Source organism: Enterobacter sp. BWH64 (assembly GCF_001037645.1).
GTDB lineage: Bacteria > Pseudomonadota > Gammaproteobacteria > Enterobacterales > Enterobacteriaceae > Enterobacter > Enterobacter hormaechei_C.
The window spans coordinates 3,877,306-3,992,648 of record NZ_KQ089922.1; the positions used below are offsets into that span (position 1 = coordinate 3,877,306).

At 56.0% G+C, this 115,343-nt stretch carries 96 protein-coding genes, 1 tRNA gene and 3 rRNA genes (2 of these 100 only partly in view); 30 read left to right on the top strand and 70 right to left on the bottom strand.

All coding sequences use genetic code 11. From position 1 onward, the window contains the following. Positions 1 to 2,199: the 5' portion of an EAL domain-containing protein gene (locus SK50_RS18435; RefSeq protein ID WP_017383511.1), read on the bottom strand. It extends 42 nt beyond the left edge of the window; 2,199 of the gene's 2,241 nt are visible here — the first part of the coding sequence; it begins with the start codon at positions 2,197 to 2,199; the stop codon falls past the left edge of the window. A 367-nt stretch (positions 2,200 to 2,566) separates the two neighbouring features. Here SK50_RS18435 and SK50_RS23405 point away from each other — a divergent pair, with 367 nt between their 5' ends. The 3 genes from SK50_RS23405 to SK50_RS18450 all read left to right on the top strand — a co-directional run bounded on the left by SK50_RS23405 (position 2,567) and on the right by SK50_RS18450 (position 4,118). Beyond that, on the top strand, positions 2,567 to 2,737 hold the full coding sequence (locus tag SK50_RS23405; protein WP_017383512.1) for a YfgG family protein: 171 nt from the start codon (positions 2,567 to 2,569) through the stop codon (positions 2,735 to 2,737). Between the two features lie 156 nt (positions 2,738 to 2,893). Continuing rightward, the gene (locus tag SK50_RS18445) at positions 2,894 to 3,361 is read left to right on the top strand and encodes a DUF6130 family protein (protein WP_045344311.1); all 468 of its coding nucleotides are present in this window, start codon (positions 2,894 to 2,896) and stop codon (positions 3,359 to 3,361) included. 10 nt (positions 3,362 to 3,371) lie between these two features. Further along, on the top strand, positions 3,372 to 4,118 hold the full coding sequence (locus SK50_RS18450) for an alpha/beta fold hydrolase (protein ID WP_048229805.1): 747 nt from the start codon (positions 3,372 to 3,374) through the stop codon (positions 4,116 to 4,118). A gap of 129 nt (positions 4,119 to 4,247) precedes the next feature. Here the strand turns inward: SK50_RS18450 and SK50_RS18455 are convergent, their stop codons facing one another. Continuing rightward, the gene (locus SK50_RS18455) at positions 4,248 to 5,084 is read right to left on the bottom strand and encodes a MipA/OmpV family protein (RefSeq protein ID WP_045142501.1); all 837 of its coding nucleotides are present in this window, start codon (positions 5,082 to 5,084) and stop codon (positions 4,248 to 4,250) included. Positions 5,085 to 5,287: 203 nt separating this feature from the next. Between SK50_RS18455 and SK50_RS18460 the strand changes: the two genes are divergently transcribed. The 3 genes from SK50_RS18460 to SK50_RS18470 all read left to right on the top strand — a co-directional run bounded on the left by SK50_RS18460 (position 5,288) and on the right by SK50_RS18470 (position 8,000). Continuing rightward, a complete protein-coding gene (locus SK50_RS18460; RefSeq protein WP_017383516.1) occupies positions 5,288 to 5,965 on the top strand; it encodes a response regulator in 678 nt (225 codons plus the stop codon). Further along, positions 5,965 to 7,353, top strand: coding sequence for a sensor histidine kinase (locus tag SK50_RS18465; protein WP_048229806.1), 1,389 nt, complete (start codon positions 5,965 to 5,967; stop codon positions 7,351 to 7,353). The genes SK50_RS18460 and SK50_RS18465 overlap by 1 nt, the downstream gene beginning before the upstream one ends. Before the next feature lie 167 nt (positions 7,354 to 7,520). Next, the gene (locus SK50_RS18470; protein WP_003860591.1) at positions 7,521 to 8,000 is read left to right on the top strand and encodes an RrF2 family transcriptional regulator; all 480 of its coding nucleotides are present in this window, start codon (positions 7,521 to 7,523) and stop codon (positions 7,998 to 8,000) included. Positions 8,001 to 8,066: 66 nt separating this feature from the next. On the opposite strand, the gene oqxB is transcribed toward SK50_RS18470, so the two are convergent. After that, a complete protein-coding gene (gene oqxB, locus SK50_RS18475) occupies positions 8,067 to 11,219 on the bottom strand; it encodes a multidrug efflux RND transporter permease subunit OqxB (RefSeq protein WP_045344305.1) in 3,153 nt (1,050 codons plus the stop codon). Between the two features lie 23 nt (positions 11,220 to 11,242). Next, on the bottom strand, positions 11,243 to 12,418 hold the full coding sequence (locus SK50_RS18480) for an efflux RND transporter periplasmic adaptor subunit (protein WP_023295135.1): 1,176 nt from the start codon (positions 12,416 to 12,418) through the stop codon (positions 11,243 to 11,245). A gap of 337 nt (positions 12,419 to 12,755) precedes the next feature. On the opposite strand from SK50_RS18480, the gene SK50_RS18485 reads away from it, so the two are divergent. Further along, positions 12,756 to 13,109 (top strand): helix-turn-helix domain-containing protein, encoded by a 354-nt coding sequence (locus tag SK50_RS18485; protein ID WP_015572178.1) that lies wholly within the window; start codon positions 12,756 to 12,758, stop codon positions 13,107 to 13,109. A gap of 101 nt (positions 13,110 to 13,210) precedes the next feature. Here SK50_RS18485 and guaA read toward each other — a convergent pair whose 3' ends face one another. Next, the gene (gene guaA / locus SK50_RS18490) at positions 13,211 to 14,788 is read right to left on the bottom strand and encodes a glutamine-hydrolyzing GMP synthase (protein WP_006811514.1); all 1,578 of its coding nucleotides are present in this window, start codon (positions 14,786 to 14,788) and stop codon (positions 13,211 to 13,213) included. A 67-nt stretch (positions 14,789 to 14,855) separates the two neighbouring features. Then, on the bottom strand, positions 14,856 to 16,322 hold the full coding sequence (gene guaB, locus SK50_RS18495) for an IMP dehydrogenase (protein WP_003860601.1): 1,467 nt from the start codon (positions 16,320 to 16,322) through the stop codon (positions 14,856 to 14,858). Positions 16,323 to 16,481: 159 nt separating this feature from the next. Here guaB and xseA point away from each other — a divergent pair, with 159 nt between their 5' ends. The 3 genes from xseA to SK50_RS18510 are packed head-to-tail and all read left to right on the top strand — an operon-like array spanning position 16,482 to position 19,284. After that, positions 16,482 to 17,855 (top strand): exodeoxyribonuclease VII large subunit, encoded by a 1,374-nt coding sequence (xseA, locus tag SK50_RS18500; RefSeq protein ID WP_017383521.1) that lies wholly within the window; start codon positions 16,482 to 16,484, stop codon positions 17,853 to 17,855. Positions 17,856 to 17,913: 58 nt separating this feature from the next. Continuing rightward, positions 17,914 to 18,933 (top strand): M4 family metallopeptidase, encoded by a 1,020-nt coding sequence (locus SK50_RS18505; RefSeq protein WP_017692931.1) that lies wholly within the window; start codon positions 17,914 to 17,916, stop codon positions 18,931 to 18,933. Next, positions 18,934 to 19,284, top strand: a complete 351-nt coding sequence (locus SK50_RS18510) for a protealysin inhibitor emfourin (protein WP_006811517.1) — start codon at positions 18,934 to 18,936, stop codon at positions 19,282 to 19,284. It begins immediately after the preceding gene. Here the strand turns inward: SK50_RS18510 and SK50_RS18515 are convergent. The 17 genes from SK50_RS18515 to SK50_RS18595 all read right to left on the bottom strand — a co-directional run bounded on the left by SK50_RS18515 (position 19,281) and on the right by SK50_RS18595 (position 43,592). After that, entirely contained in the window at positions 19,281 to 19,502 is a 222-nt protein-coding gene (locus tag SK50_RS18515) for a zinc ribbon domain-containing protein (RefSeq protein WP_017692930.1), read from the bottom strand. The two genes, SK50_RS18510 and SK50_RS18515, sit on opposite strands and share 4 nt — an antisense overlap. Before the next feature lie 50 nt (positions 19,503 to 19,552). Beyond that, on the bottom strand, positions 19,553 to 20,587 hold the full coding sequence (locus SK50_RS18520; protein ID WP_032102799.1) for a Gfo/Idh/MocA family oxidoreductase: 1,035 nt from the start codon (positions 20,585 to 20,587) through the stop codon (positions 19,553 to 19,555). A gap of 61 nt (positions 20,588 to 20,648) precedes the next feature. After that, positions 20,649 to 22,190 (bottom strand): peptide MFS transporter, encoded by a 1,542-nt coding sequence (locus SK50_RS18525; protein ID WP_015572174.1) that lies wholly within the window; start codon positions 22,188 to 22,190, stop codon positions 20,649 to 20,651. 299 nt (positions 22,191 to 22,489) lie between these two features. Continuing rightward, complete coding sequence (der, locus tag SK50_RS18530; protein ID WP_022648998.1) at positions 22,490 to 23,962, bottom strand: ribosome biogenesis GTPase Der; 1,473 nt, start codon at positions 23,960 to 23,962, stop codon at positions 22,490 to 22,492. Between the two features lie 112 nt (positions 23,963 to 24,074). Beyond that, on the bottom strand, positions 24,075 to 25,253 hold the full coding sequence (bamB, locus tag SK50_RS18535) for an outer membrane protein assembly factor BamB (RefSeq protein WP_017383525.1): 1,179 nt from the start codon (positions 25,251 to 25,253) through the stop codon (positions 24,075 to 24,077). Positions 25,254 to 25,263: 10 nt separating this feature from the next. Continuing rightward, on the bottom strand, positions 25,264 to 25,884 hold the full coding sequence (locus SK50_RS18540; protein ID WP_045344303.1) for a YfgM family protein: 621 nt from the start codon (positions 25,882 to 25,884) through the stop codon (positions 25,264 to 25,266). 13 nt (positions 25,885 to 25,897) lie between these two features. Further along, a complete protein-coding gene (gene hisS / locus SK50_RS18545; RefSeq protein ID WP_048229808.1) occupies positions 25,898 to 27,172 on the bottom strand; it encodes a histidine--tRNA ligase in 1,275 nt (424 codons plus the stop codon). An 81-nt stretch (positions 27,173 to 27,253) separates the two neighbouring features. Beyond that, positions 27,254 to 28,372, bottom strand: a complete 1,119-nt coding sequence (ispG, locus tag SK50_RS18550) for a flavodoxin-dependent (E)-4-hydroxy-3-methylbut-2-enyl-diphosphate synthase (protein ID WP_017383528.1) — start codon at positions 28,370 to 28,372, stop codon at positions 27,254 to 27,256. Positions 28,373 to 28,398: 26 nt separating this feature from the next. After that, the gene (gene rodZ, locus SK50_RS18555; protein WP_032649072.1) at positions 28,399 to 29,409 is read right to left on the bottom strand and encodes a cytoskeleton protein RodZ; all 1,011 of its coding nucleotides are present in this window, start codon (positions 29,407 to 29,409) and stop codon (positions 28,399 to 28,401) included. A gap of 291 nt (positions 29,410 to 29,700) precedes the next feature. Continuing rightward, entirely contained in the window at positions 29,701 to 30,867 is a 1,167-nt protein-coding gene (locus SK50_RS18560; protein WP_003860623.1) for a dual-specificity RNA methyltransferase RlmN, read from the bottom strand. A gap of 147 nt (positions 30,868 to 31,014) precedes the next feature. Beyond that, positions 31,015 to 31,446, bottom strand: coding sequence for a nucleoside-diphosphate kinase (gene ndk / locus SK50_RS18565; RefSeq protein WP_003860625.1), 432 nt, complete (start codon positions 31,444 to 31,446; stop codon positions 31,015 to 31,017). 124 nt (positions 31,447 to 31,570) lie between these two features. After that, a complete protein-coding gene (locus SK50_RS18570; RefSeq protein ID WP_017692925.1) occupies positions 31,571 to 32,446 on the bottom strand; it encodes a 4Fe-4S binding protein in 876 nt (291 codons plus the stop codon). Continuing rightward, positions 32,446 to 33,225, bottom strand: coding sequence for a dimethyl sulfoxide reductase anchor subunit family protein (locus SK50_RS18575; RefSeq protein ID WP_017692924.1), 780 nt, complete (start codon positions 33,223 to 33,225; stop codon positions 32,446 to 32,448). The genes SK50_RS18570 and SK50_RS18575 overlap by 1 nt, the downstream gene beginning before the upstream one ends. Continuing rightward, complete coding sequence (locus tag SK50_RS18580; protein WP_015572168.1) at positions 33,218 to 33,847, bottom strand: DMSO/selenate family reductase complex B subunit; 630 nt, start codon at positions 33,845 to 33,847, stop codon at positions 33,218 to 33,220. Before SK50_RS18580 ends, SK50_RS18575 begins: the two co-directional genes overlap by 8 nt. After that, positions 33,844 to 36,222 (bottom strand): DMSO/selenate family reductase complex A subunit, encoded by a 2,379-nt coding sequence (locus SK50_RS18585; protein ID WP_017692923.1) that lies wholly within the window; start codon positions 36,220 to 36,222, stop codon positions 33,844 to 33,846. Before SK50_RS18585 ends, SK50_RS18580 begins: the two co-directional genes overlap by 4 nt. An 88-nt stretch (positions 36,223 to 36,310) precedes the next feature. Then, the gene (gene pbpC, locus SK50_RS18590) at positions 36,311 to 38,638 is read right to left on the bottom strand and encodes a peptidoglycan glycosyltransferase PbpC (RefSeq protein ID WP_017692922.1); all 2,328 of its coding nucleotides are present in this window, start codon (positions 38,636 to 38,638) and stop codon (positions 36,311 to 36,313) included. 1 nt (position 38,639) lies between these two features. Then, positions 38,640 to 43,592 (bottom strand): alpha-2-macroglobulin family protein, encoded by a 4,953-nt coding sequence (locus SK50_RS18595; RefSeq protein WP_048229809.1) that lies wholly within the window; start codon positions 43,590 to 43,592, stop codon positions 38,640 to 38,642. A 286-nt stretch (positions 43,593 to 43,878) separates the two neighbouring features. Between SK50_RS18595 and SK50_RS18600 the strand changes: the two genes are divergently transcribed. The 4 genes from SK50_RS18600 to SK50_RS18615 all read left to right on the top strand — a co-directional run bounded on the left by SK50_RS18600 (position 43,879) and on the right by SK50_RS18615 (position 48,508). Next, on the top strand, positions 43,879 to 45,423 hold the full coding sequence (locus SK50_RS18600; RefSeq protein WP_017692920.1) for a PTS transporter subunit EIIC: 1,545 nt from the start codon (positions 43,879 to 43,881) through the stop codon (positions 45,421 to 45,423). A gap of 12 nt (positions 45,424 to 45,435) precedes the next feature. Then, positions 45,436 to 46,803, top strand: coding sequence for a 6-phospho-alpha-glucosidase (locus SK50_RS18605; RefSeq protein WP_017692919.1), 1,368 nt, complete (start codon positions 45,436 to 45,438; stop codon positions 46,801 to 46,803). An 89-nt stretch (positions 46,804 to 46,892) separates the two neighbouring features. Then, positions 46,893 to 47,738 (top strand): 3-mercaptopyruvate sulfurtransferase, encoded by an 846-nt coding sequence (gene sseA, locus SK50_RS18610; RefSeq protein ID WP_017383536.1) that lies wholly within the window; start codon positions 46,893 to 46,895, stop codon positions 47,736 to 47,738. Continuing rightward, on the top strand, positions 47,738 to 48,508 hold the full coding sequence (locus SK50_RS18615) for a MurR/RpiR family transcriptional regulator (RefSeq protein WP_017692918.1): 771 nt from the start codon (positions 47,738 to 47,740) through the stop codon (positions 48,506 to 48,508). The genes sseA and SK50_RS18615 overlap by 1 nt, the downstream gene beginning before the upstream one ends. A gap of 17 nt (positions 48,509 to 48,525) precedes the next feature. Here SK50_RS18615 and sseB read toward each other — a convergent pair whose 3' ends face one another. The 11 genes from sseB to trmJ form a co-directional block, all read right to left on the bottom strand. Next, complete coding sequence (gene sseB, locus SK50_RS18620; protein ID WP_017692917.1) at positions 48,526 to 49,302, bottom strand: enhanced serine sensitivity protein SseB; 777 nt, start codon at positions 49,300 to 49,302, stop codon at positions 48,526 to 48,528. 141 nt (positions 49,303 to 49,443) lie between these two features. Continuing rightward, positions 49,444 to 50,730, bottom strand: a complete 1,287-nt coding sequence (pepB, locus tag SK50_RS18625; protein WP_017692916.1) for an aminopeptidase PepB — start codon at positions 50,728 to 50,730, stop codon at positions 49,444 to 49,446. A 61-nt stretch (positions 50,731 to 50,791) separates the two neighbouring features. Beyond that, positions 50,792 to 50,992, bottom strand: coding sequence for a Fe-S cluster assembly protein IscX (gene iscX, locus SK50_RS18630; protein WP_003860650.1), 201 nt, complete (start codon positions 50,990 to 50,992; stop codon positions 50,792 to 50,794). Between the two features lies 1 nt (position 50,993). Then, the gene (fdx, locus tag SK50_RS18635; protein WP_003860652.1) at positions 50,994 to 51,329 is read right to left on the bottom strand and encodes an ISC system 2Fe-2S type ferredoxin; all 336 of its coding nucleotides are present in this window, start codon (positions 51,327 to 51,329) and stop codon (positions 50,994 to 50,996) included. Between the two features lies 1 nt (position 51,330). Next, positions 51,331 to 53,181 (bottom strand): Fe-S protein assembly chaperone HscA, encoded by a 1,851-nt coding sequence (gene hscA / locus SK50_RS18640; RefSeq protein ID WP_048229811.1) that lies wholly within the window; start codon positions 53,179 to 53,181, stop codon positions 51,331 to 51,333. A 14-nt stretch (positions 53,182 to 53,195) separates the two neighbouring features. Continuing rightward, on the bottom strand, positions 53,196 to 53,711 hold the full coding sequence (gene hscB / locus SK50_RS18645; protein ID WP_003860657.1) for a co-chaperone HscB: 516 nt from the start codon (positions 53,709 to 53,711) through the stop codon (positions 53,196 to 53,198). 76 nt (positions 53,712 to 53,787) lie between these two features. After that, complete coding sequence (iscA, locus tag SK50_RS18650; protein ID WP_003860659.1) at positions 53,788 to 54,111, bottom strand: iron-sulfur cluster assembly protein IscA; 324 nt, start codon at positions 54,109 to 54,111, stop codon at positions 53,788 to 53,790. 13 nt (positions 54,112 to 54,124) lie between these two features. Beyond that, positions 54,125 to 54,511, bottom strand: coding sequence for a Fe-S cluster assembly scaffold IscU (gene iscU, locus SK50_RS18655; protein ID WP_003860661.1), 387 nt, complete (start codon positions 54,509 to 54,511; stop codon positions 54,125 to 54,127). Between the two features lie 24 nt (positions 54,512 to 54,535). Continuing rightward, positions 54,536 to 55,750 (bottom strand): cysteine desulfurase, encoded by a 1,215-nt coding sequence (iscS, locus tag SK50_RS18660; RefSeq protein WP_003860663.1) that lies wholly within the window; start codon positions 55,748 to 55,750, stop codon positions 54,536 to 54,538. Positions 55,751 to 55,869: 119 nt separating this feature from the next. Next, positions 55,870 to 56,361, bottom strand: a complete 492-nt coding sequence (gene iscR / locus SK50_RS18665) for a Fe-S cluster assembly transcriptional regulator IscR (protein ID WP_015572158.1) — start codon at positions 56,359 to 56,361, stop codon at positions 55,870 to 55,872. Between the two features lie 236 nt (positions 56,362 to 56,597). Continuing rightward, positions 56,598 to 57,323 carry a tRNA (cytosine(32)/uridine(32)-2'-O)-methyltransferase TrmJ gene (gene trmJ, locus SK50_RS18670; RefSeq protein WP_015572157.1) on the bottom strand — a complete coding sequence of 242 codons (726 nt, stop codon included), beginning with the start codon at positions 57,321 to 57,323 and terminating at the stop codon, positions 56,598 to 56,600. 132 nt (positions 57,324 to 57,455) lie between these two features. Between trmJ and suhB the strand changes: the two genes are divergently transcribed. Beyond that, positions 57,456 to 58,259: an inositol-1-monophosphatase gene (gene suhB / locus SK50_RS18675; protein WP_003860668.1), complete on the top strand. Its 804-nt coding sequence runs from the start codon at positions 57,456 to 57,458 to the stop codon at positions 58,257 to 58,259. Positions 58,260 to 58,320: 61 nt separating this feature from the next. Here the strand turns inward: suhB and SK50_RS18680 are convergent, their stop codons facing one another. Both SK50_RS18680 and SK50_RS18685 read right to left on the bottom strand, forming a co-directional pair. After that, entirely contained in the window at positions 58,321 to 59,301 is a 981-nt protein-coding gene (locus tag SK50_RS18680; RefSeq protein ID WP_045344298.1) for a nickel/cobalt transporter, read from the bottom strand. Next, on the bottom strand, positions 59,292 to 59,930 hold the full coding sequence (locus tag SK50_RS18685) for a DUF1007 family protein (RefSeq protein ID WP_045344297.1): 639 nt from the start codon (positions 59,928 to 59,930) through the stop codon (positions 59,292 to 59,294). The genes SK50_RS18680 and SK50_RS18685 overlap by 10 nt, the downstream gene beginning before the upstream one ends. Positions 59,931 to 60,055: 125 nt before the next feature. Between SK50_RS18685 and csiE the strand changes: the two genes are divergently transcribed. Beyond that, complete coding sequence (csiE, locus tag SK50_RS18690) at positions 60,056 to 61,333, top strand: stationary phase inducible protein CsiE (RefSeq protein WP_015572154.1); 1,278 nt, start codon at positions 60,056 to 60,058, stop codon at positions 61,331 to 61,333. Here the strand turns inward: csiE and SK50_RS18695 are convergent, their stop codons facing one another. Continuing rightward, a complete protein-coding gene (locus SK50_RS18695) occupies positions 61,334 to 62,473 on the bottom strand; it encodes a 3-phenylpropionate MFS transporter (protein WP_045344296.1) in 1,140 nt (379 codons plus the stop codon). Between the two features lie 172 nt (positions 62,474 to 62,645). Between SK50_RS18695 and SK50_RS18700 the strand changes: the two genes are divergently transcribed. Beyond that, positions 62,646 to 63,068, top strand: a complete 423-nt coding sequence (locus SK50_RS18700) for a DoxX family protein (protein WP_015572152.1) — start codon at positions 62,646 to 62,648, stop codon at positions 63,066 to 63,068. A gap of 53 nt (positions 63,069 to 63,121) precedes the next feature. On the opposite strand, the gene glyA is transcribed toward SK50_RS18700, so the two are convergent. Continuing rightward, positions 63,122 to 64,375, bottom strand: a complete 1,254-nt coding sequence (gene glyA / locus SK50_RS18705; RefSeq protein WP_003860678.1) for a serine hydroxymethyltransferase — start codon at positions 64,373 to 64,375, stop codon at positions 63,122 to 63,124. Between the two features lie 304 nt (positions 64,376 to 64,679). Between glyA and hmpA the strand changes: the two genes are divergently transcribed. Continuing rightward, complete coding sequence (gene hmpA, locus SK50_RS18715; protein ID WP_017383546.1) at positions 64,680 to 65,870, top strand: NO-inducible flavohemoprotein; 1,191 nt, start codon at positions 64,680 to 64,682, stop codon at positions 65,868 to 65,870. Positions 65,871 to 65,950: 80 nt separating this feature from the next. Here hmpA and glnB read toward each other — a convergent pair whose 3' ends face one another. The 5 genes from glnB to purL all read right to left on the bottom strand — a co-directional run bounded on the left by glnB (position 65,951) and on the right by purL (position 74,306). Beyond that, positions 65,951 to 66,289 (bottom strand): nitrogen regulatory protein P-II, encoded by a 339-nt coding sequence (glnB, locus tag SK50_RS18720; RefSeq protein ID WP_003860685.1) that lies wholly within the window; start codon positions 66,287 to 66,289, stop codon positions 65,951 to 65,953. An 80-nt stretch (positions 66,290 to 66,369) separates the two neighbouring features. Then, positions 66,370 to 67,707: a two-component system response regulator GlrR gene (gene glrR / locus SK50_RS18725; protein WP_015572150.1), complete on the bottom strand. Its 1,338-nt coding sequence runs from the start codon at positions 67,705 to 67,707 to the stop codon at positions 66,370 to 66,372. Next, entirely contained in the window at positions 67,704 to 68,456 is a 753-nt protein-coding gene (gene qseG, locus SK50_RS18730) for a two-component system QseEF-associated lipoprotein QseG (protein ID WP_015572149.1), read from the bottom strand. Before qseG ends, glrR begins: the two co-directional genes overlap by 4 nt. Then, on the bottom strand, positions 68,453 to 69,886 hold the full coding sequence (gene qseE, locus SK50_RS18735) for a two component system sensor histidine kinase QseE/GlrK (RefSeq protein WP_181010116.1): 1,434 nt from the start codon (positions 69,884 to 69,886) through the stop codon (positions 68,453 to 68,455). The genes qseG and qseE overlap by 4 nt, the downstream gene beginning before the upstream one ends. A 532-nt stretch (positions 69,887 to 70,418) precedes the next feature. Then, positions 70,419 to 74,306 (bottom strand): phosphoribosylformylglycinamidine synthase, encoded by a 3,888-nt coding sequence (purL, locus tag SK50_RS18740; protein ID WP_023295163.1) that lies wholly within the window; start codon positions 74,304 to 74,306, stop codon positions 70,419 to 70,421. Between the two features lie 267 nt (positions 74,307 to 74,573). Here purL and mltF point away from each other — a divergent pair, with 267 nt between their 5' ends. Beyond that, complete coding sequence (mltF, locus tag SK50_RS18745; RefSeq protein ID WP_017383549.1) at positions 74,574 to 76,124, top strand: membrane-bound lytic murein transglycosylase MltF; 1,551 nt, start codon at positions 74,574 to 74,576, stop codon at positions 76,122 to 76,124. Here the strand turns inward: mltF and tadA are convergent. Genes tadA through murQ form a run of 4 tightly spaced genes read right to left on the bottom strand, consistent with a single transcriptional unit; the run spans position 76,012 to position 79,485 of the window. Then, positions 76,012 to 76,551, bottom strand: a complete 540-nt coding sequence (tadA, locus tag SK50_RS18750; RefSeq protein WP_023295164.1) for a tRNA adenosine(34) deaminase TadA — start codon at positions 76,549 to 76,551, stop codon at positions 76,012 to 76,014. The two genes, mltF and tadA, sit on opposite strands and share 113 nt — an antisense overlap. 24 nt (positions 76,552 to 76,575) lie before the next feature. Next, the gene (gene yfhb, locus SK50_RS18755; RefSeq protein WP_045344295.1) at positions 76,576 to 77,211 is read right to left on the bottom strand and encodes a phosphatidylglycerophosphatase C; all 636 of its coding nucleotides are present in this window, start codon (positions 77,209 to 77,211) and stop codon (positions 76,576 to 76,578) included. 3 nt (positions 77,212 to 77,214) lie between these two features. Next, positions 77,215 to 78,579 carry a PTS transporter subunit EIIC gene (locus tag SK50_RS18760; protein ID WP_023295166.1) on the bottom strand — a complete coding sequence of 455 codons (1,365 nt, stop codon included), beginning with the start codon at positions 78,577 to 78,579 and terminating at the stop codon, positions 77,215 to 77,217. A gap of 9 nt (positions 78,580 to 78,588) precedes the next feature. Beyond that, positions 78,589 to 79,485 carry an N-acetylmuramic acid 6-phosphate etherase gene (murQ, locus tag SK50_RS18765; RefSeq protein WP_045344293.1) on the bottom strand — a complete coding sequence of 299 codons (897 nt, stop codon included), beginning with the start codon at positions 79,483 to 79,485 and terminating at the stop codon, positions 78,589 to 78,591. A gap of 118 nt (positions 79,486 to 79,603) precedes the next feature. On the opposite strand from murQ, the gene SK50_RS18770 reads away from it, so the two are divergent. Together SK50_RS18770 and SK50_RS18775 are read left to right on the top strand one after the other, a co-directional pair. Further along, positions 79,604 to 80,452, top strand: a complete 849-nt coding sequence (locus SK50_RS18770; protein WP_003860702.1) for a MurR/RpiR family transcriptional regulator — start codon at positions 79,604 to 79,606, stop codon at positions 80,450 to 80,452. Between the two features lie 56 nt (positions 80,453 to 80,508). Next, entirely contained in the window at positions 80,509 to 80,769 is a 261-nt protein-coding gene (locus SK50_RS18775; RefSeq protein WP_003860704.1) for a YfhL family 4Fe-4S dicluster ferredoxin, read from the top strand. Here the strand turns inward: SK50_RS18775 and acpS are convergent. From acpS to rpoE, 11 genes are all read right to left on the bottom strand, one after another. Then, the gene (acpS, locus tag SK50_RS18780) at positions 80,766 to 81,146 is read right to left on the bottom strand and encodes a holo-ACP synthase (protein ID WP_023304228.1); all 381 of its coding nucleotides are present in this window, start codon (positions 81,144 to 81,146) and stop codon (positions 80,766 to 80,768) included. The two genes, SK50_RS18775 and acpS, sit on opposite strands and share 4 nt — an antisense overlap. Then, a complete protein-coding gene (gene pdxJ, locus SK50_RS18785) occupies positions 81,146 to 81,877 on the bottom strand; it encodes a pyridoxine 5'-phosphate synthase (protein WP_015572143.1) in 732 nt (243 codons plus the stop codon). Before pdxJ ends, acpS begins: the two co-directional genes overlap by 1 nt. A gap of 75 nt (positions 81,878 to 81,952) precedes the next feature. After that, positions 81,953 to 82,660 carry a DNA repair protein RecO gene (gene recO / locus SK50_RS18790; protein ID WP_015572142.1) on the bottom strand — a complete coding sequence of 236 codons (708 nt, stop codon included), beginning with the start codon at positions 82,658 to 82,660 and terminating at the stop codon, positions 81,953 to 81,955. A gap of 17 nt (positions 82,661 to 82,677) precedes the next feature. After that, positions 82,678 to 83,583, bottom strand: a complete 906-nt coding sequence (gene era, locus SK50_RS18795; RefSeq protein ID WP_045344292.1) for a GTPase Era — start codon at positions 83,581 to 83,583, stop codon at positions 82,678 to 82,680. Further along, positions 83,580 to 84,260, bottom strand: a complete 681-nt coding sequence (gene rnc / locus SK50_RS18800; protein ID WP_003860711.1) for a ribonuclease III — start codon at positions 84,258 to 84,260, stop codon at positions 83,580 to 83,582. The genes era and rnc overlap by 4 nt, the downstream gene beginning before the upstream one ends. Before the next feature lie 223 nt (positions 84,261 to 84,483). After that, a complete protein-coding gene (gene lepB, locus SK50_RS18805) occupies positions 84,484 to 85,458 on the bottom strand; it encodes a signal peptidase I (RefSeq protein ID WP_006811565.1) in 975 nt (324 codons plus the stop codon). Between the two features lie 15 nt (positions 85,459 to 85,473). Then, a complete protein-coding gene (lepA, locus tag SK50_RS18810; protein WP_048229814.1) occupies positions 85,474 to 87,279 on the bottom strand; it encodes a translation elongation factor 4 in 1,806 nt (601 codons plus the stop codon). Positions 87,280 to 87,464: 185 nt separating this feature from the next. Next, positions 87,465 to 87,941 carry a SoxR-reducing system protein RseC gene (rseC, locus tag SK50_RS18815; protein WP_048229816.1) on the bottom strand — a complete coding sequence of 159 codons (477 nt, stop codon included), beginning with the start codon at positions 87,939 to 87,941 and terminating at the stop codon, positions 87,465 to 87,467. Further along, on the bottom strand, positions 87,938 to 88,891 hold the full coding sequence (gene rseB / locus SK50_RS18820) for a sigma-E factor regulatory protein RseB (RefSeq protein WP_003860717.1): 954 nt from the start codon (positions 88,889 to 88,891) through the stop codon (positions 87,938 to 87,940). The genes rseC and rseB overlap by 4 nt, the downstream gene beginning before the upstream one ends. Then, a complete protein-coding gene (gene rseA, locus SK50_RS18825) occupies positions 88,891 to 89,541 on the bottom strand; it encodes an anti-sigma-E factor RseA (protein ID WP_015572138.1) in 651 nt (216 codons plus the stop codon). The genes rseB and rseA overlap by 1 nt, the downstream gene beginning before the upstream one ends. A gap of 31 nt (positions 89,542 to 89,572) precedes the next feature. After that, entirely contained in the window at positions 89,573 to 90,148 is a 576-nt protein-coding gene (gene rpoE, locus SK50_RS18830) for an RNA polymerase sigma factor RpoE (RefSeq protein ID WP_006176728.1), read from the bottom strand. Between the two features lie 425 nt (positions 90,149 to 90,573). Between rpoE and nadB the strand changes: the two genes are divergently transcribed. Further along, positions 90,574 to 92,193, top strand: a complete 1,620-nt coding sequence (gene nadB / locus SK50_RS18835) for an L-aspartate oxidase (RefSeq protein WP_045344819.1) — start codon at positions 90,574 to 90,576, stop codon at positions 92,191 to 92,193. On the opposite strand, the gene SK50_RS18840 is transcribed toward nadB, so the two are convergent. Beyond that, positions 92,178 to 92,915 carry a tRNA(1)(Val) (adenine(37)-N(6))-methyltransferase TrmN gene (locus SK50_RS18840; protein WP_032654617.1) on the bottom strand — a complete coding sequence of 246 codons (738 nt, stop codon included), beginning with the start codon at positions 92,913 to 92,915 and terminating at the stop codon, positions 92,178 to 92,180. The two genes, nadB and SK50_RS18840, sit on opposite strands and share 16 nt — an antisense overlap. 132 nt (positions 92,916 to 93,047) lie before the next feature. Here SK50_RS18840 and srmB point away from each other — a divergent pair, with 132 nt between their 5' ends. Next, complete coding sequence (gene srmB, locus SK50_RS18845) at positions 93,048 to 94,376, top strand: ATP-dependent RNA helicase SrmB (RefSeq protein WP_017383554.1); 1,329 nt, start codon at positions 93,048 to 93,050, stop codon at positions 94,374 to 94,376. 52 nt (positions 94,377 to 94,428) lie between these two features. Here srmB and grcA read toward each other — a convergent pair whose 3' ends face one another. Continuing rightward, positions 94,429 to 94,812: an autonomous glycyl radical cofactor GrcA gene (gene grcA, locus SK50_RS18850; protein WP_003860727.1), complete on the bottom strand. Its 384-nt coding sequence runs from the start codon at positions 94,810 to 94,812 to the stop codon at positions 94,429 to 94,431. 315 nt (positions 94,813 to 95,127) lie between these two features. Here grcA and ung point away from each other — a divergent pair, with 315 nt between their 5' ends. Beyond that, the gene (gene ung, locus SK50_RS18855) at positions 95,128 to 95,817 is read left to right on the top strand and encodes a uracil-DNA glycosylase (RefSeq protein WP_003860729.1); all 690 of its coding nucleotides are present in this window, start codon (positions 95,128 to 95,130) and stop codon (positions 95,815 to 95,817) included. Positions 95,818 to 95,856: 39 nt separating this feature from the next. Here the strand turns inward: ung and SK50_RS18860 are convergent, their stop codons facing one another. Beyond that, positions 95,857 to 96,942 carry a tRNA/rRNA methyltransferase gene (locus SK50_RS18860; protein WP_045344820.1) on the bottom strand — a complete coding sequence of 362 codons (1,086 nt, stop codon included), beginning with the start codon at positions 96,940 to 96,942 and terminating at the stop codon, positions 95,857 to 95,859. A 204-nt stretch (positions 96,943 to 97,146) separates the two neighbouring features. Between SK50_RS18860 and trxC the strand changes: the two genes are divergently transcribed. The 5 genes from trxC (at position 97,147) to SK50_RS18885 (ending at position 102,868) form a co-directional block, all read left to right on the top strand. After that, on the top strand, positions 97,147 to 97,566 hold the full coding sequence (gene trxC, locus SK50_RS18865) for a thioredoxin TrxC (protein ID WP_015572133.1): 420 nt from the start codon (positions 97,147 to 97,149) through the stop codon (positions 97,564 to 97,566). 70 nt (positions 97,567 to 97,636) lie between these two features. Continuing rightward, a complete protein-coding gene (gene tapT / locus SK50_RS18870; RefSeq protein WP_015572132.1) occupies positions 97,637 to 98,335 on the top strand; it encodes a tRNA-uridine aminocarboxypropyltransferase in 699 nt (232 codons plus the stop codon). A gap of 35 nt (positions 98,336 to 98,370) precedes the next feature. Continuing rightward, the gene (pat, locus tag SK50_RS18875) at positions 98,371 to 101,034 is read left to right on the top strand and encodes a bifunctional acetate--CoA ligase family protein/GNAT family N-acetyltransferase (RefSeq protein ID WP_032654625.1); all 2,664 of its coding nucleotides are present in this window, start codon (positions 98,371 to 98,373) and stop codon (positions 101,032 to 101,034) included. A gap of 109 nt (positions 101,035 to 101,143) precedes the next feature. After that, positions 101,144 to 102,499 (top strand): CDP-diacylglycerol--serine O-phosphatidyltransferase, encoded by a 1,356-nt coding sequence (gene pssA / locus SK50_RS18880; RefSeq protein ID WP_026094276.1) that lies wholly within the window; start codon positions 101,144 to 101,146, stop codon positions 102,497 to 102,499. Positions 102,500 to 102,544: 45 nt separating this feature from the next. Further along, on the top strand, positions 102,545 to 102,868 hold the full coding sequence (locus SK50_RS18885; protein ID WP_003860739.1) for a YfiM family lipoprotein: 324 nt from the start codon (positions 102,545 to 102,547) through the stop codon (positions 102,866 to 102,868). On the opposite strand, the gene SK50_RS18890 is transcribed toward SK50_RS18885, so the two are convergent. The 9 genes from SK50_RS18890 to rluD all read right to left on the bottom strand — a co-directional run bounded on the left by SK50_RS18890 (position 102,865) and on the right by rluD (position 114,842). Further along, the gene (locus SK50_RS18890) at positions 102,865 to 104,172 is read right to left on the bottom strand and encodes an MFS family transporter (protein ID WP_017383558.1); all 1,308 of its coding nucleotides are present in this window, start codon (positions 104,170 to 104,172) and stop codon (positions 102,865 to 102,867) included. The two genes, SK50_RS18885 and SK50_RS18890, sit on opposite strands and share 4 nt — an antisense overlap. A gap of 151 nt (positions 104,173 to 104,323) precedes the next feature. Next, positions 104,324 to 104,776, bottom strand: coding sequence for a DUF4385 domain-containing protein (locus SK50_RS18895; protein ID WP_017692863.1), 453 nt, complete (start codon positions 104,774 to 104,776; stop codon positions 104,324 to 104,326). Positions 104,777 to 104,904: 128 nt separating this feature from the next. Next, positions 104,905 to 105,020: ribosomal RNA gene (rrf, locus tag SK50_RS18900) — 5S ribosomal RNA — on the bottom strand. Positions 105,021 to 105,212: 192 nt separating this feature from the next. Then, positions 105,213 to 108,117: ribosomal RNA gene (locus SK50_RS18905) — 23S ribosomal RNA — on the bottom strand. Between the two features lie 182 nt (positions 108,118 to 108,299). Then, positions 108,300 to 108,375 (bottom strand) — tRNA-Glu (locus tag SK50_RS18910). Positions 108,376 to 108,459: 84 nt separating this feature from the next. Continuing rightward, positions 108,460 to 110,001: ribosomal RNA gene (locus SK50_RS18915) — 16S ribosomal RNA — on the bottom strand. Together the 16S, 23S and 5S rRNA genes with 1 tRNA gene alongside form the textbook arrangement of a ribosomal RNA operon. 429 nt (positions 110,002 to 110,430) lie before the next feature. Then, positions 110,431 to 113,004 (bottom strand): ATP-dependent chaperone ClpB, encoded by a 2,574-nt coding sequence (clpB, locus tag SK50_RS18920; protein WP_017692862.1) that lies wholly within the window; start codon positions 113,002 to 113,004, stop codon positions 110,431 to 110,433. Positions 113,005 to 113,133: 129 nt separating this feature from the next. Beyond that, positions 113,134 to 113,865 carry a purine nucleoside phosphorylase YfiH gene (gene yfiH, locus SK50_RS18925; protein ID WP_039270053.1) on the bottom strand — a complete coding sequence of 244 codons (732 nt, stop codon included), beginning with the start codon at positions 113,863 to 113,865 and terminating at the stop codon, positions 113,134 to 113,136. Then, positions 113,862 to 114,842: a 23S rRNA pseudouridine(1911/1915/1917) synthase RluD gene (gene rluD, locus SK50_RS18930; RefSeq protein ID WP_017383977.1), complete on the bottom strand. Its 981-nt coding sequence runs from the start codon at positions 114,840 to 114,842 to the stop codon at positions 113,862 to 113,864. The genes yfiH and rluD overlap by 4 nt, the downstream gene beginning before the upstream one ends. 131 nt (positions 114,843 to 114,973) lie before the next feature. On the opposite strand from rluD, the gene bamD reads away from it, so the two are divergent. Further along, positions 114,974 to 115,343 carry the 5' portion of an outer membrane protein assembly factor BamD gene (gene bamD / locus SK50_RS18935; RefSeq protein ID WP_048229819.1) on the top strand. It continues 368 nt past the right edge of the window, so 370 of the gene's 738 nt are visible here — the first part of the coding sequence; it begins with the start codon at positions 114,974 to 114,976; its stop codon lies beyond the right edge, outside the window.

Genomic DNA, 115,343 nt, shown 5'->3' on the forward strand with positions numbered 1-115,343 from the left:
AAGCTCAGTCGGCAACCCAATCAAATAGCCCTGCACATAATCGATACCTAGCGCGTGCACCGCGCTACGTATCTCTTCCGTTTCCACATATTCCGCCACCACCAGCATTTTCTTCATCCGGGCCAGATGGCAAATGGAAGCCACAATCTGGTAATCCAGGCTGTTGCTGACAATATTGCGAATAAAACCGCCATCGATTTTGAGAATGTCTGCGTCCACGCTTTTTAACCGCGCATAGCTGGCGTAGCCCGTGCCAAAATCATCAATGGCGATCCGGATGCCCATTTTTTGTAATTTCCTGAGGGTCGACGCCGCCAGATCCGCATGACCAAAGGCGCTGCTTTCGGTCACTTCAAAGATCAGCTGCCACGCTTCAACGGCGTATTTGGCTAACAGGCGGCTCACTTCAAGCGGGAACTGCGCCCTGTAGGCGGTAGAAGGTGCGAGGTTGATCGCAAAGCGCTGGCCCGGCAAACGCTGGCGGTGCTGTGCCAGAAAACTCAACGTACGCTCCAGTACCCATAAATCAACACGCGACGATAAACCAAACTCCTGTGCAATGGGCAGGAACTGCTCGGGAAAGATCAGTGCCCCGTTATCATCACGCATTCGCAGCAGCACCTCGTGATAACAATCACCGCGCAGCCCGCGAACAGGCTGAACCAGCAGGGTAAAAGCGTCCTGCTCCAGCGCGGCCTGCAAACGACTCATCATCGCGACCTTATCTTTCAGGCTACGCTGCAAATGAACAGCCCCGCGCTGCTGAAGATTTTCCGGGTGGTTGGTAGAAAGGGAGAGATCGGCCACGATGCCCAGTTCCCCCAGCACCAGATAGAGATGATTGACGGGTGAGCGTACATAGCAATAGCTCACGCCGACCTGAGGCTGTACCGGCATACCATCCCAGATAAAAACAAATTGCTTGATATGCTCGTCCAGCGTTTCAATGCGCTGTTGATGCGACTCCGCCTCCAGACGCACCGCCATGTCATACCCGGTGAGGTGATAGACTCGCTCATTGGGCTGAAGGGTGCCGTTTATCCATTGCGCCAGCTGCTGTTTATACTGGATCCGCAGCATCACGCCGTAATTGCGTCCCAGCACCTCCAGCTCGGGCACGCGCAGTAAACAGAGCGCTGACCACGGATGACTGGCCAGCTCGCGCGACAGCGCCCGCAGGTTGGGCATATGCACCACCGGATCGAGAAAAGCCTGACTGCGGGAGCGAATATTGATGGCCCGCTGGCGTGTCGCCAGCATCGACATGTACGTCACAACGAAGGAAAAGACCAGATAGCTGGATGAGGTGATCGCCAGCTGAATGCCATAACCCTCTTGCACCGGAATGTAGTGATAAAAAAAGTGAATCGACACCAGCAGGACCGGCGTCCAGATGAGTGACATCAGCTTGTAGCCAAAGCGCATCGCCCCCCAGAGCATCACGGGCATCAGTAGGGACAAGGTGTAGTTGGTACTGAAAATGGAACTGTTTGCATTCATGGGCAGCAGCAGCATGACCAGCAACCCGCCCAGGGCTATAAACCACACCACAAACTCAAAGGCCGTCACCTTTTTGTCTATTTGCGCGCGGAGCTGGGACATCAGTCCCTTGATATAGCGCGGATGACGTATCAGGCGGATCAGCAGGTAGCTTAGCGGCACGCCCGTCAGCCCGCTCACCAGCAGCCCCTGATAGTTAATAAGGGTCCGAATATTGAGGGGATTCAGTCCTGCGAGGCTCTGGCGGCTCTCATAGACGCCGAGATAGACCGCAAACTGAAACAGCAGCAGAAATAGCGTTGCCGGGCAAAACACCTGCCAGAAAATACGCTGCCCCATCAGGCGTATGTCACCGTAAGCGGTCATATTGCGCCGGGGCGCAAACACGCGATAACCGCCCCAGCTGAGCACCAGAGGAACGATAAAATGCAGAATGCCGGCCATGGCTTCAAATAACCCAACGGAGGGGTAATAACGTAAAAACAGCGACACCACCACCCCGGGGAGGGCTTCCAGGCCAAAGAATAACATCAGCGTCAGCAAAAAGGAGAGCGGGAGATAATAGAGCGCAACGATACCGTCGCCCAACTGCGTTAAGGTATTAGCCACACTAAGCACCGGGAGTAACACGACGGGTAAAATAAGAGGAAGTGCCCACCAGCGGTCTTTATTTTGCTTCAGGATGTGGTGAATATTCATAGATGCTCGTTTACAACCCTTGCGCTCCAGAGGGTAAATGAAGACAGGCATCCAACCTGACGTACACGTTGCCTGGAAATTCCTGGCAAGCACAGTGGAGGAGGGATTTTAAATAGCAACGACGGGATGCGGTTGACCTAAATCAAATTAATTTATCTGAATAAACCTTTTTCACGTTTTTTTTGAATATTTTTCCTGTAATTATCAATGCGATAAATAAAAGCGTTGTTTTTAATAACATAAATTAATGTAAGCATTGACGCTATTTTACATTTCGCCGAATTGACCCTGACTTGCGGCTGTGCCTTAATAGCCGTATCGCCCAAAAGGGTATACTCAGGAAAAGAAAGTGAGTCAGGCTACGCGTATGCGAAAACGACATCGATTTAACACCCGGATGACCCGCATCATACTGCTTATCAGTTTCCTGTTTTTCTTTGGCCGCTTTGTTTATTCCTCCATTGGCGCCTGGTATCACCATCAGGACAAAATTCAGTCGCAGCAATCAGGTCTTGTGGTGGATTCGCCCGAGCGCTAAAGCGTGTTCGCTCCCGGAAGACAAACTGTATCACACTGTATCCCGAGCGCTACGCTGACAAACCGGTACAAAACGCCCGCAAAAGCAAACATCCCCGATACATAAAAATGGTCTTCTGTATCCCTCGCCATAATAAACTGATGAGGAGAGAAACAGATGATTCGTCGATATTTCCTGCTTCCTGTATTTGCGCTGACGTCCTTTGCTGGCGCAATGGCCGCACCGTTGGATGGTCTGAGCGCCGCTGATGTCAACGGTCCAGCCGCCGTCGCCCCGCCTGAACAACCCCAGCCGCCAGCAAAACTGATTGTCGATCCGCCGCTGGCGGGACCGCTAAGTAAAGGTGCGGTCTTTATTCAGTACCGTGTCGAAAACCTGCGCATTGAACCTGTATTTGGACCCGACGCGCTGAAAGTCACTCCGCGTATCGGCCATATTCACGTTGTGGTGGATGACGCGCCCTGGCACTGGGCTGATACCAGCGGCGAGCCGGTGATCCTGGTCGGGCTGCCCGCAGGAAAGCACAAGGTGACGATCGTCGTTGCCGACCCGGCGCATAAACCCATCGACCATAAAACCGTTGAATTCACCGTGCCGCCACATGCCGCGATCCATCACTTTTAAGGAGCCTGTTATGAAAGCATTGTCTGTATTAACAGCGATGGTGCTGGCGGTTTCCACCAGCGCGTTGGCAGAGACGAAAGCCAGCGTGGTGCTGGTGCACGGGGCGTTTGCCGACGGCAGCAGCTGGAATAAGGTGATTACCCGGCTGCAAAAACACCATACCGAGGTCATTGCGGTACAACTTCCGCTCACGTCTCTGAAAGATGATGTCGCCGCCACGCAGCGTGCTATCGCCCGGGCTCATGGGGATGTGGTGCTGGTCGGTCACTCCTGGGGCGGGACGGTAATCAGCGAGGCGGGAAACAATGCCCGCGTGAAGTCACTGGTTTACGTTGCCGCTTTTGCGCCGGATTCCGGCCAGTCGACGGCAGCTCTGGCAAATAGCTTCCCTGCTCCGCCAGGGAGCGCCAGCCTCGCTAAAACCACAGAGGGGTATTTATATCTGCCGACAAAAGCGGTCAGCGAGAATTTTGCCCCTGACGTAAAGGACGTTGAGCGCAGCGTGATTGCCGCGACGCAGAGCCCCATTAAGGCCGATGCGTTTGGGGAGAAAATCGCGCATGCCGCCTGGCATGACAAACCGAGCTGGTATGTGGTCAGCAAAAATGACCGGATGATCAATCCTGAGCTAGAGCGCGCAATGGCGAAGAAAATCAACGCCAACACCACGGAGGTAGCGGCAAGCCATGTATCGATGGTCAGCCAGCCGGACGTCATTACCCGTACGATTGAACAGGCGTTATCGGGTCAACAGTGATAAAAAAGCCCGCATGATGAACGGTCCGACTTCGGGCCACGCCATCCTGCGGGCTTTATGCACTTCCGGCTCCTGCAACGGGGTTATGTGCGGTTTTGTCACAAACGCACCTTCCCCCTCGCTGAACCATCAGAAGCTGTACGTCACCTTCAAACTTCCCACAGGAGACGTTTTTCGCTGAACAATGGGGCTATCGCCAGCCTCTCCCGTCAGCTGCGTAACGCCAGCTGCGGCAAGCAGGCTCCAGCGGGAGGTAAGCTTATGGGTCCAGTCCAGGTTCAGCGAATACGCATATATTCCCGATCCGGCATCGTGTCGGGCAAAACCCGATGCGGCCGACTGGGCGGCATTCACCCCGTAGTAGGTTTGCACATACTTACTGGATCCCCAGCTACCGGTCAGCGCCAGCGTTAACGCATTTTTCGGAGATGTATAGAGCGGGCTGGCAATGCCGAAATGCACAGCTTCACCATTGTCTCTCTCAGAAACCGGGACCTCTGCCTGCAACTGCACGGTCAGCCAGTCAGTCACCCTGTATCCCAGCCCTGGCACAACGATAGCTGAGCCTTTAATGTCACCCATTCCTCGCAGGTCGTCGCTGCCGGAGGCGATCGAATCGCTGCTTACGTCGCGATCCTTACGTCCTGCGCGATAGCTCAGCGCTGCGTTGTAGTCCAGGTTACCAAAGCTGTTGCCGTAGCCGATCCCCCGCGTGGTGCTGACAAAAAAACCATTGGCCATCGCGTAATCAACCACCTGAGCCGCAGAGACCCGGCTCTTGTCCGAACCGGAATAGCGTGGCGCAACATCCACGCCGCCTCCCAGGGTTAACACGTTGCCCTGAGGCTGATCTGCCGCCAGGGTCGGGGTAGCCAGTAACGCCAGGACGGCCCCCGGCAAGATGCTTTTCATGCTGCGACCGATGCGTGAACGGGGGAAACTATTACGCAGTGTGATGTTTCTCATTAAAGAAGCCCTTTGGATTCAGATGATTGCGATACAAGCGGTGTTAAACGCCAGAGCGCTCATTCTGAATACTTACCCTAAGGTTCTTATGAGCCATAAATGAAGAAATGCTGAAGCACGTGAAGGTTCTGTAAACCCTGTAGAATTCCTGTTACCGTTTTTTCTTCAGTTGTTCTTCATGCACTGTTGATATAGTTACCAATGTGAAAATTCTACTAATTGAAGACGACCTGGATCTCGGCAATGGCGTGCGTATCGCCCTTGCAGATCAAGGATTTGATGTCATATGGGTACGCCGCAAAGAGGATGCGCTGCATCAGCTTGGGATCTGCGTGCCGGAACTTATTTTGCTCGACCTGGGGCTGCCCGATGGCGATGGCATGAGCCTGATGACGCGCCTGCGTCAACAGCTTAAGGGCGTTCCCGTCATCATCCTGACGGCGCGAGGCACGCTACAGGACCGCCTGTGCGGGCTGGATGCAGGTGCAGACGATTATCTGGTCAAACCTTTTGTTCTCGCCGAACTGCTGGCGCGCGTGAGAGCCCTTGCGCGGCGCAGTTACGGTTTTGAAAATGAGGCAATAGAAATTCGCGGTTTGTCGCTTCATATTCCGACGCGTCGCGTAACGGTGAGCGCACGCCACGTTGAGCTGACGGCAAGCGAATATGCGCTGCTTGAAACGTTAATGCTGCGCGCCGATCGCGTGCTTACGCGACGGTATCTGGAAGAAAGGATATTTGGCACGAAAGAAAACCTCAGCAACGCGCTTGACGTGCATATGGGTAACCTGCGGCGAAAAATTGGCGATGGCTTTGTGCGAACGGTAAGAGGCGTTGGGTATGTCATCGATACCGTACCCGTTCAGAAGGCGGCAGGTTGATGCGTAATTTTTGGCACCACCTCCGGCTTCCCACGCTGGTCAGGCGAATGCTGGTCGCCCAGATGCTGCTGCTTACGTTGCTCTGGTGTCTCTTTTTAACCTTCATTTTGCTGGAAGACCTGCGTAGCCCTCCCATACTGACGGGCAGTGAGACTTACGAAACCCTGTTTTCCCTGGTAGAGAGCATGGACGATCGCCCGCAGGCGCGTGATGCCGTGCTGGCAGCATTCAGTAAGGCGCTGCGAGAGGGGTATGGGGGCGGCGAAGATCCGGAGCTGTCCATCAACCTCATTGTTCGCAAGAATAACGAGATTATTTTTTCTTCGGATGGTGCGCCAACGGGGGTAAAAAATAGCCGTCTGGGGGTCATGCAGCATGTCCAGAGTGAGGACCATACATGGACGAGCCGTACCCTCAAATCCGCGCACTCCGACGTGGAAGTCACCCTTTTTACCCCTGCCGGTAGCTGGAATTTCTTTATCTATCTGAACTCGCGCGGCTACTACGTCATGCCGCTGATGATATGCATCCCTTTTCTTCTGTTCCCCGCGTGGCTGTCCATCCGCATCGCGATGCGCCCCTGGAACAAGGTGGTGAATGAAATTTCATTGCGCACGCCGGACGATCTCTCGCCTTTAAAAGCCGTCCCCAGACACAGGGAGCTTCGCCAGACGGTCGACGCGATTAATGACTTTCTGGCCAGGGTGCGGGAAAGCGCCGAAAGGGAAAGAATGTTTATTGCCGATGCCGCACACGAACTGCGTACGCCTCTGGCCGCGATGCGGATCAACGTCGAGGCGTTGCAGTCCTGGGTCATCAGCGAAAGCCAGCAGGAGCTGCTTGCGGGCATTGTTCGCAGCAATAGCCGTGCTGCGCGTCTCGTCAATCAGCTTCTGCTGATGATGCACAGCGAAGCGCACATCAGCACGGTGATGTCGCCTGTGCCACTGACGACGCTTATTCAGGAGCGAATGGCTGCCCTGGAACCGCTGGCGTCCGGGCGCAGAATTGAGTTTGAATTCATCGCCGATGATGAAATCCATATCACAGACATTCGGGAACGTCTGGTATCGCTGATCGACAATTTAATTGAGAATGCCGTGAAGTACAGCCCTGAGGGTGGACGCATTGAGGTACAACTGCAATCGCGTGACAAGTCCGCTCAGCTGCGCGTCTCAGACGCGGGTCCCGGCATTCCGGTTGAATTGCGGGAGCGCGTGTTCGACAGATTTTTCCGCGATCCTAATCAGACCCAAAGCGGGAGTGGACTGGGGCTTGCTATCGTTAAAGCCGTTACGCAGCAACACAACGGCAGGGTCAATCTGAGTACGTCAGCCGAAGGCGGTCTTATGGTGACCGTTGATTTCCCGAATCCGGCGTTCGCATGAACGTAAACGCGGCGCTACACGTCCTGACATGTGTCAGCGCAGCGTTACTTTACGTATGCCGCAGATTGCTTCAATAAAATTACCGTATTTGTTATATTGTTACTTACTGATTATTCACCTCTGCGGTGCCAAAAAGAACAAGATTCACCGCAACCCAGGACAGAAAAATGTTAGATTACCGCTTCCCGACAGCTTTGCAGATGGTTCTCAGCGTAGCGATGGCGGAGCAATCGGGTGAACGTTCGACGAGTGCAATCCTGGCTTACGGCCTGGAAGCGAATCCGAGCTTTATCCGCAAATTAATGGTTCCTCTCGCCCGCGACGGCATTATCGTCTCCACGCTTGGCCGCAACGGCTCTATTCACCTTGGCCGCCCGGCGGAAGAGATTACCCTGCGTGATATCTACCTCTCCGTCACTGAAGATAAAAAGCTGTGGGCGTCCCGTCCTGACGTCCCGGCCCGCTGCGTGGTCAGCGCCAACGCCTGCTGGTACTTCAAATCAATCGCTGATGAAGCGGAGCAGGCTTCGTTAGCGGTTTTAGCGCGCCATACCGTCGCCAGCGCGCTGGAAGAGGTGAAAAAAGCCGATACCAGCGGGTGCGATCCGGTGCCGGAACTCTGCACACAGCATAAAAAAGCGCCCTAATCCTGACAGACTGCGAAAAAAAAGCCGCCTTCATTGTGAAGGCGGCTTTTTGCTATCTGCTACGTCCTACGCAGGCAACACCTCTCTTTCCGCTTTACCGCGCGTCACGAACTTACGCAGCGTCACGTAAAAGACCGGCGTCAGGAACAGACCAAACAGCGTCACACCCAGCATCCCGGCGAACACGGTGATCCCGGTGACGCCGCGCACTTCTGCCCCTGCCCCGTGACCAAGGATCAGTGGAATGGTCCCGGCAATAAAGGCGATAGAGGTCATTACAATCGGGCGTAGACGCAGGCGGCACGCTTCCAGCGCGGCCTCCATAATGCCTTTGCCCTGAATTTCCAGCTCGCGGGCAAACTCCACGATAAGAATCGCGTTTTTACAGGCCAGCCCCATCAGTACCACCAGCCCTACCTGCACGAAGACGTTGTTATCGCCCCCGGTCAGCCAGACGCCGAACAGCGCGGAGAGCATCGTCATCGGCACGATGAGGATCACCGCCAGGGGCAGCGTCCAGCTTTCATACAGCGCCGCCAGCACCAGGAACGCCAGCAGCACCGCGACCGGGAAGACGATCAGCGCCGTGTTGCCCTGGGTGGCCTGCTGGAAGCTCAGGTCCGTCCATTCAATATTCATCCCGTTCGGCAGGATCTGCTTAGACATACCGTCCAGCTGCGTCATCGCCTGCGCGGAAGAGAGCACGCGCGGGTCGGCATCGCCAATCAGATCCGCCGCCGGGTAGCCGTTGTAGCGGATCACCGGGTCCGGACCGTAGGTGGTCGTGATTTTCACCATACTGCCAATCGGCACCATTTCACCCTGGCTATTACGGGTGCGTAAATTCGCGATATCTTCCACGCTGTCGCGGAACTGCCCGTCGGCCTGTGCCATTACGCGCCAGGTGCGACCGAACTGGTTGAAGTCATTCACATAAGACGAGCCCAGATAGGTTTGCAGCGTCCCGAAGAGATCGGTGAGCGACACGCCCTGCGCTTTCGCCTTATCACGGTCAACCTGTACATCCAGCTGCGGAACGTTTGCCTGGTAGGTTGAGATAGGGAAATGCATCCCCGGCGTCTGCATAATCGCCCCGGACATGGTGTTCACCGCGTTTTGCAGCGCGCCATAGCCCAGACCAGCACGATCCTGAATGTACAGCGAATAGCCCGATCCCTGGCCCAGACCTAAAATCGGCGGCGGCAGAATCGAGAAGCCAAAGCCCTGCTGGATTTGCGCGATTTTCACGTTGATCTCCGCGTTTATTTCCGCCGCAGTATGTTTACGCTGGTCGAAAGGCTTCAGGCCAAAGAAGACCGTCCCGGTGTTCGGCGTATTGGTGAACTGGAGCGCATTCAGGCCAGGAAACGCGACCGCATAATCCACGCCTTCGGTATTCATCCCGATTTCGCTCATTTTGCGGATCACCGCATCGGTGCGCGCCAGCGACGAGCCTTCCGGCATTTTCACGCCGCCGATCAGGTACAGCTTATCCTGCGTCGGAATAAACCCGCCGGGAACGGCTTTAAACATCACGCCCGCAGCGCAAAGCAGCAGCAAATAAACCACGAACACTGCCCCGCGTCGGCCGAGCGTTTTGCCCACCAGCCCCTGATAGCCAGTCGAGCTGCGGTGGAAAAAGCGGTTAAACGGACGGAAAATCCAGCCGAACAGACGATCGATAAGCCGGGTCGGGAAATCTTTCGGGGCGCCATGCGGCTTCAACAGCAGCGCGGCCAGCGCTGGCGAGAGCGTCAGCGAGTTGATCGCGGAAATCACCGTGGAAATGGCTATCGTTACCGCAAACTGCTTGTAGAACTGACCGGTCACGCCGGAGAGGAACGCCATCGGAACGAATACCGCACACAGCACCAGCGCAATGGCAATAATCGGTCCGGACACTTCACGCATCGCCTGATGCGCTGCCGCAAGTGGGGCGAGCCCCTCTTCGATATTTCGTTCGACGTTTTCCACCACCACGATGGCATCGTCCACCACGATACCAATCGCCAGCACCAGCCCGAACAGGCTCAGGGTATTCAGCGAAAAGCCCAGCAGGTAGAGAATACTGAACGTGCCCACTACCGATACCGGCACCGCAATCAGCGGGATTATCGACGCGCGCCAGGTTTGCAGGAACAGGATCACCACCAGCACGACCAGCACCACCGCTTCCAGCAGCGTTTGCACCACAGCGCGGATCGAGTCGCGTACAAACACCGTCGGGTCGTAAGGCGCCGCCCATTTCATATCGTCCGGGAATCGTGTGGACAGTTCGTCCATTTTGGCGCGTACCGCGTTAGACAGATCGATGGCGTTTGCCCCCGGCGACTGGAAGATACCAATCCCGACCGCGTCTTTATTGTTCAACTGGGAGCGCAGCGCGTAGCTGCCGGACCCCATCTCGACACGCGCCACGTCGCGCAGTCGGACGACCGTACCATCCTGCGTGGTTTTCAGGACAATGTTGCCGAACTCGTCTTCGGTATGCAGGCGGCCCTGGGCGTTAATGGAGATCAGGAAATCGCTCTCTTTCGGCAGCGGCTCGGCGCCAAGCTGCCCGGCGGACACCTGCACGTTCTGCTCCTGCATCGCCGTGACCACGTCCGAAGCGGTCAGCCCGCGGGCCGCGACCTTGTTCGGGTCCAGCCAGACGCGCATCGCGTATTCACCCGAGCCGAAAATCTGAATCTGCCCCACACCGGGCAGACGCGCCAGCTCGTCCTTCACCTTCAGCGTGGCGTAGTTACGCATATACAGTGAATCGTACTTACCGCCAGGCGAAAACAGATGCACCACCAGCGTCAGCGTTGGCGACTGTTTCTGAGTCGTGATGCCCAGACGCCGCACGTCTTCCGGCAGACGCGCTTCGGCCTGCGCGACGCGGTTTTGCACCTGAACCTGCGCCTGATCCGGGTCGGTGCCCGGACGGAAGGTGACGGTAGTCACCAGCACGCCGTCGGAGCCCGCGACGGATTTCATGTACATCATGTTCTCAACGCCGTTGATCGCCTCTTCCAGCGGCGTTGCCACGGTCTCGGCAATCACTTTCGGGTTGGCGCCCGGGTACTCGGCGCGCACCTGCACGCTTGGCGGCACGACGTCAGGGTATTCGCTCACCGGCAGCAGCGGGATGGCGATTAATCCTGTGATAAAAATCAGAATCGACAGTACGGCGGCAAAAATCGGCCTGTCGATGAAAAAACGGGAAAAGTCCATGGATTGGATTCTCAGGTAAGGGATCAGTTGAGGGCGGCGCTGGCGGTCATGGCAACGGTTTTCGCGTTAACCGGCATACCCGGCATAAACACTTTTTGTAAACCATCGACGATGACTTTATCCCCGGGATTCAGCCCCTGCTGTACGATACGTAAACCGTCGGCCAGACGCCCGGGCGTAATGTCGCGGCGCTGCGCTTTCCCGTCTTTATCCACGATATAGACATATTTACGATCCTGATCGGTCAGCACCGCCTTATCGTCAACAAGCGTGGCTTTAAATTCCGCACTGCCCGGCAGACGCACGCGGGCAAAGAGTCCAGGCGTGAACTGACGCTGTGAGTTATCCAGCAGCGCGCGCATGCGGATCGTTCCGGTACCCGGCGTGAGCTGGTTATCCAGGAAATCCACTTTGCCCTGATGGGGATAGCCCTCCTCGCCCGTCAGGCCAATCTCCACCGGCAGCGCCGCATGATCGCCGGACACCCGCTGCCCGCTGCGGGCCAGGTTCTGATAGTGAAGGTAGGTTGACTCGTCCACGTCGAAGTAGACATAAACCGTTTTCTGCGAGACCAGGGTGGTGAGCACGCTGGCGCTGTCGCCCGCCGTCACCAGGTTACCGCTGGTGATCAGCGCCCGGCTGGCGCGACCGTCGATAGGCGCGGTCACTTTGGTGAAGTCGAGGTTAAGTTGCGCAGCGTCTACCGCCGCCTGCGCGGCGCGAATATCGGCCTGCGCCTGGGTAGCGGCGGAACGGCGCTGCTCCCACTCTTCGCGGGACACCACGTTGGTATTGACTAATTTATCGGTACGGTTAGCCTCGCTTCGCGCCAGACTGGCCTGCGTTTTGGCTCTCGCCAGGTTCGCCTGCGCCTGTTCCAGCGCGGCGCGATAGGTTCGGTCATCAATCGTGAACAGCACCTCGCCCTTTTTCACCTCCTGGCCGTCGGTGTAATTCACTTTCTCAATGTAGCCGGAGACGCGCGGACGCAGCTGAACGCTTTCCACCGCTTCAATGCGACCGTTAAAGCTGTCCCACTGGCTAATGGATTTCACCACCACGTCAGCAGCGCTGACAACGGGCGCTTGCGGCGCGGCATTTTGCGCGACGCTGTCATCGCACCCGACGAGAAGCGCGGAGAGTAAAACCACCCCCATCGCGCTCAGATGAAAGTTACCCCAGGTTTTTTGCAGGCTCATTATTTTTATTCCGGTTATTGTAGCCGCCGGGCAAGACGCAGCGGGAGGCGCCGCGCCACTTCCTTTGTCCGGTAGCTGGCTGAAGGCCATTTGTGTCGTTCATCGCCACAAAACTGTAACAGTTTCGAATACACTATCGCGGCGATTGTAGGAAGGCGCTTAATTAAGTGCAAGAATAATTGTTGCACTTTATGTGCTATTTGCGGCGAAGATAAATCACGCGTTTTGAGAAGGGATTTAAATGCAACAATAAAACTTGCAATTAATGTAAAAACGGGTCACCTTTAAGTGCAACAAACAAAGATGCTTTTTAATGCGTGGCGTAGGGGGAAGCAAAATGAACACGGGTGCATTCATTCACGATTTACTCGACTGGATCGACAACAACCTCGATAGCCGTCTGGACATTGAAACCGTCTCCAGGCGAGCCGGCTATTCGAAATGGCACCTCCAGCGGCTTTTCAAAGAACATACCGGCTCCCCTCTCGCCGAATATATTCGCGCGCAAAAGCTGCAAAAATCGGTTGAGCGCCTGGCCCACAGCGATGAACCGATTCTGAACGTGGCGATCGCGCTGGGCTTTGACTCTCAGCAGTCCTTCAACCGCAGCTTTAAGCGTCAGTATGGTCAGGCACCCGGCGCATGGCGACGCAGTATCGGCTGCCGTGAATCGCGGCAGATGAGCCAGTAGTTCACCGCCGGGCCGGATATCGGCCAAAAAGAAAAACCCTCTGTAAACAGAGGGTTTTATCAGTCTTACCTGCTTATAACTTCGCAGGAAAGGTTATGGGCTTACTCCCACTCGATCGTCGCCGGTGGCTTGCCGCTGATGTCATACACCACGCGGGAAATGCCGTTCACTTCGTTGATGATGCGGTTAGACACGCGGCCTAAGAAGTCATACGGCAGGTGCGCCCAGTGCGCGGTCATGAAGTCGATGGTTTCCACCGCACGCAGGGAAACAACCCAGTCGTACTTACGGCCATCGCCCATCACGCCGACCGAGCGAACCGGCAGGAATACGGTGAACGCCTGGCTCACTTTGTTGTACAGGTCAGCTTTGTGCAGTTCTTCGATGAAGATAGCGTCCGCGCGACGCAGCAGGTCGCAGTACTCTTTCTTCACTTCGCCCAGCACGCGCACGCCCAGACCCGGACCCGGGAACGGGTGACGGTAGAGCATGTCGTACGGCAGACCCAGTTCCAGACCGATCTTACGCACTTCGTCTTTGAACAGCTCGCGCAGCGGTTCAACCAGGCCCATCTTCATCTCTTTCGGCAGGCCGCCCACGTTGTGGTGAGATTTGATGACGTGCGCTTTACCGGTGGCGGAGGCCGCAGACTCGATCACGTCAGGGTAGATGGTGCCCTGCGCCAGCCATTTCACATCTTCCAGCTTCAGTGCTTCTTCGTCGAACACTTCCACGAACACGCGACCGATGATTTTACGTTTCGCTTCCGGATCGTTCTCGCCTTTCAGCGCGTCCAGGAAGCGCTGCTCGCCTTCCACGTGAACGATGTTCAGACCGAAGTGGTCACCGAACATGTCCATTACCTGCTGGGCTTCGTTCAGACGCAGCAGACCATTGTCCACGAAGACGCAGGTCAGGTTTTTGCCGATGGCGCGGTGCAGCAGCATCGCGGTCACGGAGGAGTCCACGCCGCCGGAGAGGCCGAGGATCACTTTGTCATCACCAACCTGCTGGCGGATACGCTCCACGGCATCGTCGATGATTTTTGCCGGGGTCCACAGGGCTTCACACTGGCAGATGTCACGCACGAAGCGCTCCAGCATGCGCATACCCTGACGGGTGTGGGTCACTTCCGGGTGGAACTGCACGCCGTAGAAACGTTTTTCTTCGTTCGCCATGATGGCGAACGGGCAGCTTTCAGTGCTGGCAACGGTCACGAAGTCAGACGGGATAGCGGTGACTTTGTCGCCGTGGCTCATCCACACGTCCAGCAGCGGTTTGCCGTCTGCGGTCAGGGAGTCTTCGATACCGCGCACCAGCGCGCTGTCGGTGACGACTTCAACCTGTGCGTAGCCGAACTCACGCTCGTTAGAGCCTTCTACGTGGCCGCCCAGCTGCATCGCCATGGTCTGCATGCCGTAGCAAACGCCGAACACCGGTACGCCCGCTTCGAACACGTACTGCGGCGCACGCGGGCTGTTCTCTTCGGTGGTGCTTTCCGGGCCGCCGGACAGGATGATGCCGCTTGGATTGAACTCGCGAATCTGTGCTTCCGTGACATCCCACGCCCACAGCTCACAGTAAACGCCCAGCTCACGCACGCGGCGCGCCACCAGCTGAGTGTACTGAGAACCAAAGTCCAGGATGAGAATGCGATGTTTATGAATGTTTTCCGTCATTGACGCTAATTCCGAGGCAAGTGAAACAAAACAAAGCGCCCGGCATTGAGCCGGGCGCGGAAATTTATCAGGAGCCCAGACGGTAGTTCGGGGACTCTTTGGTGATCGTCACGTCGTGAACGTGGCTCTCCTGGATACCCGCACCGCTGATGCGTACGAATTCCGCTTTGGTACGCAGCAGGTCAATGGTACCACAGCCGGTCAGACCCATACAGGAGCGCAGGCCGCCCATCTGCTGGTGAATGATCTCTTTCAGGCGGCCTTTATACGCCACGCGGCCTTCAATACCTTCCGGCACCAGTTTGTCAGCAGCGTTATCGGTCTGGAAGTAACGGTCAGAGGAACCTTTAGACATCGCGCCCAGGGAGCCCATACCGCGGTAGGATTTATAAGAACGCCCCTGGTAGAGTTCGATTTCACCCGGGGATTCTTCGGTACCGGCCAGCATGGAGCCCACCATCACGGCTGCGGCACCTGCGGCGATCGCTTTGGCGATGTCGCCAGAGAAACGAATACCGCCGTCCGCGATTACCGGAATACCGGTACCTTCCAGCGCTTCAACCGCGTCAGAAACCGCGGTGATCTGCGGCACGCCTACGCCGGTGACGATACGGGTGGTACAGATAGAGCCAGGACCGATACCCACTTTCACCGCGCTGCAACCCGCTTCCGCCAGCGCGCGAGCGCCTGCGCCGGTTGCTACGTTACCGCCGATGATCTGGAGATCCGGGTATTTAGCACGGGTTTCACGAATACGTTGCAGAACGCCTTCGGAGTGGCCGTGGGAGGAGTCAATCAGCAGCACGTCAACGCCCGCAGCAACCAGCGCGTCAACGCGCTCTTCGTTACCCGCACCTGCGCCAACCGCAGCGCCGACGCGCAGACGGCCATGCTCGTCTTTACAGGCGTTCGGTTTACGTTCTGCTTTCTGGAAATCTTTAACGGTGATCATGCCGCGCAGGTGGAAGTTCGCGTCCACAACCAGCGCTTTCTCAACGCGTTTTTCGTGCATTTTCGCCAGCACCACGTCGCGGGTTTCGCCTTCACGCACGGTCACCAGACGCTCTTTTGGCGTCATGTAGACGCTGACAGGCTGGTTCAGGTCAGTCACGAAACGCACGTCACGACCGGTAATGATACCCACCAGTTCGTTGTCTTCAGTGACTACCGGATAGCCTGCAAAGCCGTTACGCTCGGTCAGGGCTTTCACTTCGTGCAGCGTGGTGGTTGGCAGAACGGTCTGAGGATCGGACACGATACCGGATTCATGCTTCTTCACGCGGCGAACTTCTTCCGCCTGACGCTCGATAGACATGTTTTTGTGGATAAAGCCAATGCCGCCTTCCTGTGCCAGGGCGATAGCCAGACGCGCTTCAGTCACGGTGTCCATTGCTGCGGAGAGCATAGGAATGTTCAGACGAATGGTTTTCGTCAACTGCGTGCTGAGGTCGGCAGTATTCGGCAGAACGGTGGAGTGAGCGGGAACGAGGAGGACGTCGTCAAACGTCAGTGCTTCTTTAGCGATACGTAGCATGGGCAATATCTCTGACCTGGGTGGTTAAATATTGCCGTGGCATTATACAGAGCGTAACCGATTGCATCCACACTTTTTTGAAAAAAATGCTTGCGCTCACCTCTCAGCAGGTTACTATCGACTGAATAACTTGCTGATTTAGAATTTGATCCCGCTCACATGTTATCCTCTCAATCCCCCTCAATTTATACTGTCAGCCGCCTTAATCAGACGGTACGTTTGCTGCTTGAGCAGGAAATGGGACAGGTCTGGATCAGCGGTGAAATCTCTAACTTCACGCAGCCTGCTTCCGGTCACTGGTACTTTACGCTGAAAGACGACACCGCTCAGGTGCGCTGCGCGATGTTCCGCAACAGCAACCGTCGCGTGACGTTCCGTCCTCAGCATGGCCAGCAGGTTCTGGTTCGCGCCAACATTACCCTGTATGAGCCGCGCGGCGATTATCAGATTATCGTCGAGAGCATGCAGCCCGCGGGCGAAGGCTTGCTGCAACAGAAGTACGAGCAGCTCAAAGCCATGCTTTCGGCTGAGGGATTGTTCGACCAGCAGTTTAAAAAGCCCCTGCCCTCACCCGCTCACTGCGTTGGGGTCATTACCTCGAAAACCGGTGCGGCCCTGCACGATATTTTGCACGTTCTGAAGCGCCGTGATCCTTCCCTGCCCGTCATTATTTACCCAACTGCCGTTCAGGGTGACGATGCGCCGGGGCAGATCGTGCGCGCGATTGAACTGGCAAATGCCCGTCAGGAGTGTGATGTATTAATCGTTGGGCGCGGCGGCGGCTCGCTGGAAGACCTTTGGAGCTTTAACGACGAGCGCGTGGCGCGGGCAATCTTTGCCAGCCTTATCCCGGTGGTAAGTGCCGTCGGTCACGAAACGGATGTAACGATTGCGGATTTTGTCGCGGATTTACGCGCGCCCACGCCGTCCGCGGCGGCAGAGGTAGTCAGCCGTAACCAGCTGGAGCTGCTGCGTCAGATCCAGAACGGGCAGCAGCGCCTGGAGATGGCGATGGACTACTTCCTCGCCAACCGTACCCGCCGCTTTACCCAGCTTCACCATCGTCTGCAACAGCAGCATCCGCAATTGCGTCTGGCGCGTCAGCAAACCGTGCTGGAACGTCTGCGTCAGCGGATGAACTTCGCGCTGGATAACCAGCTTAAGCGGGCGGTAGCTCGCCAGCAGCGCGTCACGCAGCGTCTGAACCAGCAAAACCCGCAGCCGAAGATTTATCGCGCACAAACGCGTATCCAGCAGCTTGAGTTCCGCCTCGCGGAAAATATCCGCTCACGCCTGAGCACCACGCGCGAGCGTTTCGGCAATGCGGTCACCCATCTGGAAGCCGTCAGCCCGCTCTCCACGCTGGCTCGCGGCTATAGTGTGACCACCGCGACGGACGGCAAAGTGCTGAAACAAACGAAACAGGTTAAAGCCGGGGATGTGCTCACCACCCGGCTTTCTGACGGCTGGGTCGAGAGTGAGGTGAAAGAGATCAAACCGGTGAAAAAAACGCGCCAGCGTAAAAGCGGATAAATCTTCGCCGGTTACAAACTATACTGCTGCTATTGCCTTTTTTAATAAGGAGAGCAGCATGCCCCATCTTCATAGCGTCATCCCTCCGTATATTCTTCGTCGAATTATCGAAAGCGGTTCTGAGCCGCAGCAGCGCTGCGCCCGTCAGACCTTAACCCACGTCCAGACGCTGATGGCCCATATGCCGGGTAAACCCGCCGCGCCGCATGTGAATAAAGCCGGTCAGCTTGAGCGTGACATCTACGATGCGAAACAGACCCAGGAGCTGCCGGGTAGCCAGGTGCGCTATGAAGGCCAGCCCTCCAACGGCGATGTGGCGGTGGATGAAGCGTACGATTATCTGGGTATCACCCATGATTTCTTCTGGAAAGAATATCAGCGCGATTCGCTCGATAACAAAGGGCTGATCCTCACCGGCACCGTGCATTATGGTCGGGAATATCAGAACGCCTTCTGGAACGGCCAGCAGATGGTCTTTGGCGACGGTGACGGAGAAATCTTCAACCGCTTCACCATTGCCATCGACGTGGTGGCGCATGAGCTGAGCCACGGCGTGACCGAGACCGAAGCCGGACTGATCTATTTTGAACAGTCGGGCGCGCTGAACGAGTCGCTGTCAGACGTGTTTGGCTCGCTGGTGAAGCAATACCATCTTAAGCAAACCGCCGATAAAGCAGACTGGCTGATTGGCGAGGGTCTGCTGGCGGAGGGTATCAACGGGAAAGGGCTACGTTCCATGTCTGAACCCGGTACCGCCTACGACGATCCGCTGCTCGGCAAAGACCCGCAGCCCGCGCACATGAAAGACTTCATCAAAACGCGCGAGGATAACGGCGGCGTGCATCTTAACTCCGGCATCCCCAACCGCGCGTTTTACCTGGCCGCAACGGCGATCGGTGGCTACGCCTGGGAAAAAGCGGGTTATGCCTGGTACGACACGGTTTGCGATCGCAACCTGGCGCAGGATGCGGATTTTGATGCCTTTGCAAAACTGACGATCGCGCACGGCGAGAAACGCTCCGGTAGCGACGTTGGGGCGGCCATTAAACAAGCCTGGGAACAGGTGGGAGTACTGTAAATGCAGGTTCCGGAACTGACGGATGACGCCGTGGTTGAGCTGGCCCGGGAAGGCGGCGTCGCCTTTATCCCTAAGCTGAGCGGCCAGCGCACCATTGCGCTCTCCTCGCTTAATGAGGCCCAGCGCCAGCGCCTGGTGAGCATTCTTGAGCAGGCTTTCCCGCGCGGCCAGCCGCCCGGGCAAGCCTCTTCCCCCGGCAGCGGTGACCAGCGCTATTTCCGCATCCAGATTATCTGGACCGGCCAAAATCAGGCGCACTACGCCGATATCATCGTGCTGGTACCCGAGCAGGAAGCACCCGAGTCGCTGGTGGAACTGTGGCAGAAAGGTGAAGGCTGCGTGTGCGATTAACCTTCAGCCCGAACAAACTCCACGCGTTTTTTAGAGATAAGACCGTGGCCGTTCTGGCAAAAATAGTCCACCGCACCGCAGGCTTTTAGTACCTGGAGTGGCTGATGACACTCCGGGCAGCGGGCTTCGAGCGCGATATCTTTATTACAATTTTCGCAGTGCGCTACCCCGTTCAGGGGCTCCAGCGGTGTCTGGCAATCCGGGCAGGTAATCGTCATGGTGACTCCTTCAAAGCGTTCAGGTCTGCGATAATTTTACCACGTCGCGTTCAGTGCGGGCCACGCAACTGTTGCTGTAAGGTCAGCAGCAGCGTCACCTCCTCGACCCTGCGGCGCGTCGTGCGGCTCACCTGGTGCGGATCCCGTTCAAAGAGACTTTTTGCTCCCAGAATATGCTCCGCAAGGCAATGCTCGTAGATCGTACCGGGAATATGCCAGCGCTGAATTTCTTTACCCTTAATCAGCTCCAGCACATCTTCTGCGCCGCGTCGGTCGTGGCTGACGATGCGCCCGTCGCGCAAATGGAAGCGTAATCCCTTTTGCCCGCCCGCTGGCCCCGCGTATTTGTTAAGCCAGATGTCCACCGGCACGCCGCTGATGCTTCCCTGCAAATGCGCCTCGCCTTCCGCCGTGGTCAGATCGCCCGTTGCGATTTCGCGGCCCAGGCGGTCTTTTGCTGTCACCACCTGCAACGTCATATCGTCACTGCCGCCCAGGTAAAGCACCGTTTCACGCAGCATCGCCAGCACGTGCGTGCCGATATCCAGAATCACACCATCTGGATGGCGAAGCGTTCGCGCGTCTGGCTCGCCGGTGGCGAAGTTGAGCGCAATGGGCTCTCCTTCGGCGTTATACCCGCTTGGCTCCTGCAAAAAGCCTTCGATTTTGACGATGTCAGAAACATGAGCGACCAGTGATTGCTTTACGCTATCGAGACGCGCCATCCAGTGATCGAGCGCCAGCACGCGGTCGGCGGCTCCCGGTTGAGCCAGCAGCGCTTTCAGTTTTTCAATTTGGGGCAGCGTGGCGACAATCGGTTTTTCTACCACAATACGCGACGCGGGTGAGGCCAGCGCCTGCTCAAGTACCTCGAGGTGGTACAGGGAGGAAGTGGTGATAAACAGTGTATCCAGCGGGTGGGAAAGAAGTTCACCGAGCGACGCGCAACGTGTGACCCCTTCAGGCTGCTTCTCGGGATGAATATCAAAACCTAAACAGCGCGGAGTATCAGGAAAAAGATTTCGTATTGCCGGTAAGTAAGCCGTTTCAACCACAGCACCAAGCCCAACAAACCCTAACAGCATGTTCTTACCTCGTTAAGTCAATTGCCGGGGCATAACGCCACCCCGGCAAGGTCGAGGTTTATCAGGCGTTAGCGGCCGGTTTAGTCTGCGCATTTTCCAGCATGCGGCGCACCGGAACAATGAGGACGATCAGCACCGCAGCACAAATCAGCAGCGCAATGGAGCAACGGGCAAAGAGGTCTGGCAGCATATCCAGCTGGTCGGCCTTCACGTGACCACCAATCAGCCCCGCAGCCAGGTTACCCAGCGCACTGGCGCAGAACCACAGGCCCATCATCTGGCCGCGCATTCTCTCCGGCGCCAGCAGGGTCATGGTCGCCAGACCAATCGGACTCAGGCACAGTTCCCCGAGCGTCAGCATCAGGATACTGCCCACCAGCCAGAACGGAGAAACCCCTGCCCCACCGTTGCTCAGCACGTTCTGCGCCGCCAGCATCATCAGGCCAAAGCCCGCCGCCGCGCACAGAATGCCGATCACGAACTTGGTGATGCTGCTCGGACGAATGTTTTTGCTCGCCAGCTTCGGCCATGCCCAGCTAAATACCGGGGCCAGCAGAATGATGAACAGGGCATTGATCGACTGGAACCACACCGCCGGGATCTCAAAATCACCGATCATGCGGTTAGTGTAGTCGTTGGCGAACAGGTTGAAGGAGGTTGGCTTCTGCTCGAACGCGGACCAGAAGAACGCGGCGGAGACCAGCAGAATAAAGCACACCAGCAGCCTTGCGCGCTCTTTGCGATTCAGCCCGGCGAAGATGAACAGATAGATGAAGTAGAGCGCGACGGAGGCGGCAATCACATACACCAACACGCTGGCGACCGCGACCGGATTAATCACAATCACGCCCTGGGCAATCAACGTTACGATGATTGCAACACCCACAGCCAGCGCCAGCAGCCAGGCACCCACGCCGTTACGTTTCACTACCGGACTGTTCCAGGTGGAGTCCAGACCGACTTCACTGTCGTAGCGCTTCATGGCCGGAACGGCAAACACGCGGAAGATAATCAGGGCGACCAGCATCCCGATACCACCGATACCAAAGCCCCAGTGCCAGCCGTGGGTTTTAATCAGCCAGCCGGAAATCAGAGGGGCAATGAACGAGCCCATGTTGATGCCCATATAGAACAGCGAGAAACCGCCGTCACGACGCGCATCGCCTTTTTTATACAGGGTGCCGACCATGACCGAGATACAGGTCTTGAACAGGCCGGAGCCGAGCACGATAAACATCAGGCCGATGAAGAACAGGTTGTCGCCCATGATGGCCGACAGGGCGATCGACAGGTGCCCGAGCGCAATCAAAATCGAACCGTACCAGACGGCCCGCTGCTGGCCGAGCCAGTTATCCGCCAGCCAGCCGCCCGGCAGCGCAGCGAGGTACATGGTGCCGGCAAAGATGCCGACAATCGCCGAGGCGTTTTCACGCGCCAGGCCCATCCCGCCGTCATAGACGGTGGCGGCCATAAACAGAATCAGTAGCGGGCGAATACCGTAAAACGAAAAACGCTCCCACATCTCGGTGAAGAACAGCGAACCGAGCGGATAAGGATGGCCGAAGAAGGTTCGGCTCTCTTTTTGATTAACAGAGGATTGCATAATTCTCCCGAAAAGGTATGTGTCGTGCTTGTAAACACCAGCATGTACGCCGAACGGTTACGTATCCGATCGATTTTTTACATGCGGCGAAATGTTGGTTAACCATTTGATAACCAGGCGCTAGTTTTGTCTAGTACCGAACCCTGGACTTTAAGACGAAAATTCGATGATTGTCTACTTTCTTAGATATAAACATGGTTAAAAGCGAATAGTGATTGACATCACACAGGGAAGGCAGACCTTTTGAATGGGCGAAAAAAACCCGCGACAGGCGCGGGTTTTAGTGAGTTCGGTAAGAATTATTTGCTTTTCTTAATGTGCTTAATCAAACGCTTACGCTTACGCATCTGGTTCGGCGTCAGGGTGTTGCGTTTATTCGCAAACGGGTTCTCCCCTTCCTTGAACTGAATGCGGATAGGCGTACCCATCACGTCCAGCGACTTGCGGAAGTAGTTCATCAGGTAGCGTTTGTAGGAGTCCGGCAGATCCTTCACCTGGTTACCGTGGATCACCACGATAGGCGGGTTATACCCCCCGGCGTGAGCATATTTCAGCTTCACGCGACGACCGCGCACCAGCGGCGGTTGGTGGTCTTCAGCAGCCATGTTCATGATACGGGTCAGCATCGCCGTGCTCTGACGGCGGGTAGAGCTGTCATAGGCTTCACGAACGGATTCGAACAGGTTGCCAACACCACTCCCGTGCAGGGCAGAGATGAAGTGAACGCGGGCAAAGTCGATAAAGCCCAGACGGAAGTCCAGCGTCTCTTTCACCTGCTCGCGCACTTCATTGCTCAAACCGTCCCACTTGTTGACGACGATAACCAGCGAGCGCCCACTATTGAGGATAAAGCCGAGCAGAGAGAGATCCTGATCGGAGATACCTTCACGTGCGTCGATGACCAGCAGCACCACATTGGCGTCTTCAATCGCCTGAAGGGTTTTGATCACCGAGAATTTTTCTACCACATCGGTGATTTTCCCACGCTTACGCACCCCTGCGGTGTCGATAAGTACGTACTCACGTTCATCGCGCTGCATTGGAATGTAAATGCTGTCACGCGTTGTGCCTGGCATGTCGTAAACCACCACGCGCTCTTCACCGAGAATACGGTTAGTAAGCGTAGACTTACCTACGTTTGGGCGACCCACGATAGCCAGCTTGATAGGCAGATCCTGCGGGTTGAAGTCGTCTTCCGGCTCTTCCTCGCCTTCCTCTCCGGCTTCAAACTGCGCCCAGTATTCAGCGTCCTCGTCCACCTCTTCCGGCGGGTTCACTTCATCTACCCACGGCAGCAGAACGGTTTCCAGCAGGCTGGTGACGCCACGACCATGCGAGGCCGCGATAGGATAAATATCGCCCAGGCCTAAAGACCAGAAATCCGCAACAGCCTGATCGGCATCGATGCCGTCAGTTTTGTTCGCCACCAGGAAGGTAGGCTTTTCGCGTGAACGCAGATGTTTAGCAATAGCAGAATCCGCGGGCATCAGGCCAGCGCGAGCATCCACCATAAACAGAACCACATCCGCTTCTTCGATAGCCAGCAGAGATTGCTCTGCCATGCGGGTTTCTACGCCGTCTTCCGTACCGTCAATACCCCCGGTATCGATACAGATGAACTCGCGTCCTTCCACCTCTGCACGACCGTACTTACGGTCACGCGTCAGCCCCGGGAAATCCGCAACCAGCGCATCACGGGTGCGTGTTAAACGGTTAAAAAGAGTGGATTTTCCAACGTTAGGGCGCCCGACAAGCGCGACCACAGGTACCATGTTTGAAGCCTCATAAAATTCAAAATAACGTCGCTTTCGCAGCGTTTTTAAAAATGTCAAAACGGCTCCTGAGTGAACAGGAGCCGTTTAGTATACTACAACCGCCGTGTAATTAACGCGTGATCGCGTACAGCGTGCCGTCTTTTGCCTGAATCAGCAGTTTGCCGTCAGCCACAACGGGCTCCGTTAGGAAGCCTGAGCTATCCACTTTCTGCTGTGCCACGAAGCGACCATTCTCTGGATCGATCCAGTGCATATAGCCTTCGCTGTCGCCCACCACCAGGCTGCCGTTATACAGTGCCGGTGCTGTCAGCAGACGGTGCAGCAGATCGCTCTGCGTCCACAGCGTCACGCCACCTTCGGTGCTCAGCGCCAGCAGACGGTCGTTCTGATCCACCATATAAATACGGTTGCCGTCGACGATGAAATCGTTCACGGAACCCAGCTCACGTTTCCACATGATCTGGCCGCTACGCAGGTCCAGCGCCGTCAGGTTGCCGTTGTACGCCAGCGCGTAAACCACACCGTCAACGATGACTGGCGTGGTGTCCACGTCACTCAGACGGTCAATTTCAGTTGAACCGGTCGCCTGGGAAATACGCTGCTGCCAGATCATCTGGCCCTGCTGCATCAGTACCGCGCTGACACGGCCGTTGTCACCGCCCACAATGGCGGCGCCAAAGGCGGTCGCCGGAGCAGATTCACCACGCAGAGACAGCGCTGGCATATCCAGGTTAACCGTCCATTTTACCAGACCATCGGCTTCGTTCAGCGCCTGCAACTGGCCGTTGCTGGTATGGATCAGCACCAGGCCGTCGCTGACAACCGGACGCGACAAGGATTCACCGGCAACGGTGGTCTGCCATGCAACCGAACCGTCGCTGGCATTCAGCGCGTAAACCTGCGCTTTTTCGCTGCCCACATACACGTGACCGCCAGCAACGGTCAAGCCGCCAGAAAGCAGTGCAGGTTTACGGGAGAACCAGCCGTCTTTTTCCGCCAGGTTAATGGACCACACTTCTTTTCCGTCATCAGCGTTCAGCGCTTTAACGGTGCCTTTGCGATCGGCCGCATAGACAACGCCGTCAGCAAATGCCGGGTGCAGGTTGGAATAAAAATCGCCAATACCATCTCCCACAGAGGTGTCCCAGGCGGTGGATGGGGTGAACTGGTTTTCAACCGTCGGCAGCGGGGACATTTTAACAACGTCTTCTTCGCCACTGAACAGTGAACAACCACTCAATAACGTAACAGAAAGCAGTCCTGGCAGAAGTAATTTACGCAATTGCATTGGGTCCCTCTCAGACGGACAAATTATTTATTTTCATCTGCATCATTTCGCTCAGCGCAGGTGAAGCTTTACTATCCACGCCAGCTTGCCACGCTTTACGCGCGCCCGCTTTATCACCTTTACTCAGCAGTGCTTCACCGCGAAGATCGGCAACAATAGCGGCAAAGCCTTCGCCTTTGATGGTATCAAGCGTTTTCAGCGCGTCGTCGGCTTTTTTCTGCTGAACCTGGATACGCGCCAGACGCAGATTGATCACCGCTTTCAGATTTTCGTCACTGGCAGCAGCAAGCCCCTGAGACAGTTGCGCAGCGGCTTTGTCCAGTTCGTTTTTATCAACATACTGCTGAGCCACTTCCAGCGCAGCCAGCGCGCCGTAGGTGTTATTATTGTCAGCGGCAAATTTCTCCGCAGCCGTCAACGTTTGCGGCTGATCGGCACGGATTGCGCTAACGGTATTTTCGTAGTTCAGGGACGAACCGCGAGCAGAGTCAGCCTGATGATTGTTCCAGTAACGCCAGCCTACCAGCGCACCAACACCTAAAATAACCCCTACAACCAGTGCTTTGCCGTTTTCAGCAAAGAAGCGCTTAACCGCATCAACCTGGTCGTGTTCGTTCTCGTAAATTTCCACGCAGTCCTTCTCCTTAGCCCAATAGAGTGCACAAGTGCGCCGCAACGCCATCCTGCGTTACCGTAGTTTGCTCACCAGAGCGCAGGTCTTTGACTACCACTTCGCCGTTGGCCACTTCGGACTCACCCAGCACCAGTGCGATACTTGCGCCCCACTTATCGGCACGAGCAAACTGTTTTTTAAAGTTGCCGCCGCCGTGGTTGGTCATCAGCTTAACGTCCGGCAGCGCATCGCGCACGCGTTCGGCAAGCTGCATCGCCGCAGACTGCGTATCCGCACCTGAGGCCACCAGGTATATATCGACAACAGGATCGGCTTTAAATTCCGGATTAACTGCCTGAACCAGCAAAACAAGTCGCTCAAGGCCCATCGCGAAGCCTACAGCCGGTGCTGCGCGACCACCCAGTTGCTCGACCAGTCCGTCATAACGACCGCCGGCACAGACGGTGCCCTGCGAACCGAGGCTGGTGGTGACCCACTCAAATACGGTGCGGTTGTAGTAGTCCAGACCGCGCACCAGACGCTGGTTAACGGTATAAGCAATGCCCGCCGCTTCAAGCAGCTTGCACAGGCCGGCAAAGTGTTCGCGGGAATCCTCATCCAGGTAGTCACCCAGCGCTGGCGCATCGTTCAGCAGCGCCTGTACGTCAGGATTTTTGGAATCGAGTACGCGCAGCGGGTTGCTGTACATACGACGCTTACAGTCTTCGTCGAGCTTCTCTTTGTGCTGTTCCAGGAACGCCACCAGCGCATCGCGATAGTTCGCACGCGCTTCCAGAGAACCGATAGAGTTCAGCTCCAGGGAAACGTGCTCAGAAATACCGAGCGCACGCCACCAGCGGGCAGTAAGCATAATCAGTTCGGCATCGATATCGGGTCCTTGCAGACCAAACACTTCCACGCCAAGCTGGTTGAACTGACGGTAGCGGCCTTTTTGCGGACGTTCGTGGCGGAACATCGGGCCGATATACCACAGGCGCTGCTCCTGATTGTACAGGAGACCATGTTCGATGCCGGCGCGTACGCAACCCGCCGTCCCCTCAGGACGCAGAGTCAGGCTGTCGCCGTTGCGGTCCTCAAAGGTGTACATCTCTTTTTCAACCACGTCGGTTACTTCGCCGATCGCGCGTTTGAATAACGGGGTCTGCTCTACAATCGGCAAACGAATTTCGCTGTAACCGTAGCTGCCGAGCACCTGCTTCAGTGTGCCTTCAATGCGCTGCCAGATGGCGGTTTCGCCAGGCAGATAATCGTTCATGCCGCGGATGGCTTGAATGTTTTTTGCCACGTTTATTCTCTTTCTATATACAAAAAAGAACCCAAAGAATGGGTTCAATCATACATGGGAAGCAGCCTGCTTCCCATCACGTTATTTTTCAACCTGCTGAACGCTGATGCGCTTCGCTTCGTCCATCATCGTCGCTTTCGCGCGAATCCGGGCTTCGAGCTGGTCGATCATATCACTATTATCCAGACGATCTTTACGAACGCCATCTTCATAGAGACCACTTTTCTTGTTACCGCCGGTCACGCCCAGCGTGGACACCAGCGCTTCACCCGGACCGTTCACCACGCAGCCGATGATGGAAACGTCCATCGGGGTGATGATGTCTTCCAGGCGCTGCTCCAGAGCATTCACGGTGCCGATCACGTCAAACTCCTGACGTGAACAGGTTGGGCAGGCAATGAAGTTGATCCCACGCGCGCGGATACGCAGTGATTTCAGGATGTCGAAACCGACTTTGATCTCTTCCACCGGATCGGCGGCCAGGGAGACGCGTAACGTGTCGCCGATGCCTTCAGAGAGCAGCAGGCCGAGACCAATCGCCGATTTTACCGAACCGCTTCGCAGACCGCCCGCCTCGGTGATCCCAAGGTGGAGCGGCTGATCGATCTGTTTTGCCAGCAGACGATACGATTCAACGGCCAGGAAGACGTCAGACGCTTTCACGCTCACTTTAAACTGATCGAAGTTAAGGCGATCCAGATGATCGACGTGACGCATTGCGGATTCGAGCAGCGCCTGCGGCGTCGGCTCACCGTACTTTTCCTGGAGATCTTTTTCCAGAGAGCCAGCGTTCACGCCGATACGGATTGGAATGTTTTTGTCGCGGGCGCAGTCAACCACCATGCGAATGCGCTCTTCGTTGCCGATGTTGCCTGGGTTAATACGCAGGCAATCGACACCATATTCAGCGACTTTCAGCGCGATACGGTAATCGAAGTGAATATCGGCAACCAGCGGAACGCTCACCTGCTGCTTGATCAGTTTGAACGCCTCGGCGGCATCCATGGTCGGTACAGAGACGCGAACAATGTCCGCGCCTACGCGTTCTAATGCTTTGATTTGATTGACCGTCGCTTCTACATCCGTAGTACGCGTATTGGTCATCGACTGGACGGCGATAGGCGCCCCATCGCCGACTGGCACGTTCCCAACGTAAATCCGTTTCGATTTTCTACGTTGAATAGGAGCCTGGTTATGCATGTAAAATCTCCCGCATTGCCCGTCTGTTACTGTGCTGCTGATTGTTCGGCATTAACGGTAAGACGCGCAACCTGGTTAGTTCTGATAAAGCGGCTCAGATCGACAGGTTTTCCTTGATACTGGATCTGTACCGCTGCCGGTGCGCCGATTTTAAGCTTGTAAGGTGCCTGGCCCGTTAGATTTAACGTGCCATCTTTACGTTGCAGGCCGCTGAACAGCTTTTTACCTGTCGCATCAGTCACTTCCAGCCAGCAATCCGCCGTGAAATTCATCACCAGCGCATTCGGGTCAACGGCAGGTGCCGCCGTACCCGCCGGGTCAGTTGGCAGTGACGCCGCGGTGTTATCTGCCGGTGCCGTTGCCGCAGGGGCGGTATCAACATTGGCCTGTGAAGGTGATACGACCGCGTTCTGATCCTGGGCCTGGGTGGCTGGTGCGGTATTCGCCGTCGCTTCTGGCGTCGTCGCTGGCTCGGTTGCAGGCGTGCTGCTTGCTGCCGCCTGAGGTTCGCTGGAGGTCGCAGCTCCTTCGGTGCTCAGCGGCACGCTTTGCGCGCCGTTATTACCAGACTGATTGAGCTCAGCGGAGGACTGATCGGCCATCGTCGTGATCTCTTCCTGCTGCGCTTTGTGGTTTTGCCACCACCATGCGCCCGTCAGGCCGACAACCACGAACAGGACCAGCCAGGTAAAGCTCATCAGCCAGCCATCGCGTTTTTTACGACGTTTACCCAGAGAGAAGCTCTGCATCGGCGCAACTTTTGCCGCACGCACAGGCGCCTGCTTCTCCATCATCGGCAGTAATTCGTCTTCAGGGATATGAACCAGTTTGGCGTAAGAACGGATATAACCGCGCAGAAACGTTGAAGCCAGATCGGCGGGTGCCTTATCTTCTTCAATATCGCGAACGGTGGAAACCTTCAGGCACAGGCGTTCTGCAACGGCTTGCTGGCTAAGTCCGAGTTGTTCACGGGCGTTGCGAAGACGAACGCCAGTGGAGAGTGCTGCATTTTGATCGTGAGTGGCTTCAGTATTCATTCGCTACAACTACTGGTACGTGAAAATAAGGGTTCAGGTGCCGGTGAGTCACAATGCCACCCGCACCGCGAAACTTTAGGTCAGTTAACCTGGAACAAACAGTATAAGACTGTCGGGCCGCAGATGACAGCGCTGGCAGGCCTTCACGCTAAACTGTTGTTACGTCGTTACATACTGCCCGAAAGTCGTATGAAACGCACCGTAATTATTAATCAGTCGTGATGATTGTGACTGAATATTCAGTAAATTAATGCTTCACGGCGCAAAAAATGCGCCGTGTCTGCATAATAATCAAACGGTTTTAACCGCGATTGACTCACCCTGCATACGCTTACGCAGCGTACGTTTGGTACGGTCAATAACGTCACCCGCCAGCTGACCACAGGCTGCGTCGATATCGTCGCCACGCGTTTTACGTACGATGGTGGTGAAACCATACTCCATCAGCACTTTTGAGAAGCGATCGATACGGCTGTTCGAGCTACGGCCATAAGGCGCGCCCGGGAACGGGTTCCATGGGATCAGGTTGATCTTACATGGTGTATCTTTCAGCAGTTCAGCCAGCTCATGTGCATGCTCGGTACCGTCGTTAACATGATCCAGCATCACGTATTCAATGGTCACGCGGCCCTGGTTCGCGTTGGATTTCTCCAGGTAACGGCGCACGCCAGCCAGGAAGGTTTCGATATTGTACTTTTTGTTGATCGGCACAATTTCGTCACGGATGGCGTCGTTTGGCGCGTGAAGGGAGATGGCCAGCGCAACGTCAATCATGTCGCCCAGTTTGTCCAGCGCAGGCACAACGCCGGAAGTAGAGAGCGTAACGCGGCGCTTGGACAGACCAAAACCGAAATCGTCGAGCATGATTTCCATCGCCGGAACGACGTTGGTCAGGTTGAGCAGCGGTTCACCCATCCCCATCATCACCACGTTGGTGATTGGACGTGTACCGGTGACTTTCGCCGCGCCCACGATTTTCGCGGCACGCCAGACCTGGCCGATGATTTCCGACACGCGCAGGTTACGGTTAAAGCCCTGCTGCGCCGTAGAGCAGAATTTGCACTCCAGCGCACAGCCCACCTGAGAAGAGACGCACAGCGTGGCGCGATCGTCTTCCGGGATATACACGGTTTCAACGCGCTGATCGCCAACGGCAATGGCCCACTTGATGGTGCCATCTGAAGAGCGCTGCTCTTCCACCACTTCCGGTGCGCGGATTTCCGCCACTTCTTTAAGCTTATTGCGCAGCACTTTGTTGATGTCCGTCATGTCATCAAAGTTGTCGCTGCAATAGTGGTACATCCATTTCATGACCTGATCGGCACGAAATGGCTTCTCGCCCATCTCTTTAAAGAACTCGCGCATCTGCTGACGGTTCAGGTCCAGCAGGTTAATTTTTCCATTTTTATTGGGAACCGCAGGAATGGCGACTTCGGAGGTATTCACTAATTCAGACATAATTTTTTCCGGCCTCGTTGTTACACGTTGTGGCCCTTGGTGGGTTGAAAAGAAACGCCCCGGTAAGCAGTCTGCTCGTCCGGGGCGTTGCATTGTACAAAGTCTGGCGCAGGGATGCCACGTTTGCACGCGGCATTTACGAAATTATTAGCGAGTGCGCGGGCACACTTCGCCTTCAGCGAAGAAGAACGCGATTTCGCGCGCAGCAGATTCAACAGAGTCGGAACCGTGGGTGCCGTTCTCGGTGAAGCTGTCTGCATAGTCGGCGCGCAGAGTACCTGCCAGCGCGTTGTCCGGGTTGGTTGCACCCAGCAGATCGCGGTGACGCTGTACCGCGTTTTCGCCTTCCAGTACGGATACCACGATTGGGCCAGAGGTCATGAACTCGACCAGACCATCAAAGAATGGGCGACCTTCGTGCTCAGCGTAAAAACCGCGAGCCTGCTCAACGGTCAGGTGCAGCATTTTGGTGCCAACGATCTTAAACCCTGCTGATTCAAAGCGAGCGAAGATGCTGCCAATAACGTTTTTTGCCACCGCGTTTGGTTTGATGATGGAAAAAGTACGTTCAATAGCCATTGATAACCTCTGTAAAATGTTCTGTTGTTTTTGCATACCTGAGTATGGTGTGGCGCGGATTATAAAGAGCAATAGCGCCATTGCCTATGGTTATGCATAACATTTTTTTAAAATGAGACGAAGATTAGCAACAGCTCGTATTTCTCATACCGTGTTGATGATGAAAACAGAGCGGACACTGCTTTTCATCAGACGTAAATGACCAGAAATGACGGTGGCACGTCAGGCAAACGGCTTCATATGCCGGTATGGTCACGCTTTTCGCTGTTCCTTCTGTTTGCGTCACGTTTATCGCCGCATGCTGGCATACCGCTTCGCAGCCGCCGCACCCCGTACAGCGTCCGGTTTCCACGACCAGTTCAGCGTTCTCAAACCGAATCGCGTTTTCCGTACAACTCCGCCAGCACGCGCCGCACAGTACGCAGGATTCGGTATCGAGAGTTATCTCTGCCTCGCTAAACGCAGAAAACGCCCTGCGCAGTTCACGCTGACCGGGCACGACGCTACAGGCCTGGACATCCTCTCGGGGAACGTGCATCAGCACACGCCGGGCGGTATTAACCTCGTTGACGGGTATATATTTAAACGCCCACGCCGCTTCACCGCGTCGGCGAAGCGCCAGATTCAGCCGGGCAATCGCCAGCAACCAGTCAGGATTCTGCTCCGCGTCGATACTGATAAAACGAACGTGGTACTGCGCGTGCCACAGCAGAAGCTCATTCACCCCTGGCGCACGGTCAGTAAACGGCCCAACAAGCGTATCGCCACACAGAAAGCGTTTTCGCGGCGTGATGCCGGTGATGGCCTCAGCGGGGCAGACGAACAGGCAGTCACCGCATTCAATACAGCGGCTGTCATCAACCGAGACGCTTGAGTCGGTAAAAGTAAAAGCCTGCACAGGACAGACGTCCGCGCAGGCGAGGCAGGAAGCGTGGCGAAAACGGCGACGGACGCACGCATGCGTCACGTCCATCGCCGGGGCAAAGGTCAATCCGCCCATCAGCCAATACTGAAGAAAACGAAGCGCAGCATCAGCTCACCGACAATCAGCAATGCGCTTCCCAGCAGCATGGGAGATCGCGCCGCTTTCAGACCGCCCGCAGCAAAGCACAGCATACCCGCAACGGATACGCACCAGCTCAGCAGATGAACGGTTCGCAGTTGCTCCAGCATCTGTAGCGGTGCGTGAGGGAACGTCACCACGGTGTTGTCCATAGCCGTAATATCTGCCAGCCAGACGGGCTGCATCACCAGACGCACAAGCACCACCAGCGTAATAATGACAACCGCCGCACGCACGGTTGTCTGAGTACGCGTCCAAACGGCCATGCAGGCTGAGCCGATAATCCCCACCGAACCGATAAACAGCACCAGCGTGTTTACGTGCTGCCATGTCACCACGGATGCGTGCATGTAGATCTGCGCCATGCAGAACACGTCGACTAAACCAACCAGACCTGCCACAACCAACAGTGGCTTCCAGCCTGGCTTTTTGACAAACATCAGCAGCGTTGCGAAGCCAAGCGCCGCAAGATAAAGACTGGCAAAGATAATCTCACGACTCAGCCAGGAGCTGGATACGTGGCGCAGCGCGTTAAGAGCATTAAGCGGATAGCCCATGTGCAGCGCGGAGGCGAGCAGCCCCAGACTCGCCAGCACAAACGCTCCGGCTGCCGGCAGCAGCGCGCTGCGTTGCGTGCTTCCGAACGCCAGCCACAGCGTAACGCCCACCGATCCTTGCAGGAACAGCGTAAAAATCAGCAGCGGTAACTCATGCATGACGTTTCCCCTCTTTCTCTGCGCCCTGATGCGCTTTGATCACCAGGTTTGGTTTGGTGATGGAGGAATCAGGCAAGCCTTTCACATCACAGACCGCACCATACTTCGCCCGCAGTTCATCAATCGGCCCGAATTTAATCGCTTCGAGTGGACAGGTTGCCACACAGACGGGCTGCTCTCCCTTCGCCTGGAGATCCACGCAGAAATCACATTTGGACATCTGCCCGGTCTGCTCGTTGAGCTGTGGCGCGCCGTAAGGGCAAGACCATGCGCAGTAGCCGCAGCCGACGCACTTATCAGTATCAACGCGCACAATGCCGTCCCCCGGACGCTTATGCATCGCTGTGGTCGGACAATTTTTGGTGCAGACAGGGTCTGCGCAGTGGTTACAGGAAATAGAGAGCGTGTAGGCAAAAACGTTGTTGCTGACGCCGCCCTGCCCGGTCGGGATAAAACTCCCGCCGTTGACTTCATAAACGCGACGGAAACGACGTCCGACCTCAAGGTTGTTTTTATCTTTGCACGCCACCTGGCATGCCTTGCAGCCCGAGCAGCGAGAAGAGTCGATATAAAAACCCAGCTGTTTGTCGCTCACCGGTGCGTAATGTTTAAACTGACTCATGCTTTAGCTACCTCCACCAGCATGGTTTGATGGGAATTCCCTTTCGCAAGCGCGGTAATACGGGCGGAACTGAGCACGTTCGCGCAGCCGCCTTTATCGATACCCTGCGCGTCCGGCTGCCACCAGGCGCCTGCCTGCATGGCCACCACGCCTGGAATGATGCGCGGCGTGACCTCCGCCGGGATCTCGCAAATGCCGCGCGCGTTATGAATACGCACGGTATCCCCCTGCGCAATGCCGCGCTTTTGCGCATCCTGCGGGTTGATCCACAGCTTTTGCTGCTGCGCCTCAATTAACCACGGGTTGGCGTACTGGGTGGAGTTAGCGCGGTTTTTCCCTTTCCAGGTGATCAGCTGGAGCGGGAAGGTTTTGACCAGCTCGTCTTCCGGCCCTTCATGGGCAGGCACGTAGTGCGACAGCGCCGGAATTTCCGGGTGATGCATGTCGTACAGACGCTTCGAGAAGATCTCAATTTTTCCGGACGGCGTCGGGAACGGATGATTCTGCGGATCGCAAATGTTGTCTTCAAAGGCAACGTACGGCGCGCTTTTGAAAAGATGCTGACGCGTCTTCTGTAGCGTCGCGAAGTCCGGCAGGTTTTCATCCGGCATGGACAGCCGCGTCTGCTCCCAGATGTGCTCACTCCACGCTTTTTCGTCACGGCCCTCGCTGAACGCTGGCTCGACGCCAAGCTTAGCAGCGACCTCCCGTAGCCAGTCGTAGTCTGAACGGCGTTCAAATTCAGGTTCAATCAGCTTTTCTGACAGGATCAGATAGCTTGCCGTGCCCCAGGTTTCGCCGATATTCCAGCGTTCCATGAAGCTGGTTTCCGGCAAAAGCAGGTCGGCGTATCTGGCGCTCGGCGTCATAAACAGATCGCTTGCGACGATAAACTCGATTTTCGACTCGTCTTCCAGGACACGGGTTGCCTGATGAAGATCCGGGTTCTGGTTAGCCAGATAATTGCCCGCCAGCGAGAACAGGATGCGGATATTGCTGTCCAGCTTCTCAGCATCCTTCAGGCCATCTTCCGCGGTTACCTTAGAAGCATCATCCGCGGCCTGCACCCAGTTCATGACCGAAATTTTGGCGTTGACCGGGTTGTCCGGCATCTCTGGCCCGGCCGCAAATTTGCGGTTTGCGCAGCCGCCATAGCCTGCTGCCCAGCCGCCTTTCACCCCGACGTTACCCGTTAGCGTGGCCAGTATCGTCGAGCCGCGCGCGGTGCGCTCGCCGCAGTTGTGACGCTGCGGTCCCCAGCCCTGGATCAGCGCGGCGGGTTTGGTGGTTGCGTAGTCGCGCGCCAGCTGACGAATAGTTTGTGCAGGCACGTGGGTGATTTTCTCTGCCCACTCGGGCGTTTTCGCCACGCCATCCTTTGCACCGCTCAGGTAAGCCATCAAAGATTCATTGGCCGGAACGCCCTCTGGCATGGCGTCTTCGTCAAAGCCCAGGGTGTAGCGCTGAATAAAGTCGCGATCGTGCAGATTCTCCGTGACGATCACATACATCATCGCGTCCATCAGGGCGTTGTCGGTGGCAGGAAGCAATGGGATCCACTGATCGGCAAGGGAGGAAACCGTATCGGAATAGCGTGGGTCGACAACAATGAAGCGCGTGCCGTTTTGCTTCATCTTCTGGTAGAAGTGGTTGCTGTGCCCGAAGATGGTTTCCGTCGGGTTATGCCCCCAGAGAATGACCAGTTTGGTGTCCAGCAGCGTGTCCAGAGAGCTGCCGCTGGCGGCGGTGCCATAGGTATACGGCGTTGCCGCCGCCGTGTTACCCATACTGACCGAGTGATAGCTTTCGAGATAGCCGCCGGTTAAGTTGAGCAGACGACGAACCATTTTATCGCCAGAAAAGGTCCCGCCGGACACCGCGGTGCCCACATGAACATAGCGTGACGCAGCACCGTATTTTTGCGTAATAGTTTTTAATTGATTCGCAATGAGGGTGGTGGCTTCATCCCAGGTAATACGCTCGAATTTTCCTTCGCCACGTTTACCTACGCGTTTCATTGGATATTTCAGTCGATCGGGGTGATAAACAAATTTCCGATAAGCCCGACCACGAACGCAGGCGCGCATTACTGGCATCTGCGGATCCAGCGCGTTATCCGGACGCGTTGAAATTCGGGTCACAACGCCATCACTGACGTGAGCACGAATATCACATTTGCCGCCGCAGTCAAACGTACTACAGGTTTGCACCACTTTTTCTTCAGGCGTAGCGTCTGAAACCGCCGCGCCCTGTGCCTGTACTTTGCCGGTTTTGACGACAAACGGCAGGGCGGCGAGCGCCGACCCTGCCTGAATAAACTGACGCCGGGATATGGAGGGAATAAGCCTTTCTCCCTGATGTTTATTTTTTTTCATTGCTCGTTCCTTCAAATAAAAACGCATTCTCGTTTTTTTTCAGGAACGAATATTGATAATTATCAAGCTAACTCTTGAGGGGTAATACTTAGCGATCTAATTCAAAATTCACTGTCGCCGTTTGTCCTGTTTCATCTAATACAATTAATTGATATTTACCCGGCAAATATAATTGCAGTGAATAATTCTTCTGATGCCCGTCCAGCGGTTCGCCATTCAAAAACCACCATCGTTGTCCCTCCCCGCCGCTGGTTGAAACGTTAAGGGTCATATTTTTCTCACCCGGAAGACGTTTAATTACCGCCCCTTCTCTGACGCCTGACAACATCATCGGCGCCGCATTATGGTTATCCAGCGGAGGGCAAATAGCTGAACGGGCGGGAAGACGAGCAGCCCGTTTTTCAGCAGCAGGCAGCCAGGGCTCCAGCGGTAGCGGCCAGACATCCAGCACTTTCTCTGTCGCATCAGGACAATCCGCCGCAACGCGTTTGCCTTCTTTATCCAGCCAGACCGGGAAACGGATCCCGCGAATACCTTCCTGTTCCGGCAGCAACAGCGTAGGCGGTTCACTGCCTTCCAGCAGCCAGGTTGACAGCCGACGCCGACAGTTTTCGCTCCCTTCAGGCAGGGACTGGCCCCCCGGCCAGCAAATCACGCCCCGTCCTACGCTTGCAGGACGCGGATCGCGCGGCAGGCGCGCTTCATCCACCATCGAGCGGGACTGAAGCATGTTATTGACCTGATTCAGGAGCGGTACCGCGCTGGCGAAACCAAACTGCCCGGCAACGGGCGTGCCGTCCGGGCGTCCGGTCCAGATTCCAATGACATACCGGGCATTCAGGCCGATGGCCCAGGCATCCCGGTAGCCATAGCTGGTGCCCGTTTTCCACGCCAGCGGCGCAACCTGGGGCAGCGCACTGTCCGGCAGGGGCTGTGCTTCATTAGCGAGAATGCGTCGAATGATCCACGCCGCCCCCTGCGACAGCAGCGGACGTTCGATCAGCGGATCGCCCGGCTGTAAACGCAGCCGGCCCGCCTTACCCTGACGCGCAAAGGCGCTATAGGCGGCAGCGATATCAGCCAGGCGTGCGCCTGCGCCCCCCAGGATCAGAGAGAGGTTGGGCTGTGCCCCCGCAGGCAGAATGAGCGGTAATCCCGCGTTGCTCAGCATTCCGGCAAAACGTTTTGGGCCGTACGCTTCCAGAACCTGCACCGCAGGCAGGTTGAGGGAACGCACCAGGGCTTCGCTCATACTGACCGGCCCATGGAAGCCGCTGTCAAAGTTGCCGGGACGATAATCCCCCGTTTTTCTTGGCACATCCTGCAATAACGAAGCGGGATGGATCAGACCATCGTCCAGCGCCATGCCATAGATGAATGGCTTGAGGACCGATCCCGGCGATCGGATCGCATTGACCATATCCACGTGGCTGAAACGGCTGTCATCATTGATATCTACCGAGCCTACCCAGCCACGCACTTTCATGGATGTATGATCCACGACGATCATCGCCAGCGAACTGCGGGCAGGCAGGCGTGATTTCCAGTTCATTGCCAGCTCTTCAAGCTGTCGTTGCAAAGCTGCATCCAGCGTGGTGACTATTTTTGTGTCACGACTTTTACTCAGCATCATGCGGGAAAAGAGCGGCGCCAGCTGCGGCATCTGCCGGGGAGCCAGCCAGACCGGCTCTTCACGGGACTCTTTCACCTGCTTCTCAGACCAGACACCCTGAGTCAGCATACGGTCGAGCACTTTGTTCCGCGCCGCTTCGGCACGTTTCGGCCAGCGATCCGGGCGCAGACGACTGGGTGCCTGCGGCAGCACTGCCAGCAGCGCCGCGTCGGAATAGCTCAGCTGAGACGGCGGTTTGCCAAGGTAAGTCCAGCTTGCCGCGCCCACGCCCTGCAACGTGCCGCCAAACGGGGCACGGTTGAGATACAGCGTCAGGATTTCACGCTTGGAGAGATGCCACTCCAGCTGCATCGCCCGCCACAGCTGACGGATTTTGCCGCCAAAGGTACGCGGATGCGGATCCAGCAGGCGCGCCACCTGCATGGTAAGCGTGCTCCCGCCGGAAACCACTCTCCCGGAGGTGAGATCCTGCCAGGCGGCACGCAGTACAGAAAGCGGATTGACGCCCGGGTGATCCCAGAACCAGCGATCTTCATACTGGATCAGCGCCTCAAGATAGCGTGGGGAAACCTCTTCAATGGTAACCGGATAGCGCCAGATGCCTTCGCTGTCGGCAAAACGCCACAGCGGAACACCCTGCTCATCCACCACCACTCGCGCTGGGTTGACCTCTTTCAGGGGCAACGGCCACACGCGGTCAGCGACGACAATCAGCCCCCCTGAAACGAGAAGCGCTCCCGCCAGCCACAGCCAGCGGGAGCGAATCAGGCGTGCTATCCGCATCTTACGGAACAACGATCAGCGGGCCACTGGCCGCCCCCGTTGCCCGCCACTGCGGAACGTACATGGACTCGACCATCGGAACAGGCACCTGGTAGGTTCCCGGCGTAACGGCACGGGCCAGGTAAACCAGCGTGACCGGCTGACCTTCATTGACCGGCACCGCGGCCACAAAGCGATCGTCGCGGAATTCCATGTGCTGAATATCAGACTGTTGCATCTGATTCAGCAGGTTTTGCACTTCACTGCCGCTGTCCTGCAAGCTGGCGCTGCTGCTCGCCAGATTCTGGTTTTCCAGCTCCAGACCTGCCGGGAGCAGATCCACCACCAGCGCATCCGGCACGTTCTGGCTGGCCTTCACCTCCAGCCACACCAGAACCAGCTCACCGCTCTTCAGAGAAGAGAGCGACTTGCTGCTGCCGTCTGTCGCCAGGATATGACGTTCAATCTGCAAGACATTAGAGGATGGCTGAGGCGCGTACTCCGGATAGCCAGTCGTGTCCAGTCGTACCCACAGCGGCGTAGTGCCGGTATTCGTCACCTGCAAGGCATCAAGCTGGTCGCCGTTCAGGTTTTCTACCTGCGCTTTATCACTGCTCTGGGTCTGTTCAGAGAGGCTGGTCGTTGCCGTCCACGCGCCTGACAAGGTTTGCAGTGAACGTCCGGCCATGAACAGCGCATTGCTCTCCTGGGTAGACAGCCAGCGCTGGCTGAACGCGTCTTCAGATAACGCGTTCAGCAGCCTGTTTTGCGCATCCGGCAGCAGCTTGTACTCTTCCAGCAGGGAGAGCATCAGGGCATTATCACGCAGCTGGCTGCCGTAATCCGCCATCCAGTTTCGGCTGTCGTTACGGGGAGTTTTGAGAGCCAGATCCAGCGCCTGCTGGCTGCGCGGTGCATCCCCCATCAGTTTGAGTGCCATGCCCAGCTGCATCAACGGAAGCCCGGAAGCAGCCTGAGCGTGGCGCTCCCAGATTTCACGCAGCGCACCGAGCGGCGCTTTTTGCTGACGAGCCAGCACCAGCGAAGCGTACGCCTGAACAGCAAATTTGCTGGCCTGGGTGTCGTCGCTGTAGCGGATGGACATCATCCCCGGATCCTGTAAATAGCGCAGCAGTCGGCTGTTGGCGTTATTCACTGCCTCGGCAGGCACGCTGTAACCCTGCTCCCCTGCCCGCACCAGGAAGTCCGTGACATAGGCGGTCAGCCAGTACTCTTCCGGGCCGTTTTTATCCCACAAGGCAAAACCGCCATCGTCACGCTGCATTTGCAGCAGACGGGAGATCCCGATATCAATGGCCGCACGGCGTTTATCGTCGGTATCGCCTTTAATACCCAGTGCCTTAAGTTGTGCCGCGTTGGTGAAAAGCGACGGGAACAGGCCGCTGGTGGTCTGCTCAAGACATCCGTATGGATAGGCCTGAAGTTCACGAATGTAGCGCGCCAGATTTAAAGGTGGTTTACCGCTGAGCAACAGCTGCCCCTGTAGCGTGGCAGGCGAGAAACCGTTGATATGCTGTGCTGGTGCACTCCAGGATTCGCCAGGGTTCAGCATCGTGCCCGTATTCACCGTTTGCGCCGGGAATGCGGGACGCACGCCAATTTTCCAGCTCTTCTGCTGCGGCGCAAACGTCTCACCAGGGAGCTGAAGCCCCGACACCTGAGCAGTCACTTCACCATCACCATAGCCTTCCAGGGCGCGCACCGGAATAAACAGGGTGCTACGTGCGCCAGGCGGCAGCTTAACCGGCTCTGGCTGAGCACCTTCGAGCGACAACTTACCGGTTGCGGTTAACGCAATGTTCAGCGTTTGCGGCTGGTCCGTCAGGTTAGTCAGGTCCAGCGTCAGGCGAGAGGTATCGCCACTTGCGAGGAATCGCGGCGTATTAAGCTCGGTGATAATCGGAGCCGCCACAATGATTTTGCTTTCGCTGCTGCCGAAATCGTCTTCCGTCCAGCCCTGCGCCATCAGACGCAGTTCGCCGTTGAAATCGCCAATCGGCAGCGTGATGGTGCCTTCGCCGTTGGCATCAAGCGTAACCGGCTGCGCCTGCTGGGCAATTATGGTGACATGGTTCACCGGTGGCTTACCGCCGCGTTTCAGTTCATCGCCGTCTCCGCCAAAGCGCAGTGCGGCCAGACGTCCCTGACCTTCAATCACCTGGCCGTAAACATCATAGATGTCCGCGCCATAGCGCTTCTGACCGAAGAAAGCTTCCCACGGATCCGGCGTGACGTAGTCGGTAATGTTCAGCACGCCGCTATCGACAGCCGAGACCAGTACGTTCACCTTCTGTGGCACAGTCCCCTCTTTTACGCTGGCTTTCACTTTCACAGAAAGCGTCTGGTTCGGACGCATTTTTTGCGGGTTATCCAGTGCGATGTTCAGGCGACGATTTTCGTCCCCCATTGGCAGATGCAGCAGGCCAACCGCCCGTTTTGGCGTGGCGGATTTGGATTTATCGCCAGGACGAACCACCAGCGTGCTGAGGTAGAGATCGTGACGTTTCCAGTCCTTATCCACCGGAATGGCGAGATCCAGACCGTTTGCTGGCACGTCGATCTCTTTCCACCACAGCGGTCCTTCGCTGGATTCGATCATTGCATAGCCCTTGCCTGCGGCCGGCGCTGCAATATGCAGGTTGATGGTATCGCCTGGCTGATAGGATGGCTTGTCCAGTTTCAGCGTCACACGATCCGGGCGAGCAGCGCCCGTGCCATCGCTGTTATCCTGCCAGCTGTACCCCGCCCAGAAGCGCACGCTGCTGACCATGTCATCAGGGGCTTTCACTTCCAGACGGTATGAGCCCCACTCCACCGGGAAGGTGACTTTACCGGTTTCATCGGCCTTGAGGTTTAGCTCCTGCTCGCCCTCAACCAGATCTTTTTGATCAAACTGGGACTGCCAGCCCTCACTCTCGGACCAGTTCCAGAAGTAGTCGCGACGCTCACGGATCAGACGCACCTGCAAACCAGATACCGCTTTTTTCGTCCCGCTGGCATCGGCATAGACGATGTCAAAGCTGGCGTTGCCGTTTTCATCGACAATCGGCTGATTGACGGTGGTATCGGTACGGTAGTCGTAAACGGCCTTGCTGGCGAACTGTGGGCGGATCCCCGGAAGTTCAGCCGCAGGCCAGATAGCCTGCTCGGCGCGTCGCGTTACCGGACGCCCACCTGATTCCAGCAGGCTGGCCTGCAAAATCAGTTGCAGCGGCGAGTGCGCCTCTTTCCACTGGCTTTCGGTGGTAACCTGCCCACGCCCCTGTTCGTCCAGCGTAAGCTGCACTTCATCCAGGCTGCGGCTCAGGTTCTCCTCGGCAATATCACCGAACTGGAAGCCAGGCAGCGTAGGCACCGCGTCACGTAGCGGACGCAGGAAAAGCTGGCCTTGCAGAGAATTACCGTTAGCCGGCGCGCCATACAGGTAATAGCCAGCAACGTTAAAGTCGACATTATCCTGCGGGGAAACTGGCGTTTTTTGCCCGGTCAGATTCAGCGCCATACGCTCAGGCATAAAATCTTCGACGTGGAAATCCCACATGCGCTGCTGGTTATCGCCCGTATTCGCGCGAATATGCCACATGCCGGTCTGGGCGCCGCTATCGAGCGGATAGTTGAAGCGATAAAGGCCGTTCTCAGGTTGCACAACGACCGTACGCGCCACCTGTCCGTCCGGGCGCAGCACGTCAAGTTTTACCGGCTGATCGGGAAGCGGTTTGCCATCGCTGTCGCGAAGCAGGCCGTTCAGGATCACCGTTTCACCCGGACGATAGAGATCGCGCGGGCCAAACATAAAGAACTGTTTGCTGTAACCCGGGTTACCGGCGATATCAAACTCCGCCAGATCCAGCGCCGGAAGTTTGAGGTCGAGAAGCGTCGTCTGGCCATCTTTACTGGCCAGGATCAGCGCGGCTTCTTTATCGGTTTGCAGTTTCGCATGACCATCGGCGTCGCTGTTCGCCTCGGCCAGGGTCTGCCCTTTATCGTTCAGAAGGGTAATGGCCACACCTGACTGCGCCGCACCGTTTTCAAGACTCTGGGTGAAGATGTCCAGGCGGTTATGATAACGGTGAGCGGACAGCCCAATATCACTTAAGGTAAAGAGCGTCGCGGCGTTACTGTAGTTATAGTGACCAGCCTGATTCATCACGGCGATATAGACGCCAGACTGCTGGAGCGGCTTAATATCTTTGAGCGGCAGGAGCAGTTTTTCACGCGTATTGCGCGCCGGGTTGAGGTCGAAACGGCCGGTGTAGACCAGTTCCGCCATCTTCAGCAGGTTGTCAGATTCCCAGTTGGTCAGCGAGTTACGGTACTCCCACTGGCTGACAAACGAGGCCAGCGACTCCGGCTTCACGCGATAGAAGTTCACATCCACATTGTTGACGTTGAGCGCCATCACCGGCAACCCTTCCACCACCTTACCCGGCAGCAGCGATCCGCGGCTGGCGAATCCGACCGTCGGTTCAACATCCCGGGTGGTGATCGCTTTTTCATAGTCGATGCCGAATGTCGCTTTGTTCAGCGCCAGCAAATTACGTTCGACGGTGACGACCAGATTACGATTCGGCTCCAGATGGCGCAGGCGCAGCTCTTTCAGATTGGGGGCCAGTTCCCAGGCGCCGTCCACTTTGCCGCTTTTTTTATCCACCACATGCACCGTTTTCGCAAAATCCTGGCTGGGATCCAGCGGTACAGAGAAGGTCAGAACCAGCGTCGCAGCGCCGTCGAGTTGCACTTCAGAGGCATCCAGCAGCGTCAACGCCTTGCCCTGACTCTGCGCGGCCAGCTTAGCCAGCTTTTCAGGATCCGGTTTTGCCGGGGTTTTCTGTTCTGATGCAGTAGACGCTGCGGGGGCAGCGGCCTGAGGTTTGTCGTCGCTGTTATCACAGCCGACAAGCGTAAAGGTGGTGAGCAGCGCGAGAGAGATCGCAGCTAAGCGAAACGGTTTCATCCTGTGTCCCTGGCCTGAGGGGCCTGTTGGTCATCGTCCGGATAAGTATTATCCGCAAGTTTCGTTAATACAAAAAGTCCAATTTTATAATCTGGAAAGCACCTCGCAGAATGGCATCACGCAGCCAAACCGTGATGGAACGGCGATCACAGCGCATAACGTAACATGTTACCTTTCGCGTCATTTGTTTTTAAAACAAGAAGATAGCTGGATAAGCTCGCATCAGGCCTGCTAGTTTTATGACCATGACGCACCCCGAGTGCGCGGTTCAATAAGAGAGAAAGCCATGAAACGAGCCGTGAACGCCCTACAAAATTTCGGAAAATCATTGTACGGACCTGTACTTATCTTACCCATCGTCGGCCTGTTTATCGCCTTCGGGAATGTACTGGGTAACGGCAATCTGGCCGAGTACCTGCCGTTTCTCGGCCACCCGCTGATCCAGAGTGTCGGCCAGCTGATCGCCAAATCTGCCGTGTCGGTGCTGGTCAACCTGGCGCTGGTGTTTGCCGTCGGGATCCCCATTGGACTGGCAACACGAGACAAAGGCTACGCGGCGTTGATTGGGCTGGTGACCTTTATCGTATTCATTAACGCGATGAACGTGACGTTACAGCTTCAGGGAGAACTGGCCCCTGCGGAACAGATGAAAGCCGCCGGACAAAGCATGGTGCTGGGCGTCCAGGTGCTGGAGATGGGCGTTTTCGCCGGGATCCTGACCGGGGCGCTCTCCGGTTATCTGTACAACAAATATTCCGGTGTCCAGTTTAACGGCGCGATGGCGATTTACTCCGGTCACTGCTTTGTCGCGATTGTGATGCTGCCTGTCTCTATGCTGCTCGGCGTGGTCATGAGCGAACTCTGGCCGTACGCACAGCATGGAATAAGCGCTCTGGCGCTGGCGATCAAAGGGTCCGGTCCGTTTGGCGTGGCGATCTACGGTTTCCTTGAACGCATTCTGGTGCCGACGGGCCTGCATCATCTGGTCTATACGCCGTTCCTGTATACCGAACTGGGCGGTACGCAGGAGGTGTGTGGCGCAACCTATCAGGGCGCGCGCAATATCTACTTCGCCGAGATGGCCTGCCCGGACGTGAAGCAGCTCAGCAGTACCGTGGTGTGGGATGCGCGCGGCATCAGCAAGATGTTCGGCCTTCCTGCCGCCGCGCTGGCGATGTACATGACCGCGAAGCCAGAGCGTAAAGCGATTGCGAAAGCGATTCTGATCCCGGCGGCGCTGACCTCGCTGCTGGTCGGCGTAACCGAGCCGATTGAATTCTCCTTCCTGTTCGTCGCCCCGCTGCTGTTCGTGGTGCATGCGGTGCTGACCGGCATCGGCATGATGCTGTTCTCGCTGTTTGGCGTTCACGCCATCGGCGCCAACGGGATTATCGATTTCATCCTCTACAACCTGCCGCTCGGCACGGAGAAGTCCAACTGGCCCATGTACATCGTGGTCGGGCTGATCATGTTCGCCCTTTATTTCGTGGTATTCCGCTTCCTGATCCTGCGCTTCAACATGAAAACGCCGGGGCGTGAAGATGAGGACCAGGAGACACGCCTTTACAGCAAGCAGGAGTACCAGGCGAAGGGCAATAACGACGAGCTGGGCGAATCCATCGTGGTGGGTCTGGGCGGTCGGGAAAATATAGAGGTAGTGGATAACTGCTACACCCGCTTACGCGTCACGGTGAAGGACGTCGCTATCATCGATGAACCGCGCCTGAAAGCGACCGGCGCGAAAGGGATAATCAAACAAGGTAACAACGTTCAGGTGGTCTACGGGCTGCATGTCAAAAAAATGCGAGAAGCCGTTGAGACGTTTCTCTGAAAGGAGCTAAAGATGTTTACACCCCCATTTATTCTGTCGATTGCCGGCGGCGGTAGCACCTACACGCCAGGTATTGTGAAAAGCCTGATGGTACGTCTGCATGATTTCCCTCTGGCAGAGATCCGCCTGTATGACATTGACGAGGCGCGCCAGAACACCATTGCGCCCGTGGTGGAGAAGGTTATTCGCGACCACAGCCAGAGCATCAAATTCACCGTCACCAGCGACCCAGAAGTGGCCTTCAGCGGCGCGCATTTTGTTTTTGCCCAGATGCGCGTCGGACAGTACAAAATGCGCGAGCAGGATGAAAAGATCCCGCTGCGCCACGGGGTGGTCGGCCAGGAAACCTGCGGACCCGGCGGGCTGGCATATGGCCTGCGTACTATCCTGCCGATGGTAGAGCTGATCGATCGGGTGGAACGCTACGCGCACGAAAAGGCGTGGATCGTGAACTACTCCAACCCGGCGGCGATTGTCGCTGAGGGCGTGCGTCGCCTGCGCCCCAACGCACGCGTGCTGAACATCTGCGATATGCCGGTTGCCGCGATGCGCAATATGGGCGCCATTCTGGGCGTGGATCGCCATAAACTGGAGGTGGACTATTTTGGCCTCAACCATTTCGGCTGGTTTACCCGCGTGCGGGTGGACGGCGAGGACAAGCTGCCGGAGCTGCGTAAACATATCGCGAAGTTTGGCCTGCTGACGGAAGATGCCGCGAAAACCGACCCGCAGCACTCGGATCCGTCGTGGGTGAAAACCTGGCGCAACATCAAGCCGATTATGGATAACTTCCCGGAGTACCTGCCGAACCCGTATCTACAGTACTACCTGATGCCAAACCAGATTGTGGAGCATCAGAACCCTGACTATACCCGCGCCAACGAAGTGATGAACGGGCGTGAGAAAAAGCTGTTTGCCGCCGCCGAAGAGTACCAGCGCACCGGAATTTTACCGGACGCCTTCCACGTAGGTGTTCACGGCGAATTTATCGTCGATGTCGCCTGCTCACTGGCGTTCAACCTGCGCCAACGCCATCTGGTGATGGTGGAAAACCGCGGGGCGATTACCAACCTGCCGTACGATGCGGTGGTGGAAGTGCCTGCCTATATCACCTCCGAAGGGCCGGAGCCTGTCCGCGTGGGTCAAGTGCCGCTGTTCCACCAGACGCTCCTGCAACAGCAGCTGGCCTCTGAACAGCTGCTGGTTGAGGCAACCATCGAAGGCAGCTACGAGAAAGCGTTGCAGGCGTTTACTCTGAACCGCACCGTGCCGACCATGGAGCACGCGAAAGCGATTCTGGATGAGATGATCGAAGCCAACCGCGACTACTGGCCTGCGCTGCAAAAGGCCTGGCAGGACGGTGAAGCGGTGAAAAAATAGGGGCTTGCTCGCGAGTTGAACGTGGTTAGCTTGTCGGTGTCAGAAAAAACACCGACAATCCTTTTTTACGGAAAAGAATGGAGGCAACCATGTCCACCTCATATTTTGTCGCTGCCGACTGGCTGATTGAGCACGGCGACGACCCGGAAGTTCAGATTATCGACGCGCGCATGGCCCCTCCGGGCCAGGAGCATCGTGACGTTCCCGCTGAATACCGTGCAGGGCACCTGCCTGGCGCGGTATTTTTTGATATCGAAGCCCTCTCCGATCACACCTCTCCCCTGCCGCACATGCTGCCTCGCCCGGAAGCGTTTTCCGTGGCGATGCGCGAGCTGGGCATCAGCAAAGATAAACATCTTGTTGTTTACGATGAAGGTAATCTGTTTTCCGCGCCGCGAGCGTGGTGGATGCTGAAAAACTTCGGCGTGGAAAAGGTATCGATTCTGGCGGGCGGACTTGCAGGCTGGAAGCGCGACGAACTACCGCTTCAGCAGGGTGACGTCACGCTGCCGGAAGGGGAATTTGATGCCACGTTTGACGCTAACGTGGTCAAGCGCCTGACCGACGTGCTGGTCGTGAGCCACGAAAACACGGCGCAAATCGTCGATGCGCGTCCCGCTCCACGTTTCAACGCAGAAGCGGACGAGCCGCGTCCGGGACTGAAACGCGGACATATCCCGGGGGCGCTGAACGTACCGTGGGGCGATCTGGTGTTTGAAGGCGAGCTGAAAACCACCGATGAATTGCGTGCCATTTTTGAACGTCAGGGCGTGGATTTGCATCGTCCGGTTATTGCCAGCTGCGGCTCCGGCGTGACGGCCTGCGTGGTGATCCTGGCGCTGGCAACCCTTGGCGCGAATGACGTGACTCTGTACGACGGCGCCTGGAGTGAATGGGGTGCACGGGACGATCTGCCGGTTGAACCGGCGAAATAATGGATAACCGCCTGGCAACGCTGTTAACGCGCGGATCGTCGCTGACCCGCGCGGAGTATCGCGTCCTCGCCCACCTCACTGAGCATCCATTGCTGGTGGGCAACATCACGGTGCGCGAGCTGGCGCAGGCGACATTTGTCTCTACCGCGACGATTATGCGGCTGTGTCAGAAGCTGGGGTTTAGCGGCTTTAGCGAGTTTATCTGGCACTGCAAGCAGTTGCTTTCTGACACGCCGCATATCACCGTACAGCCTGAGCAACATGCGGAAATGCCCGGGCTTTTTACCCGGTTCGTTGCCAACTATCAGCAGACCTTCCAGTGGGTCACTCAGGACAAACGCCAGCAGTTTGCCAGCCTGCTGCGCCAGAAAGAGAGCTTCTTTCTCTACGGCGCCGGGTTTTCGTACCTTTTTGCCGAGTACCTGACCAAGAAGTTGCAGGTGCTGGGAAAAACGGCGTTCATCTCCGGGCCGGGAGACAGCCGGAATATTTTTCTCAGCAACGCCGCGCGCTATCAGGTGTTTATTGCCGTTTCACGCAGCGGCGAAACGGAGCAGGTACTGGATAAAGCGCGGATCGCCAAAAACGTCGGCATGACGATCGTCGCGTTTACCCGCGCGTCGGCCAATACGCTGGCGGGTATGGCGGACGTGCATTTTGCCCTCTATGACGAAGCGGTACATTTCGCCGCCGAAGCCGCAGGGGTAACGTCGTTTGAGTCGAATCTGGTGCTGCTGATGGATTTACTGCTGCTGGAAGCAACGGGGTGAAGGTCACCCCGCCGTAATCAGATAATGCGGTTGGTCTTGAGATCGCGCAGGAAGCCGCCCCAGCGACGCTCGTAGAACGGGGTGATGTGCTCGGTAATAAAGTGGCTGATCCCCTTCTCACCTTTCTTCACCTGACAGATATCAATCGGCTCATCGCCCGGCAGGGTGTCGGTTGCCACGCTTCCCGCTGCCTGGATGATCTCGTCGATATCGCCGTCGGCCTCAATCCCTATCAGCAGAACAGGCTTTTCGTCAGCGCTCTCTTTGATGGAGCAGAGAAACGCGCGTTTTACCGGCTTGATGATTTTAAACAGCGTGGTCAGGGAGTCAATCATCTGCGCGGGCGGCTCGGCCACTTCAGACAGCAGCAGCGTTTCGCCCCCTTCCAGCACCTCCTGAGTGCTGAGCGGGTTGCCCTCGTCACCAATCAGGTGGCTGATTTCGCGCGGAGTAAACTCTTTCCCGGTCGGCAGTTTGGCGTTGAGGAACAGCGTCTGCCCCAGGGTCATTTCGAACAACGTGCGCACCGGCATCACCACGAACGCCTGTTCGTCTTCTACCGCTTCCTGCAAGGCCTCGAGCGAAGTAAAGAACGGGATCACCGAGGTGCCGTCGTCTTTCTCCCAGTGCAGCAGATCCAGCGCGCTGTCTTCGACAACCTGCTCCCCTTCCGCCGCGGTGCCCGGCACCCAGACGGTGGATTCCAGCAGCGTGCGGAAAAAGGCCGGACGGTGGGCGGGTTCGGTCGCCGCCTGCTCCAGCAGGGTTTCTAATTCGTTTTTGGTTTCTGACATAGTTTGGCTACTTCAAAAAACGCCGGGTGGCGCTTCGCTTACCCGGCCTACAAAACCGTAGGCCCGTGCAAGCGCAGCGCCGCCGGGCAATATGATGACTCCGAAGGCGCGCGTAAGCGTAGCGCTACCCGGCAAAAAAGATCACTCAGCCGTCAGCAGGTTCGCCACGGTACGCACGCCCAGACCGGTCGCACCCGCAGACCACTGCTCAACCGCCGCTTTACGGTAGGTTGCGGAGCAGTCAATGTGCAGCCAGCCTTCATGGTAGTTCTCAACGAAGTGAGACAGGAAGCCTGCTGCGGTGCTTGCCCCCGCCGGGTACGCTGCGTTCGCGGTGTTGTTCAGCTCGGCGAAGTTGGACGGCAGCTGGCTGCGGTGGAACTCGGCCAGCGGCAGACGCCAGAACGGTTCGTTTTCCGCCGCCGCGCTGGCCAGCAGGCGATCGGCCAGCTTGTCGTCGAAGCTGAACAGGGCGTGATAGTCGTTACCCAGCGCCGTTTTCGCCGCGCCGGTCAGGGTTGCCATGTCGATAATCAGCTCCGGCTTCTGCGCAGAGGCGTCGATCAGGCCATCGGCCAGCACCAGACGGCCTTCGGCGTCGGTGTTCATCACCTCAACGTTTTTACCGTTGCGGTAGCGAATGATGTCGCCCAGCTTGAAGGCGTTGCCGCTCACCATGTTGTCCGCGCAGCACAGGTAGAGCTTCACGCGCTTGTTCAGGCCACGGGTGATGGCGAACGCCAGCGCGCCGGTGATGGTGGCCGCACCGCCCATGTCGGACTTCATGGAGTCCATGAACGCGCTCTGCTTCAGGCTGTAGCCGCCGGTGTCGAAAGTGATGCCTTTTCCGACCAGACAGGCAAAGACCGGCGCTTCTTTATCGCCGGTTGGGTTGTAATCCAGCGCCAGCAGGACCGGAGGACGCTCGGAGCCACGGCCCACGGTGTGGATGCCCATGTAGTTCTGCTCGCGCAGGTCTTCACCTTTGGTGATGCGGTAAGACATCTTGTCGCCCGCCACGCCGCACAGCAGGTCGACGGCGCGCTGCGCCAGCTGCTCAGGGCCTAACTCTTCCGCCGGGGCGTTGATGGTGTCGCGCACCCAGTCGATAATTTGCAGGCGGCTTTCCAGCTCTTTCTGACTGGCTTCGTCGAGGTTCGTCCACTCGATTTTGCGGGTGCCTTTCGGGCCTTTGTAGCCTGCCCAGAACGCCCAGCTGCGGTCGGTGTCCCAGCCTTCGCCTTCCAGCGACACATGCTTAATGCCAAGGCCGTCAATTTTACGCGCGGCGCGCTGGATCAGGCCCAAATCATCATTGCCCGTCAGGTGCAGGGTAATACCGTCGTTGTTGATGCTGTAGGTGGCTTTTTCGCCCCAGCGTGAGTCGGCTGGCTGCGTGGAGAGCGTAATCTTCATCGCTTCGGTCATTTTATTTATCCTTATTAGCAACTAGCAAACGGGCCGCCTGAAGGCAGCCCGTTTATGTTATCTATTCTGCTTCATCTAACCAGACTAACAGAATCGCCTCCAGAATTTTTTCATTGGATGCGTTTGGATCGTCGTCAAAATCTTCCAGATCGCAAATCCACTGATGCATATCGGTGAATCGTACGGTCTTCGGATCGAGATCCGGGTTCGCGTCGTAGAGCGCCTCGCCGATTTCACGGCTGTCTGTCCACTTCAGTCCCATATCAATGCTCGCGTGCGTGGTTGATGGTGTAACGTGGGAACTCTACGACCAGATCTTCATCGGTCACCGCGGCCTGGCAGCTTAAGCGGCTGTCGGGCTCCAGACCCCATGCTTTGTCCAGCATGTCGTCTTCGTCTTCGGTGCTCTCTGCAAGCGAGTCGAAACCTTCACGCACGATGCAGTGGCACGTTGTGCAGGCACAGGATTTTTCACAGGCGTGTTCCACTTCGATACCTGCACGCAGGGCTACATCGAGAATGGTTTCACCGGTCTTCGCTTCCAGAACAGCGCCATCCGGACAGAGGTCCGCATGAGGCAAAATTACAATCTTTGGCATATTAAACCTCGTCCACGGACTGGCCTTTCAGCGCGACGCGGACAGATTTGTCCATGCGGCGAGCAGCGAAGTCCTGGGTTTGTTTATCAACGTTTTTAATGGCTTCTTCTATTGCGTCAGCGTCATTGCCTTCGGCCACTGCGCTTAAGCGTGCGGCAGCCTCGTCAATGACCTGGCGCTCAGCGGCGCTTAACAGCGCGGCATCGGCAGCGAGCGCCCCGTTCAGGCTTTCCAGCACGCGGGCGGCTTCCACTTTTTGTTCGGCCAGCATACGCGCCTTCACATCCTGCTCGGCGTAGCTCATTGAGTCCTGAATCATGGAGGCGATTTCGCCATCGGTCAGGCCGTAGGACGGCTTCACCTGGATGGACGATTCCACGCCGGTGGATTTTTCCATCGCCGTGACGCTCAGCAGGCCGTCCGCATCCACCTGGAAGGTGACGCGAATATGCGCCCCGCCCGCCGGCAGCGCCGGAATTCCGCGCAGCGCAAAGCGCGCCAGAGAGCGGCAGTCCTGCACCAGCTCGCGCTCGCCCTGCATCACGTGGATGGACATCGCGGTCTGGCCGTCTTTGAAGGTAGTAAACTCCTGCGCGCGCGCCACCGGAATGGTGGTATTACGCGGAATGACTTTCTCCACCAGGCCGCCCATGGTTTCTAAACCCAGCGACAGCGGAATGACGTCCAGCAGCAGCATTTCGCTGTCCGGCTTGTTGCCGACCAGGATATCGGCCTGGATAGCGGCGCCCACGGCAACCACTTTGTCCGGGTCGATGGAGGTCAGCGGCGTGCGGCCAAAGAATTCGCCCACGCGCTCGCGCACCAGCGGCACGCGGGTTGAGCCGCCAACCATGACCACTTCCAGCACCTCGCTGGCCCCCACGCCCGCATCTTTCAATGCGCGACGGCAGGCCAGCAGGGTACGCTTAACCAGAGGCGCAATCAGTTCGCTGAACTGATTGCGGGTGATCTCACCCTGCCAGCCCGCAACGTTAACCGTGACCGACTGCGCGTCGCTCAGGGCGATTTTGGCGTCGATGGCCGCATCCAGCAGTTCACGCTGTACGCGCGCATCGCTGCGATCGCTTATGCCCGCCTGCTCGCGGATGTAGTCTGCCAGCAGATGGTCGAAGTCATCGCCGCCGAGCGCGGAATCCCCGCCGGTCGCCAGCACTTCGAACACGCCGCGGCTCAGGCGCAGGATTGAGATATCAAACGTCCCGCCGCCGAGATCGTAAACCGCAATCACCCCTTCCTGACCGGAATCGAGGCCGTAGGCAATGGCCGCCGCCGTCGGTTCGTTCAGCAGACGCAGCACATGCAGGCCCGCCAGACGCGCAGCGTCTTTGGTGCCCTGACGCTGTGCATCGTCGAAGTAGGCCGGAACGGTGATTACCACGCCGTCCAGATCGCCGCCGAGTGTCGCCGTGGCGCGCGCCGCCAGCGCTTTGAGGATGTCAGCGGAAACGCGAATCGGGTTCAGCAGACCGGCAGACGTCGCGATCATCGGCAGGCCGTTTTCGCTGGCCTGTAGCTGATACGGCAGATGCGGGTAACGGGTCTGGATATCAGCCAGCGAGCGGCCCATCATGCGCTTAACCGAGCTGATGGTATTGGCCGGATCGCGCGCGGCGTTAGCGCGGGCATCAAACCCGACCGCGTGACCCTGCTGCTGGTAGTGGACCACGGAAGGCAGCAGATGGCGGCCCTGCTCGTCAGCCAGCGTTTCCGCCTGGCCGCTGCGCACGGTCGCCACGAGGGAATTGGTGGTGCCCAGGTCAATACCGACCGCCAGACGACGCTGGTGCGGTGCGGCGCTTAAGCCTGGCTCACTAATTTGTAATAAGGCCATAATTGCTTCCGAAATTAAAAATCGAGCAGCTTTTCTTCGAGTTGTTCAGCACTGCTTCGCAGTTTATCGAGAAAACGGAGTTTGCGCACAGTGTCTGCCGCCACGTCCCAGGTCTCATTGTTCAGTTGCTCCACCATCTGCTGATGGCGGGTATCGAACATGCCCTTTACGCGCGTGATAAAGCTTTCCAGGCGCGCTTCGTCTTTAGCCTGTTCAATTTCATCCAGCTCTTCGCGCAGCTCCAGCTGTTCCATCAGAAAGGCGGTGTCGCGCACGGTATGCTGTTCGCTCGCCAGATCGAAACCGTGGAGCGAGAGCAGATATTCTGCACGCGCCAGCGGATGACGCAGCGTTTGCCAGGCCTGGTTGATGGTTGCGGAGTGTGATACCGCAGCCAGCTGCTCTGCCTGCGTCCCGCTGGCGAATTTATCCGGATGGTACTGACGCTGGAGATCCTGAAAACGGACCGTCAGCGCCTGGAGATCGATCGGGTATTGAGCGGGTAGTCCGAAGAGAGTGAAGTAATCCATAACAATCTCAGGGGTAGCCTGTTAGAACAAACCCCACGCGTAGCAAAGCCACGGTGGGGTTTCGGATGACGCGCGGTTAAACGTGGAAGCTTTCGCCGCAACCACACTCGTCTTTGACGTTCGGATTCGTGAATTTGAACCCTTCGTTCAGGCCTTCTTTTACGAAGTCCAGCTGAGTGCCGTTGAGGAATTGCAGGCTTTTGCCATCGACCACCACCTTCACGCCCTTGTCTTCAAACACGGTGTCATCAGACGCCGGTTCGTCAACAAACTCCAGTACGTAAGCCATACCAGAACAGCCGGAGGTACGTACGCCCAGTCGCAGGCCAAAGCCTTTACCACGGTTCGCCAGAAAAGAGCTTACTCGCGCGGCAGCGCTGTCGCTAAGGGTAATCGACATACTCAAACCTCAATTATTTTGCTTCACGTTTGCTTTTGTAATCCGCAATGGCGGCTTTGATCGCGTCTTCTGCCAGAATTGAGCAGTGAATTTTCACCGGCGGCAGTTCGAGTTCTTCAGCAATATCCGTGTTCTTGATTGCCTGTGCTTCGTCCAGAGACTTGCCCTTCACCCATTCGGTGACCAGGGAGCTGGAAGCGATAGCAGAACCGCAGCCGTAGGTCTTGAAGCGCGCGTCTTCAATGATACCTTCATTGTTGACTTTAATCTGCAACTTCATCACATCGCCACACGCTGGCGCGCCAACCATACCGCTACCGACAGATTCATCGCTGTTGTCAAAAGAGCCAACGTTGCGCGGGTTTTCGTAATGATCGATAACTTTTTCGCTGTATGCCATGATTAAATTCTCCTTATATACCGATTAGTGATGTGACCATTCAATGCTGTTCAGATCCACGCCCTGCTTGAACATTTCCCACAGTGGAGAAAGGTCGCGCAGACGGCCAATGGAGTTACGAACCAGTTTGATGGTGTAGTCAATCTCTTCTTCGGTAGTAAAACGACCTAAAGAGAAACGGATAGAGCTGTGTGCCAGCTCGTCAGTCATACCCAGCGCGCGCAGCACGTAGGATGGCTCCAGGCTTGCAGACGTACAGGCAGAACCGGAAGAAACCGCCAGGTCTTTCAGCGCCATGATCAGCGACTCGCCTTCAACATAGTTGAAGCTGACGTTGAGGATGTTTGGCGCGCCCTGCTCGAGATCGCCGTTCAGATACACTTCTTCCATATCTTTCACGCCGTCCCACAGACGGTTACGCAGCGTACGCAGGCGTGCCATCTCGGTTTCCATCTCTTCTTTCGCGATGCGATACGCTTCGCCCATGCCCACGATCTGGTGAACAGGCAGCGTACCGGAACGCATGCCGCGCTCGTGACCACCGCCGTGCATCTGTGCTTCGATGCGGATACGTGGCTTACGACGAACGTACAGCGCGCCGATACCTTTCGGACCATAGATTTTGTGACCGGAGAAGGACATCAGGTCCACTTTCAGCTGGCTCAGGTCGATAGGCAGTTTGCCCACGCTCTGGGTCGCATCCACGTGGTAGATGATGCCGCGCGCACGGCACATTTCGCCGATGGTTGCGATGTCCTGCACAACGCCGATTTCGTTGTTAACGTGCATGATGGAAACCAGAATGGTGTCATCACGCATGGCCGCTTCGAGCTCTTTCAGGTCGATGATCCCGTTGCTCTGCGGCGCCAGGTAAGTCACTTCGAACCCTTCACGCTCCAGCTGACGGCAGGTGTCCAGCACGGCTTTGTGTTCGGTTTTGCTGGTGATAATGTGCTTGCCTTTTTTCTGATAAAAGTTGGCAGCACCTTTGATCGCCAGGTTGTCGGATTCGGTCGCGCCGGAGGTGAAAACAATTTCACGCGGATCGGCACCAACCAGGTCAGCAATCTGATTACGGGCGATATCAACCGCCTCTTCAGCATGCCAGCCAAAACGGTGAGAACGGGAAGCTGGGTTACCAAAGTTTCCGTCCAGGGTCAGACACTGCATCATTTTCTCGGCAACACGCGGGTCCACCGGCGTGGTTGCGGAGTAATCGAGATAAATCGGTAATTTCATTGCTCTATAAACTCCGTACATCGCTTCAATGCAAGGAATCAGGCAACCGGCTGGATGTACGACCGAGTACACGGGGCGAGCTAACGCCCCGGCCTGATTCTGAAATACTTATCTTTTTATTACGCGCGCAGTTTAACGTCGATTGCGTCCTGCGAACGGGTGCTGCGCTGTGATTCATGGCTTTGCTGACGACCCGACACGTCCAGAACTTCCTGATTATTCACCAGTTCACCCAGGGTGATGTTGTTCAGGAAGCCGGTCAGACGGTCGCTCAGATCGCGCCACAGCGCGTGGGTCAGGCACTTATCGCCGCCCTGGCAGCCGCCTTTACCCTGGCAACGGGTCGCGTCGACGGATTCGTCAACGGCGCTAATCACTTCGCCAACCGCAATACTGCCTGCGTCTTTACCCAGCAGATAACCGCCGCCCGGGCCACGAACGCTGGACACCAGTCCATTTTTACGCAGTCTGGAGAACAGCTGTTCCAGGTAAGAGAGGGAAATCCCTTGTCGTTCAGAAATATCAGCCAACGGAACCGGGCCCGCTTCGGAGTTGAGCGCAACGTCCAGCATCGCGGTCACGGCATAACGCCCTTTAGATGTCAGTCTCATGTCTTACTTAACCTCAAACTCGCCCCTGCCCGGGGTTTTTTATTGTAAAATGGGGGTATTGCATAGCAGGGCCAAGTCTGACATTCCTGACTAAATTGGTCAACTATTTACTTGACTGTTTTAGTCAGGTATTTAACCTTCTGTGCCGTATTTTTTGCCCGGCGGCGCTGCGCTTGCACGGGCCTACGGGCTTTGTAGGCCGGGTAAGCGCAGCGCCACCCGGCGAACAGACGGATCTACTCTTTATTCTTCTGCTCAATCGACGCCAGAATCCCGCGCAGGATGTTCAGCTCCTGGCTTTCCGGACGCGCGCGGGTGAACATACGGCGCAGCTTGTTCATCACCTGGCCCGGGTGGCCTTCACGGATAAAGCCGGTTGAGAGCAGCGTCTGTTCCAGATGACCGTAGAAGCGCTCGAGGTCGTCCACCAGCGGGTAGGCCGTCTCTTCTTTAGGTTCGACCGGTTTCTCCTGCGTCGCCAGCCATGCCATGCGCACTTCATAGGCAATCACCTGCACCGCCATCGCCAGATTCAGCGAGCTGTATTCCGGGTTGGCGGCAATCGCCACGTGATAGTGGCACTTCTGTAATTCCTCGTTGGTCAGGCCAACACGTTCACGGCCAAACACCAGCGCAACCGGCGCCTGTTCCGCTTCTGAGATGCTTTTCAGGCCGCATTCGCGCGGGTCCAGCATCGGCCAGGGCAGCGTACGGGAGCGCGCGCTGGTCCCCACCACCAGGCTGCAACCGGCCAGAGCTTCATCCAGGGTGTCCACGATCTGCGCATTCCCGATCACGTCGCTGGCGCCGGCCGCCAGAGCAATAGCCTGAGAGTCTGGTTTCACCAGCGGATTCACCAGCCACAGGTTCGTTAAGCCCATGGTTTTCATAGCGCGGGCCACAGAGCCCATGTTGCCGGTGTGCGATGTTTCGACCAGCACGATTCGAATGTTTTGCAGCATAATTTTTAAATGTCTGGATTCAGTGTCTGAAGAATATTCGGGCATATTATCATAAACGAGAGACATAATCCGATCCCGCTGCTATACTCTGCGCCGATTTTCCTGTTCTTTAACATCCAGTGAGAGAGACCGATGCATCCGATGCTGACCATCGCCGTGCGCGCAGCGCGCAAGGCGGGTAATGTAATTGCCAAACACTACGAAACCCCAGACTCCGTAGAAACCAGCCAGAAAGGCAGCAATGATTTCGTGACGAACGTCGATAAAGCCGCAGAAGCGATTATTATCGAAACGATTCGCAAATCTTACCCGCAGCACACCATCATCACCGAAGAAAGCGGTGAACATGAAGGTACCGATCAGGATGTTCAATGGGTTATCGATCCACTGGATGGCACCACCAACTTCGTCAAACGCCTGCCACACTTCTCTGTGTCTATCGCAGTACGCATCAAAGGCCGTACTGAAGTCGCCGTTGTTTACGATCCAATGCGTAACGAACTGTTCACCGCGACCCGCGGTCAGGGCGCGCAGCTGAACGGCTACCGTCTGCGTTGCAGCAATGCACGCGATCTGGACGGCACGATTCTGGCGACCGGCTTCCCGTTCAAGGCGAAGCAGCACGCAACCACTTATATGAATATCCTGGGCAAGCTGTTCACCGAATGCGCGGACTTCCGTCGCACCGGCTCTGCTGCACTGGATCTGGCCTACGTCGCAACCGGCCGCGTTGACGGTTACTTTGAGCTGTCACTGAAGCCGTGGGACTTCGCGGCGGGCGAGCTGATCGCTCGTGAAGCAGGCGCGATTGTTTGCGACTTCACCGGCGGCCATAACTATATGTCTACCGGCAACATCGTTGCAGGTAACCCGCGCGTTGTTAAAGCCATGCTGGCAAACATGCGTGATGAACTGAGCGATGCGCTGAAGCGTTAATTCAGTCTGTTAAGCCCGGTGGCGCCACGCTTACCGGGCCTACAACACGCCTCAGATACGGCTAGAAAGGCCGCACCCCCCTACCCACCGGCACCGCACTCATCCACATTGTCACCGCAGCCACCAGCAGAATCACCCCGCCCGCCAGCGCAAGCGTTGTCCAGCCAACCTGTCGCCACAATACCGGCGTTTTATTGCCGCTGAGTTTTACCGCCAGCTGACGAAAGCTGTGCACCAGCAGGGCTAACGAAGAGATCGTCAGAGACGTTCCCGCCGCCATCGCCAGCGCCGAGAGCATGCCCCAGCCAAATACGCCTGTCACTTTGCTGAACAACAGCACCATGATTGCGCCCGAGCATGGACGCATCCCCATGGAGAGAACAATCATCAGGCGCGCACGCCAGTCCTCACTGTTCTGTAATTGTTCCTGCGTCGGCAGATGCTGATGCCCGCACCCGCAGTTTTCATGGTGAACGTGATGCGGTGTAAAGGATTTGAATTTTGGTTTTCGCAGCAACGCGCGCAATTTTTTCAGCGCCCGCCAGCAGAGGATCAGCCCCAGCACGCCTACCAGCGCGTAACTCCCCTTCTCCAGCCAGAAGCTGCTCATATGCAGCTGGCGGGCCGGCAGCTGTAGCAGCGAAAGGACGACCACGACCAGCGCAATCGCCACACCGCCCTGAAGTAAAGAAGAAGCCAGCGTCAGGCCGATACTCGATTTCAGCTTCGACGGATGCGTGGCAAGCCAGGTCGTGATGACGATTTTGCCGTGCCCCGGTCCCAGGGCATGCAGCACGCCATAGATAAAGCTGAACGCCAGAAGAGCGCCGCCCGCTTTGGTCGGATTTTCCGCCACGGCTTTCAGCAGACCGCTCATCTGCTGATTAACTTCCCGCTGCCAGAGGATGCTTTTCATCATCACCTGCGGCCATGCCTGCCACAGCCAGAGCGCGCCGCCAACCGCAAACAACAAAAAGAGCGCCAGAGGCCAGAGGTGCAGCCAGCGACGCGGCTTACTGACGGGAGAGGAGATCACTGACATTGTAACGTCACCTCCTGCGCAAACTGTTTACCTAACTCCATGTCTTCGGGGGGCGCATCCTCTTTATCAAGAGAAACGGCAAAGTTCAGCATCTCTTCGCTGGGTTTCGGGGTGTGCACGGCAATTTTGCAGCTTTTTTGCAGCGCGTCCGGCAGCCGTACGTCGCTGTCATTGTCATAGCGCATATCGACATAGTAGGTTGGGTCAAACGTGGAAAACCTGTACTTCTGCCCGGCCAGCGGTTGAGGGTGCGCCAGCGGAAGGATAAAGGTCAGCACCGCCTGATGACCGTCGCGGGTCATGCCGTACTCCGTGGGACGGTTAAGAAATTTCACCTTTTGTCCGTTGTGCCAGAACTCGGTGAAGTAGTGCTGACCCAGCACGTTGGCCATCACTTCCGCCGCCAGCTTTTTCCAGATCTCATCGCCAGGCTTTGCGTTTCCGGCATCGTACAGCAGGTCGGCGGAGGTGATTTCATCCATCGTCCAGCGCATCTTCAGGCCACTGAGCTGCGTGCCGTCCGTCACCAGTTCGGTTTTCAGGCTGATAAAACTGTGAGGATGTGCGCCGGCGGCGAAAGTGAAAACCGCCAAAAATAACGCTACCGCGCTTTGTTTAACTATTTGCATCTGTTCCTCACGTCAAAAATTCTGTGATGTTCGCCAGCAATCCTGAGTGAAAGGCCTGCCGGTGCGCTTTTCAGCGCCCATCCTTTAGCTATTCTTATCAAACATTCACACTGGATACCCGACAGATGATGACGACGCTTGAAATTCCATCTGTGCTTTCCAGTTCGCAGCGCCGCTGCCAGGTGCTTTTGATGCTTTACCTGCCCGATGCTGCCATCACCGCACAGAGCATAATCGCTGCCAACGGCGTGGACGACGTCATGGCACGGCAAGATATAGCCGAGACGCGCGATGAAATCCAGCGCTATCATCGGCTTGATATCGTCACGCACCATGATGGCTGCTACCGAATTGAGGGTTCCGCCCTGAATCAACGTTTGTGCCTGCTGCACTGGCTGCGCAGGGCGCTTCGGCTCTGTCCACATTTTGTCGCCCAACAGTTTACCCCTGCCTTAAAAACCGCGCTTAAACAGCACGGCATTGCCCGCCCGCTTTATGACGATGCGAACCTTCGGGCGCTTATCAACTTTTGTGCGCGCAAGCTTCAGCGCCAGTTTGAGTCCCGCGACGTACAGTTTTTACAGCTTTATCTGCAATATTGTCTGATTCAGCATCATCTGGGCAATACGCCAGAGTTTTCGCCCGTTCAGCGCAGCTGGACGCAGTCCCGAGGGGAATACTTTACGGCGCAGGAAATTGTCCGCCACTGGAAACGGCGCGTCCCGCAGGGAACGCATAGCGATGAACAGCTGTTCCTGGCGCTGCTGTTTATGATGCTTCGCACACCCGACCCGGTGATGGATAAACACCAGCAGGATCAGCGCCTGCGTCGCGCCATCGTGCGTATGATTGCCCGTTTCCGGGCGCAAACCGGGATGAACTTCAGCGATGAGCAAGGGCTGACCGATCAGCTTTATATTCATCTGGCTCAGGCGCTGGACCGCTCCTTATTTGACATCGGCATCGACAACAGTCTGCCGGAAGAGATCCACCGTTTATACCCCCGGCTGCTGCGCACCACTAAAGAGGCGCTGTTTGAGCTGGAAGCCGAATTTGGTCTGCGATTCTCCGGTGAAGAGATGGCTCTGGTGGCGGTGATTTTTGGTGCCTGGCTGATGCAGGAGACCGACCTGCATGAAAAACAGGTGGTCCTGTTAACGGGGGAAGATAAAGCCTGCGAAGCGTTAATTGAGCAGCAGCTTCGCGAGCTGACGCTGCTGCCGCTCAATATTCGTTATCTTAGCCTGGAGGCGTTTAAGAAGGAGGGCGCCCCCCGCGAGGCGGCGCTGGTCATTACGCCTTATCCAACCGCCCTGCCGCTGTTCTCGCCGCCGCTCATTCATGCCGTTGAGGCCCTGAACACGCAGCAGCAGGAACATATTCGCGTTATGCTCGAATCATAGTTACGAGCGAGCAGCCACCTTTGGGCGGATGACGATGGCAGGTAAAGCGACCAGCGCCATCACCCAGAACACACTGTGCCCCAGGTGCTGATAGAGGAAACCGGCAAATACGGTCATCACCGCAATACTGCCGCCCATCGCCACCGCTGAATAGACCGCCTGAAGACGAATAACGTCCCCACCCTCTCGCGCCGCGATGTAGCGCATCGCCGCCAGATGGCACACGGTGAAGGTTCCGCAGTGCAGAATTTGCGCCACAATCAGCCACGGCAGCTCAGTCGTCCAGCCCATGATGCCCCAGCGCACCACGCCGCAAACGGCGGAAAGCAGCAGCAGGTCACGCGCCCCGAAACGACGGAAAAGTTTTTGGCTCAGCGCGAAGATAATGACCTCCGCCACCACGCCGAGCGACCACAGGTAGCCTACCGCAGAAGCCGAGTAGCCCGCCCCCTGCCAGTAGATGGCGCTGAAGCCGTAATAGGCCGCATGTGCCCCCTGGAGCAGACAGACGCAGGCCAGGAAACGCCAGCTTTGCGCCACCAGCGAGCGCCAGGCGGGCCAGCCAGCGCTCTCCTGATGGCGGCTTTCGCCCTGCGGCATCACCGACGGACGCAGCAACATACCGAGCAGCATCGAGGCGATGCCGAGCGTTAACAGCGCCAGAATGGCACGATAGTCATAGAGGCTGACCAGTTTCCCGACCAGCGCAGAGCCGATCACGAAGGCAATCGATCCCCACAGGCGCACGCGGCCATAGTCCATGGTGATCTGCTTTTGCCAGGTGTTCGCCAGGGCATCCGTCAGCGGCACCAGCGGGGAGAAGAACAGATTAAAGCCAACCATTACCACCATCAGCCAGGCAAACTGATGGCTGACCCAGAAGCAGGCCGCAAAGACCAGCGTCAGCAGGGCCAGAATTCGCACCGCTTTAATCAGTAAGGAGGGATCGCTGACGCGGGGCGCAATCAGCAGGCTACCCAGGAAACGTGCCACCAGCCCCGCGCCCAGCAGGATGCCAATGGTCTCAGGCGTCAGACCAATTCCCTTGAGCCAGACGCTCCAGAAAGGCAAAAAAATACCGTAACTAAAGAAATAGGTGAAATAGCTGAGCGCCAGCCAGCGCGTGGAATGCAAGGCCATGAATCCCTCCCGAAATGGAGGCGATAGTCTGGCGTTAATCCCTGACTTTAGCAAGTCGTTAGCGCGCTATAAATTAACGATAAATTAACATCATGGACAGCCGGTCGGCGTATGGCGAGAGCGGCAAAATTGTATTACGTTTAAAGAACATCGCCTGAAGAGGTCGTTTGCCATGAACAACTTACGTTATTTCGATTTCGGCTCCTCTCGTTCTTTCCTGCTTTTAATTGCCCGCATTGCTATTGTGGTCCTGTTTATTATTTTCGGTTATCCCAAGCTGACGGGGTTTAGCGGCACCGTTCAGTATATGACGTCGCTCGGCGCCCCCATGCCCATGCTGGCCGCCATTGTTGCGGTGGTGATGGAAGTCCCCGCCGCGATTCTGATTGTGCTGGGCTTTTTCACCCGCCCCCTCGCGGTGATCTTTGTCTTCTATACGCTGGGAACGGCGGTGATTGGTCACCACTACTGGGATATGACGGGCGATGCGGTTCTGCCAAATATGATTAACTTCTACAAAAATGTAAGTATCGCTGGCGGCTTTATTTTGCTGGCGATTACCGGGCCGGGGGCCATCTCCCTCGACCGACGTTAGCCCATAAAAAAAGGCCGCATGAGCGGCCTTTTTCAGTTCTGCGACGCAGAGAATTATGCGTAAACCGGGAAGCGTGCGCAGATGTCCAGCACTTTACCTTTAACGCGCTCGATAACCGCGTCGTCATTGATGTTGTCCAGAACGTCACACATCCAGCCCGCCAGCTCTTTCACTTCCGCTTCTTTAAAGCCACGGCGAGTTACGGCCGGAGAACCGATACGGATACCGGAGGTCACGAACGGGCTCTTCGGATCGTTTGGCACGCTGTTTTTGTTCACGGTGATGTTGGCGCGACCGAGGGCTGCGTCAGCTTCTTTACCGGTCAGGTTCTTATCAACCAGGTCCAGCAGGAACAGGTGGTTTTCAGTCCCGCCAGAGACCACTTTGTAGCCACGGTTCAGGAACACTTCCACCATCGCTTTGGCGTTTTTAGCAACCTGCTGCTGATAAACCTTGAACTCTGGCTCCATCGCTTCTTTCAGCGCGACGGCTTTCGCGGCAATAACGTGCATCAGCGGGCCGCCCTGGGCGCTTGGGAACACGGCGGAGTTCAGCTTTTTGTACAGCTCTTCGTCACCGCCTTTCGCCAGGATCAGACCACCGCGTGGACCCGCCAGGGTTTTGTGGGTAGTGGTGGTCACAACGTGCGCATGTGGAACCGGGTTCGGGTAAACGCCTGCCGCAATCAGACCGGCAACGTGCGCCATGTCGACGAACAGGTACGCACCGATGCTGTCAGCGATTTCACGCATTTTTGCCCAGTCAACGATGCCGGAGTAAGCAGAGAAGCCACCGATGATCATCTTCGGCTTGTGCTCTTTGGCCTGCTTCGCCATGTCTTCATAGTCAATTTTACCGGACTCATCAATACCGTAAGGGATGATGTTGTACAGTTTGCCAGAGAAGTTAACCGGGGAGCCGTGAGTCAGGTGGCCGCCCTGCGCCAGGTTCATACCCAGAACAGTATCGCCCGGCTGCAACAGCGCGGTGTAAACAGCGAAGTTAGCCTGAGAGCCAGAGTGCGGCTGGACGTTCGCGTAGTCAGCGCCAAAGAGTTCTTTCGCACGGTCAATCGCCAGCTGCTCAACGATATCAACGTATTCGCAACCGCCGTAGTAGCGCTTGCCCGGATAACCTTCAGCATATTTGTTGGTCAGCTGAGAACCCTGCGCCTGCATCACGCGCGGGCTGGTGTAGTTTTCGGAGGCGATCAGTTCGATGTGCTCTTCCTGACGTACTTTTTCCTGCTCCATAGCCTGCCACAGTTCGGCATCATAATCGGCAATGTTCATTTCACGCTTTAACATCCGCATCTCCTGACTCAGCTAACAAGTAAATTTTTGGCCTGAAAAGGCAGTCCTGTTGGACGACGGGCAACAGTATAACTGAATAGTTCTGCGATAACAGGTCTTGACAAACGATTTTACGCAAACGTTTACCTCCACGCCACGCAAGGGTTTGAGCAATAAAGCTCTCGCCATTTTCAACGGATTTCTTTTCAGCTTTGTGATGCATATTTTTCACGATGCAAAGAACCATTTACATTGCAGGGGTATTTTTATAAGATGCATCCAAAATACATCATTAAAGTAACATCAGAAGGAAGCTGCTATGCTCGACGCCCAAACCATCGCTACCGTGAAAGCCACAATCCCCCTGCTGGTTGAAACGGGTCCTAAACTGACCGCCCATTTCTACGATCGCATGTTCGCGCATAACCCGGAGCTCAAAGAGATTTTCAACATGAGCAACCAGCGTAACGGCGATCAGCGCGAAGCGCTGTTTAACGCTATTGCCGCCTATGCCAGCAACATCGAAAACCTGCCGGCTCTGCTGCCTGCGGTGGAAAAAATCGCGCAGAAGCACACCAGCTTCCAGATCAAACCTGAGCAGTACAACATCGTCGGCAGTCACCTGCTGGCAACCCTGGACGAAATGTTCAGCCCGGGCCAGGAGGTACTGGATGCCTGGGGTAAGGCCTATGGCGTACTGGCAAACGTATTCATCAACCGTGAAGCGCAGATCTACAGCGAAAACGCCAGCAAGAATGGCGGCTGGGAAGGCACGCGCGCCTTCCGCATCGTTGAGAAAACCCCGCGCAGCGCACTGATCACCAGCTTTGAGTTTGAGCCAGTGGACGGTCAGCCGGTTGCCGATTACCAGCCGGGCCAGTATCTGGGCGTCTGGCTGAAGCCTGAAGGCTTCCCGCACCAGGAGATTCGCCAGTACTCCCTGACCCGCAAGCCAGACGGCAAAGGCTATCGCATTGCGGTTAAACGTGAGGAAGGCGGTCAGGTATCCAACTGGCTGCATAACGAAGCCAGCGTGGGCGACGTGGTCCATCTGGCGGCACCGGCGGGCGATTTCTTTATGGCCGTTGAAACGAATACCCCGGTGACGCTGATCTCCGCAGGCGTAGGTCAGACGCCAATGCTGGCGATGCTGGATACGCTGGCGAAAGCAAACCACAGCGCGCAGGTTAACTGGTTCCACGCGGCGGAGAACGGTGATGTGCACGCCTTTGCGGATGAAGTCAAAGCGCTCGGAGCGACCCTGCCGCGTTTCACCGCGCATACCTGGTATCGCCTGCCGACGGAGGCAGACCGCGCAGCGGCTCGTTTCGACAGCGAAGGCCTGATGAATTTAGGGCAGCATGAAGGGGCGTTCAGCGCACCGGGGATGCAGTTCTACGTTTGTGGGCCAGTAGCGTTTATGCAGTATGCCGCGAAGCAGCTGGTAGACCTGGGCGTGAATAAAGACAACATTCATTACGAATGTTTCGGCCCGCATAAAGTGCTGTAATCGCCCGGCGGCGCTGCGCTTGCACGGGCCTACGAAGGGTTTTTTAGGCCGGGTACGCGCAGCGCCACCCGGCAAGAATGTTAAATCGCCGCGTCGTCTTCTTCGCCGGTACGGATACGGATCACGCGCGCCACGTCAAAGACGAAGATTTTCCCGTCGCCAATTTTACCGGTCTGCGCCGTGCGGATGATGGTATCCACACAGGTATCGACGATATCATCGCTCACCACGATCTCGATTTTCACTTTCGGCAGAAAGTCCACCATGTACTCTGCGCCACGGTATAGCTCGGTGTGGCCCTTCTGACGACCAAAACCTTTCACTTCAGTTACGGTCATCCCGGTGATGCCTACTTCTGCCAGCGCTTCACGTACATCATCCAGTTTGAAAGGTTTAATAATCGCATCAATCTTTTTCATGGTGGGTCCTTAAACTCTTGCCAGTAAGCAGCCTCGTAATCGGTTGCTCACAGTATCATATTCAGGCGAATTTTGCGGTATTACTCTTTAAAATCGTTCGCTTCTAGCTCGTGGCGTGAGAGCAATTTATAAAACTCGGTACGGTTACGCCCGGCCATGCGCGCCGCGTGGGTCACGTTGCCTTTGGTGATTTGCAGCAGCTTACGCAGATAGTTCAGCTCGAACTGGTTTCTCGCTTCCGCAAAGGTCGGCAAGGCCGTGTTTTCCCCCTCCAGCGCCTGCTCCACCAGCGCATCGCTGATCACCGGCGATGACGTCAGCGCCACGCACTGCTCAATCACGTTCACCAGCTGGCGTACGTTGCCCGGCCAGCTTGCGGTCATCAGGCGTTTCATCGCATCGGTGGAGAACGCGCGCACAAACGGTTTGTGGCGGTCAGCGGCCTGGCGCAAAAGGTGATTTGCCAGCAGCGGGATATCTTCCGCACGCTCGGCCAGCGCCGGGATTTTCAGGTTGACGACATTCAGTCGATAGTAAAGATCTTCGCGGAACTCGTTGCGCGCCATCACCTTGGGTAAATCGCGATGGGTAGCGGAAATAATACGCACGTTGATATCGATATCGCGGTTGCTGCCAAGCGGACGCACTTTTCGCTCCTGCAACACGCGCAGCAGTTTGACCTGCAACGGCGCGGGCATATCGCCAATTTCATCAAGAAACAGCGTGCCCCCCTCAGCCGCCTGGAACAGCCCTTCACGGCTGCTCACCGCGCCGGTAAAGGCACCGCGGGCATGGCCGAAGAGCTCAGACTCAAGCAGCTGTTCCGGCAGCGCGCCACAGTTGATGGCAATAAAGGCATTTTTACTGCGCGGGCTGGCGTTGTGGATCGCCTGGGCCAGGATCTCTTTCCCGGTCCCGCTCTGGCCGTTGATCAGCACGCTAACGTCGGATTGCGCCACCATCCGCGCCTGTTCCAGCAGGCGCAGCATCACAGGGCTACGCGTCACGATGGATTCACGCCAGGCGTCGTCGCCGGATGGCGCCGCATGCTCAAGGGCGCTGTCGATTGCTTTATAGAGGGCGTCTTTATCCACTGGTTTGGTGAGGAAGCTGAATACCCCCTGCTGCGTCGCGGCCACCGCATCAGGAATAGATCCGTGAGCGGTGAGGATAATCACCGGCATCCCGGGCTGCTGCTTCTGGATCTCCGTGAACAGTTGCAGGCCATCCATTTCATCCATGCGCAAATCACTGATCACCAGATCGATTTTCTCGCGGCTGAGCACTTTCAGCCCCTCCTGCCCGCTTTCAGCGGTGACCACGCTGTAGCCTTCGCTGACCAGACGCATTCCCAGCAGCTTTAACAGCCCGGGATCGTCATCCACCAGTAACAGATGGGCAGGTTTACGGCTTGTCATGGCTTCACATCCTCTTGTTTCGGCGTCTCACTGTCTGGCGTCGTGGCAGAGTTGCCTTTCGACCCATCGGGCAGATAGCTGCCTGCCGGCTTACGCGTCGAGAGCTGTCTTTCGATATCGGTCAGATTTTCGAGCTTGCGGGTGGTGGTTTCCAGCTGCTCGCGCAGCGACTCCTGCTGCTGGCGAAGCGCATCAAGCTCGCTGTCGCTCGACTGCTGCAATTTACTGTAGCGGAAACGCTCTTCAGACAGCTGTAATTGCAGGGTTTGTCCATCCCGCCAGAGCTGATAGACCGGGCGCACCTGCGGGGGAATATTGATCACGTAAGTATCCAGCCGCGTCACGTTGGCGCGGCGTTCGACAGGCGTGATTCTGGCATCCGCCATCACGATCCCACGTTTAAACGCGTCCTGCCAGGTATCGTCCACCAGCATCGCCGCCTGGGCACGGGCCTCGGCGGGCGCCAGCCGCTGGGCGCAGTCTATTCCGCGCAGCCAGAACAGCGGATTGGATTCAACATCACGCCCCGACAGGTTCCAGATATCATCGCAACGTGTTGAAAGGAAATCGGCCAGCTGTTTTTGCGGCCATTTATCTTCCTGTTTGTGGCTAATTGCACTTTTCGGCGCATGGGTTACACAGCCGGCCAGCAGTAAGCAGGGCAGGCTCAGGCGCACATTTTTGCTGGAAAACACCGCGCGCAGTGCGCGGTAAAAGACGTGTGACATACTCACCAGGTTGTTATTCATTTCATTGATTTTTCCGGCTCAAGAGGCAGTTCGATACGAAAACAGACATCGGCGCGTTCATCACTCACGATGTGAAGCTCACCCTGCATGCGTCGTATGCAGTCGCGGGCAATACTCAGCCCCAGACCACTTCCTTTTACCGCACCTTTTCGCTGATGACTCCCCTGGAAGAAGGGCTCAAAGATCATCGTTTTTTCATCATCCGGAATCGGGCTTCCCGTATTCGCTACGTCAATAAATACCCGCGAACCGTTGTTATTGCTTCTGATATAAATGGTACCGGATTCAGTACCATAGTGCACCGCATTGGAATAAAGATTATCCAGTACGCTCATTAACAACATCGGCTCTGCCAGGCAGGAAGGTGCATTGAGATCCACCTGGGTATGCATCATTTTAGCTCTTGCTGGCAGGCTATGGGCGGAGATCACCATGTCCACCAGCGGTTCAATCTCAACGCTTTCAAGCACCACAGCACCATCCGCCAGCTTGCGGTTATAGTCCAGCAGTTGTTCAATAAGTTTTTGTAAATTGCGGCTACTGGCATCCAGAATCGCCACGATCTCTTTTTGCTCAGGGGTTAACGGCCCCGCTACTTCGTCTGCCAGCAGCTCCGTGCCTTCACGCATACTGGCCAGCGGTGTTTTGAGTTCGTGTGAGATATGGCGCAGGAACTGATGACGCTGCGATTCCAGCCACGCCAGGCGTTCAGAAAGCCAGATGATACGCTGACCGACCGAGCGCAGCTCGCGCGGGCCTTTAAAAACAACCGTATCCCCGAGAGATTTGCCCTCCCCCAGGCGGTTAATCATCCGCTGGATCCCCTTTACGGGGCCGATAATCATGCGGGTAAAGAGCAGTACCAGCCCAAGGCTGACGAGGAACAGCACCAGCGCCTGCCAGCCGAAGAACTGGCCGCGCTCGGCAATCTCCTGCTGGAGTTGCTGCCCACGGGAAAAGATAACCGTACGGGTGGACTGCACCATCTCCGTATTGGCGTTCGCGAAGGCTTCAAGTCGGGCGGCGGCGGCGGCATCAGGACCGCTGTTTTTGCACTGGAGCTGCGCCAGATCGTTCAGATCCTGACGCAGCGCCTGATAGAGTTTGTCATCCGGCAAGACCCCGGCATGGGCATCCAGCATTTCGCTGTAGCGTTTACGCTGGTTCTGATAAACCCTCTCCAGCGTGCGGTCGTCCAGCACGCAATACTGGCGATAGCTACGCTCCATCTCCAGCGCGGCGTTGGTCATTGCCTCGCTACGGCGGGCATCAATAAGCGTGGTGCGGTTAGTCAGGGCCGCCTGGGCACTTAACGCATTCAGGCTTTGCCATGCCTGCCACGCCAGAACCAGTAAAGGTAGCAGGATCAGCAGGAAGGCCATCATAACGAGCTGTCGCAGGGAGCGAGGGAAAGCGGGCCAGCGTTTCAACACATTACTCTCATCATCCGGGTTTGAGGAGAGCGTAACTGAGTCTGCCCTTCAGATACAACAAAGCCGGGTAAAAACCCGGCTTTGTCATGGAATAAGGCGGTGCCTAACTCGACGTTTCGCCCTGGCCTGATAAAGCATTGCAATAATCAGTAGTTGGACGGCAGGCACCTTTTTGTGCGTCATTCGAAGTTTATGTAGCACGTCCCGAAGGGGCTGACATAAGAAGGTGAATGAGCCACTGGTTACTATTATGCAACGTGCGTGCCAGATTGCAAAAATTGATACTATCCTTATGATTAATAATAGTTTTATTATTAAAATGCATTGATTGTCAGGTGAATGATTTCCAGGCTAAGTGTCGCTATTAAGCAACACCTTAACGGGAACCCGTCCTGACATATATAAATCAATAAGTTAAGTGTCTCTTATTGGAGACACTTAACCCAGAGGATTGTCGCGATTTTGCGACAGGTACAAAAAAGCCCGGTGGCGCTCGCGCTTACCGGGCCTACAGTCAGGGCGTTGAAACTTAACCCAGTTGTTTACGCGCGTTGCGGAAAATTCGCATCCACGGGCTGTCCTCGCCCCAGTTTTCCGGGTGCCAGGAGTTGCTCACGGTACGGAAGACACGTTCCGGGTGCGGCATCATGATCGTCACCCGACCGCTTTCGCTGGTGACGGCGGTAATGCCATTTGCCGAACCGTTCGGGTTAGCCGGATAGGTTTCGGTGACCTTGCCGAAGTTATCAACAAAGCGCAGCGCTACAAGTCCTTTGCTTTCAAGCTGAGCCAGGTGCGCCGCATCACGCACTTCAACCTGACCTTCACCGTGCGAAACCGCGATTGGCATCTGTGAACCGACCATTCCCTGCAACAGCAGAGACGGGCTTTGGGTCACTTCTACCAGGCTGAAGCGCGCTTCGAAGCGGTCAGACTGGTTACGCACAAAGCGCGGCCAGGCTTCGCTGCCCGGGATCAGCTCGCGCAGGTTAGACATCATCTGACAGCCGTTACACACGCCCAGCGCCAGCGTCTGCGGACGATGGAAGAAGGTTTCGAACTCGTCACGCACGCGGCTGTTGAACAGGATGGACTTCGCCCAACCTTCGCCCGCGCCCAGGACGTCGCCGTAGGAGAAACCGCCGCAGGCGACCAGCGCCTGGAAATCATCCAGCCCGGTACGCCCGGCCAGCAGGTCGCTCATGTGGACGTCGATGGCGTCAAAGCCCGCCCGGTGGAAGGCCGCCGCCATCTCAACGTGGGAGTTAACGCCCTGCTCGCGCAGCACGGCTACTTTCGGACGCGCACCGGTCGCAATGTACGGCGCGGCAATGTCTTCGTTAATGTCGAAGCTGAGCTTCACGTTCAGGCCAGGATCGTTGTCGTTCGCCTTCGCGTTGTGTTCCTGATCGGCGCATTCCGGATTGTCACGCAGGCGCTGCATCTGCCAGGTGGTTTCCGCCCACCACATACGCAGCGTGGTGCGGCTTTCGCTGAACACCGCGTGGCCGTCGGCTTCAATCACGAAGCGGTCGCCCTGCACCGCTTTACCGAGATAGTGTACGCAGTCTGCCAGACCGTGCTGCGCCAGAATCGCTTCCACCGCGTCGCGATCTGCGGCGCGTACCTGAATGACCGCGCCAAGCTCTTCGTTAAACAGCGCCGCCAGGCGGTCTTCGCCAAGCGTGGCAATGTTTGCTTCAACGCCGCAGTGACCGGTGAAGGCCATCTCTGCCAGCGTCACCAGCAGGCCACCATCGGAACGGTCGTGGTAGGCCAGCAGCTTACGCTGCGCCACCAGCGCCTGAATTGCGTCGTAGAAGCCTTTCAGCTGAGCGACGTCGCGCACGTCGGCTGGCTTATCGCCGAGCTGGCGGTAAACCTGCGCCAGCGCGGTGGCGCCCAGTGCGTTATGGCCTTTGCCGAGGTCAATCAACAGCAGGGCGTTATCTTCAGTGGAAAGCTGCGGCGTAACGGTATGACGCACGTCTTCCACGCGCGCAAACGCGGTGATCACCAGCGACAGCGGAGAGGTCATCTCGCGCTGCTCGTTACCTTCCTGCCAGCGGGTTTTCATCGACATGGAGTCTTTACCCACCGGAATGGTCAGGCCGAGCGCAGGACACAGCTCTTCACCCACCGCTTTCACCGCTTCGTACAGGCCGGCATCTTCGCCCGGGTGACCGGCAGCGGCCATCCAGTTCGCGGAAAGTTTGATGCGTTTGATATCGCCAATCTGCGTCGCGGCGATGTTGGTCAGCGCTTCACCGACCGCCAGACGGGCAGAAGCGGCGAAGTCCAGCAGCGCCACTGGCGTGCGTTCGCCCAGCGCCATCGCTTCGCCGTAGTAGCTGTCGAGGCTCGCGGTGGTCACGGCGCAGTTAGCGACCGGGATCTGCCACGGGCCGACCATCTGATCGCGCGACACCATACCGGTCACGGTACGGTCGCCGATGGTGACCAGGAAGGTTTTCTCTGCCACGGCAGGCAGGTGCAGCACGCGGTTAACCGCTTCTGCCACGGTGATGCCCTGGCGATCCAGCGCTTTGCCCGCCGCTTTGCGAGTCTGCACGTCGCGGGTCATCTTCGGCGTTTTGCCGAGCAGCACGTCCAGCGGCAGATCGATCGGCTGGTTGTCAAAGTGGGTGTCGCTTAAGGAAAGGTGCTGCTCTTCGGTCGCTTCACCGATGACCGCATACGGCGCGCGCTCGCGGCGGCACAGCTCGTCAAACAGCGGCAGCTGATCGGCGGCAACCGCCAGCACGTAGCGCTCCTGGGATTCGTTACACCAGATTTCCAGCGGGCTCATGCCCGGCTCATCGCTCAGGATATCGCGCAGGTTGAAGCGTCCGCCGCGACCGCCGTCGCTCACCAGCTCAGGCATAGCGTTGGACAGGCCGCCCGCGCCCACGTCGTGGATGAACAGAATCGGGTTGGCGTCGCCGAGCTGCCAGCAGCGGTCGATCACTTCCTGACAACGGCGCTCCATTTCCGGGTTGTCGCGCTGCACGGACGCGAAGTCGAGATCCGCATCAGACTGGCCGGAAGCCATAGACGAGGCTGCCCCGCCGCCCAGACCGATGTTCATTGCCGGGCCGCCGAGCACGATCAGCTTCGCGCCGACGACGATCTCGCCTTTCTGCACGTGATCGGCGCGAATGTTGCCAATCCCGCCCGCCAGCATGATCGGTTTGTGGTAGCCGCGCAGCTCTTCGCCGTTGTGGCTGTCCACTTTCTCTTCGTAGGTACGGAAGTAACCGTTCAGCGCCGGACGACCAAATTCGTTGTTGAACGCCGCGCCGCCCAGCGGGCCTTCGGTCATGATATCCAGCGCGGTGACAATGCGCTCTGGCTTGCCGAAGTCTTCTTCCCACGGCTGCTCAAAGCCCGGAATACGCAGGTTGGAAACGGAGAAACCGACCAGACCCGCTTTTGGTTTCGCGCCGCGACCGGTCGCACCTTCGTCACGGATTTCACCGCCGGAGCCGGTCGCCGCCCCCGGCCACGGAGAAATGGCCGTCGGGTGGTTGTGGGTTTCCACTTTCATCAGGATATGCGCAGGCTCCTGGTGGAAGTCATAGCGCCCTGCTTCACGGTCGGCGAAGAAGCGGCCCACCTCGGAACCTTCCATCACCGCGGCGTTGTCTTTATAAGCAGACAGCACATGATCAGGGGTTTGCTCCATGGTGTTTTTGATCATTTTGAACAGCGACTTCGGCTGCTGTTCGCCGTCGATAATCCAGTCGGCGTTGAAAATCTTGTGGCGGCAGTGCTCGGAGTTGGCCTGCGCGAACATATACAGTTCGATGTCGTTCGGGTTGCGATTCAGCTTAACGAATGCATCCTGAAGGTAGTCGATTTCATCTTCTGCGAGCGCCAGACCAAGACGCAGGTTTGCGTCGATCAGCGCCTGACGCCCCTGCCCCAGCAGATCCACGCTCTGTACCGGCGCAGGCTGATGGTGGGAGAACAGTTTCTGCGCATCATCCAGAGAATCAAACACGCTCTCCATCATGCGGTCGTGCAGCTCTGCGGCAACCACCTGCCACTGCGCGTCGCTCAGGGTTGACGCTTCCACATAGTACGCCACACCGCGCTCCAGACGGTTAATCTGGCTCAGGCCGCAGTTGTGAGCGATGTCGGTGGCTTTGGAAGACCAGGGGGAGATGGTGCCAGGGCGTGGCGTGGCGAGGATTAATTTGCCGGTCGGCGTATGGCTGCTCAGGCTTGGGCCATATTTAAGCAGGCGTTCCAGCTGTACGCGCTCCTCTGCATTCAGGGGGGCGTTCAGGTCAGCAAAATGGACATACTCAGCGTAAATATTGCTTACCGGAAGGTCGGCCGCCTGAAAACGTGCCAGCAGTTTGTTAATACGGAAGGCAGACAGTGCAGGCGAACCACGCAGAATTTCCATCATAAGTCTCTCGTCTTCGAAGCGCCGGGGCGCTTACAGTGTGCGCAAGGGGGGAAAACGGGCGTCATTATAGAGAATCCTGAGCGCCGACGAAACCGTTTGCGTCGAAATAAAATCATCCTTTATGTTTAACAATAGATGTGACCTGTCTCTCTAATTGGTTGCCAACTGGCGCTACTTTGCGCAAAATGCCGCTCAATCAATGGCAAACTCTATTCTTAACATGACTACAGCACACTGAGGCAACCGGCGTCGCAGAGAATTAACTAATTGAAAAAATTAAAGATTAATTATCTGCTCATCGGCATTGTTACGTTGCTGCTGGCAGTGGCCCTCTGGCCGTCTATCCCCTGGTTCGGCAAGGCCGAAAACCGTATCGCCGCCATTCAGGAGCGGGGGGAGTTGCGCGTCAGTACCCTCTCCTCCCCGCTTATTTACGACGATATCAACGGTAAAACTATCGGTCTTGATTACGAACTGGCACAGCTGTTTGCGGACTATCTGGGCGTGAAGCTGAAAGTTACCGTGCGGCAGAACATCAACCAGCTGTTTGATGATTTGGACCATGACCGTGCCGATATTCTCGCCGCAGGTCTGGTGTACAACAGCGAACGCAGCAAAAACTATCAGCCGGGCCCGACCTATTACTCCGTGTCGCAGCAGGTGGTTTATCGTGTGGGTAGCCTGCGCCCGCGCTCACTGGCCGACATCACCGACCAGCAATTGACCATTGCGCCAGGCCATGTGGTGATTGACGATCTGCGGGCGTTGAAAGAGAAAAAATACCCGAACCTCAGCTGGACGGTCGATCCTAAACTCGGCACGACCGAATTACTGGAGCAGGTAAAAGATAAAAAGCTGGCCTATACCATTGCTGATTCGGTGGCGATCAGCCTTTTCCAGCGCGTTCATCCTGAAATCGCCGTGGCGCTGGATGTGACCGACGAACAGCCGGTGACCTGGTTTACCCAGCTGGATGACGATCAAACCGTCTCTGCGGCTATGCTCGATTTCTTTAATTCCATCAATGAAGACGGCACCCTGGCGCGCCTGGAAGAGAAATATCTCGGTCACGGGGACGATTTTGATTACGTTGACACCCGCACTTTCCTGCGCGCGGTGGACAGTGTGCTGCCGGACCTGCAACCGCTGTTTGAGAAGTACGCCGAGGAGATTGACTGGAAGCTGCTGGCGGCAATTTCCTACCAGGAATCGCACTGGGATGCTCAGGCCACCTCACCCACGGGCGTGCGCGGGTTGATGATGCTGACCAAAAATACCGCCCAGAGCCTCGGCATCAGCGACCGGACCGATGCGGAACAGAGCATCAGCGGCGGCGCGCAGTATTTACAGGATATGATGGCGAAAGTGCCGGAGACGGTCCCGGAAGGGGAGCGTATCTGGTTTGCGCTGGCCGCCTATAACATGGGTTATGCGCACATGCTCGACGCGCGGGCGCTGACGGCGAAAACTAAAGGTAATCCGGACAGCTGGTCAGATGTAAAACAGCGCCTGCCGCTGCTTAGCCAGAAACAGTGGTACCAGAAGCTGACGTACGGCTATGCGCGCGGGCATGAAGCTTATGCCTACGTGGAAAATATTCGTAAGTACCAGATAAGCCTGGTGGGATATCTGCTGGAGAAAGAAAAAGAGGCGGCCGAGGCGCAACAGCTGGCTGAAAGCTATCCGGTGGTCGCACCGGACGAGCTTAATCATCCTGCGGTTTCAATTCTGCCTTTTGTTGCTTTTTCTGCTGCCGACGCATTCGAAAAAAGTCACTTAACAGACCCGAACATTCTGGTGCAAGTACCCCGCCGATAGTTTTCACCTGGTGGTTCATCCCCGGATGCCCAAGTACGTCCATCAGTGAACCAGCAGCGCCCGTCTTTTCATCCCGCGCGCCAAACACCAGCGTACCGATTCGGCTGTGCACCATCGCCCCGGAGCACATTACGCACGGCTCAAGGGTGACATACAGGGTGGTATCAAGCAGACGATAGTTTTGCAGCACCAGTCCGCCCTGACGCAGCGCCATAATTTCAGCATGCGCGGTAGGATCGTGACGGCCAATCGGACGGTTCCACCCTTCCCCAATCACCTGATTGTTATGGACCAGTACCGCGCCCACGGGCACTTCGCCCTCGTCCCAGGCGCGCTGAGCCAGCGCCAGCGCATGGCGCATCCAGTATTCATGATTGTGTTCAGGGTTGGACAAGGGCTGATACTCCAGTCGAAAAGCGGGCGGCATTATACACAGCCGGTACAGATAAGACTATTCGAGTTGCTGAAGTTCGCCCAGAGGCGTGACGCGCCAGCGGTGCTGGCAAAAATAGAGCAGCGGGTTGTCCTGCTTGCTGTCGCTGTAGCCGCTGTACAGACGCAGCGGCGTACCGATGCGTTTCTCCAGCTGCACCACTTTTTCATGTCCGAGGCAGCGCATAGTCAGCACCCAGCCGCCGTAGCCGCGCGCGATTTGTGTCGCGATAAGATTCACGCGCGGCAGCCAGGGCGTATCAAAATAGACATGCTCCACCAGCGTCTGCGGGGAGCCGGTAATCAGCCAGATATCGGCATCGTTGGTGTCGAGATAGCTGGTCAGGCGCGCCTGTACCACGGGAAACGCGGCGACGTGCCCGCGAAACCAGTGCGCAAAATCCTGTTCGAGCTGCTTAAGGCGCGCTTCGCTATGACCAAACGTGCATCCCCAGAGCAGCAGGCTCATCGGCCAGCGCGCTGCACGGCCTTTCACCAGCAGCGCGATACCAATAACGGGTAACAGGGGTAATACCAGCAACGCGTTAAGGGGCTGGCGCCGCAGCAGGTAGCGCATAAAGGTGCCGAACATATCCTGCTGATGCAGCGTTCCATCCAGATCAAAAAAGACAACGCGACGCTCGTGACTGGCCAAACCTTACTCCTCTGGGTCGTTGAATCCTAACAGCCAGGTAAACAGGAACCCGGCGATCACCGCTACCAGATAGCCTAACAGATAGAGCATCACTTTTCCGGTCACGATGGTTAATGCCAGCGGTAAACCGGAGATCCCGAAGGTAATGACGGTCGCCACTTTCCAGTAGCTGATTAACGCCCCGCCCACCGCGCCACCGAGGCAGGCGGCCAGGAACGGCTTACCCAGCGGCAAGGTCACGCCGAAAATCAACGGTTCGCCGATACCGAGTAACCCGACCGGCAGCGCCCCTTTAATGACCTTTTTCAGACGCGCGTTGCGGGTTTTCATCAGCACCGCGATGGCCGCGCCGACCTGCCCAACGCCCGCCATCGACAGGATCGGCAGCAGTGCGTTATAGCCGTGCGCCTGTACCAGTTCGACATGGATCGGCACCAGCCCCTGATGCAGACCGGTCAGCACTAACGGCAGGAAGGTCCCGGACAGCACGGCCCCCACCAGCAGCCCGCCGCGATCGATCGCCAGAGACGCGCCGTGAGCGATGGCTTCAGAGATCACGCCGCCTAACGGTTGCAGCGCCACAATCGCCACGCTCCCGGTAATCAATGTGGTCAGCAGCGGGTTGAGGATCAGCTCAATCGAGCCGGGCAGCACCGCGCGCAGCTTTTTCTCGATCCAGCACATCAGAATGACCACCAGCAGCACGGCAATCACCCCACCGCGGCCAGGCTGAAGCGCCTCGCCAAACAGCGTAATCTGCGCCAGCTGCGGGCTGGAGAGGATCCCCGCCATTACGCCGCCCATCGCCAGCGAGCCGCCGAACACTTTGGCCGTGTTCACCCCCACCAGAATGTTCATGATGGCAAACACCGCGCTGCCGAAAATCGCCAGAATACCCAGCAGGTTCGGATACTGGGTAGCGAAATTCCCGACAATATCCGGACGCTTGAGGATATTGATAATCCCGGTGATCAGCCCCGACGCGATAAACGCCGGGATCAGCGGAATAAAGACGTTTGCCAGCTGGCGCAGCGCATCGCTCATGGGTGCTTTGTATTTGGCTTTCGCCTGCGCTTTGGTGCGTTCCGCGTCGTCAAAGGTGGGAGCCGTTTCACCGCCCGTCATCAGGGCGCGCATGGCATCAACCACCTGCGCCGCTTTGCCCGGACCGACAATCAGCTGGTGCTGTTGCCCCTGTTTAACGTACCCGCTCACGCCGGGAAGCTGCTTCAGGCGCGTTAAATCAAGCTTTTCGTCGTTGTGCACCTCGACGCGTACACGCGTCATGCAGTTTTCCAGACGCTGAATATTTTTTTCCCCACCGATCCCAAGCAGGATGTCGCTGGCGAGCGCTGCTGTTTTGTCCATACACGCCTCTTATTGGTGTTCTAATGCCGCCCGTAAAAACCCTTGATGGGCTTCGAGCCTGGCTCTGGCCGCGGCTGCATCCAGCCCGGTTAATATCATCAGAATGGCGGGTTTGACGTCGTAATCGGTCTGTTTGAGTACCGCTTCCGCCTCTTCCCGACCTGCCCCTGTCGCCTCTATCACCATGCGGCAGGCTCTGTCCACCAGCTTGACGTTGGTGGCCTGCATATCCACCATCAGGTTTTGGTAGACCTTGCCGAATTTCACCATCGCGCCGGTGGAGATCATATTGAGCACCAGCTTCTGCGCGGTTCCCGATTTCAGGCGCGTGGAGCCGGTGAGCGCTTCCGGCCCGACGACCGGAGAGATGGCAATGGCAGCCACCTGCGCAATCGGCGAACCCGGGTTACAGGAGATGGCCACCGTGGTACATCCCGTCTGTCTGGCGTATTCCAGCCCACCAATGACGTACGGCGTACGACCAGAAGCCGCCAGCCCGACGACCAGATCCTGCGCGGTCAGGTTCAGCGCCCTGAGATCGTCTTCCCCAAGCTGTTTATTGTCTTCTGCCCCTTCCACCGCTTTCAGCAGCGCGCCGGGGCCACCGGCAATCAGGCCAACGACCAGACCATGCGGAACGCCAAAGGTCGGGGGACACTCTGAGGCATCCAGCACACCGAGGCGCCCACTGGTACCCGCCCCCATGTAAATAATGCGTCCTCCTGTTTTCAGAGCGTCGGCAGCGGCGTCTACGGCTTTCGCCACCTCGGGCAATGTCTCTTTGACTGCCAGCGCGACGAGGGTATCCTGTTGATTAAAGCGGTTTACCAGCTCCAGCGTGGACAGTGCATCAAGATCCATGGTTTGCGGGTTACGCGTTTCAGAAACAAGAGAGCCTAGATTCATGTTATTTACCTCTGGAATTTTTAATTCATAATAAACGCACTATAATGGAATATAAAATTCATTCAGGCGAGCAAAATTCGTATTTGCGCGGGTAATCACATTTTCGCCAGGAGACCGTATGAACTGTTTAATTCGTATTCGCCAGCGCTACGCAGGGTTTGCCCAGAGTGACAAAAAGCTGGCGGATTATTTACTTTCCCAGCCCGATCGCGCGCGACACCTCAGCTCCCAGCAGCTGGCAGGCGAAGCCGGGGTGAGCCAGTCGAGCGTGGTGAAATTTGCCCAGAAGATAGGCTATAAAGGCTTTCCGGCGCTAAAACTGGCGATCAGTGAAGCACTGGTAAGCAACCCTAATCCGCAGTCAATGCCGGTGCATAACCAGATCCGCGGCGACGATCCGATGCGTCTGGTCGGCGAAAAGCTCATCAAAGAGAACGTGGCGGCAATGCATGCCACGCTGGATGTGAACACGGAAGAGAAGCTGCTGGAAAGTGTAGCCATGCTTCGCGACGCGCGGCGTATTGTATTGACCGGGATCGGCGCCTCCGGACTGGTTGCGCGTAACTTTGGCTGGAAGCTGACAAAAATCGGCTATAACGCCATCGTTGAACAGGATATGCACGCGCTGCTGGCGACCGTGCAGGCCATGGATCCTGACGATTTACTGCTGGCCATCTCCTATTCCGGCGAGCGTCGTGAAATTAATATGGCTACCGACGAAGCCCTGCGCGTAGGAGGAAAAATTCTGGCGATTACTGGCTTCAGCCCGAATGCGCTCCAGCAGCGGGCCACCCGCTGTCTGTATACCATTGCCGAGGAACAGGCCACTCGCAGTGCGGCGATTTCGTCGACGAGTGCGCAGATGATGCTGACGGACCTGCTGTTTATGGCGCTGGTTCAGCAGGATCTGGAGCGTGCGCCAGAGCGTATTCGTCACAGCGAAGAGCTGGTAAAAAAACTGGTCTGAACAACGAATGAGCGTATAATGCCCGCCCTGTTTGTGATGTTTCTGAGAATTTCCTGATGGCGCTGTTAATCACCAAAAAATGCATCAACTGCGATATGTGCGAACCCGAATGCCCGAACGAGGCGATTTCGATGGGCGACAGCATTTATGAGATTAACAGCGACCGCTGCACCGAATGCATCGGCCACTATGAGACGCCGACCTGCCAGAAGGTGTGCCCCATTCCCAATACGATCTTAAAAGATCCGGCACACGTCGAGAACGAAGAACAGCTGTGGGATAAGTTTGTCCTGATGCACCATGCGGACAAAATTTAACTCTCGATGATCACCGTCGCACAGGCGTAGTGGCGTTCATCTGCAAGCGTTACGTGCATGTGCGCCACGCCCAGCTTTTCCGCCAGCTTAAGCGCCTCGCCCCATAAACGCAGACGTGGCTTACCCAGATCATCGTTAAACACTTCAAACTGGTTAAACGCCAGGCCGTTACGAATGCCCGTGCCGAACGCTTTCGCCGCCGCCTCTTTTACCGCGAAACGCTTTGCCAGAAAGCGCACCGGCTGTTGATGCGCCTCCCAGATAGCCCATTCGTTATCGCTCAGCACGCGTCTTGCGAGGCGATCGCCGCTCCGGGCGATCACCGCTTCAATGCGGGCTATTTCAACGATGTCGGTGCCTAAGCCCAGAATAGCCATTACTGACGCGCTTCCAGCATCAGGCGCTTCATCTCGGAAACCGCTTCTTTAAGACCGCTCATCACCGCGCGGCCAATGATGGCGTGGCCGATGTTCAGCTCGTGCATTTCCGGCAGGGCAGCGATGGCTTTTACGTTGTGATAGGTCAGGCCGTGACCGGCGTTAACCTTCAGTCCCAGGCTCGCGGCGTAGGTTGCCGCTTTGGCGATTCGCTCCAGCTCTTTCGCCTGCGCTGCATCGTTTTCGGCATCGGCATAGCAGCCGGTGTGAATTTCAATATACGGCGCACCCACGTCGGCAGCGGCTTTAATCTGGGTGAAATCGGCGTCGATAAACAGAGAAACCAGGATACCGGCATCCGCCAGGCGTTTGCAGGCATCGCGCATTTTGTCGAGCTGCCCGGCCACATCCAGACCGCCTTCGGTGGTCACTTCCTGACGCTTTTCCGGCACCAAGCAGCAGAAATGCGGTTTGGTCTCGCAGGCAATCGCCAGCATCTCTTCGGTGACCGCCATCTCCAGATTCATGCGGGTGTCCAGCGTCTGACGCAGGATGCGCACGTCCCGGTCGGTGATGTGGCGACGATCTTCACGCAGGTGAACGGTAATGCCGTCGGCGCCAGCCTGCTCAGCGATAAACGCCGCCTGAACCGGATCGGGATACGCGGTACCGCGTGCATTACGTAACGTGGCGATGTGATCGATGTTGACGCCTAACAGTAATTCAGCCATGACAATCCTCGGTATTTTTGTTCATTTACCTTCTCCCTCCCCCTCCGGGAGAGGGCTGGGGTGAGGGGTAAAACATTAGCGTTTCGGCATAAACTGCCTGAATAATTCGCGGCTCTTTAAAGGTTTGCCCCCAAGATACGGCTTGAGCGCAATTCGGGTAAAGCGTTTTGCCGCACGCAGGGTGTCGGCGTCCGGGAACTCGCGTTCATACAGTGCTCTGAGCTGGCGCCCGGTAAAGGTGCTGTTATCGACGACGACACTGGCAATAAAGCCCTTTTCCTCACGATAGCGATAGGTCATGGTGTCTTCTACCTCGTCTCCGCTTCCCGCACAGTGCAGAAAATCAACGCCGTAACCAAGGTGCCCGAGCAGCGCCAGTTCGAAACGACGCAGCACAGGCTCAGGGGTGCCGGTTGCGCCAGCAAGTGCCTGAATACAGTGCAGGTAATCAAAGAAAAGTTCAGAGAAGCGGGTCTCATGTTCAAGAACCCGTGAGATGAGTTCGTTAACATACAAACCGCTGTAGAGCGTGATACCAGAAAGAGGAAGCGCCAGGGAGACGGCTTCAGCACTGCGCAGGGTTTTGACTTCTCCTCGCCCGCCAAAGCGGACCAGCAGCGGGGTGAAAGGCTGCAAGGCACCTTTCAGATTAGAACGTCTGGAACGTGCGCCTTTGGCAACAAGGCGCACGCGACCGGACTCTTCCGTGAAGACGTCCAGCATCAGGCTGGTTTCGCTCCAGGGACGACTATGCAGGACAAAGGCGCGCTGCCATCCATCCATATGCTCGTCGTCTTAGGTTACTGATCTTCGCCGTAACCGAGGCTGCGCAGCGCACGCTCATCATCGGCCCAGCCAGATTTCACTTTCACCCACAGTTCCAGGTGAACCGGTGCTTCAAACATGTCCTGCATGTCTTTACGGGCTTCGATTCCGATAGTTTTGATCTTGGCGCCTTTATTGCCGATCACCATCTTCTTCTGCCCTTCACGCTCAACGAGGATCAGACCGTTAATATCGTAGCCGCCACGCTCGTTGCTCTGGAAACGCTCGATCTCCACCGTCACAGAGTACGGCAGTTCAGCGCCCAGGAAACGCATCAGCTTCTCACGGATGATTTCAGACGCCATAAAACGCTGAGAGCGATCGGTGATGTAGTCTTCCGGGAAGTGATGAGTCGCTTCCGGCAGATGCTTGCGCACGATACCCGTGATGGTATCAACGTTCAGACCCGTTTCCGCAGACAGCGGGACGATGTCCAGGAAGTTCATCTGACTGCCCAGCCATTGCAGGTGCGGCAGCAGATCGGCTTTTTCCTGCACGTTGTCCACTTTATTGACTGCGAGGATCACCGGCGTTTTGCCGTCGCGCAGCTTGTTCAGGACCATTTCGTCGTCCGGCGTCCAGCGGGTGCCTTCCACAACGAAAATCACCAGCTCTACGTCGCCAATGGAGCTGCTCGCGGCCTTGTTCATCAGACGGTTGATGGCGCGCTTCTCTTCCATGTGCAGGCCCGGTGTATCGACGTAGATCGCCTGATACGCGCCTTCAGTATGGATACCGACGATGCGGTGACGCGTGGTCTGCGCCTTACGCGAGGTGATAGAAATCTTCTGCCCAAGCAGATTATTCAGCAGGGTGGATTTGCCAACGTTCGGACGTCCGACGATGGCAATAAATCCGCAATAGGTTTTGTCGATGCTCATTCCAGCTCCAGCATTTTTAACGCCTGTTCGGCGGCAGCCTGTTCAGCCTTACGACGGCTTGAACCCGTGCCGACCACCGGTTCACTCAGGCCACTGACCTGGCAATGGATGGTAAATTCCTGATCGTGGGCTTCGCCACGCACCTGCACCACCAGATAGGATGGCAGCGGCAGATGACGACCCTGCAAATATTCTTGCAGACGCGTTTTAGGATCTTTTTGTTTATCGCCCGGGCTGATTTCGTCCAGGCGGGTCTGATACCAGTTAAGGATCAGCTTTTCTACGGTCTGGATATCGCTGTCCAGGAACACGCCACCGATCAATGCCTCGACCGTATCGGCAAGGATGGATTCACGACGGAAACCACCACTTTTCAGCTCACCTGGCCCCAGACGCAGGCATTCACCCAGCTCAAATTCGCGTGCGATTTCAGCGAGGGTATTGCCGCGCACCAGCGTGGCGCGCATGCGGCTCATATCACCTTCGTCCACACGCGGAAAACGATGATAAAGCGCATTTGCAATCACGAAACTTAAAATAGAGTCGCCTAAAAACTCGAGACGCTCATTATGTTTGCTGCTGGCACTGCGATGGGTTAATGCCTGTTGCAACAACTCCTGATGATGAAAAGTGTAGCCCAGCTTCCGTTGAAGCCGATTAATTACGATGGGGTTCATGCGATACCAATAAATGAATGCGTCAAAAATGCAGCACACGAAACCGACCTGAGAAAACCAACGCGGTTTCGTGTGCCGTGGCACCCTTGCAGGGCCAACCTTAAACTTCGGGGGAATATTCTATACACAACGACAGGGGATGTCGTTAGTTCAAAGAGATTTATCGCTGAAATAATTCACGTAGCGGCGAATAAAAGCCGCTACGTGTTATTTTTGACGAAAATTAATGAATTCCGCCAATACGATTCAGGCGAACGCCGGTCGGCCACTCGCCTTCCTGCTTCTCAAAACTCATCCAGATAGCGGTTGCTTTACCGACCAGATTCGCTTCCGGCACAAAGCCCCAGTAACGGCTGTCCGCAGAGTTATCGCGGTTGTCACCCATCATGAAGTAGTGTCCCGGCGGCACAATCCAGGTCGCCAGCTGTTGGCCTGGCTGCTGGTAGTACATTGCCAGCTGATCCTGTGCGATGGGCACGGTCAGAATGCGGTGAGTAACATCGCCCAGCGTCTCTTTGCGTTCAACCAGACGAATGCCATTCTCTTTGGTTTCACCTTTTGGCACCTGGAAGAATCCGCTGGTCGCTTCACCGCCGTTACGGCGGGCGAAGGTCTGCACAAAATCAGCTGGCTCAACGTTGGAGTAAGTGACTGGCAGCGCATTTTCACATGCGGTGCCAGAGCTACAGCCTGGCTGAATGGTCACCTCTTTCGCCACCGGATCGTAGGTCACTTTATCGCCCGGCAGACCTACCGCGCGTTTAATATAATCCAGCCGCGGATCTTCCGGATATTTAAACACCACGATGTCGCCACGTTTCGGATGACCCGTTTCGATCAGCGTTTTCTGATAGATCGGATCTTTGATGCCATAGGCAAACTTCTCAACCAGAATGAAATCACCGATCAGCAGCGTTGGCATCATCGATCCTGACGGGATCTGGAACGGTTCATAGATAAATGAACGCACCACCAGCACAATCGCCAGCACCGGGAATACCGATGCCCCTGTTTCCAGCCAGCCCGGTTTTGGGCCGACTTTTTTCAGGGTTTTCGCGTCCAGCGCATCGCCCGTGGCTGCCTGCGCGGCAGCCTGACGTTCACGGCGTTTTGGGGCGAAGATAAACTTATCGAGGCACCACAACAGACCTGTCACCAGGGTAGCGATGACCAGGATCAGGGCAAACATGTTCGCCATGCCAACTCCTTAAGGTTATTTACCGTTACCGTCTTTACCAACATGAAGGATGGCAAGGAATGCTTCCTGCGGCAGCTCAACGTTACCGACCTGCTTCATACGCTTCTTACCTTCTTTCTGCTTCTGCAACAGCTTTTTCTTACGGCTGACGTCGCCGCCGTAGCACTTAGCCAGAACGTTTTTACGCAGCTGCTTCACGGTTGAACGGGCAATGATGTGGTTACCAATGGCCGCCTGAATCGCAATGTCAAACTGCTGACGCGGGATCAGATCTTTCATCTTCTCAACCAGCTCACGACCACGGTACGGTGCGTTATCGTTGTGGGTGATCAGCGCCAGCGCATCCACACGCTCGCCGTTGATCAGCACGTCCACACGAACCATGTTCGAGGCCTGGAAGCGTTTGAAGTTGTAGTCCAGCGACGCATAGCCACGGGAGGTAGACTTCAGACGGTCGAAGAAGTCGAGCACCACTTCTGCCATCGGAATTTCATAGGTCAGCGCCACCTGGTTACCGTGGTAAACCATGTTGGTCTGCACGCCACGCTTCTCAATACACAGGGTGATCACGTTACCGAGGAACTCCTGCGGCAGCAGCATGTGACACTCTGCGATAGGCTCGCGCAGTTCCTGAATATTATTCAGCGGTGGGAGCTTGGACGGGCTGTCGACGTAGATCACCTCTTTCGAGGTGGTTTCTACTTCGTAGACAACCGTCGGGGCGGTGGTGATCAGATCCAGATCGTATTCACGCTCCAGACGTTCCTGAATGATCTCCATGTGCAGCAGACCGAGGAAGCCACAGCGGAAGCCAAAGCCCAGCGCCGTTGAGCTTTCTGGCTCGTAGAACAGGGAGGCATCGTTGAGGCTCAGCTTTCCGAGCGCATCGCGGAAGTTTTCGTAATCGTCAGAGCTGACCGGGAACAGACCCGCATAAACCTGCGGTTTCACCTTTTTGAAGCCTGGCAGCGCTTTATCTGCCGGGTTACGTGCACCGGTCAGGGTATCGCCCACCGGCGCGCCGAGGATGTCTTTAATTGCACAGACCAGCCAGCCCACTTCGCCGCATTTCAGTTCGGTACGGTCAACCTGTTTTGGCGTGAAGATGCCCAGACGGTCAGCGTTGTAGACCTGGCCGGTGCTCATGACCTTGATTTTGTCGCCTTTACGCATGGTGCCGTTTTTAATACGCACCAGCGAGACAACGCCGAGGTAGTTATCAAACCAGGAGTCGATGATCAGCGCCTGTAGCGGCGCATCCGGGTCGCCTTCCGGCGGCGGAATATCACGCACCAGACGTTCCAGTACGTCCGGAACACCGACACCGGTTTTCGCCGAGCAGCGCACTGCCTCGGTCGCATCAATACCGACGATGTCTTCAATCTCTTCCGCTACGCGCTCAGGATCGGCGGCTGGCAGGTCGATTTTATTCAGAACCGGCACCACTTCAAGATCCATTTCCATGGCGGTGTAGCAGTTTGCCAGCGTCTGGGCCTCTACGCCCTGCCCGGCATCCACCACCAGCAGCGCGCCTTCGCAGGCCGCCAGCGAGCGTGACACTTCATAAGAGAAGTCAACGTGCCCTGGGGTGTCGATAAAGTTCAGCTGATAGGTTTCACCATCGGAAGCTTTATAGTCGAGCGTCACGCTCTGCGCTTTGATGGTAATACCGCGTTCGCGTTCCAGGTCCATGGAGTCCAGAACCTGGGCTGCCATTTCACGATCAGACAGGCCACCGCAAATCTGGATAATACGGTCAGACAGCGTCGACTTACCGTGGTCAATGTGAGCAATGATCGAAAAGTTACGTATGTTCTTCATATAGTTAAATAATTATGCCTTACGAATTCCTGGAGGCCGCTGTTCTTAGCCTGACGTTTTTCAGTGCGAAAACGCAGCATTCTACACTACATCCTCGTCAGCTGGAAATGCACTTAGAGCCAGGTATAGCGCGAAGAGACGGCGTTTTCTTTATTGCGATGTAAATAATAATAAAGCCCGGCAGATTACCGGGCCTCAGAAGAGAGCGTCTCAACACGAAGTTGGTCGGGTGCCAGTGCAACGCTGAGGATAACGGGCTGCCACGCTTCCCGGGCGGTAAGCCTTGGGGAAACGCCTTTAGCAAGCCAGAACCCGCCCACGCCGCCCAAAGCGGCCCCGCACATGGCGGCCAAATCTGTGCCGAACAGCATCTGGAAAACCCCGCCCATCACGAACAGACCTGCCAGCGGAGAAAGGTAAACCAGCATGGCGGAAGTGAGCAGGCTACCTTCAGCGATGCCCAGCTCCACTTTTTGCCCTGCCACCAGCGGCTGATCGCTCGGCACAGCAATAGTGTGCGACGTTTGCGGCCCCAGCTTATTCAACACGCGGCTGCCGCAACCGGCTCGCGAAGCGCAGCTGCTGCATGATGCTTTAACGTCACAGCTGACAAGCGCTACGCCATCCTGCCAGGATACGACCGTGGCCCACTCTTTAATCATTGCGCAGCCCTGAATTTAATGCTGTCTGAAATACGTTTTGCCGTTGGCGGCGGTAATTCACCGACAATGGTAATTTCCGCATTATCGCGCACCGTCGTGCTGACCGTCCGGCGACCGGTACGGAGCATCTGTTCGGAACTGTTCGCCGTAGCGCGATTGATATTCACCGAGAAGCTAAACAGCCCATCGGAATAGAGTCGCGACTCAACCGGTGTTTCGATGGTCGGAAGCTGGCGACGGCTGCTGGAAACTTCGCTGAACCCTTGCGGTATCCAGGATGGTACCCAGTTAAAATTGACAGAGTCGCCGGCAGGCACGGAAAGCAAAGGAGGCAGGCTGGCTTTGGCCAGATTCTGCATGCTGTTGCCAACCTGACTGTTCACATCGAAGGAGATCACGCGGAACTGCTCCAGCGTCTCACCGTCGCGATCGAGCAGATCAACGCGCATCGGAAGCTTCGTCTCTGCGTCAATCCAGACGATATAGCTGTAACGTGTCCCATCCCGCGCGACAACGCGGATCACTTCGCACAGCCTGTCGGCAATACGCGTTCGCCCCACCGAGATAAAATCATAGTAGGGGGCGAGACGTTTAAAATCGGTGTAAATGAGCGACGGCAGGGAGTCAACGATGTAGTCACCATTGAGCGTAAACGGCTCAAGGCCAGGCTCGAAATAGCTGATTTCGTTCCCACGCTGGACCACTTCCCGACGCGGGCCATCCATCTGTAAAAGCTGGGCGAGCGGCTGGTTATCAAGGCGGGCGTGGCGATAGCGTAACGATTCGACACCCTGCTTATTGATGCTGATAAATGCCAACTCGTAATTGAGTGACTGGCTGGCCAGGTTCATTTGCTGCAACAACGCCCCGGATGAAACATCAGCCGAGGCGTTAGCAGAGAAGAACAGGCTACCCGCCATCAAAGACATGGCGAACCAAAGTTGCTTCATTACTGCGATTGCGTTCCTAAAGTTTGGTTTCCTGGCACCTGCACAGCAGCCTGCTGGGTTTGGGCCTGCTCAAACTGAAGCTGCTCGGAGTGCAGACGGCGCTGCAACTCGTAATCCTGCAACATCGCATTAATGCGACGGCGCTGCTCCTGTACCTGCTGTTGCTGTCCGCCGCTTGCGGAGGCATCTGCCGGTACGCCCAGGCTAACCGGGCTGGCTTTACCCATCATCGGCAGCGTATTGAACACTGGCGCTTCAGGCTGCTGATTGGCTTCAGACTGAGTATTATAGTGCTGGACCCCAACGATAACTGCAAGCGATACGCACGCAGCGACCCCCATTTGGGTGAGCTGGCTGGCCCATGGACGCACCTTGTGCCAGAACGGCATTTTCTGCCATTGGTGAGGTGCAGGCTGCGCTTCAGGAATCAGCGGCGTGGTCTGATGAACAGGTTCGTTCTCAATGGCCGCCATAACGCGTGCTGAGATATCGAAATGGAGAACCTCGCTGGTATCACCGCGCAGAGAGTCGCGGATAAGATGATAGCTCTCCCAGGTCTGTTGCATTTCGGGAGAATGAGACAACTCATCGAGCAGCTCATTATCCAGCGTTTCACCATCCATTAAAGCGGAAAGTTTTTCTTTCTGCATGCCTAATACCTTTTCCAGTATCCCGCTATCGTCAACGCCTGATAAGCGGTTGAACTTTATTATCAATGGCTTCTCGCGCACGGAAAATTCGTGAACGAACCGTGCCGACCGGACAATCCATGATGGCGGCTATCTCTTCATAGCTTAGGCCATCCAGCTCCCGTAACGTAATTGCCATGCGTAAATCTTCCGGGAGCGACTCGATCGTGCGAAAAACGATTTGTCTCAGTTCTTCTGACAACATTAAGTTCTCAGGGTTCGAAATTTCTTTCAGCGCGCCGCCACTTTCGAAGTTTTCTGCGTCGATAGCGTCAACGTCACTTGAAGGCGGACGACGGCCCTGAGCAACCAAATAATTCTTAGCCGTATTGACTGCAATACGATACAGCCAGGTATAAAAAGCACTATCCCCCCGGAATGAATCCAGCGCGCGATAGGCCTTAATAAAAGACTCTTGCACCACATCAGGAACATCGCCTGACGGTACATAGCGGGAAACCAGACTCGCTACCTTATGCTGGTAGCGCACCACCAGTAGGTTAAAAGCTTTCTGATCTCCCTTCTGGACCCGTTCAACCAGGACCTGGTCCGTTAACTGCTCGCTCATCCGAGGTAATGTCTCCCCAAACCAAATTCCACGCGTTATCGAAACGCCACTCTAACAACATTGCACTTTGAGCAAGCACCGAATTAGAGTGTCTGTTCTTCAATAAGTTCCGTAACGCCTTTGTTTTTGTTCATCGCGCCGCAGACTGTTCATTTTCTCTCATTATAAGTCTGTTCACGATACGCACCCGCTTTCTGACAAGAATCATCAACTTTATCGTCAGAAGAGTAACGCAACACAGGCTTTATTTCACCACAAAATCTGAAGCTAACGATCTGCTTCGCAAAATATTTCCGGCCATTTAGCGCAGATTTAACTTCTGGCCTTCCGTTTAGTCATTGCAACACACAACAAAAAAAACGTGCGATATCTCGCATCACAATGCTATTCTCCCCACACCATGTTTAGTAAATTAAACAAACATCATGAACACGACGCCTGAACTTCATTGTGATGTACTGATCATCGGCAGCGGTGCTGCCGGCCTCTCCCTCGCACTGCGCCTGGCGGAACATCAGAACGTAATCGTGCTGAGTAAAGGGCCGATGAGCGAAGGTTCCACCTTCTATGCACAAGGCGGTATTGCCGCCGTGTTTGATGAAACGGATAGTATAGCCTCGCACGTAGAAGACACCCTGATTGCCGGCGCCGGGATCGTGGATGAGCATGCGGCAGAGTTTGTCGCCAGCAATGCCCGCCACTGCGTGCAATGGCTTATCGATCAGGGCGTGCTGTTTGATACGCATGTTCAGCCTAATGGTGAAGAGAGCTATCACCTGACCCGTGAAGGCGGGCACAGCCACCGCCGTATTCTGCACGCTGCTGATGCAACCGGAAAAGCGGTTGAAACCACGCTGGTCAGCAAAGCCCTCAGACATCCTAATATTCGGGTGCTGGAGCGCAGCAACGCCGTCGACCTGATTATTTCCGATAAGATTGGCCTGCCCGGCACGCGCCGTGTTGTCGGCGCATGGGTGTGGAATCGGAATAAAGAGAAGGTGGAAACCTGCCAGGCAAAAGCCGTTGTGCTGGCGACTGGCGGCGCCTCCAAGGTTTACCAGTACACGACTAACCCGGATATCGCCTCCGGAGACGGTATCGCCATGGCCTGGCGCGCAGGCTGCCGCGTGGCGAATATGGAGTTTAATCAGTTCCATCCTACCGCCCTTTTCCACCCGCAGGCACGTAACTTCCTGTTAACTGAAGCGTTGCGCGGCGAAGGCGCGTATCTGAAGCGTCCGGACGGTTCCCGGTTTATGCCGGACTTCGACCCCCGAGGTGAACTTGCCCCGCGGGATATCGTGGCCCGCGCCATTGACCACGAGATGAAGCGGCTTGGCGTCGACTGTATGTATCTGGACATTAGCCATAAACCGGAAGACTTTATTCGCCAGCACTTCCCGATGATTTATGAAAAGCTGCTGAGTCTGGGTATTGATTTAACCCGCGATCCGGTGCCGATTGTACCTGCCGCACACTATACCTGTGGCGGGGTGATGGTTGACGATCATGGTCGTACCGACGTGGATAGTTTGTATGCGATCGGCGAGGTCAGCTACACCGGCCTGCATGGTGCGAATCGCATGGCCTCAAACTCGCTGCTGGAGTGTCTGGTGTATGGGTGGTCGGCTGCGGAAGATATTACCAAACGCATGCCCTATGCACGTCCGACAACACACTTGCCGGCATGGGATGAAAGTCGGGTAGAAAACCCGGACGAACTGGTGGTTATCCAGCATAACTGGCACGAGCTGCGGCTTTTCATGTGGGATTATGTCGGGATTGTACGCACAACGAAGCGTCTGGAACGCGCGTTACGCCGCATCATGATGTTGCAGCAGGAAATTGATGAATATTACGCCAACTTCCGCGTTTCTAATAATCTGCTGGAGCTGCGCAACCTTGTGCAGGTTGCCGAGCTGATTGTGCGCTGTGCGATGATGCGCAAAGAGAGCCGTGGCCTGCATTATACGCTGGACTATCCCGAACCGCTTGAAATGTCCGGCCCGTCGGTGTTGACGCCGCAGGTTCACATAAACAGATAAAAGGCCTGGGTCAGGGCAGTGTAATCTTCGGAATAACGCTGGTCTGGCCCACGAATGACCATCCTGTCGATAAAGCATTCCCCCTCTTTCGGCGAGAGCGCCAGCAACACGCGGTGCGGTAAGCGTCCTTCCGTATCCGAAATATCGGTACGAAGACGCAGATTCCAGCCGATCCCCCGTGCGATCTCAATGAAGGTATTACCCGTGCTTTCAGGCAAGACCACGCAGAAAAATCCCTCTTCCGAGATAAGCTCCGCCGCACTGGTCAGTAGCGCCTTGTGATCGAGCGAGCCGGTGTAACGTGCCTGCTCGCGTTCTGGCGTTCCACATTCCACGCCTGGCGTGAAATACGGCGGATTGCTGACAATCAAATCGTAACGCGCGGTTTGCTCCGACGCCCAGGTCAGGACATCGGCGCATTCTACCCTGATGCGATCTGCCCACGGAGAGTCGGCAGCGTTTTCACTTGCCTGCCGGGACGCCTGAGGATCAAGTTCAACGGCGTCGATCGTGACGTGTTCTTCCGTTCGCTGCGCCAGCATCAGCGCCTGAAGTCCGCTGCCCGTACCAATATCCAGAATGCGTTTTACACCTGCGACAGGCGCCCATGCACCCAGTAAAATACCGTCTGTGCCGACTTTCATCGCACAACGATCGTGCGCCACAAAAAACTGTTTAAACGTAAAACCATCGCGGCGCAACTGCGCTTTGAGTTGAGACATGTCAGGACAACCTTCTGAGTGAAACTGGAGTAGCATAGGGGAAAGCGAAGTGGTCGAAAAGCGATATCCATACAAACAGATGAAGATTACAGCCGTAACGTCTATAATCAGCGCCCCACACAGAGGTAGAACATGACTGTAACGACTTTTTCCGAACTTGAACTCGATGAAAGCCTGCTCAATGCCCTTGAGAGCAAAGGCTTTACACGCCCGACCGCCATTCAGGCCGCGGCCATTCCGCCTGCGCTTGAGGGCCGCGATGTGCTCGGTTCTGCGCCAACCGGCACGGGGAAGACAGCAGCCTACTTGCTGCCTGTGTTGCAGCATTTGCTCGACTTTCCGCGTAAAAAATCAGGCCCGCCGCGCATTTTGATCCTGACCCCGACCCGTGAACTGGCGATGCAGGTTGCCGAACACGCGCGTGAGCTGGCGGCGAACACCCATCTGGATATCGCGACCATCACCGGCGGCGTAGCGTATATGAACCACGCCGAAGTGTTCAGCGAAAACCAGGATATCGTTGTCGCGACGACGGGCCGTCTGCTGCAATACATAAAAGAAGAGAACTTCGACTGCCGCGCGGTGGAAACGCTGATTCTCGATGAAGCTGACCGCATGCTGGACATGGGCTTTGCCCAGGATATCGAACACATCGCGGGTGAAACGCGCTGGCGTAATCAGACAATGCTGTTCTCGGCAACCCTTGAAGGGGATGCCATTAAAGATTTCGCCGAACGTCTGCTGGAAGATCCGGTGGAAGTGTCCGCTACGCCATCGACCCGTGAGCGTAAGAAGATCCACCAGTGGTACTACCGCGCAGATAACCTTGAGCATAAGGTTGAGTTGTTGAAACACCTGCTGAAGCAGGAAGAGGCAACCCGTACCATCGTCTTCGTACGCAAACGTGAGCGCGTGCATGAGCTGGCAGAAATGCTGCGCAACGCCGGCATTAACAACTGCTATCTCGAAGGTGAAATGGCGCAGGTTAAGCGAACCGAAGGGATTAAGCGCCTGACCGATGGCCGCGTGAATGTGCTGGTTGCCACCGATGTTGCCGCGCGCGGGATCGACATCCCGGACGTGAGCCACGTAATCAACTTTGATATGCCGCGCAGCGGTGATACTTACCTGCACCGTATTGGTCGTACCGGCCGTGCGGGCCGCAAAGGTATTGCTATCTCTCTGGTAGAAGCGCACGACCATTTGCTGCTACAGAAAATTGGCCGCTACGTTGAGGAGCCGCTGAAAGCTCGCGTGATTGACGGGCTTCGTCCGACCACACGTGCGCCGAGTGAAAAAATGACGGGTAAACCGTCCAAGAAAGCGCTCGCGAAACGTGCTGAGAGAAAAGAGAAAGAAAAAGAGAAGCCGCGCGTTAAACAGCGCCACCGCGATACCAAAAATATTGGTAAGCGCCGTAAGCCAAGTTCTGCTGCGCCAGAGACAAAAACGGAAGAGTAAAAAAAAGCCGGGATATTCCCGGCTTTTTTATTCCACCCCCGAGGCTGAAACCTTACAGGCTTTCAGTAAAGGTACGCGCGATAACGTCGCGCTGCTGTTCCGGGGTCAGAGAGTTGAAACGCACCGCATAGCCAGACACACGGATGGTCAGCTGCGGGTATTTTTCCGGATGCTCAACGGCATCCATCAGCGTTTCGCGACGCAGGACGTTAACGTTCAGGTGCTGACCGCCTTCCACGCGTACTTCTGGTTGCACTTGCATTGGAATTTCACGGTATTCAATTTCGCCCAGTTTGCTCACCGGAACGATTTCGTCTTCCGCAAAACCTGCTTTCGCTACTACACAGCGCGCTTCGTTTTTCTCGCTGTCCAGCAGCCAGAAAGAGTTCAGCAGATCGTCATTTGCAGCTTTAGTAATCTGGATACCTGTAATCATGTGTTGCCTCCCTTAGGCTACATTAACTGATGCTGGCCTTTTGCGGCCAATTGGTAAAACCATTGTTTGTTGTGTGTATATATAACATTCAGACCCGGGTGATTTATTGATTTAAATCAACAAAACCACCAACCACACAAAGAGTGTGGTCTGTATTTTTTGTTTTAGATCAATTTTAAAGGTTTACCAATTCAACTTATCCTGCCTGGTTTTCAACATAAATTGAGACACTTAGCCTGCTTTTCAGCGGGTAATTTTGCTCATTGGGGTTTAACAGGTAAGCTAGACACAGAATGAGATTCGCAGGAGAGCGAGATGACAACACCTTTAACCTGGCATGACGTGCTGGCAGAAGAGAAGCAGCAGCCCTATTTTATTAACACCCTCAGTACCGTTGCGGCTGAACGGCAGGCCGGCCAGACAATTTATCCGCCGCAGAAAGATGTGTTTAACGCCTTCCGCTACACCGAACTGAGTGATGTAAAGGTGGTTATCCTGGGGCAGGATCCGTACCACGGCCCCGGGCAGGCTCACGGACTGGCATTTTCCGTGCGTCCGGGCGTGGCCATCCCCCCTTCTCTGCTAAATATGTATAAAGAGCTGGAAGGAACGATTCCGGGTTTTACCCGCCCTAATCACGGTTATCTGGAAAGCTGGGCGCGCCAGGGCGTGCTGTTGCTGAATACCGTATTAACCGTCCGGGCGGGTCAGGCACACTCCCACGCCAGTCTGGGATGGGAAACCTTTACCGATAAGGTTATCAGCCTGATCAATGAGCATCGTGAAGGCGTCGTGTTTTTACTCTGGGGTTCGCATGCCCAAAAGAAAGGGGCGATTATCGATCGTCAGCGTCATCACGTGCTGAAGGCACCGCACCCGTCGCCGCTGTCTGCGCATCGCGGTTTCTTTGGCAGTAATCATTTTGTTCTGACGAATGAGTGGCTGGAAAAGCGTGGCGAAAAGCCGATTGACTGGATGCCTGTGTTACCGGCAGAGAGCGAGTAGGGTTTGAATGTGCCGGGTCAGGCCCGGCACATAAAAGGCTTATGCCTTGTTCTGACGCCACCATTCCGCCAGCAGCACGCCGGTCGCAACGGATACGTTCAGGCTTTCAACGTTGCCTGTGCCGTCGATAGAGACGCTCAGGTCAGCGCTGGAGAGTGCCGCATCAGACAGACCATCACGCTCCTGACCTAACACCAGCACCATTTTGCGCGGCAGCGTCGCTTTAAACAGCGGCGTAGCGGCACGGCTTGAGGTGGTGACAATGGTGTAGCCCGCTTTACGGAATTGCTCCAGGGCTTCCAGCACGCTGTCGCCGGTAATCGGCTGAACATGCTCTGCACCGCCTTCCGCAGTACGAATCGCCGCACCGGATTCCAGCAGCGCGGCATCCTGCAACAGAACGCCTTTCACGCCAAAGTGCGCGCAGCTACGCATCATAGCGCCCAGGTTATGCGGGTTACCCACATCTTCCAGCGCCAGCACGCAGTCATCGGCATCCGCCTGGCTGACCCACTGCTGCACGGTAGTGCCGTTACGTTTTTTGATCAGGAAGCAGACGCCGCCGTGGTGTTCAGTCCCGGACGCTTTTGTCAGCTCGGCATCGTCAACCACGTGATAGGCTTTGCGGTTCGCCGCCATCCAGCGCAGCGCTTCTTTGAAGCGCGGGGTCACGCTCTGAATAAACCATGCACGAACGATACACTCCGGGCGGCTCTGGAACAGGGCCTGACAGGCGTTCTCACCGTAGACACGGGTCTCTTCCGCACGCTGACGACGCAGCACTTCCGGATCGATAAAGCTTTTTCCGCTGATACCGCCGTGATCGGCTTTTTCGGTCACCTCTTCACCGGGCGCGCGCGAAACGGTACGCCATGGCGATCCACCGTCACGGACAACATCATCGCGTTTGCGATCGTCACGCTTACGGTCATCACGTTTGCGGTCATCGCCGCGGTTATTTCTGTCATCGCGGGCGGGGCGACGGCCACCGTCTGCACGAGAAGACGCCGGACGCCCGCCACCTTTTCCGGTACGCGGATTTTGGGTGCGTTTATCAGAGTCATCATCACTGCGGACATACATCACTTTGACCTTGCCGCTTTTGTTTTTCATTTCGTCGTTCATGCTTTTCTCCACCAGCGCTGCGCGAAGCGCGCAGATTACCCGATGTGCAAGCTCATAGCCATAATTTCGTACAAAAGCCTGTGACTATTGTTCCCATTGAATAAAACGCATTGTCGTTTCATACAAGCTCACTGATAATATGTAACATATCAGAAACATTATCGGCGTTCTGCCGTTGTTCCACGGCTCTATCAGAGGTTAGTTATGAATACCGTATGTGCCAACTGTCAGGCTGTAAACCGCATTCCGGACGACCGGGTGGATGACGGTGCGAAATGCGGGCGTTGTGGCCACGAATTATTTGATGGCGATGTCATTAACGCGACGGGTGCTACGCTGGACAAACTCCTCAAGGACGATCTGCCTGTTGTGGTCGATTTCTGGGCACCGTGGTGCGGCCCCTGCCGTAACTTTGCGCCCATCTTCGAAGACGTGGCTGAAGAGCGCAGCGGGAAAATGCGTTTTGTCAAAGTGAATACCGAAGCGGAACGTGAACTCAGCGCCCGTTTTCGCATTCGCAGCATTCCAACCATTATGATTTTCAAAAATGGTGAAGTGATCGATATGCTCAATGGTGCAGTACCGAAAGCGCCTTTCGACAGCTGGTTAAACGAATCCCTGTAACATTCGCGGGGCATACCTTGTGCCCCGTTCGCTCCTCTGCGAAAATGAGGTTTTTCCTGCCTTTTCGCCCATGACTGATAACGCTGTACTTCAATTACGCGCCGAGCGCCTTGCGCGCGCCACCCGCCCTTTTCTGGCCCGAGGCAATCGTATTCGCCGCTGCCAGCGCTGCCTTTTACCGCTGAAAGTGTGTCTGTGCGAAACGCTTGCACCGAGCGAGGCGAAAAGCCGCTTTTGTCTGGTCATGTTCGATACCGAACCGATGAAGCCCAGCAACACGGGGCGTTTGATCGCCGATATTCTGCCCAACACCGCAGCGTTTCAGTGGTCGCGCACTGAGCCACCTCAGGCTCTGCTCGACCTGGTGGCAAGCCCGGACTATCAGCCCATGGTCGTTTTCCCGGCATCATATGCAGGCGAACAACGTCAGGTGCTTACGGCGCCACCATCCGGTAAGCCGCCGCTGTTTATTATGCTCGACGGCACCTGGACCGAAGCGAGAAAGATGTTTCGCAAAAGCCCTTACCTTGATGCGCTGCCGGTGATTTCCGTCGATCTGTCGCGCGTTTCGGCCTATCGCTTGCGTGAAGCGCATGCCGACGGTCAATATTGCACCGCTGAAGTCGCTATTGCGCTACTGGATCTGGCGGGCGATACCCAGGCAGCCGGCGCGCTGGGCTCCCACTTCTCCTGCTTCCGTGAACGTTATCTTGCGGGAAAAACCGTTCATAAGGGTAGCGTCACAGCAACAGAGACAGAAAGCGTTTAAAATCATCAGGTCGCTTGCATTCACGGGAGGCCTGCATGAGCCAGAGAGGGTTAGAAGCGCTACTCCGTCCGAAATCCATTGCCGTTATTGGCGCCTCGATGAAACCGGACCGCGCAGGGTATCTGATGATGCGTAACCTGCTGGCTGGCGGGTTTAACGGCCCGGTCATGCCCGTTACGCCCGCTTATAAGGCGGTACAGGGGGTACTGGCGTGGCCGGATGTGCAGAGCCTGCCTTTCGTTCCCGACCTCGCCGTGCTCTGTACGCATGCGAAACGAAACCTCGAACTGCTTGAGTCGCTCGGTCAGAAAGGCTGTAAAACCTGCATTATTCTTTCCTCGCCTCCTGAACAGCAGCCCGAACTGCTGGCCTGCGCCAGCCGCTACCAGATGCGCATTCTTGGTCCAAACAGCCTCGGTCTGCTTGCGCCCTGGCAAGGGCTGAATGCCAGTTTTTCCCCGGTTCCGATCCGCAAAGGCAAACTGGCCTTTATTTCGCAGTCGGCTGCGGTATCCAATACCATCCTCGACTGGGCGCAGCAGCGTGAGATGGGCTTTTCCTACTTCATCGCTTTGGGCGACAGCCTGGACATTGACGTCGATGAGCTGCTGGATTTCCTGGCGCGTGACAGCAAAACCAGCGCTATCCTGCTCTACCTTGAACACCTGAGCGACGCCCGTCGTTTTGTGTCGGCGTCGCGTAGCGCATCGCGAAATAAACCGATACTGGTCATCAAAAGCGGGCGCAGCCCCGCGGCTCAGCGCCTGCTACATTCCCGTTCCGGGATGGATCCCGCATGGGATGCAGCGATCCAGCGCGCCGGTTTACTGCGGGTACAGGATACGCACGAGCTTTTTTCCGCCGTCGAAACGTTAAGCCACATGCGCCCCCTGCGCGGTGAAAAGTTGATGATTGTCAGCAACGGTGCCGCTCCCGCCGCCCTGGCGCTGGACGAGCTCTGGCTACGCAACGGCAAGCTGGCCACTCTGGGTGAAGAGACGCTACAGCGCCTGCGGGACGCGTTACCGGGAAGCGTTGTTCCCGATAATCCCCTCGATTTGCGCGATGATGCCAGCAGCGATCGTTACATTAAGGCGATCACGATTTTGCTCGATAGCCAGGACTTTGATGCACTGATGATTATCCATTCGCCCAGCGCGGTTGCGCCAGGCAGCGAAAGTGCGCGTGCGCTGATTGAGGCAGTCCGAAAACATCCCCGCGGCAAATACGTTACCCTGCTGACCAACTGGTGCGGCGAGTTCTCCTCCCAGGAGGCACGGCGTCTGTTTAGTGAAGCCGGGTTGCCAACCTACCGTACCCCGGAGGGCACCATTACCGCGTTTATGCATATGGTTGAATACCGCCGCAACCAGAAGCAGCTGCGTGAAACGCCTGCCCTGCCGGGCAATCTCACCGCAAATTCAGTGGATGTGCACAGGCTTTTGCAGCAGGCCATCGAAGAGGGCGCCACTTCTCTTGATACACATGAGGTACAACCCATTCTTGGCAGCTATGGGATGCAAACCCTGCCCACCTGGATTGCCGGCGACAGCGCTGAGGCGGTACATATCGCTGAGCAGATTGGTTATCCGGTCGCGCTGAAGCTGCGCTCTCCCGATATTCCGCACAAATCGGATGTGCAGGGCGTCATGCTGTATCTGCGCACCGCGACAGAAGTACAACAGGCCGCGGATGCCATTATCGATCGCGTAAAAATGACGTGGCCACAGGCCCGGATCCACGGCCTGCTGGTGCAGAGCATGGCCAACCGTGCAGGTGCGCAGGAGCTGCGCGTGGTTGTCGAACACGATCCGGTTTTTGGTCCGCTCATTATGCTGGGTGAAGGCGGCGTTGAGTGGCGGCCAGAAGAACAGGCGGTTGTCGCGCTTCCTCCTCTAAACATGAACCTGGCGCGTTATTTGATTATTCAGGCCATCAAAAGCAAAAAAATCCGCGGGAGAAGCGCTCTGCGGCCGCTTGATATCGCCGGGTTAAGCCAGTTTCTGGTGAAGGTCTCCAACCTCATTGTTGACTGTGCGGAGATCCAGCGCCTGGATATCCACCCCCTTCTTGCCTCCGGAAATGAATTTACCGCGCTGGACGTGACGCTGGATATTGCGCCCTTTATCGGTGATCGGGAAAGCCGTCTCGCCATTCGTCCTTATCCTCTTCATCTGGAAGAGTGGGTGGAGATGAAAAATGGGGAACGGGCGCTGTTTCGCCCTATCCTGCCGGAAGACGAGCCGCTGCTGCGGGCGTTCATCTCGCAGGTGACGAAGGAAGATTTGTACTATCGCTATTTCAGCGAAATCAATGAATTTACCCACGACGATTTAGCCAATATGACCCAGATCGACTACGATCGAGAAATGGCGATTGTGGCGGTCCGCCGTTCCGGAGCGGGAGAGGAGATCCTCGGCGTGACGCGTGCCATTTCCGACCCGGATAATGTGGATGCGGAGTTTGCCGTACTGGTGCGTTCCGATCTTAAGGGTTTGGGGTTGGGCAGACGGCTGCTCGAAAAACTCATTGGTTATACGCGCGATCACGGATTGTCACGCCTGAATGGCATTACTATGCCAAACAATCGGGGTATGGTGACCCTGGCGCGGAAGCTCGGTTTTGACGTTGATATCCAGCTGGATGAAGGCATTGTCTCTCTGTCCCTCAGCCTGATTTCGACGGATAAACAAGAGTAAGCTGCTGGAAATGTTACCCACTTTTCGCGGCACTGGGGTATCATTGTCCGCTTATGTTGTTTGCCTGGTACAGACAACCCTTCAATGAACAGAGAAGAAACGCACTGTGATGTTGTCAAAATTTAAGCGTAATAAACATCAACAACACCTTGCTCAACTACCGAAGATTTCTCAGTCAGTTGATGATGTAGAGTTCTTTTATGCTCCCGCTCATTTCCGGGAGACGCTTCTTGAAAAGATTGCCAGCGCTACGCGACGTATTTGTATTGTGGCGCTCTATCTTGAACAAGATGAAGGTGGGCGTGCGATCCTGAACGCGCTCTATGAAGCGAAACGTCAGCGTCCGGAACTGGATGTTCGCGTGCTGGTTGACTGGCACCGCGCTCAGCGCGGCCGTATTGGTGCGGCTGCCTCGAATACCAATGCTGACTGGTATTGCCGCACGGCCCAGGAAAATCCGGGTATTGATATCCCGGTGTATGGCGTACCGGTGAATACCCGTGAAGCGCTTGGCGTTCTTCATTTTAAAGGATTTATCATTGATGACAGCGTCCTTTATAGCGGTGCCAGCCTGAATGATGTGTATCTCCATCAGCTCGATAAATACCGTTACGATCGCTACCATCTGATCCGCAATCCGCAGATGGCCGACATCATGTTCAACTGGGTTGATAAAAACCTGGTTCATGGCCGGGGTGTGCACCGTCTTGACGATCCTCATCGTCCGAAAAGCCCGGAAATCAAAAACGACGTTCGCTCCTTCCGCCAGGAACTGCGCGATGCGGTTTATCGTTTTCAGGGGGATGCCAGTAATGAAGAACTGTCCGTTACGCCTCTGGTAGGCCTGGGAAAATCCAGCCTGCTGAACAAGACCATCTTCCATTTGATGCCGTGCGCGGAGCATAAGCTCACCATCTGCACCCCGTACTTCAACCTTCCCGCCGTTCTGGTGCGTAATATCATTCAGCTGCTGCGTGATGGTAAAAAGGTGGAAATTATTGTCGGGGATAAAACGGCAAATGACTTTTTCATTCCGGAAGATCAACCTTTCAAGATCATCGGCGCACTGCCTTATCTCTATGAGATTAACCTGCGCCGCTTCCTGAGCCGTTTACAGTACTATGTGAACACGGACCAGCTGGTTGTGCGTCTCTGGAAAGATGAAGACAACAGCTATCACCTCAAAGGAATGTGGGTGGATGATGAGTGGATGCTGCTGACCGGTAATAATCTCAACCCACGCGCCTGGCGTCTGGATCTGGAAAACGCCATCCTTATTCACGATCCTCAGCATGCGTTAGCCGCGAAACGCGATCGTGAGCTGGAGCTTATACGCACGCATACTACAGTGGTTCGTCATTATCGCGATCTGCAAAGCATCGCTGATTATCCGGTGAAAGTTCGCAAGCTGATTCGCCGTCTACGTCGGATCCGTATCGACCGCCTCATCAGCCGCATTCTGTAATACACGAGCCCTGTCATCGACGGGGCTTTTTTATGGAGTCTGTTAATGCGTACGCCTTTCCTGATAATCCCTCTTTTCCTGACCGGTTGCAGCCATATGGCTAATGATAACTGGTCGGGTCAGGATAAAGCTCAACACTTTCTGGCGTCTGCAATGTTGTCCGCTGCGGGTAATGAATATGCGCTGCACCAGGGTTATAGCCGGGATCGAAGTGCCACAATGGGGCTGATGTTCTCCATCAGCCTGGGGGCATCAAAAGAACTTTGGGATAGCCGCCCCTCGGGAAGCGGCTGGAGCTGGAAAGATTTTGCCTGGGATGTAGCCGGGGCAACAACCGGCTACGCCGTCTGGCAGATGGCGCATTATTAAAGGCGGATCCCTTTTCCTTTACGATGCAGCATCAGGGAGACAATAAACGCCAGCGCCCCCATGATGGTGACATACCAGAAAAAGGTCGATTCACTGCCCCATGACTTAAGGGATAGCGCGACATACTCTGCCGAACCGCCGAACAGGGCGTTAGCGACCGCATAAGAGAGGCCTACGCCCAGCGCCCTCACCTGTGCGGGAAACATTTCTGCTTTCAAAATGCCACTGATTGCCGTGTAAAAACTAATAATAATAAGTGCCACCATAATCAAAGCGAAAGCGGCATACGGAGAGGTTGTATGCTGTAGCGCCGTCAAAAGCGGAACAGTCCCCAGGGTGAGCATGCCACCAAAGATCAGCATGGAGGTGCGGCGACCTATTTTGTCCGACAGCGCGCCAACAATCGGCTGGATGAGCATAAAGACCAGTAACGCCACCGTCATGACGACACTCGCAACGTTAGCATGCATGCCCGTGGTGTTGACCAGATATTTTTGCATATAGGTGGTGAAGGTATAGAAGCTTAGCGAGCCTGCGGCGGTAAAGCCTAATACCATCAAAAACGCTTTGCGGTTTCGCCACAGCCCTTTCATCGAACCGGCTTCTTTCAGCGCCCTGACCTCCTGCTGGGAGGTTTCATCAAGCTGACGGCGTAACCACAGCGCCACAACCGCCAGGGCAGCCCCCAGGGCAAACGGGATGCGCCAGCCCCAGGCGCGTAAATCTTCATCGCTAAGGATTTGTTGAAGGATCACCACAACCAGTAACGCCAGCAGCTGACCGCCAATGAGGGTTACATACTGGAATGATGCATAGAAACCTTTGCGCCCTTCAACAGCTACTTCGCTCATGTATGTCGCGCTGGTGCCATATTCGCCACCCACTGACAGCCCCTGGAACAGGCGTGCCAGCAGCAACAACGCCGGTGCCCATGTTCCGATAGTGTCATATCCGGGAAGGCAGGCAATCACCAGCGAGCCGACGCACATCATGCACACGGAGATGAGCATGGATGTCTTGCGCCCTTTCCTGTCCGCGATCCTGCCGAACAGCCATCCGCCAATGGGACGCATCAGGAACCCGGCGGCAAAAACGCCTGCGGTTTGCAGAAGCTGCGTTGTGGTGTTCCCTGACGGGAAGAAGATATGTGCAAAGTAGAGTGAACAAAATGAATAGACGTAAAAATCAAACCACTCTACAAGGTTCCCCGATGAAGCTCCAACGATTGCCCAAACCCGACGGCGAGTATCCTTGCCTGCTAAACTTGTGTTATCCGTATCTGCACTGGCTACGGTTTCTGTCATTTTAAAATCCCCTGTCTCACATTGCGGGCCATTGCCCACAAACAGTAAAACCGGATTTAAAACGAATCGTTAGGTAAATAAAATGTTTCCAATATGTTTCATTGGATTTTGTGAACTCGATCTGGTATCGAATTATTAGCGGACGTAGTAATTATCCCCACGCTTGCTGGTGAGCCTTTTTTCGCTGCAAATAATCTTCATCAGCACGAATTTTATCCCACCACGTTTTGAACACCGCAGCGGCTTCTGCTTTTACTGGATCGTGATCGAGGGGTTTGACCTGGCGATTCTCATCATACTTTTTTCCGCCTTTATGATTGGCGTATCGTCGGGCACGGGTGTATCCCATCTGAATGAATTTACGCGCCATATCCATACCTACAAAATCGTTATTCCTGCGGTACTCTTCAAAGAGGGCGTAGATCTCTTCTGCCGAACGCGCTGCGACTTCAGCATTTTTATAACGCCAGTGCGGCAGGATTTCGCTTTTATAAGGCTCGACCATCAATACGCCCTGCTCACCCCGGCCAACCTGATACCGTTCGGGATGTTCGCGAAAATTAATATTGGCAAAATCTTGTTGATAATCAAAGGGACGAGTCAAAGCGGCACCATTGTTAAAATTGTTTTAACAATTGTAGGCCGGATAAGGGGAAGCCACCATCCGGCATGTTTTCCACGTACAAAGCAAAAAACCCCGCACCTTACGGTACGGGGTTCTTCTTAATTGATGCCTGGCAGTTCCCTACTCTCACATGGGGAGCCCCCACACTACCATCGGCGCTACGGCGTTTCACTTCTGAGTTCGGCATGGGGTCAGGTGGGACCACCGCGCTAAAGCCGCCAGGCAAATTCCTGTGCTCTGTCCTGTGTCTTTCGCACTGATACTGCGTTGGCTGCTCTCGTAAAGTCAGTCACATACCTCAGTATGCTCCTTCCTTTCCTTCGTTTGCCGCCTTGTCTCAGCGCAAAATCCTTCGGACTCTGAATCTAAGCTGAAAATCGTGTCTGTCTCTTCGCCAAAACACCTTCGGCGTTGTAAGGTTAAGCCTCACGGTTCATTAGTATCGGTTAGCTCAACGCATCGCTGCGCTTACACACCCGACCTATCAACGTCGTCGTCTTCAACGTTCCTTCAGGAGACTTAAAGTCTCAGGGAGAACTCATCTCGGGGCAAGTTTCGTGCTTAGATGCTTTCAGCACTTATCTCTTCCGCATTTAGCTACCGGGCAGTGCCATTGGCATGACAACCCGAACACCAGTGATGCGTCCACTCCGGTCCTCTCGTACTAGGAGCAGCCCCCCTCAATTCTCCAGCGCCCACGGCAGATAGGGACCGAACTGTCTCACGACGTTCTAAACCCAGCTCGCGTACCACTTTAAATGGCGAACAGCCATACCCTTGGGACCTACTTCAGCCCCAGGATGTGATGAGCCGACATCGAGGTGCCAAACACCGCCGTCGATATGAACTCTTGGGCGGTATCAGCCTGTTATCCCCGGAGTACCTTTTATCCGTTGAGCGATGGCCCTTCCATTCAGAACCACCGGATCACTATGACCTGCTTTCGCACCTGCTCGCGCCGTCACGCTCGCAGTCAAGCTGGCTTATGCCATTGCACTAACCTCCTGATGTCCGACCAGGATTAGCCAACCTTCGTGCTCCTCCGTTACTCTTTGGGAGGAGACCGCCCCAGTCAAACTACCCACCAGACACTGTCCGCAACCCGGATTACGGGTCTACGTTAGAACACCAGCCATTAAAGGGTGGTATTTCAAGGTTGGCTCCACGCAGACTGGCGTCCACGCTTCAAAGCCTCCCACCTATCCTACACATCAAGGACCAGTGTTCAGTGTCAAGCTATAGTAAAGGTTCACGGGGTCTTTCCGTCTTGCCGCGGGTACACTGCATCTTCACAGCGAGTTCAATTTCACTGAGTCTCGGGTGGAGACAGCCTGGCCATCATTACGCCATTCGTGCAGGTCGGAACTTACCCGACAAGGAATTTCGCTACCTTAGGACCGTTATAGTTACGGCCGCCGTTTACCGGGGCTTCGATCAAGAGCTTCGCGTTGCCGCTAACCCCATCAATTAACCTTCCGGCACCGGGCAGGCGTCACACCGTATACGTCCACTTTCGTGTTTGCACAGTGCTGTGTTTTTAATAAACAGTTGCAGCCAGCTGGTATCTTCGACTGATTTCAGCTCCGCCCGCAGGGGCTTCACCTACACATCAGCGTGCCTTCTCCCGAAGTTACGGCACCATTTTGCCTAGTTCCTTCACCCGAGTTCTCTCAAGCGCCTTGGTATTCTCTACCTGACCACCTGTGTCGGTTTGGGGTACGATTTCGTGTTACCTGATGCTTAGAGGCTTTTCCTGGAAGCAGGGCATTTATCACTTCAGCACCGTAGTGCCTCGTCATCACACCTCAGCGTTAACAAGGTACCGGATTTACCTGGAACCTCCGCCTACATGCTTAAACCGGGACAACCGTCGCCCGGCTGACATAGCCTTCTCCGTCCCCCCTTCGCAGTAACACCAAGTACAGGAATATTAACCTGTTTCCCATCGACTACGCCTTTCGGCCTCGCCTTAGGGGTCGACTCACCCTGCCCCGATTAACGTTGGACAGGAACCCTTGGTCTTCCGGCGAGCGGGCTTTTCACCCGCTTTATCGTTACTTATGTCAGCATTCGCACTTCTGATACCTCCAGCATGCCTCACAGCACACCTTCAACGGCTTACAGAACGCTCCCCTACCCAACAACACATAGTGTCGCTGCCGCAGCTTCGGTGCATGGTTTAGCCCCGTTACATCTTCCGCGCAGGCCGACTCGACCAGTGAGCTATTACGCTTTCTTTAAATGATGGCTGCTTCTAAGCCAACATCCTGGCTGTCTGTGCCTTCCCACATCGTTTCCCACTTAACCATGACTTTGGGACCTTAGCTGGCGGTCTGGGTTGTTTCCCTCTTCACGACGGACGTTAGCACCCGCCGTGTGTCTCCCGTGATAACATTCTTCGGTATTCGTAGTTTGCATCGGGTTGGTAAGCCGGGATGGCCCCCTAGCCGAAACAGTGCTCTACCCCCGAAGATGAGTTCACGAGGCGCTACCTAAATAGCTTTCGGGGAGAACCAGCTATCTCCCGGTTTGATTGGCCTTTCACCCCCAGCCACAGGTCATCCGCTAATTTTTCAACATTAGTCGGTTCGGTCCTCCAGTTAGTGTTACCCAACCTTCAACCTGCCCATGGCTAGATCACCGGGTTTCGGGTCTATACCCTGCAACTTAACGCCCAGTTAAGACTCGGTTTCCCTTCGGCTCCCCTATACGGTTAACCTTGCTACAGAATATAAGTCGCTGACCCATTATACAAAAGGTACGCAGTCACCCCATAAAGAGGCTCCCACTGCTTGTACGTACACGGTTTCAGGTTCTTTTTCACTCCCCTCGCCGGGGTTCTTTTCGCCTTTCCCTCACGGTACTGGTTCACTATCGGTCAGTCAGGAGTATTTAGCCTTGGAGGATGGTCCCCCCATATTCAGACAGGATACCACGTGTCCCGCCCTACTCTTCGAGTTCACAGCAAGTGTGCTTTCGTGTACGGGACTATCACCCTGTACCGTCGGACTTTCCAGACCGTTCCACTAACACACAAGCTGATTCAGACTCCGGGCTGCTCCCCGTTCGCTCGCCGCTACTGGGGGAATCTCGGTTGATTTCTTTTCCTCGGGGTACTTAGATGTTTCAGTTCCCCCGGTTCGCCTCGTTAACCTATGTATTCAGTTAACGATAGTGCAACGGATTGCACTGGGTTTCCCCATTCGGACATCGCCGGGTCAAGGGTTCATATCACCTCGCCGGCGCTTTTCGCAGATTAGCACGTCCTTCATCGCCTCTGACTGCCAGGGCATCCACCGTGTACGCTTAGTCGCTTAACCTCACAACCCGAAGATGTTTCACTTCTGATTGCGAAAATTTGAGAGACTCGAACACACATGAGCTGTGTGTCGTTTCAATTTTCAGCTTGATCCAGATTTTTAAAGAGCAAATATCTCAAACATGACTCGCAAGTCAGTTTTGAGATATTGAGGCAGGTGACTTTCACTCACGAACCAGCAAGTGGCGTCCCCTAGGGGATTCGAACCCCTGTTACCGCCGTGAAAGGGCGGTGTCCTGGGCCTCTAGACGAAGGGGACGTACAGTCTCAATCGCAAGACGCCTTGCTATTTACTTTTCATCAGACAATCTGTGTGAGCACTACAAAGGCAGGTTCTTTAAGGTAAGGAGGTGATCCAACCGCAGGTTCCCCTACGGTTACCTTGTTACGACTTCACCCCAGTCATGAATCACAAAGTGGTAAGCGCCCTCCCGAAGGTTAAGCTACCTACTTCTTTTGCAACCCACTCCCATGGTGTGACGGGCGGTGTGTACAAGGCCCGGGAACGTATTCACCGTGGCATTCTGATCCACGATTACTAGCGATTCCGACTTCATGGAGTCGAGTTGCAGACTCCAATCCGGACTACGACGCACTTTATGAGGTCCGCTTGCTCTCGCGAGGTCGCTTCTCTTTGTATGCGCCATTGTAGCACGTGTGTAGCCCTACTCGTAAGGGCCATGATGACTTGACGTCATCCCCACCTTCCTCCAGTTTATCACTGGCAGTCTCCTTTGAGTTCCCGGCCGGACCGCTGGCAACAAAGGATAAGGGTTACGCTCGTTGCGGGACTTAACCCAACATTTCACAACACGAGCTGACGACAGCCATGCAGCACCTGTCTCAGAGTTCCCGAAGGCACCAAAGCATCTCTGCTAAGTTCTCTGGATGTCAAGAGTAGGTAAGGTTCTTCGCGTTGCATCGAATTAAACCACATGCTCCACCGCTTGTGCGGGCCCCCGTCAATTCATTTGAGTTTTAACCTTGCGGCCGTACTCCCCAGGCGGTCGACTTAACGCGTTAGCTCCGGAAGCCACGCCTCAAGGGCACAACCTCCAAGTCGACATCGTTTACGGCGTGGACTACCAGGGTATCTAATCCTGTTTGCTCCCCACGCTTTCGCACCTGAGCGTCAGTCTTTGTCCAGGGGGCCGCCTTCGCCACCGGTATTCCTCCAGATCTCTACGCATTTCACCGCTACACCTGGAATTCTACCCCCCTCTACAAGACTCTAGCCTGCCAGTTTCGAATGCAGTTCCCAGGTTGAGCCCGGGGATTTCACATCCGACTTGACAGACCGCCTGCGTGCGCTTTACGCCCAGTAATTCCGATTAACGCTTGCACCCTCCGTATTACCGCGGCTGCTGGCACGGAGTTAGCCGGTGCTTCTTCTGCGGGTAACGTCAATCGACAAGGTTATTAACCTTATCGCCTTCCTCCCCGCTGAAAGTACTTTACAACCCGAAGGCCTTCTTCATACACGCGGCATGGCTGCATCAGGCTTGCGCCCATTGTGCAATATTCCCCACTGCTGCCTCCCGTAGGAGTCTGGACCGTGTCTCAGTTCCAGTGTGGCTGGTCATCCTCTCAGACCAGCTAGGGATCGTCGCCTAGGTGAGCCGTTACCCCACCTACTAGCTAATCCCATCTGGGCACATCCGATGGCAAGAGGCCCGAAGGTCCCCCTCTTTGGTCTTGCGACGTTATGCGGTATTAGCTACCGTTTCCAGTAGTTATCCCCCTCCATCAGGCAGTTTCCCAGACATTACTCACCCGTCCGCCACTCGTCAGCGAAGCAGCAAGCTGCTTCCTGTTACCGTTCGACTTGCATGTGTTAGGCCTGCCGCCAGCGTTCAATCTGAGCCATGATCAAACTCTTCAATTTAAAAGTTTGATGCTCAATGAATTAAACTTCGTAATGAATTACGTGTTCACTCGTTGAGACTTGGTATTCATTTAGTGTCCGAGGACATTAAGAATCCATGTCACTTTGAGTGCCCACACAGATTGTCTGATAAATTGTTAAAGAGCAGTGCCGCTTCGTTTTCGCTGCGGCGCGGGGTGTGCATACTACGCTTTCCCGCTTCAGAGTCAAGCGTTTGTTTTGCTTTTCTCTGCTGACCCGGCGGCTTGCGTGCCGTTGTTCCGTGTCAGTGGAGGCACATTATAGGGAGTAATTCCGAACCTGCAAGGATAAAGTGAAAATTATTTACTGACCGCTCATTTTCCAGGCAAATCACATCCCAGACCTCAATTTTCGCCTGGTTTTTAAACAAAAACGAGCCGCAAGCGGCCCGTTTTTGCGTTTTGTGACTTACTGCACTGCCACAATGCGATCGTCGTTGGCTTCCAGACGAATAACTTTGCCCGGAACCAGCTCCCCAGAGAGGATTTGCTGTGCCAGCGGGTTTTCGATCTGCTGCTGGATAGCACGTTTTAACGGACGCGCACCATAAACAGGATCGTAACCATTCTCGCTCAGCAGCTTCAGCGCATCGTCGGAAATGTGGATTTCATACCCACGCTCTTCCAGACGTTTGTACAGACGCTGCAACTGGATCTGCGCAATCGACGCGATGTGTTTCTCGCCCAGCGGATGGAACACGACCACTTCATCAATACGGTTGATGAACTCCGGACGGAAGTTTTGGCTGACCACACCCAGCACAAGATCTTTCATATGGCTGTAATCCAGCTCACCGAAGCGTTCCTGAATCAAATCGGAACCCAGGTTCGAGGTCATGATCACCACCGTGTTACGGAAGTCGACCGTTCTTCCCTGCCCGTCCGTCAGACGCCCATCATCCAGCACCTGCAACAGAATGTTAAACACGTCAGGATGAGCCTTTTCCACTTCATCCAGCAGGATGACGGAATAAGGACGACGACGAACCGCTTCCGTCAGGTAACCGCCCTCTTCATAACCGACATATCCCGGAGGCGCACCGACCAGACGCGAGACGGAGTGTTTCTCCATAAACTCGGACATATCGATACGCACCATCGCGTCATCGCTGTCGAACATAAAGTTAGCCAGCGCTTTACACAGCTCGGTTTTACCGACACCGGTTGGCCCCAGGAAAAGGAACGAGCCGATTGGACGATTCGGATCGGACAGCCCCGCACGGCTACGACGAATGGCGTTAGATACCGCTTCGACCGCTTCGTTCTGTCCAATGACGCGCTGATGCAGATCCTGCTCCATACGCAGCAGTTTCTCACGTTCGCTTTCCATCATGCGAGCCACAGGAATACCCGTCCAGCGCGCCAGCACTTCGGCAATCTCGGCATCCGTCACTTTATTACGCAACAGACGCATGGTTTTGCCTTCCGACTGCGTGGCGATCTCAAGCTGTTTTTCCAGCTCAGGGATCTTGCCGTACTGTAGCTCGGACATCCGCGCCAGATCTCCTACGCGACGGGCCTGCTCAATGGCAATTTTCGCCTGCTCCAGCTCCGCCTTGATTGTCTGGGTGCCAGAGAGTGAGGCTTTCTCAGCTTTCCACTCTTCTTCCAGCTCAGAATACTGACGCTCTTTCTCGTCCAGTTCTTCGTTAAGCATATCGAGGCGTTTCTTACTCGCTTCGTCAGACTCTTTGTTCAGCGCCTGCTGTTCCAGCTTGAGCTGGATAATGCGGCGATCGAGTCGGTCCAGCTCTTCCGGTTTCGAGTCAATCTGCATACGGATGCTGGACGCCGCTTCATCGATAAGGTCGATGGCTTTATCCGGCAACTGACGGTCGGCAATGTAACGATGCGAAAGCGTCGCCGCCGCAACGATGGCCGGGTCAGTGATCTGCACGTGATGGTGCAGCTCATAACGCTCTTTCAGTCCTCGCAAAATGGCGATGGTATCTTCAACGCTTGGTTCAGCGACAAACACCTTCTGGAAGCGACGCTCCAGCGCGGCATCTTTTTCAATGTACTGACGATACTCGTCCAGCGTAGTGGCGCCGACGCAGTGAAGTTCACCACGCGCCAGCGCAGGTTTCAGCATGTTCCCGGCATCCATTGCGCCGTCAGCTTTACCCGCCCCCACCATGGTGTGCAGTTCGTCGATAAACAGGATGACGTTACCTTCCTGTTTCGCCAGATCGTTCAGCACGCCTTTCAGACGCTCTTCAAATTCACCGCGGTATTTCGCCCCGGCCACCAGCGCGCCCATATCCAGCGCCAGTACGCGACGGCCTTTCAGCCCTTCGGGCACTTCGCCATTAACGATACGCTGCGCCAGCCCTTCAACGATGGCGGTTTTACCGACGCCAGGCTCCCCAATCAGCACCGGGTTGTTTTTGGTACGACGTTGCAGTACCTGGATAGTCCGACGAATTTCTTCGTCACGGCCGATTACCGGGTCAAGTTTGCCCTGCTCGGCACGTTCGGTCAGGTCGACCGTAAATTTCTTCAAAGCCTGACGTTGGTCTTCGGCTCCCTGGTCGTTCACGCTTTCACCTCCGCGCATTTTCTCAATCGCCTGGGTCACATTAGCGGTGGTTGCACCGGCGGATTTCAGCAGGTCGGTTAAGGTACCGCGTGATTCAAGCGCCGCCAGAACAAACAGCTCTGACGAAATAAAGTTGTCCCCACGTTTTTGCGCCAGCTTGTCGCAAAGGTTCAGCACGCGCACCAGATCCTGCGACGGCTGCACGTCGCCGCCGGTACCTTCTACCTGCGGTAAACGGCTCAGCGCCTGATCGATGGCGGTGCGTAACTGGCCGGCATTAATGCCAGCGGACGTTAATAAAGGACGTACCGATCCCCCTTCCTGATTCAGCAAGGCGCTCATTAAATGAAGAGGTTCGATAAATTGGTTGTCGTGCCCCAGTGCGAGGGACTGGGCATCGGCGAGAGCAAGCTGGAATTTATTAGTAAGACGATCCAGACGCATAACTCCTCCCATAACAGGTCAAATTTGCTACTGGAGATTAAATGAGGTCATCCCTCAATTATTCAAGGTTAATAACCTGAATTATGTGAAAAGAAAACGGCGCGTACCGGATCGTCTTGATTCTTTAGGTTATATCAGCCAAATGAAACTTGCCATACGACCTGTCGTCTTGTCGCGGCGATAGGAGAAAAAATCACCCTTTTCGGTGAAGGTACAGCGATCTCCGCCGAAGATTTGGGTCACGCCGACGTTATTCAGGCGCTGGCGGGCAAGCTGATAAATATCGGCCAGATATTTATCTCCGGAAGCCACAAACGCTTCGACCGCTTGCGGATCTTTTTCCATAAAGGCATCGCGCACTTCGGGCCCGACCTCAAACGCCTGCGGGCCAATCGCCGGGCCAAGCCAGGCGATGAGATTTGCAGAATCGTCATGGAAGCAGGCAACGGTCTCTTCCAGCACGCCTTCGCACAGGCCTCGCCATCCGGCGTGGGCAGCAGCCACTTCAGTTCCTGCCTTATTGCAGAACAACACCGGCAGGCAATCAGCAGTCATCACCGCGCAAACCGTTCCCGGCGTATTGCTGTACGAAGCATCGGCGCGCTTAGACGCATAGGGCTCCCCCGTCAGCTTCAGCACCGCTTTACCGTGCACCTGCTCAAGCCAGACCGGTTTTGAAGGAAGGTTTCCCGCAGCAAAGAGGCGTTTACGGTTCTCTTCAACGTGCTCCAGGTTATCGCCACAGTGCGCACCGAGGTTCAGAGACTCCCACGCGCCCTGGCTCACGCCACCGATACGGGTTGAACTACAGGCGGCCACGCCTTCAGGCAGTGGCCACGCCGGGACAATCAGTTTGGTCATAACCAGTCCACGTGATCCTTATGTTCTTCGAAATCTGCGCGCATCGCGTCGATAAGTTCCACCATATCCTGTGGGATCGGCGCATGCCATTCCATCTGAATTCCAGTAATTGGGTGATAAAGACGCAGCATCGTCGCATGCAGCGCCTGGCGATCGAATTTACGCAGCACGGAGATGAATTCATCCGATGCGCCCTTTGGTGGACGCGGACGACCGCCGTAAACCGGGTCACCCACCAGCGGATGGGTAATATGCGCCATGTGCACGCGGATCTGGTGAGTACGCCCGGTTTCCAGACGCAGACGCAGGCGCGTATGAATACGGAAATGTTCCATGATGCGGTAGTGGGTTACCGCCGGTTTACCCATTGGGTGTACGGACATATGCGTACGCTTGGTTGGGTGACGGCTGATAGGCTCTTCCACCGTGCCGCCAGAGGTCATATGACCAATCGCCACCGCTTCATACTCACGGGTAATTTCGCGCAATTGCAAAGATTCCACCAGGCGAGTCTGAGCTGGGACCGTCTTCGCCACCACCATCAGACCCGTGGTGTCTTTATCCAGACGGTGAACGATACCGGCACGCGGTACGTCGGCAATCGGCGGATAATAATGAAGGAGAGCGTTAAGTACCGTACCGTCAGGATTGCCCGCGCCCGGATGAACAACAAAGTCACGCGGCTTGTTGATGACCAGAATATCGTCATCTTCGTAGACGATATCCAGCGGGATATCCTGCGGCTCGAAGCGGACTTCCTCTTCGATTTCAGCATTGATGGCGACAGCTTCCCCACCAAACACTTTCTCTTTTGGTTTGTCCCAGATCTTGCCGTTTACCAGCACGCGCTGGTCAAGGATCCATTCTTTTATGCGTGAACGCGAATAATCAGGGAACAATTCGGCCAAAGCCTGATCTAAGCGTTGACCGAGCTGATTTTCGGAGACTGTTGCGGTGAGTTCTACTCGTTGTGCCATAAACTGCTTCTTCGTTTAACGTTGGGTTTTACGGCTTTGCCGTTTAATATAGTGTGCTATTGTAGCTGGTCTTAATCGGGAGCAGGAACTGAGTTTCTCCCGGACAAACATTTGAGGAAAGTCAAAACGTCATGACGCGCATGAAATATCTGGTGGCAGCGGCCACGTTGAGCCTGGCTTTGGTGGGCTGCTCCGGTTCGAATGAACAGGTCCCTGACAATCCGCCGAATGAAATCTATGCGACTGCACAACAAAAGTTGCAGGACGGTAACTGGAAACAGGCGATAACGCAACTGGAAGCGTTGGATAATCGCTATCCGTTTGGCCCGTATTCGCAGCAGGTACAGTTAGATCTTATCTACGCCTACTACAAAAATGCCGATCTGCCGCTGGCTCAGGCAACGATCGATCGTTTCATGCGTCTGAACCCTACCCATCCTAACATCGATTACGTGATGTACATGCGCGGCCTGACTAACATGGCGCTGGATGACAGTGCAT

What these genes read in the sequence shown, in the direction of transcription:
- SK50_RS23405 (WP_017383512.1), top strand. Translation starts at nt 2,567, where the DNA reads ATGCGAAAACGACATCGATTTAACACCCGGATGACCCGCATCATACTG.
- SK50_RS18445 (WP_045344311.1), top strand. Translation starts at nt 2,894, where the DNA reads ATGATTCGTCGATATTTCCTGCTTCCTGTATTTGCGCTGACGTCCTTT.
- SK50_RS18450 (WP_048229805.1), top strand. Translation starts at nt 3,372, where the DNA reads ATGAAAGCATTGTCTGTATTAACAGCGATGGTGCTGGCGGTTTCCACC.
- SK50_RS18455 (WP_045142501.1), bottom strand. Translation starts at nt 5,084, where the DNA reads ATGAGAAACATCACACTGCGTAATAGTTTCCCCCGTTCACGCATCGGT.
- SK50_RS18465 (WP_048229806.1), top strand. Translation starts at nt 5,965, where the DNA reads ATGCGTAATTTTTGGCACCACCTCCGGCTTCCCACGCTGGTCAGGCGA.
- SK50_RS18470 (WP_003860591.1), top strand. Translation starts at nt 7,521, where the DNA reads ATGTTAGATTACCGCTTCCCGACAGCTTTGCAGATGGTTCTCAGCGTA.
- oqxB (WP_045344305.1), bottom strand. Translation starts at nt 11,219, where the DNA reads ATGGACTTTTCCCGTTTTTTCATCGACAGGCCGATTTTTGCCGCCGTA.
- SK50_RS18480 (WP_023295135.1), bottom strand. Translation starts at nt 12,418, where the DNA reads ATGAGCCTGCAAAAAACCTGGGGTAACTTTCATCTGAGCGCGATGGGG.
- SK50_RS18485 (WP_015572178.1), top strand. Translation starts at nt 12,756, where the DNA reads ATGAACACGGGTGCATTCATTCACGATTTACTCGACTGGATCGACAAC.
- guaA (WP_006811514.1), bottom strand. Translation starts at nt 14,788, where the DNA reads ATGACGGAAAACATTCATAAACATCGCATTCTCATCCTGGACTTTGGT.
- guaB (WP_003860601.1), bottom strand. Translation starts at nt 16,322, where the DNA reads ATGCTACGTATCGCTAAAGAAGCACTGACGTTTGACGACGTCCTCCTC.
- xseA (WP_017383521.1), top strand. Translation starts at nt 16,482, where the DNA reads ATGTTATCCTCTCAATCCCCCTCAATTTATACTGTCAGCCGCCTTAAT.
- SK50_RS18505 (WP_017692931.1), top strand. Translation starts at nt 17,914, where the DNA reads ATGCCCCATCTTCATAGCGTCATCCCTCCGTATATTCTTCGTCGAATT.
- SK50_RS18510 (WP_006811517.1), top strand. Translation starts at nt 18,934, where the DNA reads ATGCAGGTTCCGGAACTGACGGATGACGCCGTGGTTGAGCTGGCCCGG.
- SK50_RS18515 (WP_017692930.1), bottom strand. Translation starts at nt 19,502, where the DNA reads ATGACGATTACCTGCCCGGATTGCCAGACACCGCTGGAGCCCCTGAAC.
- SK50_RS18520 (WP_032102799.1), bottom strand. Translation starts at nt 20,587, where the DNA reads ATGCTGTTAGGGTTTGTTGGGCTTGGTGCTGTGGTTGAAACGGCTTAC.
- SK50_RS18525 (WP_015572174.1), bottom strand. Translation starts at nt 22,190, where the DNA reads ATGCAATCCTCTGTTAATCAAAAAGAGAGCCGAACCTTCTTCGGCCAT.
- der (WP_022648998.1), bottom strand. Translation starts at nt 23,962, where the DNA reads ATGGTACCTGTGGTCGCGCTTGTCGGGCGCCCTAACGTTGGAAAATCC.
- bamB (WP_017383525.1), bottom strand. Translation starts at nt 25,253, where the DNA reads ATGCAATTGCGTAAATTACTTCTGCCAGGACTGCTTTCTGTTACGTTA.
- ispG (WP_017383528.1), bottom strand. Translation starts at nt 28,372, where the DNA reads ATGCATAACCAGGCTCCTATTCAACGTAGAAAATCGAAACGGATTTAC.
- rodZ (WP_032649072.1), bottom strand. Translation starts at nt 29,409, where the DNA reads ATGAATACTGAAGCCACTCACGATCAAAATGCAGCACTCTCCACTGGC.
- SK50_RS18560 (WP_003860623.1), bottom strand. Translation starts at nt 30,867, where the DNA reads ATGTCTGAATTAGTGAATACCTCCGAAGTCGCCATTCCTGCGGTTCCC.
- ndk (WP_003860625.1), bottom strand. Translation starts at nt 31,446, where the DNA reads ATGGCTATTGAACGTACTTTTTCCATCATCAAACCAAACGCGGTGGCA.
- SK50_RS18570 (WP_017692925.1), bottom strand. Translation starts at nt 32,446, where the DNA reads ATGGGCGGATTGACCTTTGCCCCGGCGATGGACGTGACGCATGCGTGC.
- SK50_RS18575 (WP_017692924.1), bottom strand. Translation starts at nt 33,225, where the DNA reads ATGCATGAGTTACCGCTGCTGATTTTTACGCTGTTCCTGCAAGGATCG.
- SK50_RS18580 (WP_015572168.1), bottom strand. Translation starts at nt 33,847, where the DNA reads ATGAGTCAGTTTAAACATTACGCACCGGTGAGCGACAAACAGCTGGGT.
- SK50_RS18585 (WP_017692923.1), bottom strand. Translation starts at nt 36,222, where the DNA reads ATGAAAAAAAATAAACATCAGGGAGAAAGGCTTATTCCCTCCATATCC.
- pbpC (WP_017692922.1), bottom strand. Translation starts at nt 38,638, where the DNA reads ATGCGGATAGCACGCCTGATTCGCTCCCGCTGGCTGTGGCTGGCGGGA.
- SK50_RS18595 (WP_048229809.1), bottom strand. Translation starts at nt 43,592, where the DNA reads ATGAAACCGTTTCGCTTAGCTGCGATCTCTCTCGCGCTGCTCACCACC.
- SK50_RS18600 (WP_017692920.1), top strand. Translation starts at nt 43,879, where the DNA reads ATGAAACGAGCCGTGAACGCCCTACAAAATTTCGGAAAATCATTGTAC.
- SK50_RS18605 (WP_017692919.1), top strand. Translation starts at nt 45,436, where the DNA reads ATGTTTACACCCCCATTTATTCTGTCGATTGCCGGCGGCGGTAGCACC.
- sseA (WP_017383536.1), top strand. Translation starts at nt 46,893, where the DNA reads ATGTCCACCTCATATTTTGTCGCTGCCGACTGGCTGATTGAGCACGGC.
- SK50_RS18615 (WP_017692918.1), top strand. Translation starts at nt 47,738, where the DNA reads ATGGATAACCGCCTGGCAACGCTGTTAACGCGCGGATCGTCGCTGACC.
- sseB (WP_017692917.1), bottom strand. Translation starts at nt 49,302, where the DNA reads ATGTCAGAAACCAAAAACGAATTAGAAACCCTGCTGGAGCAGGCGGCG.
- pepB (WP_017692916.1), bottom strand. Translation starts at nt 50,730, where the DNA reads ATGACCGAAGCGATGAAGATTACGCTCTCCACGCAGCCAGCCGACTCA.
- iscX (WP_003860650.1), bottom strand. Translation starts at nt 50,992, where the DNA reads ATGGGACTGAAGTGGACAGACAGCCGTGAAATCGGCGAGGCGCTCTAC.
- fdx (WP_003860652.1), bottom strand. Translation starts at nt 51,329, where the DNA reads ATGCCAAAGATTGTAATTTTGCCTCATGCGGACCTCTGTCCGGATGGC.
- hscA (WP_048229811.1), bottom strand. Translation starts at nt 53,181, where the DNA reads ATGGCCTTATTACAAATTAGTGAGCCAGGCTTAAGCGCCGCACCGCAC.
- hscB (WP_003860657.1), bottom strand. Translation starts at nt 53,711, where the DNA reads ATGGATTACTTCACTCTCTTCGGACTACCCGCTCAATACCCGATCGAT.
- iscA (WP_003860659.1), bottom strand. Translation starts at nt 54,111, where the DNA reads ATGTCGATTACCCTTAGCGACAGCGCTGCCGCGCGAGTAAGCTCTTTT.
- iscU (WP_003860661.1), bottom strand. Translation starts at nt 54,511, where the DNA reads ATGGCATACAGCGAAAAAGTTATCGATCATTACGAAAACCCGCGCAAC.
- iscS (WP_003860663.1), bottom strand. Translation starts at nt 55,750, where the DNA reads ATGAAATTACCGATTTATCTCGATTACTCCGCAACCACGCCGGTGGAC.
- iscR (WP_015572158.1), bottom strand. Translation starts at nt 56,361, where the DNA reads ATGAGACTGACATCTAAAGGGCGTTATGCCGTGACCGCGATGCTGGAC.
- trmJ (WP_015572157.1), bottom strand. Translation starts at nt 57,323, where the DNA reads ATGCTGCAAAACATTCGAATCGTGCTGGTCGAAACATCGCACACCGGC.
- suhB (WP_003860668.1), top strand. Translation starts at nt 57,456, where the DNA reads ATGCATCCGATGCTGACCATCGCCGTGCGCGCAGCGCGCAAGGCGGGT.
- SK50_RS18680 (WP_045344298.1), bottom strand. Translation starts at nt 59,301, where the DNA reads ATGTCAGTGATCTCCTCTCCCGTCAGTAAGCCGCGTCGCTGGCTGCAC.
- SK50_RS18685 (WP_045344297.1), bottom strand. Translation starts at nt 59,930, where the DNA reads ATGCAAATAGTTAAACAAAGCGCGGTAGCGTTATTTTTGGCGGTTTTC.
- csiE (WP_015572154.1), top strand. Translation starts at nt 60,056, where the DNA reads ATGATGACGACGCTTGAAATTCCATCTGTGCTTTCCAGTTCGCAGCGC.
- SK50_RS18695 (WP_045344296.1), bottom strand. Translation starts at nt 62,473, where the DNA reads ATGGCCTTGCATTCCACGCGCTGGCTGGCGCTCAGCTATTTCACCTAT.
- SK50_RS18700 (WP_015572152.1), top strand. Translation starts at nt 62,646, where the DNA reads ATGAACAACTTACGTTATTTCGATTTCGGCTCCTCTCGTTCTTTCCTG.
- glyA (WP_003860678.1), bottom strand. Translation starts at nt 64,375, where the DNA reads ATGTTAAAGCGTGAAATGAACATTGCCGATTATGATGCCGAACTGTGG.
- hmpA (WP_017383546.1), top strand. Translation starts at nt 64,680, where the DNA reads ATGCTCGACGCCCAAACCATCGCTACCGTGAAAGCCACAATCCCCCTG.
- glnB (WP_003860685.1), bottom strand. Translation starts at nt 66,289, where the DNA reads ATGAAAAAGATTGATGCGATTATTAAACCTTTCAAACTGGATGATGTA.
- glrR (WP_015572150.1), bottom strand. Translation starts at nt 67,707, where the DNA reads ATGACAAGCCGTAAACCTGCCCATCTGTTACTGGTGGATGACGATCCC.
- qseG (WP_015572149.1), bottom strand. Translation starts at nt 68,456, where the DNA reads ATGAATAACAACCTGGTGAGTATGTCACACGTCTTTTACCGCGCACTG.
- purL (WP_023295163.1), bottom strand. Translation starts at nt 74,306, where the DNA reads ATGATGGAAATTCTGCGTGGTTCGCCTGCACTGTCTGCCTTCCGTATT.
- tadA (WP_023295164.1), bottom strand. Translation starts at nt 76,551, where the DNA reads ATGCCGCCCGCTTTTCGACTGGAGTATCAGCCCTTGTCCAACCCTGAA.
- SK50_RS18760 (WP_023295166.1), bottom strand. Translation starts at nt 78,579, where the DNA reads ATGGACAAAACAGCAGCGCTCGCCAGCGACATCCTGCTTGGGATCGGT.
- murQ (WP_045344293.1), bottom strand. Translation starts at nt 79,485, where the DNA reads ATGAATCTAGGCTCTCTTGTTTCTGAAACGCGTAACCCGCAAACCATG.
- SK50_RS18770 (WP_003860702.1), top strand. Translation starts at nt 79,604, where the DNA reads ATGAACTGTTTAATTCGTATTCGCCAGCGCTACGCAGGGTTTGCCCAG.
- SK50_RS18775 (WP_003860704.1), top strand. Translation starts at nt 80,509, where the DNA reads ATGGCGCTGTTAATCACCAAAAAATGCATCAACTGCGATATGTGCGAA.
- acpS (WP_023304228.1), bottom strand. Translation starts at nt 81,146, where the DNA reads ATGGCTATTCTGGGCTTAGGCACCGACATCGTTGAAATAGCCCGCATT.
- pdxJ (WP_015572143.1), bottom strand. Translation starts at nt 81,877, where the DNA reads ATGGCTGAATTACTGTTAGGCGTCAACATCGATCACATCGCCACGTTA.
- recO (WP_015572142.1), bottom strand. Translation starts at nt 82,660, where the DNA reads ATGGATGGATGGCAGCGCGCCTTTGTCCTGCATAGTCGTCCCTGGAGC.
- era (WP_045344292.1), bottom strand. Translation starts at nt 83,583, where the DNA reads ATGAGCATCGACAAAACCTATTGCGGATTTATTGCCATCGTCGGACGT.
- rnc (WP_003860711.1), bottom strand. Translation starts at nt 84,260, where the DNA reads ATGAACCCCATCGTAATTAATCGGCTTCAACGGAAGCTGGGCTACACT.
- lepB (WP_006811565.1), bottom strand. Translation starts at nt 85,458, where the DNA reads ATGGCGAACATGTTTGCCCTGATCCTGGTCATCGCTACCCTGGTGACA.
- lepA (WP_048229814.1), bottom strand. Translation starts at nt 87,279, where the DNA reads ATGAAGAACATACGTAACTTTTCGATCATTGCTCACATTGACCACGGT.
- rseC (WP_048229816.1), bottom strand. Translation starts at nt 87,941, where the DNA reads ATGATTAAAGAGTGGGCCACGGTCGTATCCTGGCAGGATGGCGTAGCG.
- rseB (WP_003860717.1), bottom strand. Translation starts at nt 88,891, where the DNA reads ATGAAGCAACTTTGGTTCGCCATGTCTTTGATGGCGGGTAGCCTGTTC.
- rseA (WP_015572138.1), bottom strand. Translation starts at nt 89,541, where the DNA reads ATGCAGAAAGAAAAACTTTCCGCTTTAATGGATGGTGAAACGCTGGAT.
- rpoE (WP_006176728.1), bottom strand. Translation starts at nt 90,148, where the DNA reads ATGAGCGAGCAGTTAACGGACCAGGTCCTGGTTGAACGGGTCCAGAAG.
- nadB (WP_045344819.1), top strand. Translation starts at nt 90,574, where the DNA reads ATGAACACGACGCCTGAACTTCATTGTGATGTACTGATCATCGGCAGC.
- SK50_RS18840 (WP_032654617.1), bottom strand. Translation starts at nt 92,915, where the DNA reads ATGTCTCAACTCAAAGCGCAGTTGCGCCGCGATGGTTTTACGTTTAAA.
- srmB (WP_017383554.1), top strand. Translation starts at nt 93,048, where the DNA reads ATGACTGTAACGACTTTTTCCGAACTTGAACTCGATGAAAGCCTGCTC.
- grcA (WP_003860727.1), bottom strand. Translation starts at nt 94,812, where the DNA reads ATGATTACAGGTATCCAGATTACTAAAGCTGCAAATGACGATCTGCTG.
- ung (WP_003860729.1), top strand. Translation starts at nt 95,128, where the DNA reads ATGACAACACCTTTAACCTGGCATGACGTGCTGGCAGAAGAGAAGCAG.
- SK50_RS18860 (WP_045344820.1), bottom strand. Translation starts at nt 96,942, where the DNA reads ATGAACGACGAAATGAAAAACAAAAGCGGCAAGGTCAAAGTGATGTAT.
- trxC (WP_015572133.1), top strand. Translation starts at nt 97,147, where the DNA reads ATGAATACCGTATGTGCCAACTGTCAGGCTGTAAACCGCATTCCGGAC.
- tapT (WP_015572132.1), top strand. Translation starts at nt 97,637, where the DNA reads ATGACTGATAACGCTGTACTTCAATTACGCGCCGAGCGCCTTGCGCGC.
- pat (WP_032654625.1), top strand. Translation starts at nt 98,371, where the DNA reads ATGAGCCAGAGAGGGTTAGAAGCGCTACTCCGTCCGAAATCCATTGCC.
- pssA (WP_026094276.1), top strand. Translation starts at nt 101,144, where the DNA reads ATGTTGTCAAAATTTAAGCGTAATAAACATCAACAACACCTTGCTCAA.
- SK50_RS18885 (WP_003860739.1), top strand. Translation starts at nt 102,545, where the DNA reads ATGCGTACGCCTTTCCTGATAATCCCTCTTTTCCTGACCGGTTGCAGC.
- SK50_RS18890 (WP_017383558.1), bottom strand. Translation starts at nt 104,172, where the DNA reads ATGACAGAAACCGTAGCCAGTGCAGATACGGATAACACAAGTTTAGCA.
- clpB (WP_017692862.1), bottom strand. Translation starts at nt 113,004, where the DNA reads ATGCGTCTGGATCGTCTTACTAATAAATTCCAGCTTGCTCTCGCCGAT.
- yfiH (WP_039270053.1), bottom strand. Translation starts at nt 113,865, where the DNA reads ATGACCAAACTGATTGTCCCGGCGTGGCCACTGCCTGAAGGCGTGGCC.
- rluD (WP_017383977.1), bottom strand. Translation starts at nt 114,842, where the DNA reads ATGGCACAACGAGTAGAACTCACCGCAACAGTCTCCGAAAATCAGCTC.